At 69.8% G+C, this 109,659-nt stretch carries 98 protein-coding genes and 1 tRNA gene (1 of these 99 only partly in view); 61 read left to right on the top strand and 38 right to left on the bottom strand.

From position 1 onward, the window contains the following. Nucleotides 1–93: 93 nt before the first annotated feature. The 12 genes from ACFUCU_RS10755 to purU all read right to left on the bottom strand — a co-directional run bounded on the left by ACFUCU_RS10755 (nt 94) and on the right by purU (nt 13,351). Nucleotides 94–711, bottom strand: a complete 618-nt coding sequence (locus ACFUCU_RS10755; protein ID WP_377972503.1) for an SRPBCC family protein — start codon at nt 709–711, stop codon at nt 94–96. A gap of 127 nt (nt 712–838) precedes the next feature. Further along, nucleotides 839–1,375, bottom strand: a complete 537-nt coding sequence (locus ACFUCU_RS10750; protein ID WP_377972501.1) for a mucin-associated surface protein — start codon at nt 1,373–1,375, stop codon at nt 839–841. Continuing rightward, a complete protein-coding gene (locus ACFUCU_RS10745; RefSeq protein ID WP_377972500.1) occupies nt 1,372–2,667 on the bottom strand; it encodes a serine/threonine-protein kinase in 1,296 nt (431 codons plus the stop codon). The genes ACFUCU_RS10750 and ACFUCU_RS10745 overlap by 4 nt, the downstream gene beginning before the upstream one ends. Before the next feature lie 535 nt (nt 2,668–3,202). Then, nucleotides 3,203–4,480: a hypothetical protein gene (locus tag ACFUCU_RS10740; RefSeq protein ID WP_377972499.1), complete on the bottom strand. Its 1,278-nt coding sequence runs from the start codon at nt 4,478–4,480 to the stop codon at nt 3,203–3,205. A gap of 143 nt (nt 4,481–4,623) precedes the next feature. Beyond that, a complete protein-coding gene (locus tag ACFUCU_RS10735) occupies nt 4,624–5,700 on the bottom strand; it encodes a Gfo/Idh/MocA family protein (RefSeq protein WP_377972497.1) in 1,077 nt (358 codons plus the stop codon). A 287-nt stretch (nt 5,701–5,987) separates the two neighbouring features. Next, entirely contained in the window at nt 5,988–7,088 is a 1,101-nt protein-coding gene (locus tag ACFUCU_RS10730; RefSeq protein ID WP_290258830.1) for a sugar-binding protein, read from the bottom strand. Between the two features lie 63 nt (nt 7,089–7,151). Further along, the gene (gene mmsB, locus ACFUCU_RS10725) at nt 7,152–8,420 is read right to left on the bottom strand and encodes a multiple monosaccharide ABC transporter permease (RefSeq protein ID WP_290258831.1); all 1,269 of its coding nucleotides are present in this window, start codon (nt 8,418–8,420) and stop codon (nt 7,152–7,154) included. Between the two features lie 43 nt (nt 8,421–8,463). Continuing rightward, on the bottom strand, nt 8,464–10,020 hold the full coding sequence (gene mmsA / locus ACFUCU_RS10720; protein ID WP_377972495.1) for a multiple monosaccharide ABC transporter ATP-binding protein: 1,557 nt from the start codon (nt 10,018–10,020) through the stop codon (nt 8,464–8,466). A gap of 130 nt (nt 10,021–10,150) precedes the next feature. Next, nucleotides 10,151–11,341, bottom strand: coding sequence for an ROK family transcriptional regulator (locus tag ACFUCU_RS10715; protein WP_290258833.1), 1,191 nt, complete (start codon nt 11,339–11,341; stop codon nt 10,151–10,153). 86 nt (nt 11,342–11,427) lie between these two features. Then, nucleotides 11,428–11,946 (bottom strand): gamma carbonic anhydrase family protein, encoded by a 519-nt coding sequence (locus ACFUCU_RS10710; protein ID WP_377972493.1) that lies wholly within the window; start codon nt 11,944–11,946, stop codon nt 11,428–11,430. A 64-nt stretch (nt 11,947–12,010) separates the two neighbouring features. Continuing rightward, nucleotides 12,011–12,436, bottom strand: coding sequence for a bifunctional 2-polyprenyl-6-hydroxyphenol methylase/3-demethylubiquinol 3-O-methyltransferase UbiG (locus ACFUCU_RS10705; protein ID WP_290258835.1), 426 nt, complete (start codon nt 12,434–12,436; stop codon nt 12,011–12,013). Nucleotides 12,437–12,490: 54 nt separating this feature from the next. Continuing rightward, nucleotides 12,491–13,351 carry a formyltetrahydrofolate deformylase gene (purU, locus tag ACFUCU_RS10700; protein WP_377972492.1) on the bottom strand — a complete coding sequence of 287 codons (861 nt, stop codon included), beginning with the start codon at nt 13,349–13,351 and terminating at the stop codon, nt 12,491–12,493. A 242-nt stretch (nt 13,352–13,593) separates the two neighbouring features. Between purU and glyA the strand changes: the two genes are divergently transcribed. The 10 genes from glyA to ACFUCU_RS10650 all read left to right on the top strand — a co-directional run bounded on the left by glyA (nt 13,594) and on the right by ACFUCU_RS10650 (nt 23,114). Further along, nucleotides 13,594–14,895: a serine hydroxymethyltransferase gene (glyA, locus tag ACFUCU_RS10695; RefSeq protein ID WP_377972490.1), complete on the top strand. Its 1,302-nt coding sequence runs from the start codon at nt 13,594–13,596 to the stop codon at nt 14,893–14,895. Between the two features lie 17 nt (nt 14,896–14,912). Next, nucleotides 14,913–15,806: a bifunctional methylenetetrahydrofolate dehydrogenase/methenyltetrahydrofolate cyclohydrolase gene (locus ACFUCU_RS10690; RefSeq protein ID WP_377972489.1), complete on the top strand. Its 894-nt coding sequence runs from the start codon at nt 14,913–14,915 to the stop codon at nt 15,804–15,806. A 251-nt stretch (nt 15,807–16,057) separates the two neighbouring features. Continuing rightward, a complete protein-coding gene (locus ACFUCU_RS10685; RefSeq protein ID WP_290258869.1) occupies nt 16,058–16,933 on the top strand; it encodes an ABC transporter ATP-binding protein in 876 nt (291 codons plus the stop codon). A gap of 40 nt (nt 16,934–16,973) precedes the next feature. Continuing rightward, on the top strand, nt 16,974–17,846 hold the full coding sequence (locus ACFUCU_RS10680; RefSeq protein WP_377972533.1) for an ABC transporter permease: 873 nt from the start codon (nt 16,974–16,976) through the stop codon (nt 17,844–17,846). Continuing rightward, a complete protein-coding gene (locus tag ACFUCU_RS10675; RefSeq protein WP_364136766.1) occupies nt 17,843–18,694 on the top strand; it encodes an ABC transporter permease in 852 nt (283 codons plus the stop codon). Before ACFUCU_RS10680 ends, ACFUCU_RS10675 begins: the two co-directional genes overlap by 4 nt. Before the next feature lie 111 nt (nt 18,695–18,805). Beyond that, nucleotides 18,806–19,375: a hypothetical protein gene (locus tag ACFUCU_RS10670; protein ID WP_290258841.1), complete on the top strand. Its 570-nt coding sequence runs from the start codon at nt 18,806–18,808 to the stop codon at nt 19,373–19,375. 10 nt (nt 19,376–19,385) lie between these two features. Next, entirely contained in the window at nt 19,386–20,219 is an 834-nt protein-coding gene (locus ACFUCU_RS10665) for an exodeoxyribonuclease III (protein ID WP_290258842.1), read from the top strand. Nucleotides 20,220–20,235: 16 nt separating this feature from the next. Continuing rightward, nucleotides 20,236–21,333, top strand: coding sequence for a tryptophan--tRNA ligase (gene trpS / locus ACFUCU_RS10660; protein ID WP_377972487.1), 1,098 nt, complete (start codon nt 20,236–20,238; stop codon nt 21,331–21,333). 4 nt (nt 21,334–21,337) lie between these two features. After that, nucleotides 21,338–22,015 (top strand): 2'-5' RNA ligase family protein, encoded by a 678-nt coding sequence (locus ACFUCU_RS10655; RefSeq protein WP_377972485.1) that lies wholly within the window; start codon nt 21,338–21,340, stop codon nt 22,013–22,015. After that, a complete protein-coding gene (locus ACFUCU_RS10650; RefSeq protein ID WP_377972484.1) occupies nt 21,960–23,114 on the top strand; it encodes a YihY/virulence factor BrkB family protein in 1,155 nt (384 codons plus the stop codon). Before ACFUCU_RS10655 ends, ACFUCU_RS10650 begins: the two co-directional genes overlap by 56 nt. Here ACFUCU_RS10650 and ACFUCU_RS10645 read toward each other — a convergent pair. The 5 genes from ACFUCU_RS10645 to sdhC all read right to left on the bottom strand — a co-directional run bounded on the left by ACFUCU_RS10645 (nt 23,071) and on the right by sdhC (nt 27,531). After that, nucleotides 23,071–23,841 (bottom strand): alpha/beta hydrolase family protein, encoded by a 771-nt coding sequence (locus ACFUCU_RS10645; RefSeq protein ID WP_377972482.1) that lies wholly within the window; start codon nt 23,839–23,841, stop codon nt 23,071–23,073. The genes ACFUCU_RS10650 and ACFUCU_RS10645 overlap by 44 nt on opposite strands. A 123-nt stretch (nt 23,842–23,964) precedes the next feature. Continuing rightward, nucleotides 23,965–24,747: a succinate dehydrogenase iron-sulfur subunit gene (locus ACFUCU_RS10640; RefSeq protein WP_290258846.1), complete on the bottom strand. Its 783-nt coding sequence runs from the start codon at nt 24,745–24,747 to the stop codon at nt 23,965–23,967. Nucleotide 24,748: 1 nt separating this feature from the next. Continuing rightward, on the bottom strand, nt 24,749–26,548 hold the full coding sequence (gene sdhA, locus ACFUCU_RS10635) for a succinate dehydrogenase flavoprotein subunit (protein WP_377972480.1): 1,800 nt from the start codon (nt 26,546–26,548) through the stop codon (nt 24,749–24,751). A 117-nt stretch (nt 26,549–26,665) separates the two neighbouring features. After that, the gene (locus ACFUCU_RS10630) at nt 26,666–27,148 is read right to left on the bottom strand and encodes a succinate dehydrogenase hydrophobic membrane anchor subunit (RefSeq protein WP_290258848.1); all 483 of its coding nucleotides are present in this window, start codon (nt 27,146–27,148) and stop codon (nt 26,666–26,668) included. A 2-nt stretch (nt 27,149–27,150) separates the two neighbouring features. Further along, nucleotides 27,151–27,531 carry a succinate dehydrogenase, cytochrome b556 subunit gene (sdhC, locus tag ACFUCU_RS10625; protein WP_290258849.1) on the bottom strand — a complete coding sequence of 127 codons (381 nt, stop codon included), beginning with the start codon at nt 27,529–27,531 and terminating at the stop codon, nt 27,151–27,153. Between the two features lie 257 nt (nt 27,532–27,788). Here sdhC and ACFUCU_RS10620 point away from each other — a divergent pair, with 257 nt between their 5' ends. From ACFUCU_RS10620 to ACFUCU_RS10505, 24 genes are all read left to right on the top strand, one after another. Then, nucleotides 27,789–28,943: a mannose-1-phosphate guanylyltransferase gene (locus ACFUCU_RS10620; protein WP_364136779.1), complete on the top strand. Its 1,155-nt coding sequence runs from the start codon at nt 27,789–27,791 to the stop codon at nt 28,941–28,943. Between the two features lie 130 nt (nt 28,944–29,073). Continuing rightward, nucleotides 29,074–30,282, top strand: a complete 1,209-nt coding sequence (locus ACFUCU_RS10615; RefSeq protein WP_290258851.1) for an amidohydrolase — start codon at nt 29,074–29,076, stop codon at nt 30,280–30,282. Nucleotides 30,283–30,480: 198 nt separating this feature from the next. Further along, on the top strand, nt 30,481–30,966 hold the full coding sequence (locus ACFUCU_RS10610; protein ID WP_377972477.1) for a MarR family winged helix-turn-helix transcriptional regulator: 486 nt from the start codon (nt 30,481–30,483) through the stop codon (nt 30,964–30,966). A 63-nt stretch (nt 30,967–31,029) separates the two neighbouring features. Then, entirely contained in the window at nt 31,030–31,461 is a 432-nt protein-coding gene (locus ACFUCU_RS10605; protein WP_377972476.1) for an organic hydroperoxide resistance protein, read from the top strand. After that, nucleotides 31,458–32,483 carry an NADP-dependent oxidoreductase gene (locus ACFUCU_RS10600; RefSeq protein WP_377972474.1) on the top strand — a complete coding sequence of 342 codons (1,026 nt, stop codon included), beginning with the start codon at nt 31,458–31,460 and terminating at the stop codon, nt 32,481–32,483. The genes ACFUCU_RS10605 and ACFUCU_RS10600 overlap by 4 nt, the downstream gene beginning before the upstream one ends. A gap of 321 nt (nt 32,484–32,804) precedes the next feature. Continuing rightward, the gene (locus ACFUCU_RS10595; RefSeq protein ID WP_290258855.1) at nt 32,805–33,917 is read left to right on the top strand and encodes a BMP family protein; all 1,113 of its coding nucleotides are present in this window, start codon (nt 32,805–32,807) and stop codon (nt 33,915–33,917) included. A 228-nt stretch (nt 33,918–34,145) separates the two neighbouring features. Further along, nucleotides 34,146–35,741: an ABC transporter ATP-binding protein gene (locus tag ACFUCU_RS10590; protein WP_290258856.1), complete on the top strand. Its 1,596-nt coding sequence runs from the start codon at nt 34,146–34,148 to the stop codon at nt 35,739–35,741. Next, nucleotides 35,734–37,107 (top strand): ABC transporter permease, encoded by a 1,374-nt coding sequence (locus ACFUCU_RS10585; RefSeq protein WP_377972472.1) that lies wholly within the window; start codon nt 35,734–35,736, stop codon nt 37,105–37,107. Before ACFUCU_RS10590 ends, ACFUCU_RS10585 begins: the two co-directional genes overlap by 8 nt. Beyond that, a complete protein-coding gene (locus tag ACFUCU_RS10580; protein WP_377972470.1) occupies nt 37,104–38,615 on the top strand; it encodes an ABC transporter permease in 1,512 nt (503 codons plus the stop codon). The genes ACFUCU_RS10585 and ACFUCU_RS10580 overlap by 4 nt, the downstream gene beginning before the upstream one ends. Beyond that, entirely contained in the window at nt 38,612–39,055 is a 444-nt protein-coding gene (locus ACFUCU_RS10575) for a cytidine deaminase (RefSeq protein ID WP_377972468.1), read from the top strand. Before ACFUCU_RS10580 ends, ACFUCU_RS10575 begins: the two co-directional genes overlap by 4 nt. After that, nucleotides 39,052–40,383 (top strand): thymidine phosphorylase, encoded by a 1,332-nt coding sequence (locus ACFUCU_RS10570; RefSeq protein WP_377972467.1) that lies wholly within the window; start codon nt 39,052–39,054, stop codon nt 40,381–40,383. The genes ACFUCU_RS10575 and ACFUCU_RS10570 overlap by 4 nt, the downstream gene beginning before the upstream one ends. Before the next feature lie 79 nt (nt 40,384–40,462). Continuing rightward, the gene (locus ACFUCU_RS10565) at nt 40,463–41,074 is read left to right on the top strand and encodes a DedA family protein (protein ID WP_364136796.1); all 612 of its coding nucleotides are present in this window, start codon (nt 40,463–40,465) and stop codon (nt 41,072–41,074) included. Nucleotides 41,075–41,239: 165 nt separating this feature from the next. Then, nucleotides 41,240–41,986 (top strand): DedA family protein, encoded by a 747-nt coding sequence (locus ACFUCU_RS10560; protein WP_377972465.1) that lies wholly within the window; start codon nt 41,240–41,242, stop codon nt 41,984–41,986. Nucleotides 41,987–42,019: 33 nt separating this feature from the next. After that, complete coding sequence (locus tag ACFUCU_RS10555) at nt 42,020–43,177, top strand: adenosine deaminase (protein WP_290258863.1); 1,158 nt, start codon at nt 42,020–42,022, stop codon at nt 43,175–43,177. A gap of 79 nt (nt 43,178–43,256) precedes the next feature. Continuing rightward, entirely contained in the window at nt 43,257–43,931 is a 675-nt protein-coding gene (locus ACFUCU_RS10550) for a MazG nucleotide pyrophosphohydrolase domain-containing protein (RefSeq protein WP_377972531.1), read from the top strand. Between the two features lie 141 nt (nt 43,932–44,072). After that, entirely contained in the window at nt 44,073–45,353 is a 1,281-nt protein-coding gene (gene eno / locus ACFUCU_RS10545) for a phosphopyruvate hydratase (RefSeq protein ID WP_364136802.1), read from the top strand. Nucleotides 45,354–45,475: 122 nt separating this feature from the next. Continuing rightward, nucleotides 45,476–46,192, top strand: a complete 717-nt coding sequence (locus tag ACFUCU_RS10540; RefSeq protein WP_290258865.1) for a septum formation initiator family protein — start codon at nt 45,476–45,478, stop codon at nt 46,190–46,192. A gap of 65 nt (nt 46,193–46,257) precedes the next feature. Then, complete coding sequence (locus ACFUCU_RS10535; RefSeq protein WP_377972463.1) at nt 46,258–46,992, top strand: DUF501 domain-containing protein; 735 nt, start codon at nt 46,258–46,260, stop codon at nt 46,990–46,992. Further along, nucleotides 46,989–47,939, top strand: coding sequence for an exopolyphosphatase (locus tag ACFUCU_RS10530; RefSeq protein WP_377972461.1), 951 nt, complete (start codon nt 46,989–46,991; stop codon nt 47,937–47,939). The genes ACFUCU_RS10535 and ACFUCU_RS10530 overlap by 4 nt, the downstream gene beginning before the upstream one ends. Before the next feature lie 51 nt (nt 47,940–47,990). Beyond that, a complete protein-coding gene (locus ACFUCU_RS10525) occupies nt 47,991–49,370 on the top strand; it encodes a S8 family serine peptidase (protein ID WP_377972459.1) in 1,380 nt (459 codons plus the stop codon). Between the two features lie 34 nt (nt 49,371–49,404). Next, nucleotides 49,405–50,796: an NAD(P)/FAD-dependent oxidoreductase gene (locus ACFUCU_RS10520; protein WP_377972457.1), complete on the top strand. Its 1,392-nt coding sequence runs from the start codon at nt 49,405–49,407 to the stop codon at nt 50,794–50,796. A gap of 125 nt (nt 50,797–50,921) precedes the next feature. Further along, nucleotides 50,922–51,899: an N-acetyltransferase gene (locus tag ACFUCU_RS10515; RefSeq protein WP_377972456.1), complete on the top strand. Its 978-nt coding sequence runs from the start codon at nt 50,922–50,924 to the stop codon at nt 51,897–51,899. Nucleotides 51,900–51,929: 30 nt separating this feature from the next. Next, nucleotides 51,930–52,003, top strand: a tRNA-Leu gene (locus tag ACFUCU_RS10510). A gap of 266 nt (nt 52,004–52,269) precedes the next feature. Then, nucleotides 52,270–53,631 (top strand): ABC transporter substrate-binding protein, encoded by a 1,362-nt coding sequence (locus ACFUCU_RS10505; RefSeq protein ID WP_377972455.1) that lies wholly within the window; start codon nt 52,270–52,272, stop codon nt 53,629–53,631. 521 nt (nt 53,632–54,152) lie between these two features. On the opposite strand, the gene ACFUCU_RS10500 is transcribed toward ACFUCU_RS10505, so the two are convergent. The 4 genes from ACFUCU_RS10500 to ACFUCU_RS10485 are packed head-to-tail and all read right to left on the bottom strand — an operon-like array spanning nt 54,153 to nt 58,353. Continuing rightward, entirely contained in the window at nt 54,153–54,926 is a 774-nt protein-coding gene (locus ACFUCU_RS10500; protein ID WP_290258566.1) for an ABC transporter ATP-binding protein, read from the bottom strand. Beyond that, nucleotides 54,923–56,038 (bottom strand): ABC transporter ATP-binding protein, encoded by a 1,116-nt coding sequence (locus ACFUCU_RS10495; RefSeq protein ID WP_290258565.1) that lies wholly within the window; start codon nt 56,036–56,038, stop codon nt 54,923–54,925. The genes ACFUCU_RS10500 and ACFUCU_RS10495 overlap by 4 nt, the downstream gene beginning before the upstream one ends. Continuing rightward, nucleotides 56,035–57,003 carry a branched-chain amino acid ABC transporter permease gene (locus ACFUCU_RS10490; RefSeq protein WP_377972453.1) on the bottom strand — a complete coding sequence of 323 codons (969 nt, stop codon included), beginning with the start codon at nt 57,001–57,003 and terminating at the stop codon, nt 56,035–56,037. Before ACFUCU_RS10490 ends, ACFUCU_RS10495 begins: the two co-directional genes overlap by 4 nt. A gap of 9 nt (nt 57,004–57,012) precedes the next feature. Then, nucleotides 57,013–58,353: a branched-chain amino acid ABC transporter permease gene (locus ACFUCU_RS10485; RefSeq protein WP_377972452.1), complete on the bottom strand. Its 1,341-nt coding sequence runs from the start codon at nt 58,351–58,353 to the stop codon at nt 57,013–57,015. A gap of 440 nt (nt 58,354–58,793) precedes the next feature. On the opposite strand from ACFUCU_RS10485, the gene ACFUCU_RS10480 reads away from it, so the two are divergent. From ACFUCU_RS10480 to ACFUCU_RS10460, 5 genes are all read left to right on the top strand, one after another. Further along, nucleotides 58,794–59,735, top strand: coding sequence for a Bax inhibitor-1/YccA family protein (locus ACFUCU_RS10480; protein ID WP_377972450.1), 942 nt, complete (start codon nt 58,794–58,796; stop codon nt 59,733–59,735). Between the two features lie 148 nt (nt 59,736–59,883). Continuing rightward, a complete protein-coding gene (locus ACFUCU_RS10475) occupies nt 59,884–60,879 on the top strand; it encodes an aldose 1-epimerase family protein (RefSeq protein ID WP_377972448.1) in 996 nt (331 codons plus the stop codon). Nucleotides 60,880–60,917: 38 nt separating this feature from the next. Next, nucleotides 60,918–62,240 (top strand): AI-2E family transporter, encoded by a 1,323-nt coding sequence (locus tag ACFUCU_RS10470; protein WP_377972447.1) that lies wholly within the window; start codon nt 60,918–60,920, stop codon nt 62,238–62,240. A 48-nt stretch (nt 62,241–62,288) separates the two neighbouring features. Continuing rightward, a complete protein-coding gene (gene ilvA, locus ACFUCU_RS10465) occupies nt 62,289–63,527 on the top strand; it encodes a threonine ammonia-lyase (protein WP_290258559.1) in 1,239 nt (412 codons plus the stop codon). A 9-nt stretch (nt 63,528–63,536) separates the two neighbouring features. Then, nucleotides 63,537–64,142 carry a rhomboid family intramembrane serine protease gene (locus ACFUCU_RS10460; RefSeq protein WP_377972445.1) on the top strand — a complete coding sequence of 202 codons (606 nt, stop codon included), beginning with the start codon at nt 63,537–63,539 and terminating at the stop codon, nt 64,140–64,142. Nucleotides 64,143–64,226: 84 nt separating this feature from the next. Here the strand turns inward: ACFUCU_RS10460 and greA are convergent, their stop codons facing one another. Both greA and ACFUCU_RS10450 read right to left on the bottom strand, forming a co-directional pair. Next, entirely contained in the window at nt 64,227–64,721 is a 495-nt protein-coding gene (gene greA, locus ACFUCU_RS10455; protein ID WP_290258557.1) for a transcription elongation factor GreA, read from the bottom strand. A gap of 225 nt (nt 64,722–64,946) precedes the next feature. After that, on the bottom strand, nt 64,947–65,450 hold the full coding sequence (locus tag ACFUCU_RS10450; RefSeq protein ID WP_377972443.1) for a DUF4307 domain-containing protein: 504 nt from the start codon (nt 65,448–65,450) through the stop codon (nt 64,947–64,949). Between the two features lie 80 nt (nt 65,451–65,530). Between ACFUCU_RS10450 and mca the strand changes: the two genes are divergently transcribed. From mca to ACFUCU_RS10430, 4 genes are all read left to right on the top strand, one after another. Continuing rightward, the gene (gene mca, locus ACFUCU_RS10445) at nt 65,531–66,436 is read left to right on the top strand and encodes a mycothiol conjugate amidase Mca (protein ID WP_290258555.1); all 906 of its coding nucleotides are present in this window, start codon (nt 65,531–65,533) and stop codon (nt 66,434–66,436) included. Nucleotides 66,437–66,514: 78 nt separating this feature from the next. Then, entirely contained in the window at nt 66,515–66,871 is a 357-nt protein-coding gene (locus ACFUCU_RS10440; RefSeq protein WP_377972441.1) for a hypothetical protein, read from the top strand. A gap of 25 nt (nt 66,872–66,896) precedes the next feature. Further along, entirely contained in the window at nt 66,897–69,062 is a 2,166-nt protein-coding gene (locus ACFUCU_RS10435) for a thioredoxin domain-containing protein (RefSeq protein WP_377972439.1), read from the top strand. After that, nucleotides 69,059–69,733 (top strand): HAD family hydrolase, encoded by a 675-nt coding sequence (locus ACFUCU_RS10430; RefSeq protein WP_377972438.1) that lies wholly within the window; start codon nt 69,059–69,061, stop codon nt 69,731–69,733. Before ACFUCU_RS10435 ends, ACFUCU_RS10430 begins: the two co-directional genes overlap by 4 nt. 167 nt (nt 69,734–69,900) lie before the next feature. Here the strand turns inward: ACFUCU_RS10430 and ACFUCU_RS10425 are convergent, their stop codons facing one another. After that, a complete protein-coding gene (locus ACFUCU_RS10425; RefSeq protein WP_364137299.1) occupies nt 69,901–70,542 on the bottom strand; it encodes a hemolysin III family protein in 642 nt (213 codons plus the stop codon). Between the two features lie 286 nt (nt 70,543–70,828). Here ACFUCU_RS10425 and ACFUCU_RS10420 point away from each other — a divergent pair, with 286 nt between their 5' ends. Both ACFUCU_RS10420 and ACFUCU_RS10415 read left to right on the top strand, forming a co-directional pair. Beyond that, nucleotides 70,829–71,590 (top strand): isoprenyl transferase, encoded by a 762-nt coding sequence (locus tag ACFUCU_RS10420; protein ID WP_377972436.1) that lies wholly within the window; start codon nt 70,829–70,831, stop codon nt 71,588–71,590. Between the two features lie 235 nt (nt 71,591–71,825). Continuing rightward, entirely contained in the window at nt 71,826–73,226 is a 1,401-nt protein-coding gene (locus tag ACFUCU_RS10415) for a PhoH family protein (RefSeq protein ID WP_290258550.1), read from the top strand. Between the two features lie 509 nt (nt 73,227–73,735). On the opposite strand, the gene ACFUCU_RS10410 is transcribed toward ACFUCU_RS10415, so the two are convergent. After that, on the bottom strand, nt 73,736–74,383 hold the full coding sequence (locus ACFUCU_RS10410) for a GNAT family N-acetyltransferase (protein WP_377972434.1): 648 nt from the start codon (nt 74,381–74,383) through the stop codon (nt 73,736–73,738). A gap of 94 nt (nt 74,384–74,477) precedes the next feature. Here ACFUCU_RS10410 and ACFUCU_RS10405 point away from each other — a divergent pair, with 94 nt between their 5' ends. Together ACFUCU_RS10405 and ACFUCU_RS10400 are read left to right on the top strand one after the other, a co-directional pair. Continuing rightward, complete coding sequence (locus ACFUCU_RS10405) at nt 74,478–75,023, top strand: prepilin peptidase (protein ID WP_377972432.1); 546 nt, start codon at nt 74,478–74,480, stop codon at nt 75,021–75,023. 10 nt (nt 75,024–75,033) lie between these two features. Beyond that, nucleotides 75,034–75,504, top strand: a complete 471-nt coding sequence (locus ACFUCU_RS10400; RefSeq protein ID WP_377972430.1) for an NUDIX domain-containing protein — start codon at nt 75,034–75,036, stop codon at nt 75,502–75,504. Between the two features lie 126 nt (nt 75,505–75,630). Here the strand turns inward: ACFUCU_RS10400 and ACFUCU_RS10395 are convergent, their stop codons facing one another. The 3 genes from ACFUCU_RS10395 to ACFUCU_RS10385 form a co-directional block, all read right to left on the bottom strand. After that, on the bottom strand, nt 75,631–77,067 hold the full coding sequence (locus ACFUCU_RS10395) for a class II fumarate hydratase (RefSeq protein WP_290258546.1): 1,437 nt from the start codon (nt 77,065–77,067) through the stop codon (nt 75,631–75,633). 83 nt (nt 77,068–77,150) lie between these two features. Beyond that, the gene (locus ACFUCU_RS10390) at nt 77,151–77,765 is read right to left on the bottom strand and encodes a carbonic anhydrase (protein ID WP_290258545.1); all 615 of its coding nucleotides are present in this window, start codon (nt 77,763–77,765) and stop codon (nt 77,151–77,153) included. Nucleotides 77,766–77,775: 10 nt separating this feature from the next. After that, the gene (locus ACFUCU_RS10385) at nt 77,776–78,435 is read right to left on the bottom strand and encodes a DUF4245 domain-containing protein (protein WP_364136843.1); all 660 of its coding nucleotides are present in this window, start codon (nt 78,433–78,435) and stop codon (nt 77,776–77,778) included. Between the two features lie 228 nt (nt 78,436–78,663). Here ACFUCU_RS10385 and glpX point away from each other — a divergent pair, with 228 nt between their 5' ends. After that, nucleotides 78,664–79,701 carry a class II fructose-bisphosphatase gene (gene glpX, locus ACFUCU_RS10380; RefSeq protein ID WP_290258543.1) on the top strand — a complete coding sequence of 346 codons (1,038 nt, stop codon included), beginning with the start codon at nt 78,664–78,666 and terminating at the stop codon, nt 79,699–79,701. Between the two features lie 79 nt (nt 79,702–79,780). After that, a complete protein-coding gene (gene galE / locus ACFUCU_RS10375) occupies nt 79,781–80,749 on the top strand; it encodes a UDP-glucose 4-epimerase GalE (RefSeq protein WP_377972427.1) in 969 nt (322 codons plus the stop codon). Between the two features lie 102 nt (nt 80,750–80,851). Here galE and ACFUCU_RS10370 read toward each other — a convergent pair whose 3' ends face one another. Genes ACFUCU_RS10370 through ACFUCU_RS10350 form a run of 5 tightly spaced genes read right to left on the bottom strand, consistent with a single transcriptional unit; the run spans nt 80,852 to nt 86,469 of the window. Then, entirely contained in the window at nt 80,852–81,811 is a 960-nt protein-coding gene (locus ACFUCU_RS10370) for a peptidoglycan bridge formation glycyltransferase FemA/FemB family protein (protein ID WP_290258540.1), read from the bottom strand. A 2-nt stretch (nt 81,812–81,813) separates the two neighbouring features. Then, nucleotides 81,814–83,064 (bottom strand): mannose-6-phosphate isomerase, class I, encoded by a 1,251-nt coding sequence (manA, locus tag ACFUCU_RS10365; RefSeq protein WP_377972426.1) that lies wholly within the window; start codon nt 83,062–83,064, stop codon nt 81,814–81,816. Nucleotides 83,065–83,075: 11 nt separating this feature from the next. Next, nucleotides 83,076–84,746: an LCP family protein gene (locus tag ACFUCU_RS10360; RefSeq protein ID WP_377972424.1), complete on the bottom strand. Its 1,671-nt coding sequence runs from the start codon at nt 84,744–84,746 to the stop codon at nt 83,076–83,078. A gap of 11 nt (nt 84,747–84,757) precedes the next feature. Beyond that, nucleotides 84,758–85,327, bottom strand: coding sequence for a 5-(carboxyamino)imidazole ribonucleotide mutase (gene purE / locus ACFUCU_RS10355; protein ID WP_377972422.1), 570 nt, complete (start codon nt 85,325–85,327; stop codon nt 84,758–84,760). Next, nucleotides 85,324–86,469, bottom strand: coding sequence for a 5-(carboxyamino)imidazole ribonucleotide synthase (locus ACFUCU_RS10350; RefSeq protein ID WP_377972528.1), 1,146 nt, complete (start codon nt 86,467–86,469; stop codon nt 85,324–85,326). The genes purE and ACFUCU_RS10350 overlap by 4 nt, the downstream gene beginning before the upstream one ends. Before the next feature lie 201 nt (nt 86,470–86,670). On the opposite strand from ACFUCU_RS10350, the gene ACFUCU_RS10345 reads away from it, so the two are divergent. Continuing rightward, the gene (locus tag ACFUCU_RS10345) at nt 86,671–87,240 is read left to right on the top strand and encodes a GtrA family protein (RefSeq protein WP_377972421.1); all 570 of its coding nucleotides are present in this window, start codon (nt 86,671–86,673) and stop codon (nt 87,238–87,240) included. A gap of 29 nt (nt 87,241–87,269) precedes the next feature. Here ACFUCU_RS10345 and ACFUCU_RS10340 read toward each other — a convergent pair whose 3' ends face one another. Next, nucleotides 87,270–88,001, bottom strand: coding sequence for a TIGR03089 family protein (locus ACFUCU_RS10340; protein ID WP_377972419.1), 732 nt, complete (start codon nt 87,999–88,001; stop codon nt 87,270–87,272). A 439-nt stretch (nt 88,002–88,440) separates the two neighbouring features. On the opposite strand from ACFUCU_RS10340, the gene ACFUCU_RS10335 reads away from it, so the two are divergent. The 3 genes from ACFUCU_RS10335 to ACFUCU_RS10325 are packed head-to-tail and all read left to right on the top strand — an operon-like array spanning nt 88,441 to nt 94,254. Then, complete coding sequence (locus ACFUCU_RS10335) at nt 88,441–88,986, top strand: WhiB family transcriptional regulator (RefSeq protein ID WP_290258534.1); 546 nt, start codon at nt 88,441–88,443, stop codon at nt 88,984–88,986. A 29-nt stretch (nt 88,987–89,015) separates the two neighbouring features. After that, nucleotides 89,016–92,543, top strand: a complete 3,528-nt coding sequence (locus tag ACFUCU_RS10330; RefSeq protein ID WP_377972417.1) for a glycosyltransferase family 2 protein — start codon at nt 89,016–89,018, stop codon at nt 92,541–92,543. Next, nucleotides 92,536–94,254 (top strand): DUF5719 family protein, encoded by a 1,719-nt coding sequence (locus tag ACFUCU_RS10325; protein WP_377972415.1) that lies wholly within the window; start codon nt 92,536–92,538, stop codon nt 94,252–94,254. The genes ACFUCU_RS10330 and ACFUCU_RS10325 overlap by 8 nt, the downstream gene beginning before the upstream one ends. Here the strand turns inward: ACFUCU_RS10325 and ACFUCU_RS10320 are convergent. Beyond that, on the bottom strand, nt 94,251–94,751 hold the full coding sequence (locus ACFUCU_RS10320) for a metallopeptidase family protein (RefSeq protein ID WP_377972414.1): 501 nt from the start codon (nt 94,749–94,751) through the stop codon (nt 94,251–94,253). The two genes, ACFUCU_RS10325 and ACFUCU_RS10320, sit on opposite strands and share 4 nt — an antisense overlap. Nucleotides 94,752–94,871: 120 nt before the next feature. Between ACFUCU_RS10320 and ACFUCU_RS10315 the strand changes: the two genes are divergently transcribed. From ACFUCU_RS10315 to ACFUCU_RS10290, 6 genes are all read left to right on the top strand, one after another. Next, nucleotides 94,872–95,279: a DUF3499 domain-containing protein gene (locus ACFUCU_RS10315; RefSeq protein WP_377972413.1), complete on the top strand. Its 408-nt coding sequence runs from the start codon at nt 94,872–94,874 to the stop codon at nt 95,277–95,279. Between the two features lie 96 nt (nt 95,280–95,375). Then, nucleotides 95,376–95,621, top strand: coding sequence for a hypothetical protein (locus ACFUCU_RS10310; protein ID WP_290258529.1), 246 nt, complete (start codon nt 95,376–95,378; stop codon nt 95,619–95,621). Nucleotides 95,622–95,760: 139 nt separating this feature from the next. After that, on the top strand, nt 95,761–97,239 hold the full coding sequence (gene ahcY / locus ACFUCU_RS10305) for an adenosylhomocysteinase (RefSeq protein WP_290258528.1): 1,479 nt from the start codon (nt 95,761–95,763) through the stop codon (nt 97,237–97,239). Between the two features lie 167 nt (nt 97,240–97,406). Beyond that, on the top strand, nt 97,407–98,633 hold the full coding sequence (locus ACFUCU_RS10300) for an Ig-like domain-containing protein (protein ID WP_290258526.1): 1,227 nt from the start codon (nt 97,407–97,409) through the stop codon (nt 98,631–98,633). Beyond that, nucleotides 98,612–99,847: an Ig-like domain-containing protein gene (locus tag ACFUCU_RS10295; RefSeq protein ID WP_377972410.1), complete on the top strand. Its 1,236-nt coding sequence runs from the start codon at nt 98,612–98,614 to the stop codon at nt 99,845–99,847. Before ACFUCU_RS10300 ends, ACFUCU_RS10295 begins: the two co-directional genes overlap by 22 nt. 150 nt (nt 99,848–99,997) lie before the next feature. After that, nucleotides 99,998–101,281, top strand: coding sequence for a TIGR01906 family membrane protein (locus ACFUCU_RS10290; RefSeq protein ID WP_377972408.1), 1,284 nt, complete (start codon nt 99,998–100,000; stop codon nt 101,279–101,281). A gap of 49 nt (nt 101,282–101,330) precedes the next feature. Here ACFUCU_RS10290 and ACFUCU_RS10285 read toward each other — a convergent pair whose 3' ends face one another. Together ACFUCU_RS10285 and ACFUCU_RS10280 are read right to left on the bottom strand one after the other, a co-directional pair. Then, complete coding sequence (locus tag ACFUCU_RS10285) at nt 101,331–103,160, bottom strand: AMP-dependent synthetase/ligase (protein ID WP_377972407.1); 1,830 nt, start codon at nt 103,158–103,160, stop codon at nt 101,331–101,333. 62 nt (nt 103,161–103,222) lie between these two features. Continuing rightward, a complete protein-coding gene (locus ACFUCU_RS10280) occupies nt 103,223–104,989 on the bottom strand; it encodes a dolichyl-phosphate-mannose--protein mannosyltransferase (protein ID WP_377972405.1) in 1,767 nt (588 codons plus the stop codon). 155 nt (nt 104,990–105,144) lie between these two features. Here ACFUCU_RS10280 and rsmI point away from each other — a divergent pair, with 155 nt between their 5' ends. Together rsmI and ACFUCU_RS10270 are read left to right on the top strand one after the other, a co-directional pair. Continuing rightward, nucleotides 105,145–105,984, top strand: a complete 840-nt coding sequence (gene rsmI, locus ACFUCU_RS10275) for a 16S rRNA (cytidine(1402)-2'-O)-methyltransferase (RefSeq protein ID WP_377972523.1) — start codon at nt 105,145–105,147, stop codon at nt 105,982–105,984. Between the two features lie 232 nt (nt 105,985–106,216). Beyond that, nucleotides 106,217–107,716 (top strand): NAD-dependent succinate-semialdehyde dehydrogenase, encoded by a 1,500-nt coding sequence (locus ACFUCU_RS10270; protein ID WP_364136874.1) that lies wholly within the window; start codon nt 106,217–106,219, stop codon nt 107,714–107,716. Here the strand turns inward: ACFUCU_RS10270 and ACFUCU_RS10265 are convergent. Next, nucleotides 107,713–109,659, bottom strand: the 3' portion of a protein-coding gene (locus tag ACFUCU_RS10265; protein WP_377972403.1) for a transglutaminaseTgpA domain-containing protein. Its footprint extends 654 nt past the window's final position; the window shows 1,947 of its 2,601 coding nt (coding positions 655–2,601); its start codon lies beyond the right edge, outside the window — the gene reads right to left on this strand; it ends in the stop codon at nt 107,713–107,715. The genes ACFUCU_RS10270 and ACFUCU_RS10265 overlap by 4 nt on opposite strands.

Genomic DNA, 109,659 nt, shown 5'->3' with positions numbered 1-109,659 from the left:
GGGTTCCCGGTGCGCCGTCGGCGTTTAAGCTGTTGTTTTTCGCGCCCGCTACTGGTCGCCCGCTGCTGGTCGGCCGCCGTTAGTCGCCCGTAGTTAGTCGTCGGCGCGGCGGCCGCCGGCGGCGGTGGCGTCGTCCGTGTCCGCGGCGGCTCCGGTCGCCGGCTCCGTGGCCAGATCCGGGTCCGTGTTCTGCGGGGCGCCCGTGCCGATCACGTCGTAGTCGGGGTCCGTCACCGGCGTCAGCCCGGAGTCGACCTCGCCGTTGTTGACCCGTTCCCGCCAGGCGCCGGTCTCGAAGTCGCGGTCCTCGATGAACTTCTTGAACCGCTCCAGATCCGCGGCCACCTGCCGGGAGTCGAGCCCGGCGGCTGCGCCGAGCTTCTCCACGGCGCCCTCGGGCGCCCAGCTGAGCTCCACGTCGACCCGCACGGAGCCCGGCGTGAGCTCGGTGAAGCGCACCGTGCCGGCGTTCCGTGGGGCGTCGATGCTCTCCCACGCCACCAGCCGGTCCGGTTCCTGCGCCGTGATCCGGGCATCGTAGGCGCGCTGGACGCCCCTGATGCTGGTCTCGAAGTGGACGGTGGTCTCATCGAGCTGCCGGACGCTGTCGACGCCCGTCATGAACTGGGGAAAATCCTCGAACTGGGTCCACTGGTTGTAGGCCTGCTTGACGGGGACGTTGACGTCGATGGATTCCTGCACTGTTGCCATGCGCTCTGTACTCCTCTGGTCGGATAAAGCCCGGCTCTCTGCGGCCTGATTCACAAGCTATCCGCAACGGGGCATCCGGCAAAGTCCGGGCACGAAGGCCGGGGCGGCGACGGCAAAGTCCGGCGGCCTAGCCGCCCTTCTTGCCGCCCTTGGCCTTGCCGGGTCCCTGCTGCTGAGCCTGCTGGGCAGCCTGTTGCTGTGCCTGCTGGGCGGCGGCCTGGTCGGCGGCGGCTTGGTCCGCGGCCGCCTTGGCCGCCGCGTCGCGGGCGGCCTGCGCGGCCTTCTCCTCTTCCGCGGCCTTGGCGGCTGCATCCTTGGCGGCCTGCTGCTGGGCGATCCGGGCGTTCAGGTCGTTCCGGACGGCGTCGATGGAGGATTTGATGCTCTGGTGCCGTTTGAAGGAGACCTTGCCGTCGGCCGCGGCGGTATCCAGGGCGGTGGTCAGTTCATCCAGCTGTTTCAGGGCGCCCGGGGAATCGTCGGCGGCCGCGGCCTGGGTGACCGCGAGGACGCGCGACTGGAGCTGGCCGGCCGCGGCGGCGTCCAGGTCGGGGGCGGGGGAGGCGCAGCCCGCCAGCGCGCCCGCCCCGACGATCAGGGCCAACGCCGCGCCGGCGACACGGCGGTTCACGCGGCGCGCGCCAGTGAAAGACAGTCCGGTCATGGGTTCACGCTTTCCTGCAGCTGTTTCAGGTGCTCACCGATGTCGCCCGTCACTGCCGGGTACGGGACCGGCGGCGGCGGTGCGGCGGGCGCCGCGGTCAGGGAGAGCACCACGGCGGTGGCAACCGCGAGCAGCACGACGACGGCGAGGCCCAGCAGGAGCTTGGCCCGCCGGCCCAGCGGCCGCCGGGCGGCGCCCCGGCCCGCCACTGCTGAGAGACCCGGCCGGGAGGTGGGCAGTGCGGCCGTCGACGGGATGGACGGCAGCGCGGCGGTGCCCGGCGTCGTAGTCCGCGCCGTCGAGGCTGCGTCTGAACCCGCGGCCGCACCCTTGCCCGCATTCCGCGACCAGCCCCGGGCCGGACCCCTCGCCGACCTGGGCGGCCGGGCAGGGGGCGCGGGCAGCACGCGGGTCTGCTGCTCGGCCAGCGGGCCGGGCAGGTGATCCGGGGAGACCAAGGCCTGGCGCAGGACGGGCTCGAGGTCGGCGGCGGCCGGGCGTTCCAGCGGGTCCAGTGCCGTCATGGCACGGATGAGGCTGGCCCAGGCGGCGGGGACGTCGTCGGGGATGGCGGGGGCCCGGTGCAGCCGGGCGACCGCCGATTCGACGGCGCTTCCCGGGTATTCCACAGTGCCCTTGATGCACTCCAGAAGCACCAGGCCCAGGGAGTAGATGTCGCTCGCCGGGCCCATGTCCGCGCCGCGGGCCTGTTCGGGGCTGAGGTAGGCGGCGGTGCCCACCATCGTCCCGGTGGCGGTGAGGCGGGTCCCGTCGGCGATCCGGGCGATGCCGAAGTCGGTCAGCTTGGGCCGGAGCGGCTCGCCCGGCCGGGTCCGGACCAGCAGGACGTTGGCGGGTTTGAGGTCCCGGTGGATGATGCCGAGGGAGTGGACGTAGGCGAGGGCGTCGGCCAGGCCGGCGCCGATCACGGCCACCTCGTCCAGGGGGAGCGGGCTGTGCCGGATGCGGGTGCGAAGGTCCTGTCCGTCCACCAGTTCCATGGTCAGGAACGGGCGGGGCTCGTCCGGGACGCGGGTGTCGGTGCCGGCGTCGAAGAGGGTGACCAGGCCGGGGTGGTTGAGGGTGGCCAGGAGCTCGATTTCGGCCTGCTGCCGGCGGAGTTCGTCGGCGTCGGAGGCCTGGGGTGCGAAGAGCTTCAGCGCTACGTCGCGGCCCAGGTTCTCGTCCCTGGCGGTGTAGACCGAAGCCATTCCGCCCCGGCCGATGACCTCTCCCAGTCGGTAGCGGCCGCTGAGAATCTCGGCCGTGACCTCGTTGGGCGACGTGTCCACGGGTACCCCCTGTTGCTTCCGACGCCGCGGTGGCGTCCTAAGGAAATGATACGGGTATGGGTATCGCGGTCCGGCGCGGGGACGGAATGGCCCCCATGGTGGTGCTGGTACGTGACTGGTGCTGTGCGCTTGTTCCTGGTCTGGACCTTTCTGACAGGGGCACCGCCGCGGACGACTGAGCTGTGCGGCTACGGCGCCTTGCTGGCACGGGATTGAAGGGTTCCGCCGGGGCCTGCGGGGCCGTTGGATCCCCCAGCGGACCCAACGACCACGCCCCGGCGCTCACGAGAACCTGCGCGGGGCGGCCGGTGTCACGGCGGGCGTTCCGCAGTGGCCGGGAGGACGCGGGTGCGGCGGCGCGGGACCTGCTGGCGGCGTGGCGCGACGGCGGGACGCTGGGTGAAGCGGGAAACGGGTGCCGGGGTCCGGCGGGGGGTGGGGCACATGGAAACTTCTCCTGACGAGCTGGTGGCGGGCGCAAGGGGCGGCCCGCGGGACGGTTCTCTGCACAGCGATGCTGCAGAGGACGGTCCAGCTAGTCGGGAGAAGAGCCGGGATCCGCGGTGACGGCGCGGTAGGCGTGCTGGAGCGGGCCGCTGATGGGCTCGAAGCCCTGCGGCGGTACGACGAGGAAGGCATCAGGCAGCCAGGCGGCGGTTCCGGCCGCGCTTCCGGCGGTGGGGCCGCCGCCGGACCCCGAGCCGGGGCCGGGTGGGAGCGCGGTGGGAGCCGGGAAGCCGGTTCCCCCGCCCCAGGGGTGCGGCAGGTCGGTGTTGCCGGCGGGCGCGGCGGGGGCGCTGTCTCCTGCGGGCGCGGCGGTGCCCGCCGACCCTGCCGGCGCGGTGCCGGGCGCGGGCGCGGGCAGATTCGGCTCAGGCAGGACCAGTGCCGGGGTAAACGACGGGTGTGTGGCAGCGTAACTGGTGATGCTGCCGACGTTCGGGCGCGCGACCACGGGGGCCGGACTGCAGGAGAGCGTCGGGTCGACGGCGGCGACAGTTACCGCGGGGGCCGGGCTGGCGGGGCCGGTGGGCTGGCCGGAGGCGGAGGCGGAGGGCCGGCCCGGCGAAGCGGCCTCGGCGGCCTGGGGAGAGGCTGCCGGGGCCGACTGCGCGGGCGTCTGGGTGGCAGGGGTGGTGCCTGTGGATCCGGCCAGGGGGTCGATGACGGGCAACACCGGAACGGGCGGCGCCGGGACATTTACCACGGGAACAGTGACCACCGGAGTGGGAGCAGGAGCCGGAGCCGTGGCTGAGGGTGTCGGCGCCGGGGTGGTGGGGGCCGGGGCGGGCGTGGGTGGCGGCGCCGGGGTGGCCACGGGCGGCACCGGAACCGGGGGTGTGACCACGGGAACGGGCACGACGACGGGGTCTGGGGGCTGCACGGGTGCCGGGACGGCGGGAGTGGGATCGGGAGCTGGGGCAGGTTCCTGCACTGGTGGATCTTGTACGGTCGGCTCCGGGGCGGTGACGGGAGCGGGGGCCGGGTCCGGCTGGGGGTTGCTGACCGGAGGTGCCGATTCGGTGGGCGCGGGTGCCGGAGACACCGGCGTTGCCTGGGTGGCGGGAGCCGTGGCCGTCGGCGTCGGATCCGGGGCGGGTGTCGCGGCGGCCTCGAGAGCCTCGTCGGTCATGGGCAGTTGGATCATGGTGCCCAGCGAGGTTTCCAGGTGGCCGGCGGCGGTGATGGCGGCCGGTTCGTCTGCGCTGGCAGCGGCGGCGCTCAGCGTCAGCCAGGCACACACCGCCAGCAGGGCCAGGAGCAGCCGCCGGAGCCGGAGGCGCAGGGGGGAAGGGCCCGCCGCTTCACGCATGCGCAACACCCCTCCCCGGAAAGGCTCGATGATTGGCCTATAGCGTAGATCCAGGGGTAGTGGCGCGTCCAGAGCGGGAGGACACTATTAGTCCCGGATTCCGGGTTCCTGCTGCGCCGGCCGGCGTCGGCCAGGGTCCGGCGTCAGCGGACCTGCACGTCGTTGGGGTAGCTGACCCCCAGCTGGGCGCGAACGCCGTCGAACAATCGCATGGTGTCGAGGGAGTCCTGCAGCGGCATCACCGGGCTTTCGGTCAGCCCCTGCTGGATGCAGCGGGTGACCTCGCGCAGCTCGTAGCTATAGCCGCGGCCCACCGTGGTGAACTGTTCCGTCCGCGGGTCGTCGAAGCCCACCCGGACCAGCAGCTCCCGGGGGTTGTTGATGGATCCCAGGCTTTGCAGGAACCCTTTGTTCCCGGCGACGGTGGCGGTGCGCGGCCCGTGCGCCAGGAGGGAGGAGGTCAGCTGCGCCTGCGCCCCGTGGTGGTAGCCGAGCGTCAGGGCGTTCTGGGCGTCGACGCCGTCGTCGTTGACGAAGCCGGTGGCGGTGACCGTCTGCGGGAAGCCCAGCGTGCCCAACGCCCAGAGCAGCGGGTAAATGGTGATGTCCAGCAGGGCGCCGCCGCCGTCCCGAGGCGCCCAGAGCCGTGAAGTGGGGGAGTAGGGGGCCGGGAAGCCCAGGTCTGCGCCGACCCACTGGACCCCGCCGATCTCACCGGACGCGGCGATCTCGAACGCCCGCTGCATCGCCGGCAGGAACCGGCTCCACATCGCCTCCATCAGGAAAAGTCCGTTGGCGCGGGCCAGGTCGATCAACTCGGCCGCCTCACGGGCATTGACGGTGAGGGCCTTCTCGCAGAGGACGTGCTTGCCGGCCATGAGGGCGGCCTTGGCGATGGCGTGGTGCTGGGCGTGCGGGGTGGCGACGTAGACGACGTCGACGGCGTCGTCGGCCAGCAGGTGCTCGTAGCCCGGAACCCCGTCCCGGTCCCCGTAGGCGCGGGCGAAACCGTAGTCCGCGGCGAAGGCATCCGCGGCGGCCTGGCTGCGGGAGGACACCGCGTAAAGCTGGGCGTCCGCGAGCAGCTCCAGGTCCCGGGTGACGGTGGCCGCGATCCCGCCGGTGGCGATGACGCCCCAGCGCAACCGGGCTCCGGTGGCGGTCCGGGGATCCTGGTCGGGTTGGTCAAAGAGCCAGGGCCTGGCGATCGGGGCGTTCATGTTGCCATCCTCTCACCCGGGCCGCCGTCGTCGTCGTTGCCCGCCAGCTGTCGCACCCACGTCCTACCAACCCACGAGCGCACCCGTTCCGGAAAAGCGCGCCGTCTCCGGACGGGCGCACCCCGGACCCGGGCCGCGCCCGTCCGAAACCGCCGCGAAAGTCCGGAAGCGCCCGCGGAAAACGGGAACCGCCGCGAAAACCGGTGCCACCCCCGGACGCACCAGGGCCCCGACCCTCCCGCAGCGAACTGCGGGGGAGCCGGGGCCCTGAAGTGTGAAGCGGAAGACTACTTGGTGATCGGTCCGAGTACCGGATCGTCAACGTAAGCGGTCTTGACGTTCTCCTTGGTCACGATGACCGGCTCCAGCAGGAAGGCCGGAACGGTCTTGACCTTGTTGTTGTAGGACTTGTCGTCGTTGATCTCAGGCTTCTTGCCGGCCTGGATGTCCTTGACCATGGTGATCGCGTGCTCAACGAGCTTGCGGGTGTCCTTGTTGATGGTGGAGTACTGCTCACCGGCCATGATCGACTTGACGGACTCAACCTCGGAGTCCTGACCCGTGATAACCGGCAGCGGCTTGCCTGCAGCCTTGACCGAGGTCAGGACCGCGCGGGCCAGCGTGTCGTTCGGGGACAGGACGCCGTCCAGGGTGGCGCTGCCGTAGCTGCCGCTGAGCAGGGTGTCGGCACGACGCTGGGCGTTCTCAGCCTTCCAACCCTGGGTCACGGCCTGCTCGAAGGAGGTCTGGCCGGAAACGACCTTGAGGGTGCCGTCGTCCAGCTTCGGCTTCAGCACGCTCATGGCGCCGTCGAAGAAGACCTTCGCGTTGGCGTCATCCGGGGAACCGGCGAACAGTTCGATGTTGTACGGGCCCGTCGGCTTCTTTGCCTTCATGCCGTCCAGCAGGGCCTGGCCCTGCAGCACGCCAACCTTGAAGTTGTCGTAGGCGACGTAGTAGTCGACGTTCTCGGTGTTCAGCAGCAGACGGTCGTACGCGATGATGGTCGCGCCGGCGTCCTTGGCCTGCTTCAGCTGGGTACCCAGCTGCGCACCGTCGATGGCACCGACGATGATGACCTTGTCACCCTTGGTGACCATGGCGCTGATCTGGTTCTGCTGCTCGGAAACGCCACCGTTGGCGAACTGAACATCAGCCTTGAAGCCTGCACCGTTGAGGCCATCGTTGAACAGCTTCTCGGCCAGGACCCAGTTCTCACTGGTCTTCTGCGGGAGGGCGACGCCGATCGGGGAGTTCTTGGGGAACGCCTCGCCGCCGCTGCTCGCGGAACCGGAAGATCCGCTGTCGGCACGGCCGCAGGCTGTCAGCGCCAGTGCCGCAATAGCAGCGATTGCTGCTGCCTTTCCTGCTTTACCAATCATTTGCATTGCTTGGTTCACTTTCTTTTTGGTGGTGTGTGGAGACTCGGTGGTAACTGGGAAGGGATCCGGTCAGGATTCCTTGGCGATGACCTCTTTGGTGGAAGTGGTCTCGTCGGCCTTGATCTCGTTGCTGCGGCCGAAGTTCTTCATCATCATGCCGATGATCGATTTCTTGCCCTGCGACTTGTTGTAGACGTCGAAGGCGACGGCGATCAGCAGGACCAGGCCCTTGATGATCTGGGTCAGGTCGGCGCCGACGCCGAGCAGCTGCAGGCCGTTGTTCAGGACCGCCATCACCAGGCCACCGACGATCGAGCCGATCACGGTGCCGACGCCGCCGGTCACGGCCGCGCCGCCGATGAAGACTGCCGCGATCGCGTCCAGCTCCCAGCCGACGCCGTCGAACGGGCCGGAGGCGGTGGAGCGGCCGACGAAGATCATGCCGGCCAGGCCGGCCAGGATGGACATGTTCATCATGACCAGGAAGTTGACCTTCTTGGACTGGACGCCGGAGAGTTCGGCCGCGTGGCGGTTGCCGCCGACGGCGTAGACGTGCCGGCCGATGACCGTCTTCGAGGAGATGAAGCCGTAGAGCAGGACCAGGACGGCCAGGATCAGGCCGGGGATGGGGAACGAGGTGCCCGGGCGGCCGGTGGCGAAGAGGTACGTCGCGTAGAGGATGGCCGCGCAGATCAGGACCAGCTTGGTGATGGTCACCCAGCTCTCGGTCACATCGGCGCCCAGGGACTTGGCCTTGCGGCGGGCGCGCAGTTCGCTGAAGACCACGTAGGCGACGCCGAGCAGGCCGAGCAGCACGGTCAGGTTGTTGTAGCCGGTGCTGGGGCCGACCTCGGGCAGGTAGCCGGAGCCGATGTACTGGAAGTCGTTGGGCACCGGGATGGTGTTTGACTTGCCGACGTACTGGTTGAAACCGCGGAACAGGAGCATGCCGGCGAGGGTCACGATGAAGGCCGGGATGCCGACGTAGGCGGTCCAGAAGCCCTGCCAGGCGCCGATCAGCGCGCCCAGGAGCAGGCCGAAGAGGATGCCGAGGTACCACGGGATGCCCCAGTCGCGGATCATCAGGGCCACGCTGACACCCACGAAAGCGGCCACGGAGCCGACGGAGAGGTCAATGTGGCCGGCGATGATGACCAGCACCATGCCGATCGCGAGGATCAGGATGTAGGAGTTGCCGTTGAAGAGGTTGATGACGTTGCCCGGGGTGAGCGTGCGGCCCTCGGTGAAAATCTGGAAGAAGACGATCAGCGCAACCAGGGCGAAGATCATGCCGAATTGGCGGGTGTTTCCGCCAAAGAGCTTCTTGAGCGCGTTCATTGTGTCAGTCCTTGTAGTCCGGATTGTTCTGGATCGCCCGGGGTCAGGCAGTCTTGCGGGCGGAGGTCATCAGCTTCATCAGGCTTTCCTGGCTGGCTTCCTCTTTGGTCAGCACGCCGGTGATGGCGCCTTCGAAGATGGTGTAGATGCGGTCGGAGAGGCCCAGCAGTTCCGGCAGTTCCGAGGAAATGACGATCACGCCCTTGCCCTGGTTGGCCAGCTGCTGGATGATGCCGTAGATCTCGTACTTGGCGCCGACGTCGATGCCGCGGGTGGGCTCATCGAGAATCAGCAGGTCCGGGTCGGTGAACATCCACTTGGCCAGGACGACCTTCTGCTGGTTGCCGCCGGAGAGCTTCGCGACGCCTTCCTCCACCGACGGGGTCTTGGTACGCAGCGACTTGCGGTACTGCTCCGCGACCGTGAACTCCTGGTCGGCGTCAACCACGTTGTGCTTGCTGATCTTCTTCAGCGCCGCCGAGACGGTGGTGGCCTTGATGTCGTCGAGGAGGTTCAGGCCCAGGGACTTGCGGTCCTCCGTGACGTATCCGAGGCCGGCGTTGATTGCCGCCTTGACCGACTTGAGCTGGATCTCCTTGCCGTCCTTGTAGACGTGGCCGGAGATGAAACGGCCGTAGGAGCGGCCGAAGAGGGAGCGGGCCAGTTCGGTGCGGCCCGCGCCCATCAGACCGGCGAAGCCGACGATCTCGCCGCGGCGGACGTAGAAGCTGGAGTTCTTGCAGACCAGGCGGTCCTGGATCTGCGGGTGGCCCACGGTCCAGTTCTTGACCTCGAAGAAGGTCTCGCCGATGTTCGGGGTGTGGTCCGGGAAGCGGGACTCCAGGGTCCGGCCCACCATGCCCTTGATGATGCGGTCCTCGTCGACGCCGTCGGCCTTTACATCGAGGGTCTCGATCGATTTGCCGTCGCGGATGATGGTGATGGAGTCCGCGATCTGCTCGATCTCGTTGAGCTTGTGGGAAATGATGATCGAGGTGATGCCGCGGCCCTTGAGGCCCAGGATCAGGTCCAGCAGGTGCTGGGAGTCGGACTCGTTCAGGGCTGCGGTGGGCTCGTCGAGAATGAGGAGCTTGACCTTCTTGTTCAGCGCCTTGGCGATCTCGACCAGCTGCTGCTTGCCGACGCCGATCTCCTTGACCGGGGTGTCCGGGTCCTCGCGCAGGCCCACGCGGGCGAGCAGTTCGGTGGAGCGGAGCCGGGCCTCGGCCCAGTCGATCACGCCGCGCTTGGTGGGTTCGTTGCCCAGGAAGATGTTTTCCATGATGGACAGTTCGGGGATCAGCGCCAGTTCCTGGTGGATGATCACGATGCCGGCGTGCTCGCTGGCCCGGATGTCCTTGAACTCCTGGACTTCGTTCTGGTAGACGATGTCGCCGGTGTAGCTGCCGTGGGGGTAAACGCCCGAAAGGACCTTCATCAGGGTGGATTTGCCGGCGCCGTTTTCACCGCAGATGGCGTGGATTTCGCCGGCCTTCACCCGCAGGTTCACCTCGGCCAAAGCTTTAACGCCGGGGAACTCTTTGGTGATGGAGCGCATCTCGAGAATTACGGGATCGCTGTGCGTGTCGAGGGACGTCATCTGCCCTTACGCCTCCAATGCATGACTTCGTTGTCCGCCCCTGCAAACCGCAGGGCCGTCTGATGGAAAAGTAAACTGGATCACGTCGTTGTCGTCAAGTCTTTAACGCAACGGACGGATAACGGTGGAGCTAGTTGCGCCGGATTCCGGCCTGCTGGAAGACCAGTGCGGTTGCCCCGAGGGCCTCGGCGCGGTCGCCCAGGGAGGACATGGTGAGGGTTGTGGTCTCGCCGATCACGGGCACGGCGTGCCGGATCAGGCCCCGCCGGATGGGGTCCAGCAGGAGCTCGCCGAGGCCCGCCAGCGGCCCGCCGACGACGATCACCTCGGGGTTGATCAGGTTGGCCACGTTGCCCAGCGCACGCCCGGCGGCGAGGCCGGCGTCGTCCACCACCCGCAGCGTGGCGGAGTCCTTGGCGAGGGCCTTGCGGACGATGTCCTCGCTGGTCATGGGCCGGTCGTCGCCGCGGCTGAGCAGCTCCAGCATGGTGGTGGTGGATGCGACGGTTTCCAGGCAGCCGCGGTTGCCGCAGCGGCAGACAAGGCCGTGTTCGTGAATGGTGGCGTGGCCGATTTCGCCGGTGATCCCGACGTTGCCGTAGTAGGGCATGCCGTTGATGATCAGGCCCGCGCCGATGCCCGAACCGATCTTGAGGAAGAGCAGGTTACTGGTGCCGCTGTGCGGTCCCCACGTCACCTCGGACAGGGCGCCGAGGTTGGCGTCGTTGTCGACGAAAATCGGCAGATCCAGGGCTTCTTCGAGGCGTTCCAGGATGTTGATGCCGACCCATTCCGGCAGGATGGCGCCCTGGGCGACGGTCCCGGAACGGCGGTCGATGGGGCCGGGGATCCCGACGCCGGCACCCACCAGGGCGCTGCGCTCGACGCCGCTGGTATCGAGCAGCCGGTCAAGGACGGCGACGGCGGCGGCGATGCCGTCCTCGGCGTGGTGGCCCAGCGGCAGGAGCACCGCCTCCTCGGCCAGGACGTGGTAGCTCAGGGAGGCCAGCACCACGCGCAGGTGCCGGCGGCCGAAGTCGATGCCCACGGCCACGGCGCCCTGGCTGTTGAGCCGGACGTTCAGGGCCCGTCGGCCGGAGCTGGTGGTCGGTTCGGTGGAGGCGAGCCCGGCGTCCTGCATGATCTTGACGATGTTGGAGACCGTGGCCGTGGAGAGCCCGGTCTGCCGGGCCAGTTCAGCCTGCGTGGACGGGCCCGCGAGCAGGCATTCGATGATCCGTTGCTGGTTCAAATGGCGGAGCGCGGATTGCGACCCGGGGTTTTTCGTGCGGCTCCTCGTTGAGCGCGTTGGTGAGGGCATGCAAAGAAGCGTGCACCATCAGAGGTTTGTAGTCAAGAAGTTAACGCAAGCCTCGGCGCGCCCGCCCCCGAATACCCCCTTGCGGATCAGCCGTGCAGCTCGCGGTGCGCCCGCGCGAGCTCGCGGTAGTGCGCGGCGTTGTGGCGGACGCCGTCGAACTCCTCCTCCGTCAGTTCCCGGCGCACCTTGGCGGGCACGCCCGCAACCAGCGACCGGGGCGGGATGACGGTGCCCTCGAGCACGACGGCGCCCGCCGCCACGAGCGAGCCGGCGCCGATCACGGCGCCGTTGAGGACCGTGGCGCCCATGCCGATGAGGCAGTCGTCCTCGACCGTGCAGCCGTGGACCACGGCGCCGTGGCCGATGCTGACGCCCGCGCCCACCGTGCAGGGGAAGTCCGGGTCCGCGTGCAGCACCACGTTGTCCTGCAGGTTGCTGCCGGCGCCGACGCTGATGGCGGCGGTGTCCGCGCGGACCGTGACGCCGTAGAAGGCGCTGGAGTCCTCGGCGAGGGTGGCGTTGCCGATGATCGAGGCGCTCGGGGCAACGAAGGCGGAGTCGTGGACGGCCGGGGTCTCGCCGGCGAAAGCGTAAACGGGAGTCATGGACCCCAGCCTAGGACAGTGGCCGGACCTGCGGGAGCGCCGGGAGGCTCGGATCAGGCACGAATCACGCGCGGAGAACCGTGAAGCCGGGTCCGGGACCGGCGTCCGGGCCGCCCTGCGGGAGGACGACGGCGATCGGTGCGCCGGGTTCGGCCACGCGCCGGAGTTCGCGGAGGGCGCCGTCCGATGCCTCGGCGTCGAGTCCGGCCAGGGCGTCGGGGGCCCAGACGGCCGGGAAGGCTGCGTCCGCGAACGGCAGGGCCGCGGCGGTTGCAACCGAGGCGGAGAGGCCGTGGGCGCGGGCGGCGTGGATGTTTTCTTCGGAGGCGTCCACGCCGGTGAAGTGGAGCCCGGCGCGGACGAAGGCGAGGCCCTCGGCACCCGTGCCGCAGTCCAGGCCCAGCACGGCGTGCCGGCCCTCCTCCTTGAGCAGGGCCACGAAGTCGTCCAGCCGCTGCGCCCCGTTGTTTCTGGTCACGGGTGTGGTCATGGCTCCAGTAAAGGGCCCCGGCCGCGCACGCGGCAAGGGCCGTCCCGGAAACGGCTAGCTGAAGACGACCGTCCGGTTGCCGTCCAGCAGCACCCGGTGCTCGGCGTGCCACTGCACGGCCTGGGCCAGGGTGCGGCCCTCGACGTCGCGGCCCATCTGCACGAACTGCTCGGCGGTGCGCCGGTGGTCCACGCGGATGACCTCCTGCTCGATGATCGGGCCCTCGTCCAGGGCGGCGGTGACGTAGTGCGCGGTGGCGCCGATCAACTTCACGCCGCGGGCGTGCGCCTGGTGGTACGGCTTGGCGCCCTTGAAGGAGGGTAGGAACGAGTGGTGGATGTTGATGGCTTTGCCGGTCAGCTCGGTGCAGAGCTCGTCCGAGAGGATCTGCATGTAGCGGGCCAGGACGGTCAGTTCGACGTCGTGCTCGGCCATCAGGGCGCGGAGGGCGTCCTCGGCCTGGACCTTGGTGTCCTTCGTGACGGGGATGTAGTGGAAGGGGATGCCGTAGAACTCGGCGAGGCCGGCGAGGTCGCGGTGGTTGGAGACGATCGCGGGGATTTCGATCGGCAGCGTGCCGGACCGCTGCAGGAACAGCAGGTCGTTCAGGCAGTGCGCCGAGGTGCTGGCCATCAGCAGGGTGCGCAGCTTCCGGCCGGCCGGGTTCAGGCTCCACTGCATGCCGAAGGCCTGGGCCACCGGCTCCAGCGCGGCGAGCAGCTCCGATTCGGGGGCCGCCGTCGTCGCCTCCACCCGCATGAAGAAGGTGCCCGTGCCCTCGCTGCCGTACTGCTGAGAGTCCGTAATATTGCAGCCCGCCACCAGCAGGGCGCCGGCCACCGCGTGCACGATGCCGGGCCGGTCCGGGCAGGAGAGGGTGAGGATATAGGAGGCAGTCAGCTGGTCGTCAGTCACGATAGAACAGCCTACCCGCGGCTGGGATAGGCTTAACCTGTCGCAACTGGCGTTGGGTGGCTTACCACCAGGGAGCGGCACGCACGCAGACCACGGATCGTACGCCTGGGCCGAGGGTCATGTTTTTCCGGTTGGCAGCCCCGCGCTGCCCTCCCGCGGGGCCCGTCATCTAGCGGCGCCGGCGCGGACCAGCCGGTAACCTGACCTCACAGCAGTGACCGTTGCCAAGCCAGGAGTTCTTCGTGACTACTTCCCTTCGCCTTTCTTCAGCAGCCGTAAGCAACCAGCCCCTCGCTGAACTCGATCCCGAGATCGCCGCCGTCCTGGACCAGGAGCTCGGCCGCCAGCGCGGCACCCTGGAAATGATCGCCTCCGAAAACTTCGCCCCCCGCGCCGTCATGGAAGCCCAGGGCTCCGTGCTGACGAACAAGTACGCAGAGGGTTACCCGGGCCGCCGCTACTACGGCGGCTGCGAATACGTCGACGTCGCCGAGCAGCTCGCGATCGACCGGGTCAAGGCCCTCTTCGGCGCCGAGTTCGCCAACGTCCAGCCGCACTCCGGCGCGCAGGCCAACGCCGCCGCCCTCTCCGCGATGATCACCCCGGGCGACAAGATCATGGGCCTGTCCCTGGCCCACGGCGGACACCTCACCCACGGCATGAAGCTGAACTTCTCCGGCAAGCTGTACGACGTCGCGGCCTACCAGGTCGAGGAGGACACCTTCCGGGTGGACATGGACAAGCTCCGCGAGCAGGCGCTCGCCGAGAAGCCCCAGGTCATCATCGCCGGCTGGTCCGCCTACCCGCGCCACCTCGACTTCGCCGCCTTCCGCTCGATCGCCGACGAGGTCGGGGCCCTGCTCTGGACCGACATGGCGCACTTCGCCGGCCTGGTGGCCGCCGGCCTGCACCCGAGCCCGGTGCCGCACTCCGACGTCGTCACCTCCACCGTGCACAAGACCCTCGCCGGGCCGCGCTCCGGCGTGATCCTGGCCAAGCAGGAGTGGGCCAAGAAGATCAACTCCAACGTCTTCCCCGGCCAGCAGGGCGGCCCGCTCATGCACGTCATCGCGGCCAAGGCCGTGGCGTTCAAGATCGCGGCGGGCGAGGAGTTCAAGGAGCGCCAGGAGCGCGTGCTTGAGGGCGCCCGGATCATCGCCGAGCGTTTGAACGCCGCCGACGTCGCCGAGGCCGGCGTCTCGGTCCTCACCGGCGGCACCGACGTGCACCTGGTCCTGGTGGACCTGCGCAACTCCCAGCTGGACGGCCAGCAGGCCGAGGATCTGCTGCACTCCGTGGGCATCACCGTGAACCGCAACGCCGTTCCGTTCGACCCGCGCCCGCCGATGGTCACCTCCGGCCTGCGCATCGGCACCCCGGCGCTGGCCACCCGCGGCTTCGGCGCCGAGGAATTCACTGAGGTCGCCGACATCATCGCCACCGCCCTCAAGGCAGGCACCGGCGCCGACGTCGAGGCCCTCCAGTCGCGAGTGGACAAGCTCGCCGCCGACTTCCCGCTGTACCCGCAGCACGAGCAGTGGTGATCCGGTTGACCAACGACATGACTGAAACCCGCACCGCTCGCATCCTCGACGGCAGGGCCACCGCGGCCGCCATCAAGGCCGAATTGACCGAACGCGTCGCCGCCCTCAAGGCCCGCGGCGTCGTCCCGGGACTGGGCACCATCCTCGTCGGCTCCGACCCGGGCAGCACCTGGTACGTCGGCGGCAAGCACAAGGACTGCGCCGAGGTGGGCATCACCTCGATCCGCCGCGACCTGCCCGAGGAGACCACCCAGGAGGAACTGCTGGCCGTGGTCCGGGAGCTGAACGAGAACCCCGAATGCACGGGCTACATCGTCCAGCTGCCCCTGCCGAAGCACATCGACCAGGACGTCATCCTCGAGGCGATGGACCCGGACAAGGACGCCGACGGCCTGCACCCGATGAACCTTGGCCGCCTGGTGGCCAACGTGTCCGGGCCGATGACCTCCCCGCTGCCCTGCACGCCCAAGGGCTGCATTGAGTTGCTGACCCGCCACGGCATCGACCTCAAGGGCAAGCGCGTCCTGGTGGTGGGCCGCGGCGTCACCATCGGCCGGCCCGTGGGACTGTTGCTGACCCGCAAGGACGTCAACGCCACGGTCATCCTGGCGCACACAGGCACCGTGGACCTGCCCGCCGAAATCCGGCAGGCCGACGTCGTCATCGCCGCCGCCGGCCAGCCGCACATGATCAAGGCCGCGGACCTCAAGCCCGGCGCGATCGTGCTGGACGTGGGTGTCAGCCGCGTCGACGACGGCAACGGCAAGGCCGTGGTGACCGGGGACGTGGAGCCCGCCGCGGCCGGCGTCGCCGCCTGGATCTCCCCGAACCCCGGGGGAGTGGGACCGATGACCCGCGCCATGCTGCTGGCCAACGTGGTGGAGACCGCCGAACGCCAGCTCCAGGACTAACCACCGCAACTGACTCGCAGCTCAGGCCGTTTTCAGCACCCATAACGGCCTCAGCTGCGAGTCAGTTGGGTTTCCCGGCCGAAAAGTCCCAAGAATTTACGAAAAGACTCTTTCATGGTTTGCCCGGATGGACTAGCGTGTTTCGGGTGCCTGAACTCGCCGCAAAAGAATCGCCCGTGGAAAGCGCCGCCGAATCCGGCCCCGCCCAGTACGTCATCACCGCAGAGAACCTGACCAAGAGCTACGGCGACATGACCGCCGTGGACGGGATCAGCTTCCGCGTGCCCGCCGGCGAGGCCTTCGGCCTGCTGGGCCCCAACGGCGCCGGCAAGTCCACCACCATGCGGATGATCGGCGGCGTCTCCCAGCGCACCTCCGGCTCCCTGACGATCATGGGCCTGGACCCGGAGCAACACGGCCCCGAGGTCCGCGCGCACCTGGGCGTGGTCCCGCAGCAGGACAACCTGGACGAGGAACTCAAGGTCCGGGACAACCTCTTGGTCTACGGCCGCTACTTCGGCCTGCCGATGAGCTACCTCAAGCCCAAGGCCGACGAACTGCTGGAGTTCGCCCAGCTGACCGACAAGGCCAAGGCGAAGGTGGACGCACTCTCCGGCGGCATGAAGCGGCGCCTCACGATTGCCCGCTCCCTGATCAACGAGCCCAAGATCCTGCTCCTGGACGAACCCACCACGGGCCTGGACCCGCAGGCCCGCCACATCCTCTGGGACCGGCTCTTCCGGCTCAAGGAACAGGGCGTCACCCTGATCCTCACCACCCACTACATGGACGAGGCGGAGCAGCTCTGCGACCGGCTGATCGTGGTGGACAAGGGCCGGATCATGGCCGAGGGCTCCCCGGCCAGCCTGATCCGCGAATACTCCACCCGCGAGGTGCTCGAACTGCGCTTCGGGTCCGCCCGCAACGCCACGGTCGGTGCAGAGCTGGAGGGCATCGGCGAACGGGTCGAAACCCTCCCGGACCGCGTCTTGATCTACGCCAACGACGGCGAGGCCGCCCTGGAAGAGGTCTCCGCCCGCGGCCTCCGCCCCGTCACCTCGCTGGTGCGCCGCTCCTCCCTGGAGGACGTCTTCCTGCGCCTGACCGGCCGGAGCCTCGTTGACTAGGAACCCGTTGACTACGAATCCGTTGACCGGCGACCCGGCCGTGACCGAGCCGGGACAAACGACGGCGGCCCGCCCGGAGCCGCAGACCGTGACCGGGCGCGCGCACGCGCCGGAGGTCTCCGCGGCCAAGGCCCGCCGCTGGGGTGCGTTCTACTACGCTGAACAGGTCCTGCGGGTCATGAAAGGCTACGGCTGGACCATCGTGATGTACGGCGTGGGCCAGCCCGTCGCCTACCTCTTCGCCATGGGCGTGGGGCTGGCAACGCTGGTGGACTCGAACTCCGCCGCGGCCTTCGGGGGCGTCAGCTACCTGACCTTCATCGCCCCGGCCCTGCTGATCTCCGCCGCCGTGATGACCGCCGCAAACGAGTTCACCTTCCCGGTGATGGACGGATTCAAGTGGCGCCGGGTCTACTACGGCCCGCACGCCTCCCCGCTGACCCCGGAACAGATCGCCGCCGGACAGATCATCGCCGTGACAGTCCGGTTCCTGCTGCAGTCAGCCATCTACTTCGGCGTGGTGACCCTGTTCGGCGCCTCACCCAGCGGCTGGGGCTGGGTCTCGATCCTCATCGCCACCCTGGCCGGCCTCGCCTTCGGCCTGCCCCTGATGGCGTACGCGGCCCGGATCAAGGAGGACAAGGGCCAGTTCGCCATGGTGATGCGCTTTATCGTCATGCCGCTGTTCCTGTTCTCCGGCACCTTCTTCCCGCTGGACACCCTGCCGCTGGGGGTGCGCTGGGTCGGCTGGATCTCCCCGATCTGGCACGGCACAGAACTCGGCCGGGTGGTCACGTACGGTTACCCCGAGCCGGCCTGGCTGAGCGCCGTCCACCTGATTGTCCTGGCCGGCCTCACGGTCCTCGGCTGGGTCCTGACCCGGCGCCAGTTCGCCACGAGGATGGGTGCATGAGCACGCTCGCCACCGCCGGACACCACGACGGCGCCCCCAGCGTCACCGACGCCGCCCGCGCCCGCCGCTTCGGTCCGCTGTACTCGCGCAACGTGCGCGCCGTCGTCGCCCGCGGGCTGATGGCCACCAAAAGCAGCAACTGGATGGTGATGCTCTCGGGCTTCTTCGAACCCGTGCTCTACCTGATTTCGATGGGCGTGGGCCTCGGCGCGATCGTCGGCACGGTGCAGGGCCCCGGCGGCCAGGAGATCTCCTACGCCGCGTACATCGCCCCGGCGCTGCTGGCGGTCTCGGCGATGAACGGCGCCGTGTACGACTCCACCTGGAACGTCTTCTTCAAGATGAACTTCGCCAAGCTCTACCAGGGGATGCTCTACACCTCGCTGGGGCCGATCGACGTCGCGATGGGGGAGATCTTCCTGGCCCTGCTCCGCGGCCTGATGTACGCCACCGGGTTCACCGCCGTGATGGGCGTGATGGGCCTGATCACCACCCCGTGGGCCATCCTGATGATTCCGGCGTCGGTGCTGATTGCTTTCGGCTTCGCCAGCTTCGGCATGGGCATCACCAGCTTCATGAAGACCTTCCAGCAGATGGACTGGATCAACTTCATCATGCTGCCGATGTTCCTCTTCAGCGCCACCTTCTACCCGCTGAGCGTCTACCCGGGACCCATCCAGCTGCTGATCCAGGCCATGCCGCTCTGGCACGGGGTGGAGTTGCTCCGCCAGATCAGCGTGGGCGCCTTCGACGCCTCCACGGCCCTGCACATCGGCTACTACCTGGTGATGATCGTGCTCGGCGTCGCCCTCACCACGGGCCGGCTGCGGAGGCTGTTCCTGAAGTAGCGGCGCCGGCGGCGGCCTCCCCGTGGGCCCAGGCGGCCCGGGACAACGTCGGTCCGTTCGCCGGGGGTGGAAGCGCCACGGGCGGTGCGCGCCGTTTGCGATAATGGACCCATGCGATCCCTCGGCAACCCTTCCTCCACCACGTCCCCGTTCGCCGCCGCCGGCAAGAACCCGATGTTCCGCATCGGCGGCCTCGGCATGACGGTGTTCATCATCGCCTTCCTGGTGGCCGTGATCTTCGCGGCGAACCAGAACGACGTCGTGGGCTGGGTTGTCGCCGTCATCGCCTTCTTCTGGCTGGCGCTGGCCTCCTTCGTGGTCTTCAGCATTCAGAAGGCCGCCAAGCGCGCCGGGGCCAAGCTCAACGAGGCGCAGAACGCCTTCAACTCCGCCGTAGGCCGGGCGCCGTCGGCTGGCAGCGCCGACCACGGTGGCACCCGCGTCGTCGGGGAGCGCCGGGAAGCCGACGAGGTCCGCGACATGAAGCTGGACCACTCCTTCAAGATCGTCCAGGTGCAGGTCCGCGTCGTCGAGCAGGAACGGGCAAAGGGCGAGGCCTCGGACCAGGACACCATCCGCCGCGCCCTCGAGACGATCGAAATCACCGCCACCAACGCCCGGGACATGATCAAGTCCGGCGGCTCCTCCGACGAGCCGGTGAGCGGAACCATCATCGACTAGAGTGGATCGGGTGAGCTCGGCATTGGAGAAGGACCACCTTCGCATCGCAACGGTCAACGTCAACGGCCTTCGCGCCGCCTACAAAAAGGGCATGGCGGAATGGCTGGCGGCGCGCGAGGTGGACATCCTCTGCCTGCAGGAGGTCCGCGCGCCCGACGCCGTGGTCCGGGACCTGCTCGGCGACGACTGGCACATCCTGCACGCCGAAGCCGAGGCGAAGGGCCGCGCCGGCGTCGCCATCGCCTCGCGCACGGAGCCGACGGCCACCCGGGGACACATCGGCCACGATTACTTCTCGACGGCGGGCCGCTGGGTGGAGGCGGACTACATCGTCCGCGACGCCGCCGGGAACCCCGCCACGCTGACCGTGGTCAGCGCCTACGTCCACTCCGGCGAAGCCGGGACCCCGAAGCAGGACGATAAGTTCCGCTTCCTGGACCTCATGCTGACCCGGCTGCCGGAGCTGGCCAAGCACAGCGACCACGCCGTGGTCGTGGGGGACCTGAACGTGGGCCACACGGAGCTGGACATCAAGAACTGGAAGGGCAACGTCAAACGTGCCGGCTTCCTGCCCGAGGAGCGTGCCTATTTCGACCGCTTCATGGGCGAGGAAATCGGCTGGAAGGATGTTCACAGGGGCCTGGCGGGTACCGTCAACGGCCCCTACACTTGGTGGTCGCAAAGGGGACAGGCCTTCGACAACGACACGGGCTGGCGGATTGACTACCACCTCGCCACCCCCGCCCTCGCCGCCGCAGCGGTGCAGGCCGTCGTTGACCGGGCGCCGTCCTGGGATACCCGCTTCTCCGACCATGCCCCGCTGGTAGTGGACTACCGGCTCTAGTTTTAAGGCTTTCCCCATGACCTCTCCCGCCACCGCGTCGCTGATCCCCGACGCCACCCCCTCCACCGACGCCGCACCGGCGGCTGCCCCCGGCACCCGCCAGCGGATCCTCTCCGGAATGCAGCCCTCCGCCGACTCGCTGCACCTGGGCAACTACCTCGGCGCCCTGGTGAACTGGGTCCGGATGCAGGACGAATACGACGCCGTCTTCTTCATCCCCGACCTGCACGCCATCACCGTGCCCCAGGACCCGGCCGAGCTGGCCCGCCGCACCCGGGTGACCGCCGCCCAGTACATCGCCGGCGGCGTCGACGTCGACAAGTGCACCCTCTTCGTCCAGTCCCAGGTGCCCGAACACGCCCAGCTGGCCTGGGTGCTGAACTGCATCACCGGCTTCGGCGAGGCCTCCCGGATGACCCAGTTCAAGGACAAGGCGCTCAAGCAGGGCTCGGACCAGGCCAGCGTGGGCCTGTTCACCTACCCGATCCTGCAGGCCGCGGACATCCTGCTGTACAAGCCGCAAGGCGTCCCCGTCGGTGAGGACCAGCGCCAGCACGTCGAGCTCAGCCGCGACCTTGCCCAGCGCTTCAACTCCCGCTTCGGCGAGACCTTCACCGTGCCGCAGCCCTTCATCCAGAAGGGAACCGCGAAGATCTACGACCTGCAGAATCCGACGGCGAAGATGTCCAAGTCGGCCGAGTCCCCGGCCGGCCTGATCAACCTGCTGGATGAGCCGAAGTTGATCGCCAAGCGGATCAAGTCCGCCGTGACCGACACCGGCACCGAGATCCGCTTCGACCGGGAGAACAAGCCGGGCGTCTCCAACCTGCTGACCATCTACTCGGCCATCACCGGGCAGTCCATCGAGCAGCTCACCGCGGCCTACGAGGGCAAGATGTACGGCCACCTGAAGGTCGACCTGGCGGAGGTGGTGACGGCACACCTGAGCCCGATCCGCGACCGCGCCAACGAACTCCTGGCCGACCCGGCCGAGCTGGACCGCCTCCTGGCGGTCGGCGCGGACAAGGCCCGGGAAGCCGCGGCGGCCACCCTCAAGGACGTGTACGCCAAGGTGGGCTTCCTGCCGTACGCCGGGGCACGGGGAGACATCTAGGGCAATGTCCTCCGCCAGCAACGTCACCGCGAGCGAAACCGGCACGTCCACGGGCCTCTCCCGGGACACCGGCGGCACCGCCCCCTCGGCGGCCGCGCCCGCGGGCCAGGACGCGCACGCTCCGGAGGACGGCATCAGCATCGGCGTGATCCTGGGCTTCCCGCCCAGGATCGCCGAGGAGCTGCGGCGCTGGCGGGCCTCCTTCGGGGACCCGCTGGCAGCTACGGTGCCCGCCCACATCACGCTGGTCACCACCACCACCACCCGGGACTGGGAGGCCACCCGGCGGCACGTCCGCGAGGTCGCCGGCCGGCAGGAGCCCTTCACCGTCACCATCGCCGGCACCGGATCGTTCCGGCCAGTCTCCCCGGTGGTGTTCCTGAAGGTGGAGGAGGGGTTCGGCGAGTGCGTGGACCTGCACCGGCAGCTGCAGCGCGGCCCGCTGGAGCGCGAGCTGCCCTTCGCCTACCACCCGCACGTCACCGTGGCCCACGACGTCGCCCCGGAAAGCCTTGACGAGGCCGAAACGGCGCTGAAGGATTACAGGGCCAGCTTCCCGGTGGCTAGCATGGGTCTTTACGAGCACGATGACAACGGCATCTGGCAGCTACGGGAAGAACTGGACTTTGGCAGCGAACGTGACCACCACCGAGGCGAAGACGCCACAGAAGGCCCCCGCTAGCCCACCCGCACCCACGGACCTGCCCGGACTGCGACTGGAGGTCATCCACAAGCGGATGGACTGGGTCAAGGCCCGCCGCTCCGGTGGCAACGTCCTGGCGGGCATGCCGCTGCTGTTCGCGAAGATCAACACCTTCCGGCCGCAACGGGCCTTCATGCACTACAACCTCCAGCGCGGCCCGCTGCTCAGCGCGGGCATCGGCTTCCGGATGTTCTTCTCCATCACCGGTTTGCTGGCCACCGGATTCTCCCTCGCCGGGCTGATCCTCAACGGCCAGCCCGCCCTGCTGGAACAGATCATCCGCAGCGTCGCCGGCGCCGCCCCCGGCCTGCTCAAAGTCAACGGCGGCCCGGGCCTGGTGGACCCACACCAGCTGCTCAACCCGTCCAACCTCGGCTGGACCGCCCTGATTGCCGCCGCCGTCACCGTGTTCACCGCACTCGGCTGGATCAGCGGGGTCCGCGACGGCGTCCGCGGCATGATGCAACTGGGCCCGCGGCCCATCCTGCCCGTGCTGCAGATCCTGCGCGACGCCGGGACCCTGCTGCTGCTCGGCGCCGCCCTGGTGGTCAGCGCGGGCGCCTCCCTGGTGTTCGGCACGGCCGCCGACTGGGTGGCCGGCCTGCTGCACCTGGACCCGCTCCTGGCCGGTCCGCTGACCACGTCGGTGACCATCGTGGTGCCGCTGCTGCTCGCCTGGGGGACCGCCCTGATCATGTTCCGGGTAGCGGCCGGGGTTCGCCTGTCCCGGCGGGCGCTGCTGGAGGGCACCATCATGGCCGCCGCCGGCACCACGGTGCTGCAGTTCTTCAGCACCCAGCTCCTGGCCAGCTCGGGCCGCAACCCGATCCTGGCCCCGTTCGCCATCATCATCGGGCTGCTGGTCTGGTTCAACCTGGTCAGCCAGGTCTACCTGGTCTCAGCCTCCTGGTCCGCCGTCCGCGAATCAGACCGGTCCGCCGGCCCGGCGGACAAGACCCTCGGCTGGGGTGCCCGGCAGGTCCAGCCCGGCCGGACCCCCGCCGAGCCGCGCGTACGCCCGCGGGGGGCGCCGGCTAGTTTCCGGCGTCGAGGTACTGATCGGCCCACGCCGAAATAATCTTCGCCGCCCGGGCCGCCTGCCCCTTGCCGGTGAGCAGGTGGTCCGATCCCTCCAGCGAGACGAAGTTCCGCGGGTGCCGGGCGGTCTGGAAGATACTGCTGGCGTTCTCGATGCCCACCGTGGTGTCCGTGGGGGAGTGCAGCACCATCAGCGGCTTGTGCAGCCGGCGGATGCAGTCGGTAAGGTCCGCGTTCTCCAGGTCCTCCACGAAGTGCCGGCGGATCTCCACCCGCTTGCCGCCCAGGTCCACCTCGGCGCTGCCCTCGCTGAGGATCCGGTCCAACGCCGCGTCGAAGACGTGGGCCACGTGCTTGGGCGAGAACGGCGCGCCCACCGTGGCCACCGCGTCCAGCTCCGGGATGCTGTGGGCCGCCGCCAGCACGGCGGGACCGCCGAAGGAGTGGCCCACCAGCAGCGACACCGGCCGCCCGGAGCCGCGCATGAACTCCGCCGCCCGGACCGTGTCCGCCACCTTGTGGCTGAAGGACCCGGCCGACCATTCGCCCGCCGAGCCGCCCAGGCCCAGGTTGTCGAAGCGCAGCATGCCCACCCCGTTGTCCGCCAGCGCCTTGCACATCCGGGCGGCGGCCGGGCTGTCCTTGCCCAGGGTGAAGCCGTGCGAGAACACGCCCCAGCCTTTCACCGGCCCCTCGGGCAGGTCGATGATCCCGGAGAGCAGTTCGCCGGTGGAACCTTCGAAGGTGACTTTTTCTGAGCGGGACACGGGGGCCTTTCGAGGGATGTAGCGGGGGAGGGGCGTGGGAGGGGAACACGACGACGGCGCCCCCACCCAAGGGTGGAAGGCGCCGTCGTCGTGGTGCTGTGCCCGTGGAGGGCTCAGCGGTGCTTAGACCTTGCGGGACAGGATGGCCTGCTTGACCTCAGCGATGGCCTGCGTGACCTGGATGCCGCGGGGGCATGCCTCGGTGCAGTTGAAGGTGGTGCGGCAGCGCCACACGCCTTCCTTGTCGTTGAGGATCTCCAGGCGCATGTCGCCGGCATCGTCGCGGGAGTCGAAGATGAAGCGGTGCGCGTTGACGATCGCGGCCGGGCCGAAGTACTGGCCGTCGGTCCAGAACACCGGGCAGGACGAGGTGCACGCGGCGCAAAGGATGCACTTGGTGGTGTCGTCGAACCGCTCGCGGTCCTCGGCGGACTGCAGGCGTTCCTTGGTGGGCTCGTGGCCGCGGTTGATCAGGAACGGCATGACCTCGCGGAAGGACTGGAAGAACGGCTCCATGTCCACGATCAGGTCCTTTTCGACCGGCAGGCCCTTGATCGGCTCGACCGTGATGGGCTTGGTGGTGTCCAGGTCCTTGAGCAGGGTCTTGCAGGCCAAGCGGTTGCGGCCGTTGATGCGCATGGCATCGGAACCGCAGACGCCGTGCGCGCAGGACCGGCGGAAGGAGACGCTGCCGTCCTGCTCCCACTTGATCTTGTGCAGGGCGTCCAGCACGCGGTCGGTGCCGTACATGGTGACCTGGAAGTCGTCCCAGGTGGCCTCCTCGGAGACCTCGGGGTTGTAGCGGCGCACGCGCAGCGTCACGTCGAAGGACGGTATTTCACCGCCGCCGCCGACGCCGGCGGGCAGTTCGATCTTGGAGGCTGGCTCAGCGAGTTCAGCGGTCATCTTAGTACTTCCTCACCATCGGCTCGTAGCGCGTGAAGACCACCGGTTTGGTAGCCAGCCGGATGCCGGCGATCGCCTCGGCGGAACCGTCCGCCGGAGCGTGCTCATCCTTGTACGCCATGGAGTGCTTCATGAAATTTTCGTCGTCGCGCTCGGGGAAGTCCTCGCGGAAGTGTCCGCCGCGGGACTCCTCGCGGTGCAGGGCCGCCACGGTCATGACCTTGGCAAGCTCCAGCAGGAAGCCCAGCTCCACGGCCTCGAGCAGGTCAAGGTTGAAGCGCTTGCCCTTGTCCTGGACGTTGATCCGCTGGTAGCGCTCCTCGAAGGACGCGATGTCCGCCAGGACCTGGTTCAGCGTGTCGGCGGTGCGGAACACCTGCATGTTGGCGTCCATGGTGTCCTGCAGTTCCTTGCGGATCTGGGCCACCTTTTCGGTGCCGTTGGCGGTGCGGACGTGCTCCAGCAGGTTCAGCGTGTAGGCCTCCGGATCCGCGGGCAGTTCCACGAAATCGGCGGTCTTGGCGTACTCGGCGGCGGCGACGCCGGCGCGCTTGCCGAAAACGTTGATATCCAGCAGTGAGTTGGTGCCCAGGCGGTTGGAGCCGTGGACGGAAACGCAGGCGACCTCACCGGCGGCGTAGAGGCCCGGGACGATCGTGTCGTTGTCCTGCAGGACCTCGGCGCTGATGTTCGTGGGGATGCCGCCCATGGCGTAGTGCGCGGTCGGGAAGACCGGGACCGGTTCGGTGTACGGCTCCACGCCCAGGTAGGTGCGGGCGAACTCTGTGATGTCCGGGAGCTTGGCATCGATGTGCGCCGGCTCCAGGTGCGTCAGGTCCAGGAGGACGTAGTCCTTGTTCGGGCCGCAGCCGCGGCCCTCGCGGACCTCGTTGGCCATGGAACGGGCCACGATGTCACGGGGCGCCAGGTCCTTGATGGTGGGGGCGTAACGCTCCATGAAGCGCTCACCCTCGGAGTTGCGCAGGATCGCGCCCTCGCCGCGGGCCGCCTCGGAGAGCAGGATGCCCAGGCCGGCCAGGCCTGTCGGGTGGAACTGGAAGAACTCCATGTCCTCCAGGGGGATACCGCGGCGGAACGCGATGCCCATGCCGTCACCGGTAAGCGTGTGGGCGTTGGAGGTGGTCTTGAAGACCTTGCCGGCGCCGCCGGAGGCGAACACGACCGACTTGGCCTGGAAGACGTGCAGTTCGCCGGAGGCCAGGTCGTAGGACACGACGCCCGCAACGCGCTTCTGCTTGTACGGGGTGCCGTCCTCGCGGACCGCGTCTTCCTCAACCGTCAGCAGGTCCAGCACGTAGTACTCGTTGTAGAACTCAACGTTGTGCTTGACGCAGTTTTGGTACAGGGTCTGGAGGATCATGTGCCCGGTGCGGTCGGCGGCGTAGCAGGCGCGGCGGACCGGGGCCTTGCCGTGGTCGCGGGTGTGGCCACCGAAGCGGCGCTGGTCGATCCGGCCCTCGGGCGTGCGGTTGAACGGCAGGCCCATCTTCTCGAGGTCCAGGACGGCGTCAATCGCTTCCTTCGCCATGACCTCGGCGGCGTCCTGGTCAACCAGGTAGTCGCCACCCTTGATGGTGTCGAAGGTGTGCCATTCCCAGTTGTCTTCCTCGACGTTGGCCAGGGCGGCGCACATGCCGCCCTGTGCCGCGCCGGTGTGGGAGCGCGTGGGATAAAGCTTGGTCAGTACCGCTGTTCGGGCGCGCTGACCGGATTCGATCGCTGCGCGCATGCCCGCGCCACCGGCGCCGACGATGACGACGTCGTACTTATGGACCTGCATACCAGATGCTCTTTCTCTCAAAATTCGCTGTGAACACCGCCGGCGAGACCAGGACGGTGGGGCCCGCTGTTCCTGCCCGCCGGGCAGGCAGGACTCAGCGGCCGGGGACCGGGGCGGCTACGGGGCGGGGCAGAACCCGCCGGGCAGCTGCACGCCGTCGACCACGGGGCAGGGGTTGAAGGTGAAGATCACCAGGGTGCCGAGGATTACGATTGCCGCGGCGGCCGCGTACAGCACGATCTTCAGCCACAGGCGCGTGGCGTCCCTCTCAGCGTAGTCATTGATGATGGTGCGGACGCCGTTGCTGCCGTGCAGCATGGCCAGCCACAGCATCGCCAGGTCCCAGACCTGCCAGAACGGGTCGGCCCACTTGCCGGCGACGAAGCCGAAGTCGACCGCGTGGATGCCTCCGCCGACCATCAGGTTCACAAACAGGTGACCGAAGATGAGGACCACCAGCACGACACCGGAGAGCCGCATGAACAGCCATGCCAGCATCTCGAAGTTGCCCTTCGAGGAACCGTTGCGGTTGTACTTCGGGGCGACGCGGCCCGCGCCGACCTTGCCGGAGCGCGGGGTCTGGATCTGCGTTGCACTCATGGCTAGTGACCTCCGAGGGCGAGGGACAGGTGGCGGATGGAGAAGCCGACCATGACGATGACCCAGAGGGCCAGAACCGTCCACAGCATCTGGCGCTGGTACTTGGCGCCCTTCTTCCAGAAGTCGACGGCGATGATCCGGAGGCCGTTGAAGGCGTGGAAGACGATCGCCGCGACGAGGCCCGTTTCACCCAGGGCCATGAGGGGGTTCTTGTAAGAGCCGATCACGGCGTTGTATGCCTCCGGGGACACACGCACCAACGACGTGTCCAGCACGTGGACCAACAAGAAGAAAAAGATCACTACACCGGTAACGCGGTGTCCAACCCAGGACCACATGCCTTCACGGCCGCGGTACAAGGTGCCAGCTGGTTTTGTCGGCACTGAATAAACCTCCCTGCAACACAGCGGCGCTGGCATGGGATCCACGCGGGGGGAACGCCTGCTGCGAGAGCACTCGTAAGCTCAAGCCTAAATCTAGGCTTCGCTGTCAGCTTATTCAATTCAGGGCGGCGGTACGGCGGGGAGCTTCCGCGGTTTTTGCCCGGTTTTGAGACGAACGCCACATTCGCTGGCATTGCCGGTCAATTTGGTGTGCACTTTCCGGGGCTCCGGGGGCCCCGTCCGTTAGAGTGGCCGTGATGACTACTGATAATGTGACCGGCCTCGAGCCGCATGATGCCGCCGCGGATTCGCCCCTGGACCGTTTCATTGCGGTGATCCCGGCCGGGGGTGTCGGCACGCGCCTCTGGCCGCTGTCCCGCGCCGCGGCCCCGAAGTTCCTGCACGATCTCACCGGGTCCGGCAGCACGTTGTTGCGCGCCACCTACGACCGCCTGGAGCCGCTGGCCGGCAGCCGGATGCTGGTCGTCACCGGCAACGCCCACCGCGAGGCCGTCTGCCGCCAGCTGCCCGAGATCCACGACGCCGACCTGGTGCTCGAGAGCGAGCCGAAGGATTCCGGTGCCGCGATCGGCCTGGCCGCCGCCATTCTCTACGAACGCGACCCGGACACCATCATGGGCTCCTTCGCCGCGGACCAGGTCATCAGCCCCGACGAGCTGTTCCAGGAGGCCGTCCGCGAGGCCATTTACACCGCCGCCTACGGCAAGATCGTCACCATCGGTATCAAGCCGACGCACCCCTCGACCGGCTTCGGCTACATCCGTGCCGGTGAGCAGCTCAGCGTCCCGAACGCACCCAGCGCCCACACGGTGGTTGAGTTCGTCGAGAAGCCCAGCGAAGACGTCGCCCAGCAGTATGTGGACAGCGGGGAATACGTCTGGAACGCCGGCATGTTCGTCGCCCCCGTGTCCCTGATGCTCAAGCACCTAGAGGCCAACCAGCCCGAGCTGTTCGCCGGCCTGCAGGAGATCGCCAAGGCGTGGGACACCCCGCTGCGTGACGAGGTCACCGCCCGGGTCTGGCCCACGCTGCCCAAGATCGCCATCGACTACGCCGTGGCGGAGCCCGCCGCCGAGGCCGGGGACGTCGCCGTCGTGCCCGGCACCTTCCGTTGGGACGACGTCGGAGACTTCGCCTCCGTGGGCCGTCTCAACAGTGCCAAGGAGGTCGACGAGGTCACCGTGATCGGCGCCGGCGCCCGGGTTTTCACCGAAAACGCCAGCGGCGTGGTGGTCACCGACACCAAGCGCGTCATCGCCCTGATCGGCATCAAGGACGTCGTGATCGTGGATACCCCCGACGCCCTGCTGGTCACCACCAAGGCCCACTCGCAGCGGGTCAAGGCCGCCGTCGACGCCCTCAAGGCCAGCGGCGACACGGACGTCCTCTAGCCTGACCGCGCTTAAACGCCGCTGACCTGCGCTTTCACCGCCGCCCGGGACCCGATGGGTACCCGGGCGGCGGTGCGTAATGCGCCGTCCGGGATGCCGCTATTTTTTCGACTGTGGCTACAGTGATTGAGTGCGCAATTACACTACCGAGGCCGAGCCCACCACCCGCGTGGAACCCTGGCTGGAGCCCCTCCTGCCGGAATTGATCGACTTCCGCCGTGACCTGCACGCGCACCCCGAGCTGTCCTTCAAGGAATTCCGCACCACGGACAAGCTCGCCAGCCGGCTGGAGGCCGCCGGACTGAAGCCGCGCCGCCTGGAAGGCACCGGCCTGACCGTGGACGTGGGGGAGGGACCCATCGCCACCGCGCTGCGCGGCGATATCGACGCGCTGCCGATCATCGAGGAAACCGGGCTGGAGTTCGCCTCCAAGAACCACGGGGTCACTCACGCCTGCGGCCACGACGTGCACACCACCACCATGCTCGGCATTGCCCTGGTGCTGCAGCGCATGCACGAAGCCTCCCCGCTGGGCGGGACGGTGCGGATCATCTTCCAGCCGGCCGAGGAAACCATGCCCGGTGGCGCCCATGCCTGCATCGAACAGGGCGTCCTCGAGGGCGTTCCCCGGATCCTGGCGCTGCACTGTGACCCGCGGATCGAGGTGGGCAAGATCGGCACCCGCATCGGCGCCATCACCTCCGCCTCCGACACCATCAAGATCGAACTCTCCGGCCGCGGCGGCCACACCTCCCGCCCGCACCTGACCGAGGAGCTGGTCTTCGCCCTCGCCCAGATCGCCATCAACGTCCCCGCCGTCCTGTCCCGCCGGGTGGACGTGCGCAGCGGTGTCTCCGTGGTGTGGGGCCACATCTCCGCCGGTGCCGCCCCGAACGCCATCCCGGCCAGCGGCTACATGGCCGGCACCATGCGCTGCCTGGACCGGGACGCCTGGCACAGCGCCGGCCGGATCCTCGACGAGGTGGTCCAGCAGATCGCCGCGCCCTATGGCGTCGACGTCCACCTCGAGCACACCCGCGGCGTCCCGCCGGTGGTCAACTCCGAGCACGAGACCGCACTGATCGAGGCCTCCGCCCGCGCCGAGATCGGCGAGAGCTCCGTGGTGCTCACCCCGCAGTCCATGGGCGGGGAGGACTTCGCCTGGTTCCTGGCCGACCTGCCCGGGGCCATGATGCGGCTGGGCACCAAGACCCCCGGCGGCGAGGAGTACGACCTGCACCGCGGCGACTACATCCTGGATGAGCGCGCCCTGGGCCTGGGCATCCGGGTCCTTACGGCCGCGGCCCTGCGCACCCTCCGCGACCTCGGGCAGCAGTAGCGCCTCCGCCTCACCGCCGGACTAGCCGCCGGAATTCCCCGCCTTTGCCTGCCCGCCGGATCGACCCGCCGTCGGGTCCCCAGAACACGCCGGACGACGACGTCGAACGTGGGGGATTTCCGCACGCCACCACGGCCGGTGCGCTAGGTTGTGCACAACTGAGTTGCGTACAACTGAAATAGTCCGTAGGGTGGAATCATGCCCTCTTCCGCAGAGACCCCCGACGCCGTGACCCGGCCCGAGGCGCCCCGCCTCGATGCGCCCCGCCTCGACAGGCAATTGTGCTTCGCCATGTACTCGGCCTCCCGCGCCGCGACGGCGGCCTACCGGCCGATGTTGGAGGAGCTGGGCCTGACCTACCCGCAGTACCTGGCCATGATGGTGCTCTGGGAGGACCAGCCACGCAGCGTCCGCGACCTCGGCGAGGAGCTCGGCCTGGACTCGGGCACGCTGTCCCCGTTGCTGAAGCGGCTCGAGGCGCTGGGCTTTGTGGAACGGCGCCGGTCCGCCGAGGATGAGCGGCGCGTCGAGGTTTTCCTGACCGACGCCGGTGCAGCCCTGGGCGCCCGCGCCGCCGGTATTCCGCAGCGCCTGGCCGACGCCGCCGGACTCTCCGCCGCGGAGCTGGACCAGCTCCGCGAGACCCTGACCCGGCTGGCCGCGGCCCTGCACGCCGGCCACTGACGGCGACCGGGCCGCCCGGCGGCCACACAACAGACTTTCCCCACCCCGACAGATTGGATCCCCATGAAAACCCTGTACACCGCGGAGGCCCTTGCCTCCGGTGAAGGACGCGACGGCAACGCCCAGACCAATGACGGCAAGCTCAACGTCACGCTCGCCAGCCCGGTGGAGCTCGGCGGCAGCGGCGACGGCACCAACCCGGAGCAGCTCTTCGCCGCCGGGTACGCCGCCTGCTTCCACTCGGCCCTGCGCCTGGTGGGCCGCCAGCAGAAGGCGGACCTGACCGATTCCGCCGTCGCCGCGAAGGTCCACCTCGGCGCCCTGGACGGCGGCGCCGGCTACGGCATCGCCGCCGAACTCGAGATCGCGCTGCCCGCCGTCGACCGCGAGACCGCCGAGGCGCTCGTGGCCAAGGCCCACGAGGTCTGCCCCTACTCCAACGCCACCCGTGGCAACATCACCGTAGACATCACCATCATGGAGGTCGCCGCATGAGCACCGAGAACACCAACCTTCCCACCAGCACCCGCGAGATCCAGCTGGCCTCCCGCCCGCACGGCCGCCCCGTACCGGAGAACTTCCGCCTGGCCGAGTCGGCCCTGCCGGAGCTGCAGGACGGCCAGGTGCTGGTCCGCAACCTCTTCATCTCCGTCGACCCGTACATGCGCGGCCGGATGAACGACGTGAAGTCCTACTCCGCGCCGTTCGCCCTGGACGCGGCCATGGAAGGCGGCGCCGTGGGCGAGGTCATCGCCTCCCGCTCCGAGGACCGCAAGGTCGGCGACACCGTGGTGCACAGCCTCGGCTGGCGTGAATACGCCGTCCTGGATGCCGGCGCCACCTCGCCGGCCCGCACGGACCTGGCCCCGGCGTCGGCCTTCCTCGGCGCCCTCGGCATGACCGGCCTGACCGCCTACGCCGGCCTGCTGAAGGTTGCCGACTTCAAGCCCGGCGACGCCGTGTTCGTCTCCGGCGCCGCCGGCGCGGTCGGCTCCCTGGTGGGCCAGATCGCCAAGGCCATGGGCGCCTCCCGGGTCATCGGCAGCGCCGGCACCCCGGAGAAGGTCGCCCGCCTGCTCGAGCTCGGCTTCGACGCCGCGTTCAACTACCACGACGGCCCGGTCCGCGACCTGCTCAAGGACGCCGCGGGCGAGAAGGGCATCGACGTCTACTTCGACAACGTCGGCGGCGAGCACCTCGAAGCCGCGCTCTCGGTGATGAACGTCGGCGGCCGCGTAGCCATGTGCGGCGCCATCGCGCAGTACAACTCCACCGAGCCGACCCCGGCCCCGCGGAACCTGATGCTGGCCATCGGCAAGCAGCTGACCCTCAAGGGCTTCCTGGTGGGCGGCTACTGGCAGTACATGGGCGAGTTCGTCGAGAAGGTCTCCGGCTGGATTGCCGACGGCACCATCCGCTACGACGAGACGATCGTGGACGGCCTGGAGAACGCCCCGCAGGCCTTCATGGACCTGCTCGACGGCGCCAACACCGGCAAGATGCTCGTCCGCCTCTAAGCAAGCTTCCAGGCAGACAGCCGACCCGCCCACCGGTTGCGGCTCCGAAAAGGCCCCGGACTCACAGTCCGGGGCCTTTTGCGACCCGAGGGCAGGGGAGGGGCAGGCTAGGGGAGCGCGTTGGTAACAACTTCTCAACAATCTGGGAAACCGCTGTGAACTGTGTTACTCGACGTGTTGCAGGCCACTAAAGTAGCTGGCATCAGTGCGCCTCGGCGCAGCGCTGCGAACGCCTCAGTGACAACAGTGTTTCGGGAGCAACACCGTAAGCGGACAGTCATTGAACACCCGTCGCATCGCCTACCCCTTCCTGGAGGAACTTTGAAGAACTCACTGCGCGCAACTCTCAAGCGCGGTTCCATGGCCGGCGTCGCCACCGCGGGTGCGGCCGCCCTGCTGCTGACCGGCTGCGGCGCCGCCCCGTCCTCGTCCAACGCCTCAGGCTCGGCCACCAAGTCCGACTACACCGCCTGCATGGTGTCCGACTCCGGCGGGTTCGATGACAAGTCGTTCAACCAGTCCGGCTACGAGGGCCTGCAGAACGCCGCCAAGGACCTCGGCATCAACGAGAAGCACGTCCAGTCCAAGGCTGACACGGACTACGACCCGAACCTCCGCTCCATGGTCCAGCAGGGCTGCAAGCTCACCGTGACCGTCGGCTTCCTCCTCGGCGACGCCACCAAGTCCATCGCGACGGCCAACCCCAACAACCACTTCGCGATCATCGACTACAACGACCCGACCTTCCCGAAGAACGTCAAGCCGATCGTCTACGACACGGCCCAGGCCGCGTTCCTGGCCGGCTACCTGGCCGCCGGAACCTCCAAGACCGGCAAGGTCGCCACCTTCGGCGGCATCAACATCCCCACCGTTACCATCTTCATGGACGGCTTCGCCGACGGCGTGAAGTACTACAACCAGAAGAAGAGCAAGAACGTCCAGCTCCTCGGCTGGGACAAGGACAAGCAGGACGGCACCTTCGTCGGCGACTTCAAGCAGGTCGACAAGGGCAAGGTCCTGACCCAGGGCTTCCTGGACCAGGGCGCGGACATCGTCCTGCCCGTCGCCGGCCCGGTCGGCGGCGGCGCCGGCAGCGCCATCCTGGACGCCAAGTCCAAGGGCAAGGACGCCAAGCTCATTTGGGTTGACTCCGACGGCTACCTGACCGCCGCCGAGTACAAGTCCGTGATCCTGTCCTCCGTGCAGAAGACCATGTCCACCGCCGTCGAATCCGTCATCAAGGACGACAAAGACGGCAAGTTCGACGCCGCCCCGTACATCGGCACCCTGGAGAACGGCGGCGTGGCCCTGGCCCCGTTCCACGACCTGGATTCCGCTGTTCCGGCCGACCTCAAGAGCGAGCTGGACCAGCTGAAGAAGGACATCATCTCCGGCACCGTCAAGGTCGAGTCGAAGTCCAGCCCGACCAAGTAAGCACCACACCGCGGGGCGCGCTGCCCTTCCGCCGTCACCCGGCCGAAGGGCAGCGCGTTCTGTTTTGCCGGGACCTCCCGGCACCCCGCCGGCCCGCCTCTGGGGAAGCCCGCCCGGCCACCACCCTGCCCAGCAACCACCCGTGACACTAGGCTGGGATCACCCGCTGCGCTGCCGCCCACCACGGCGCCGGAGCAGTCCATTTACACAGACAGATTGGTTGGGGTTTTGAAACTCGAACTGAAGGGGATCACGAAGCGCTTCGGATCCCTGGTAGCCAATGACCACATTGACCTGGTCGTCGAACCCGGGCAGGTGCACTGCCTGCTGGGAGAAAACGGCGCCGGCAAGTCCACCCTGATGAACGTCCTCTACGGTCTCTACGACCCCACCGAGGGCGAGATCTTGGTGGACGACAAACCCGTGGTCTTCAAGGATCCGGGCGAGGCGATGGCCGCAGGCATCGGCATGGTCCACCAGCACTTCATGCTCATCCCGGTCTTCACCGTTGCCGAGAACGTGGCCCTCGGCAACGAGACCACCAAGGCCGCCGGGCTGCTGAACCTGGACGCCACGCGCGAGAAGATCCGGCAGATCTCGGACCAGTACGGCTTCGACGTCGACCCCGACGCGATGGTCGAGGACCTGCCCGTCGGCGTCCAGCAGCGCGTCGAGATCATCAAGGCCCTGGTCCGCGACGCCGAGGTCCTGATCCTGGACGAGCCCACCGCCGTGCTCACCCCGCAGGAAACGGACGAACTCCTGGACATCATCCGGCAGCTGAAGCGGGATGGGAAGTCGATTGTCTTTATCTCGCACAAGCTCCGCGAGGTCAAGGCAATCTCGGACACCATCACCGTCATCCGCCGCGGCAAGGTCGTCGGCCAGGCCGACCCCTCCGCCTCACCCACCGAGCTGGCCTCCGCCATGGTGGGACGCGCCGTCAGCCTGAACCTGGACAAGGCCCCCGCGAAGACAGGCGACGTGACCTTTACGGTCCGGAACCTCACAGTGACCGACCACAACGGTCAACACGTCGTCGATGGGCTGTCCTTCGACATCGCCAAGGGCGAGGTCCTGGCCATCGCCGGCGTGCAGGGCAACGGCCAGACCGAACTGACCGAGGCGATCCTCGGCGTCCAGCCGCACGTCACCGGCTCCATCACGCTCGATGGCGAGGAACTGCTGGGCAAGAGCGTCAAGCACGTCCTCGGCGCCGGCGTCGGCTTCGTCCCTGAGGACCGCACCCTCGACGGCCTGGTAGGCACCTTCACCATCGCCGAGAACATGATCCTGGACCTCTACGACAAGGCCCCGTTTGCGCGTGGCGTCGGGATGAAGCCCTCCGTGATTGCCGAGAACGCGGCCAAAAAGGTCGAGGAATTCGACGTCCGCACCCCCTCGGTCGCCGCCGCCGTCGGCACCCTTTCGGGCGGCAACCAGCAGAAGGTGGTGCTGGCCCGCGAGCTCTCCCGCCCGCTGCGGCTCTTCATCGCCTCCCAGCCCACCCGCGGCCTGGACGTCGGCTCGATCGAATTCGTGCACAAGCGCGTCATCGCCGAACGCGACCACGGCACCCCGGTCATGATCGTCTCCACCGAACTCGACGAGGTCATGCAGCTGGCGGACCGGATCGCCGTGCTCTACCGCGGCAAGCTGGTCGGCATCGTGCCCGCCACCACCTCCCGCGACGTGCTGGGCCTGATGATGGCCGGCGTCCCGGCCGCCGAAGCCGAAGCCAGCGCCTCCGCCCACGCCCCCAGCGGCACGACGACGACGGCGCTCCCGGAGCCTGCCGGCCACGAAGGAGAAACCCATGTCTGAGAAGACAACCCCCGAGCCCCAGGCTCCCGGCGGCACCACCCCCGAACCGCAAACGCCCGGCGGCACCACGAAGGAGGCCGTCGCCTCCGACGTCGCCCTCGACACCGCCGGCGGCCAGATGCCTCCCTCGGCCGTGCCCGCCGCAACCCAGCTGCACGGCGGTGACCGCGAGGGCTCGGTCATGCACAAGATTTTCACCGGCAACGCCATGGTCTCCGTGCTCTCGGTCCTGCTGGCGATCGTGCTCGGCGGCATCCTGATGGCCGTCACCAACCCGAAGGTCGCGGCCGCGGCCGGGTACTTCTTCGCCCAGCCCGGCGACCTGCTCACCGAGGTCATCCGGCCCTACACCGCACTCGTGCAGGGATCGATCTTCAACTGGGCCGGGGCCGACCTGTCCGCCCAGCTGTACCCGATCACGGAGACCTTCACGGTCGCGACCCCGCTGATCTGCGCCGGCCTCGGCGTCGCCCTCGCCTTCCGCGCCGGACTGTTCAACATCGGCGCCCAGGGCCAGATCATCTTCGGTGCCCTGTTCGGCGCCTACGCCGGCTTCGCCTGGCACCTGCCCATCGGGCTGCACCTGCTCGTCGTCATCGTTGCCGGCCTGGTCGGCGGCGCGGTCTGGGGCGGCGTCGTCGGCCTGCTGAAGGCCCGTACCGGCGCCCACGAGGTGATCGTCACGATCATGCTCAACTACATCGCCAACTTCCTGCTGCTGTTCCTGCTGACCACCCCGGCTTTCCAGCGCAAGGGCTCCACCAACCCGATCTCGCCGTTCCTGGACCCCAGCGCCCTGTTCCCGGAGCTGCTCGGACCGCAGTTCCGCCTGCACGCCGGGTTCCTGGCCGCGATCCTGGCTACCGTGTTCGTCTGGTGGCTGCTGAACCGCTCCACCATCGGCTTTGAGTTCCGGGCCGTCGGCGCGAACCCGAGCGCCGCGCGCACCGCCGGCATCAACGTCGCCCGCAGCACCATCCTGGTGATGGCGATCGCCGGCGCCCTGGCCGGGCTCGCCGGCATCGCCCAGGTCTCCGGCACGGAGAAGTACCTCTCCGGCGGCGTCGCCGCCTCGATCGGCTTCGACGCCATCACCGTCGCCCTGCTGGGCCGTTCGACGCCGTGGGGAACGTTCTTCGCCGGCTTGCTGTTCGGCGCCTTCCGCGCCGGCGGCGTGGCCATGCAGGCCCAGACCCAGACCCCGATCGACATCGTCCTGGTCATCCAGTCCCTGATCGTGCTGTTCATCGCGGCGCCCCCGCTGGTGCGGGCGATCTTCGGACTGAACCCCCGTAAGAAAAAGACCACCACGAGTGGGACCGCCGGCACGCGCGCCGGCGGCGTGAAGAGCGGAGCGGCAGCATGAGCGCCACCACACACTCCCCGGCCAGCACGCCGGGCACCGGGAAGGGCGGAGCCACCGCCCCCGGCGGCAAGGCCGGAACCCCGGCCGCGTCCGAGCTGGTGAGCTGGAAGGCCGGCATCGGCCTGGGCCTGCTGGCCGTCCTCGGCACCGTCCTGTTCGGCTTCCTGGCCAACACCAAGTCCGCGGGCTTCCGGATCGCCGAGGCCCGCGACCCGAACGCCTCCTCCGCCGCGGCCTGGATCACCCTGGCGGTCGCCCTCGCCGCCGCCGCCTACGTCGGCTACCGCTGGATCAGCCAGCGGCGCGACGGCGGACCCTTGGACCGCTGGATCCCCGCCACCACCATCGCCGCCGTCGTCGTCCTGGGCCTGGCCGCCCTCGGCGTCGCGCAGGTGGAAAAGGTCACCGTGCCCTCGATGGTGTTCGGCTGGATCTGCTCGGTGCTGCTGTTGGCCCTGGCCGGCTACACCATCTGGCTGACCCTGCAGCGCCGCCGCACTCCCGGCTGGGTGGGCGGGCTCTTCGCTGTCGTCTTCCTGGTCGGCTTCATGATCTGGATCGTCGCCGGCGGCCGCGACCCGGAACCCTCCATTTCCCTCGGCGGCCTGATGGCCGGCGCCGTTACGCTGGCCGTGCCGCTGGTCTTCGGTTCCCTCTCCGGCGTGCTCTGCGAGCGGGCCGGCGTGGTCAACATCGCCATCGAGGGGCAGCTGCTGCTGGGCGCCTTCTCCGCCGCCGTCGTCGCCACCATCACCGGCAACGTCTACGTGGGCCTGGTATCCGCCGCGATCGCCGGTGCGCTGGTCTCCCTGGTCCTGGCCGTGGTCAGCATCAAGTACCTGGTCAACCAGATCATCGTCGGCGTCGTGCTCAACGTCCTGATCAGCGGCCTCACTAGCTTTCTGTTCTCAACCCTGCTCACCGCGGACCCGGAGCACCTGAACAAGCCGGGCAGGCTGCAACCGGTGGACATCCCGTTCCTGGCCGACATTCCGATCATCGGACCCATCCTGTTCCGCCAGTCCCTGGTGGGTTACCTGATGTACGTCGCCGTGATCGTGGTCTACGTCGGGCTGTTCCACACCAAGTGGGGCCTGCGCGTGCGCGCCGTCGGCGAACACCCGCAGGCGGCCGACACGGTGGGCATCAACGTCAACCGCACCCGGTTCATCAACGTCCTGATGGGTGGGGCGATCGCCGGGATCGGCGGTTCCTTCTTCACCCTCGTGTCCGTGGACGCGTTCAGCAAGGATATGTCCGGTGGCCGCGGCTACATCGCCCTCGCCGCCATGATCTTCGGCCGCTGGAACCCCATCGGGGCCTTCCTGGCCGCGCTGCTGTTCGGCTTCGCCGACAACCTGCAGAGCATCATCACCATCATCGGCTCGCCGGTGCCCAGCCAGTTCATGGCGATGCTGCCCTACGCCCTGACCGTGATCGCCGTCGCCGGGCTGGTGGGACGGTCCAGGCCGCCCGCGGCCGGCGGCATACCGTACGTGAAGGGGTGACCGGCGTGACCGGAACCCCCGACGTCGAGCCCGTGGACCTCACCGCCGCGGTGGACTGGGCGGCCCTCGAGGCCGCCGCCATCGCGGCGATGCGGAACGCCTATGCGCCCTATTCGTCCTTCCCGGTGGGGGCCGCCGCCCTCACCGCGGACGGTCGGATCGTCAGCGGCTGCAACGTCGAAAACGCCAGTTACGGCCTCACCCTCTGCGCCGAGTGCACCCTGGTGGGCAACCTGCAGATGACCGGCGGCGGAACGCTGCGGGCCTTCTACTGCGTCGACGCGCACGGCACCGTCCTGATGCCGTGCGGCCGCTGCCGCCAGTTGCTCTACGAATTCCGCGCCCCGGACATGGAACTCATGACCACCCAGGGCATCAAGACGATGGACCAGGTGCTGCCCGACGCCTTTGGCCCCCAACATCTGGAGGAAACCCGATGACCCCGTCCACCCACTCTTCCGCTAACACGGAATCCTTCGACGCCGTCGACATCATCCGCACCAAGCGGGACAAGGGCACGCTGAGCGCCGCCCAGATCGACTGGACCATTGACGCGTACACCCGCGGCGCCATCGCCGACGAGCAGATGGCCGCCCTGAACATGGCCATCCTGCTCAACGGCATGGACCGCGCGGAGATCTCCCGCTGGACCGCGGCGATGATCGCCTCCGGCGAGCGGATGGACTTCTCCAGCCTGCGCCGGCCCGACGGCGGCGTGAAGGCCACCTCGGACAAGCACTCCACCGGCGGCGTGGGGGACAAGATCACCCTCCCGCTGGCACCCCTGGTGGCCGTCTTCGGCGTCGCCGTTCCGCAGCTCTCCGGCCGCGGCCTGGGCCACACCGGCGGCACCCTGGACAAGCTCGAGGCGATCCCCGGCTGGCGCGCGGACCTCAGCAACGAGGAAATGCTCGCCCAGCTGCAGGACGTTGGCGCTGTCATCTGCGCCGCCGGCGCCGGCCTGGCCCCGGCGGACAAGAAGCTCTACGCCCTGCGCGATGTCACCGGAACGGTCGAGGCGATCCCGCTGATCGCGTCCTCGATCATGAGCAAGAAGATCGCCGAGGGCACCGGTTCGCTGGTCCTGGACGTCAAGGTGGGCAGCGGCGCGTTCATGAAGGACGAGGCGCGGGCCCGGGAGCTGGCCGAGACCATGGTGGCCCTGGGCAAGGACGCGGGCGTCAACACCGTGGCCCTGCTGACCAACATGAACACCCCGCTGGGCCTCACTGCCGGCAACGCGATCGAGGTCGAGGAGTCCGTGGAGGTGCTCGCCGGCGGCGGTCCCGAGGACGTCGTCGAACTCACCGTCCGGCTGGCCGAGGAGATGCTGGCCTGCGCCGGCGTCCACGACGCCGACCCGCGGGCCGCGCTCAAGGACGGCCGCGCCATGGACGTCTGGAACCGGATGATCGAGGCGCAGGGCGGCGACCCACGCGCGGCGCTGCCGGTGGCCAGGGAATCCGAAACCATCTACGCCCAGGCCGACGGCGTGCTGGTGGAACTCGACGCGATGGCCGTCGGCGTCGCGGCCTGGCGCCTCGGCGCCGGCCGCGCCCGCAAGGAGGACCAGGTCCAGGCCGGCGCCGGTGTACGGATGCACGCCAAGCCCGGCGCCACCGTTCGCGCCGGCGAGCCGCTGATGACGCTGCTGACCGACACCCCGGAGAAGTTCGACCGGGCCAAGGAAGCACTGGGGCACGCCGCCGTGATCGCCCCCGAGGGATCCCGTCCGGCCCAGCAGCTGATCATCGACCGCATCGCCTAAGACCACCGCGGGGACCCGGCAGTACACTGGCTGCACAGCAGTCCGGGAGAAACCGGGTCCCGCCGTGCGTTAGGAAACCGTGCAGGCAATTAACGACTTCATCCTGGCAGCCGCGGGCCAGCCGTGGGTTCTCATCCTGGTGTTCGCCTGCTGCCTCGTCGACGGGTTCTTCCCGCCGGTGCCGAGCGAGTCCGTGGTGGTGGGCCTGGCCGCCGTCACCGCCAGCGCCGGCGTCCCCAACCCGGTCCTGCTGCTCGCCGTGGCCGCCGCCGGGGCCTTCGCCGGAGACAACATCGCCTATGCGATCGGCCGTTCCGCCGGGACCGACCGCTGGCGCTGGATGCGAGGCTACCGGACCCAGCGGGCGCTGGCCTGGGCCGGCCGGGAGCTGAGGAAACGGCCCGCATCGCTGATCATGGTGGCCCGCTTCATCCCCATCGGCCGAGTTGCCGTCAACCTCACCGCCGGGGCAACCGGCTATTCCCGGCCCCAGTTCGTCGGCCTCACCGCGCTCTCCGCGGTCCTCTGGGGCGCGTACTCGGTGGGCATTGGACTGTTCTTCGGCCAATGGTTCGATCACAACCACCTGCTCGCCGCCACAATCGCCATCATCTGTGCGGTCCTGCTCGGCATCGCCGTGGACCTGGTCCTGAACCGGCTGCGCCGGGGAAGCCCGATGAAGGCGCCGTGACGACCCCGCGCACCGCCGTGACCTCGCCGCGTAGCGCCGGGGGAGCCGGGCATGGGACACTGGGATGCGATGCACATCACCCCGTCGACGACGGCGTGAGACGCCTCCCGTTCCGTACCCTTTCCGTTGTCCGCACCCGTTCAGTTTCCGAGGAGCACAGCCCGCGTGGAGTTCATTAATGAGGCCGTGCTCCATGCTGCCGGCCAATGGTGGATTTACCCCCTCCTGCTGGTCTTCTTCTTTGTCGACGGCTTCGCCATGGTGGTGCCCAGCGAGACCCTGATCGTGGCCCTCGCCGCGTACTCACGGCACAGCGGTGAGCCCAACCTCTGGATCCTCGGCCTCACGGCCCTCGTCGGTGCGATTGCCGGCGACAACATGGCTTACCTGCTGGGAAGCCGGATCGGGCTGGAACGCTTCCGCTGGATGCGCAAGCCCAAGGTGCAGCGGGTCTTCGCCTGGGCCCGGTACGAGCTCGAAAAGCGCGGCGCCGTGCTGATCTTCACCGCCCGCTATATCCCCTGGGGACGCGTCGCGGTCAACTACGTCGCCGGCACCACGGGCTTCCCGCACCGCCGCTTCTTCCTGCTCGACGCCTTCGCCTGCCTGACCTGGGTGGCGTACTCGCTGGGCATCGGACTGCTCGCCAGCTCCTTCCCGTGGCTGCACCACAACCCGCTGCTCAGCGCCGGAATCGCCGTCGTCTTCGCGATCGTGCTGGGCGTGGGGGTGGACCACGCGCTGCGCTGGTGGCACAAGCGCCTGGGCCGCCGCGACGAGGCCGCCGGCGAGGTTGCACCGGAGTCCGCTCACGGGAGCGCGCCGGAGCCCGCCCACGACGGCGCACCGAGGCCCGCACACGAGGCCGGGGCCGCCACACGGCACGCGCCAAGCGACGCCTCGCGGAAGTAGCGCCGCGGCGCCGTCCGACCCTATGGTGGGAGCGTGACTGAGACTATTGCTGACGATGCCCCTGACCTCGAGTTCGACCTGAAGGTCCTGCCGAAGGTTTCCCTCCACGACCACCTGGACGGCGGACTGCGTCCGGCCACCATCATCGACCTGGCCGCCGAGGTCGGGCACACTCTGCCCTCCACCGATCCCGTGGCGCTGGGGGAGTGGTTCCGGGAGTCCGCTGACTCCGGTTCGCTCGTCCGTTACCTCGAGACCTTCGACCACACCATCGCCGTGATGCAGACCAAGGAGGGCCTCTTCCGGGTCGCCAAGGAATTTGTCGAGGACCTGGCCGACGACGGTGTCGTCTACGGCGAGGTGCGTTGGGCACCCGAGCAGCACCTGCAGCGGGGACTGACCTTGGACGAGGTCGTCGAGGCGGTCCAGGCCGGGCTCGACGCCGGCGTCGAGGCCGTCTCCGAAACCGGCCGCGAGATCCAGGTGGGCCAACTGATCACCGCCATGCGCCACGCCGACCGCAGCCAGGAAATCGCCGAACTCGCCGTCCGCCACCGCCACCAGGGCGCCGTCGGCTTCGACATCGCCGGCGCCGAGGACGGCTTCCTGCCCTCCCGGTTCAAGGACGCCTTCACCTACTTGGCCCAGCACAACTTCCCGGCCACCGTGCACGCCGGCGAGGCCGCCGGCCTGGAAAGCATCCAGTCCGCCCTGGTGGACGGCCGCGCCCTGCGCCTGGGCCACGGCGTCCGGATCGCCGAGGACGTCAGCATCGAATTCGAGGAAGCGGAGAGCGACGGGACCGAGGGCGACGAGGTTCCCGACACCATCGGCATGGTCACCCTCGGCGACCTCGCCGGCTGGGTGCGCGACCGGGGCATCGCCCTGGAAATCTGCCCCTCCTCCAACCTGCAGACCGGCGCCATCTCCGGCTTCGGCGAGGGCATCGAGAGCCACCCCGTGGACATGCTCTACCAGCTGGGCTTCAACGTCACCATCAACACCGACAACCGGCTGATGAGCGGCGTGACCCTCACCGACGAGTTCGAACTGCTGGTGGAAACCTTCGACTACGATCTCGACGACCTGCTGGAACTCACCCTCAACGCCGCCGAGGCCGCCTTCCTCCCGCTGGAGGAGAAGGAAGCCCTGGTCGAGTACATCAACGAGGCCTACGCCGACCTTGGCTAGCAACCCCGAGGCCGCTCCTTCCGGGGCAGTGGACGCGCTCCTGGACGTGATCGCCCAGCTGCGACTCCACTGCCCCTGGATGGGCGCCCTCACCCACGACTCCCTCGTGGAGTACCTCCTCGAGGAGGCCTTCGAGACGGCGGAAACCATCGAGGGCGGGCACGGCGACGCCGAACTCCGCGCCGAGCTGGGCGACGTGCTGCTCCAGGTGGTGCTGCACGCCCGGCTCGCCGAGGAACGCGGCGCCTTCGACTTCGACGACGTCGCCCGCGGCCTGCGCGAGAAGATGATCCGCCGCAACCCGCACGTCTTCCGTCCCGACGGCACCCTGCAGGACGCCTTCCCCGCCACGGTGGAGGAAATTGTGCAGACCTGGGACGCGGTGAAGCGGGCGGAGAAGTCCGGGCTCGGCCACGCCTTCGACGGCGTCCCGGCTGCGCTGCCCGCCTTGGCCCGGACACAGAAGCTGCTCGACCGCGCGGAGCGGGCCGGCCTGCCCGCCCGGCCGGCCGCCGTCGTGCCCGCCGTCGTGCCCGAACCACGTGGAACCCGAACCGGAACCGAACCCGCGCCCGATCCGCACACCGAGGAGGAGCTGGGCGAGGCCCTGTTCGCCATGGTGGCCGCCGCCCGGGCCCGGGGGCTGGACGCCGAACGGGCGCTCCGGGCCGCCAACCGCCGCTTCCAGGCCGTCGCCGCGGGCGGGACCGCGCCGCCGGATCCCGCCGCCGGGACACCCCGTCCCGGGTCGTAGCCGGGACTTAATAACTTTCCGTAACCCAGGCCCCTCTGGACTAGGCTAGGGGGTGACGAGGACGTCCACGACGGCTTGACCACCCCTGAGTTTCCAGCAGTCAGATACCCAACACACCGCTTCACCCAAAGGAGCATTTCCATGGCGCTTATCGATGCCATCCACGCCCGCGAGATCCTCGATTCCCGCGGCAACCCGACCGTAGAAGTTGAAGTCCTGCTCTCCGACGGCCAGATCGGCCGCGCGGCGGTTCCCTCCGGCGCCTCCACCGGCGAGCACGAGGCGGTGGAACTGCGCGACGGCGACAAGGGCCGCTACCTCGGCAAGGGTGTCCAGAAGGCCGTCGACGCCGTCATCGACCAGATCGCCCCGGCCCTGATCGGCTTCGACGCCACGGACCAGCGCAGCATCGACCAGGCCATGATCGACCTCGACGGCACCGCCAACAAGGGCAAGCTCGGCGCCAACGCCATCCTGGGCGTCTCCCTGGCCGTGGCCAACGCCGCCGCCGCCTCCGCCGACCTGCCGCTGTACAAGTACCTGGGCGGCCCGAACGCCCACGTCCTGCCCGTGCCACTGATGAACATCCTCAACGGCGGCTCGCACGCCGACTCCGACGTCGACATCCAGGAATTCATGGTCGTCCCGCTGGGCGCCGAGACCTTCTCCGAGGGCCTCCGCTGGGGCGTCGAGGTCTACCACGCGCTCAAGGCCGTGCTGCAGTCCAAGGGCCTGGCCACCGGCCTGGGCGACGAGGGCGGCTTCGCCCCGAACCTGCCCTCCAACCGCGCCGCCCTGGACCTGATCCAGGAAGCCATCAAGAACGCCGGCTACACCCCCGGCAAGGACGTGGCCCTGGCCCTGGACGTCGCCTCCTCCGAGTTCTTCAAGAACGGCTCCTACGAGTTCGAGGGCAAGACCCTGAGCTCCGCCGAGATGAGCGCCTACTACGCCGAACTGGTCGCCGACTACCCGCTGGTCTCCATCGAAGACCCGCTGGACGAGAACGACTGGGAAGGCTGGAAGACCCTCACCGACAGCATCGGGGACAAGGTCCAGATCGTCGGCGACGACCTCTTCGTCACCAACCCGGAGCGCCTGCAGACCGGCATCGACGCCAAGACCGCCAACTCCCTGCTGGTCAAGGTCAACCAGATCGGTTCGCTGACCGAGACCCTGGACGCCGTCTCCCTTGCCCAGCGCAACGGGTACACCACCATCACCTCGCACCGCTCCGGCGAGACCGAGGACACCACCATCGCGGACATCGCCGTGGCCACCAACGCCGGCCAGATCAAGACCGGCGCCCCGGCCCGCTCCGAGCGCGTCGCCAAGTACAACCAGCTCCTGCGCATCGAGGAGGAGCTGGACGACGCCGCACGCTACGCCGGACGCAGCGCCTTCCCGCGTTTCAAGGGCTAGTACCCGCAAAAACCAGTGACCGGTGGCTATGGTGGAAAGAACCATGGCCACCGGTTCTGTTTTGGCCGGCCGGCGCTGGCCCCCGGTCCGGCTAATGTGCCGGCCAGTTGTGAAGGAGTGACATGGCAACCCGCCGTCCCAAAGTTCCCAGGGCAGCCGCGCCGGCAGCCACTGCACCGGCCGCCGGCCGGGGGGAGCCCGACGGCGGCGACGTGATCCGGGCCGACTTCGGCGGATCCCGCCAGGCCCACGCCCCGTCGCAGGTCCCCGGACCGGGCACCAGCCGCACCGCACACCCCGCCCCGGGCCGGACCGCCAACGGCGCCACCGCGGCCGCGACACCGGGCGCCCCCGCGTCCCGCCCCGCTGCCGGCACCCCCAAGGGCCCGTCCGGCACGACGCCGGGAAGCAGGCCCGTCGTCGAACGGGTCACGGACAGCACCGACCCCGTCCCCGCCAAGGCCTTCTCCGGCCGGATGCTGGCGCTGGCCCTGGTCATGGTGGCCATCACCATCCTGCTGGCCCCCACGGTCAAGATCTTCCTCGAGAAGCGCTCCGAAATCGCCGGCCTCCAGGCGGACATCACCGCCAGCCAGGCCAAGCAGGCGGACCTGAAGCGGCAGATTTCACGCTGGCAGGACCCCAACTTCGTCAAACAGCAGGCCCGCGACCGGATTAACATGGTTATGCCCGGCGAAACCGGGTACTGGGTGTTCGGCAGCGACATTCCCGCCGACACCCCGGCCACCGGTGCCGCCGCGACCAGCGGCGACAGCCAGGAAACCCTGCCGTGGGTGGACTCCCTCTGGGAATCCATCCGCCGATCAGCAACAGACTAAAAGCGGCGCCCGCCGCCGGAGCACCGGACCCGGTCCTCCCAACAGGGCAGGAAGGTGCCGCACCCGTGGACCAGAACCGAGTGGACGCCCCCCAGTCCGGAACCGGCGGCCCCGCCGCGGACCACCGCACCCCGACGGCCCGGGACCTCGACGTCCTCAGCCGCCAGCTGGGCCGGCCGGTGCGCGACGTCGTCGAGATCCCGGCCCGCTGCGTCTGCGGCAACCCCCTGGTCGCTGCGACCTCCCCGCGGCTGAGCAACGGCACCCCGTTCCCCACCACCTTCTACCTGACGCACCCGGTCATCACCTCGGCCGTTTCCCGGCTCGAAGCCGCCGGCCTGATGAACGAGATGAACGACCGGCTCGTCGAAGACGCAGAGCTCGCGGACCGGTACCGCTCCGCCCACGAGGCCTACCTTCAGTCCCGCGCCGAGATCGGCGAACGTTCGGGCACCGGCCCGGTCCCCGAGATCGACGGCGTCTCCGCCGGCGGGATGCCCACCCGGGTTAAATGCCTGCACGTCCTGGTGGGCCACTCCCTGGCCGCCGGTCCCGGCGTCAACCCCCTTGGCGACGAGGCCATCGACGCGATCGCCGAATGGTGGACGCGGGACCGCTGCTACTGCGACGGCGCCTGGGACACCGCCGGCGAGGCCCCCAGCCGGGACCTGAGCCGCCACGGCCCGCAGGGCCTGCCCGGCATCGTCGGCCGGCCGGCACCCGTGCGCAAGAACCGGGCCGAAAGCTCCGACACCTCCGCAGCCTCTGCAGCCGGCACGACCGACGGGGCGGCCCAGTGAGCCGCGTCGCCGCCATCGACTGCGGCACCAACTCCATCCGCCTGCTGATCGCCGACGTCGACACTACCGATCCGGCCGCGCCCAAGCTCACCGACGTCGTGCGTGAGATGCGCGTGGTCCGGCTGGGCCAGGGCGTCGACGCCACGGGGGAGTTCGCCCCCGAGGCCCTCGAGCGCACCCTCGCCGCCACCGCCGACTATGCCGGGCTGATCCGCCGGCATGACGCCACGAGCGTGCGCTTCGTCGCCACCTCGGCCACCCGCGACGCCCGGAACCGCCAGGTCTTCATCGACGGCGTCCGCGAACTCCTCGGCGTCGAGCCCGAGGTCATCTCCGGCGACGAGGAGGCTGCGCTGTCCTTCGCCGGCGCCAGCAGCGTGCTGCCCTTCCGCGGAACCGACCCCGTCCTCGTGGTCGACCTCGGCGGCGGCAGCACCGAATTCGTCCTCGGCAACGCCGACGGCGTCATCGCCGCACGCTCGGTCGACGTCGGCTGCGTCCGGATGACCGAGCGGCACCTCAAGGCCGATCCGCCCACCGCGGACCAGGTCGCCGCCGCCACCGCCGACGTCGACGCTGCCATCGACGAGGCCGCCCGGACCGTGCCACTGGAACGGGCCACCGCCCTGATCGGCGTCGCGGGCTCCGTCACCACCATCACTGCCCACGCCCTGAAGCTGCCGGAATACTCCGCGGACGCCATCCACGGGACCGAACTGGGACTGGACGCCGTGCGCGCCGCCTGCACCTCGCTGCTGGACATGCCGCGGGAGAACCGGGCAGCGCTGCCCTATATGCACCCGGGCCGCGTGGACGTGATCGGCGCTGGCGGACTCGTGTGGCGCCGGATTGCCGAACGGATGGCGGAGGCCACCGGCGGCGTCATCACCACGGCCGTGACCAGCGAACACGATATTCTTGACGGAATTGCCCTGAGCATCAGCTAGCGCCGTGCGCCACGCTGCGGCTCCGGCAGTCGAAGCGCCGATTGGACCCGAATGACCAGAGCACCAGCCCGGCTGAGCCGGACCGTCTCAGCCCTGATTGCCGTGGCCCTCGCCGGCGCCAGTGCCGCAGCCACCCTGACGGTGGCCCCGGCCGCCGTCGCCGACAGCACGCGGGATAAGGAATACTGGCTCGCCGAATCCCGCATCACCAAGGCCTGGGAGGTCTCCAAGGGCGCCGGCGTGAAGGTGGCCGTGATCGACAGCGGCGTGGACGGCAAGCACGCCGACCTCGCCGGCGCGCTGGCCGGCGGAACGGACATCTCCGGTGCCGGCGCGCCCGACGGGCAGAAAAGCATCGGGGCCAAGCCCGAACACGGCACCTTGGTAGCCACGATGCTCGCCGGCCGCGGCCACCAGCCTGCCCCGGCCACTGACGCGCCCTCGCCCAGCCCGAGTCCCACCGCCTCCGGGCCGGGACCGGACGGGATCGTCGGCGTCGCCCCCGAGGCCCAGATCCTCTCCGTCTCCACCTGGCTCGGCTCAGCCAACCCCGGCGGCAAGAGCGACCAGGACCAAATCCCGGCCGCCGTGCGCTGGGCCGTGGACAACGGTGCCCGGGTCATCAACATCTCCCTCGGCAGCACCTCCCCGGAATGGCCGCAGAGCTGGGACGCGGCGTTCCTCTACGCCGAACAAAAGGACGTCGTCATCGTCGCGGCGGCCGGAAACCGCGTGGGCGGCAACGTCCAGGTCGGCGCCCCTGCCACGATTCCCGGTGTGCTGACAGTGGCCGGACTGGACCGGAAGGGCGCCGCCAGCATCGACTCCTCCTCCCAGGGCATCAGCATCGGCGTCGCCGCCCCGGCCGAGAACCTCATCGGCGGTCTACCCGGCGGCGGCTACGCCGAGTGGGCCGGAACGTCCGGTGCCACCCCGATCGTCGCCGGCGTCGCCGCCCTGATCCGCTCCAAATGGCCGGACATGACCGCCAGCCAGGTGATCAACCGGATCGTCAGCACCGCCAAGGACTCCGGCGCCCCCGGCAAGGACCCGCTCTACGGCTACGGGGTGCTCAATGCCGAGGCGGCGTTGAAGGCCGACGTCCCCGAAACCACGGTCAACCCACTGGGCACCATCTCCGACTGGATCCGCGTGCACCGGCGGGGCATTCCAGCGACCTCGGCTCCGGCCGCCGCGCCGCCGCCCTCCAGTGCCGCGGCGGCCCTGCCGGAGCCCTCGGTCCCGGTGGCCCAGGCCCCGTCCCCGGCGGACACCGCCGTGCCCGCGCTGGTAGTCCTGGGCTTCGGCGGATTGATCGTCTGCATCATCGCCGGGGCGGCCATCCAGCTCCGCCGGGCTGTCCGGGGGAGCGCCCCGGAGGCCGCCGCCACGGTCCCGGAGCCGGACGACGTCACAGCCCCGAATAGTTAGTGAAGGTTTTCACAAAGTGCGGTATTCTGGACCCATGGCAACCACTCCTCAGCTCCAGGACCGTCCCAGGGTACTCGTCGTCGGCGGCGGGTACGTCGGCCTGTACGTAGCCCTCAAACTGCAGAAGAAGATCGCAAACGCCGGTGGCATCGTCACCGTCGTCGACCCGCTGCCCTACATGACCTACCAGCCGTTCCTGCCTGAGGTTGCCGGCGGCAACATCGAGGCACGCCACGCGGTCGTTTCGCACCGCCGGCACCTGACCCAGACCGAGCTCATCGAGGGACGCGTCCTCTCGATCGACCACGCCAACCGCACCGCCGTGGTCGCCCCGGCCGACGGCGGCGAGAACTTCGAGATCCCGTACTTCGACGTCGTCCTGGCCGCCGGCGCCATCACCCGCACCTTCCCGATCAAGGGCCTCGCGGACAAGGGCATCGGCCTGAAGACCATCGAGGAAGCCGTCGCCCTGCGCAACAGCGTCCTCGAGCGGATCGAGACCGGCTCCCTGATGACCGACCCGGTGGAGCGCGCCCGCGCCCTGACCTTCGTCGTCGTCGGCGGCGGCTTCGCCGGCATCGAGTGCATCACCGAAATGGAAGACCTGGCCCGCGCCGCGGTCAAGAAGAACCCGCGCGTCAAGCAGGAAGAAATCCGCTTCGTGCTGGTCGAGGCCATGGGCCGCATCATGCCCGAGGTCACCGCCCAGCAGGCCGAGTGGGTCGTCGAGCACCTGCGCAGCCGCGGCATCGAGGTGCTGCTGAACACCTCGCTGGACAACGCCGAGGGTGCCATCAAGCTGATCAACCTGCCGGACAAGACCCCCGCGCAGGAGTTCGAGTCGGACACCCTCGTCTGGACCGCCGGTGTGCAGGCCAACCCGATGGTCCGCTCCACCGACTTCCCGCTCGAGCCCCGCGGCCGCGTGCGCGTCCTCCCGGACCTGCGCATCGCCGGCGACGAAGGCATCATCGAGAACGCCTGGGCCGCCGGTGACGTCGCGGCCGTGCCCGACCTCACGGGCAAGGGCCTCCCGGACGGCACCTGCGTCCCCAACGCCCAGCACGCGCTGCGCCAGGCCAAACGCCTCGCCAAGAACCTGTGGGCCTCCCGCTGGGGCAAGGAACTCAAGGACTACAAGCACAAGAACCTCGGCGCCGTCGCCGGCTTCGGCGAATGGAAGGGGGTCGCGAACATCAACCTGATCGGCCGCATCGGCCTCAAGGGCCCGCTCGCCTGGCTCGCCCACCGCGGCTACCACGGCCTGGCGATGCCCACCGTCGAGCGCAAGATCCGCGTGATCTCCGGCTGGTTCTGGCAGCTCTTCCTGGGCCGCGACACCACCCAGCTGATGGACCTGGACAACCCGCGCGGCGCATTCGTCGCCGCGGCCACCCCGGCCCCCAAGCCGGCGGACGCCATGTAGTCCACCCGCAGTCACCACGACGGCGGCCGTTCCCCACGCAGGGGAGCGGCCGCCGTCGTCGTTGTACCGCTTGTGGCGGACGCACTCCTGGCCCCGGGTCCTGGTAGCGTGCCTAGACTGGGGCCATGACCCCAGCCGAGAAAGACCTGCATGCCCTGCTCGCCTCGATGCATCCGGCGGTCCGCGAAGGCGAGTATGTCTACGTCCGCTGGCCCGAGGGCACGCCGCTGAGCGGCCACATCGCCGCCGCCGTCCGCGAGGCCGACGGGCTCACCGTGGTGCTGCCCCGCGCCGACGCCGACGCCCAGGACCTGCCCTATGACCATGCGGCGGCCTGGATCACCGCCCAGACCCCCTCCGCGGACGGTGCCGCCGGGCTGACCGCCGTCATCAGCGCCGCCCTGGCCGAGGCGAAGATCGGCGTCAAAATCCTGGCCGGTTTCCACCACGACCACCTGCTCGTCCCGGTCCCCGACGCCGACCGTGCCCTCGAGGTGCTCCACGAACTGTCCGCCGCCAGCCGGTCCGCCAGCGGCGGCACCCCGGCCCCGGAACCGCGGCTGGTGCTGCGCGACGAGCAGCCGGGGGACCGCCCGGCCCTGCTCGAGCTGACCCGCGCGGCGTTCGCGGTCTCGCCGGTCACCGGGGAGCCGGTCGAGGGCGAACCCGAGGAGGTGGGGCTGCTGGCGGCCCTCTTCGAGTGCGCGGAGTACCTGCCGGCGTTCAGCGTTGTCGCCGAGCTCGACGGCGAGATCGTGGGCCACGTGATCAGCACCCGCGGCCGGGTGGGGGAGCTGGAGCTGCTGGGGCTCGGCCCGCTGGGGGTGACGCCGCGGCTGCAGCGGCACGGCATCGGCTCGGCCCTGATGAAAGAGACCATCAGCCGGGCCAACGCCGCGGGGGAGCGGGGCATCGCCCTCCTCGGCAGCCCGGACTACTATGCCCGGTTTGGCTTCGTTCCCTCCACCTCCCTCGGCGTGCAGGCGCCGGACCCGGCGTGGGGCGAGTACTTCCAGCTGCTGCCGCTGGCGCTCTGGCCCGGGGGAGTGAACGGCACCTTCCGGTACGCGGCGCCCTTCGACGCCGACGGCGGCCACGGCTGAGGGGTAGCCGGCACGATACGATTGTCCGGCGCCCCAGTAGCCCAATTGGCAGAGGCATCGGACTTAAAATCCGCGTGTTGTGGGTTCGAGTCCCACCTGGGGTACCCCGTCGCCGCCCGGCCCTTCCTTTGTGAAGGGCCGGGGCGGTTTTGTGTCATCCGGGAGCGTCCTCTCGGGTGCTCTTTGCGGCCCGGGGAGGGGTTTGGGGGCGCATTGGGGGCCTGATTCCCCCTAGGCAACGAGTGTTATAAGGATGTGACCGTAGTCACTTATTTTCGGGCTGAAATTGCACTAGCTTGAAGCTAAATCAGGAACACCTGATCTTTCGCGTCAAAGGCCGTTCGCACCTTTCGATCGAGGAGACCTCTCTATGACTTCACTCCCCCAGGCGGCGCCGCGCATTGCCAAGCTCACCGCGCTTAGCATCGGCGTCGCCCTTCTGGCTACGGCTTGTGGCGGTTCGTCCACGCCCTCGTCCAGCGGCTCCGGCTCGGCTTCGGCCTCCAGCCAGGCCGGCGGCATTTCCTGCCCGGCTCCCAGCGCCTCCGCAGGTGCCAGCAGCTCGGCCAGCGCCGCAGGCTCCGTGCCAGCTTCCTCGACCACCACGGATACCCCGCTGAAGATCGGTTCGCTGCTGCCGACCACCGGTTCGCTCGCCTTCCTCGGCCCGCCGGAAATCGCCGGCGTCAACCTCGGCATCAAGGAAATCAACGATGCCGGCGGCGTCCTGGGCAAGCCGGTCGAGGTCATCCACCGCGACTCCGGCGACACCAAGACCGACATCGCCACGCAGTCCACCACCGCGCTCCTCGGCCAGGGTGTCAGCGCCATCATCGGCGCCGCCTCCTCCGGTGTCTCCAAGACCGTGATCAACCAGATCACCGGCGCGGGCGTCATCCAGTTCTCCCCGGCCAACACCTCGCCGGACTTCACCACCTGGGACGACAAGGGCCTCTACTGGCGCACCGCTCCCTCCGACGTCCTGCAGGGCAAGGTCCTGGGCAACTACATGACCACCTGTGGCGCCCAGACCGTCGGCATGATCGTCCTCAACGACGCCTACGGCACCGGCCTGGCCAAGAACATCCAGTCCGCAGTTGAGGCCGCCGGCGGCAAGGTTGTGGCGCAGGAACTCTTCAACGAGGGTGACTCGCAGTTCAGCAGCCAGGTGGACAAGGTCCTCGCCGCCAAGCCGGACGCGATCGCCCTGATCACCTTCGACCAGGCCAAGAGCATCGTTCCGCTGATCACCGGCAAGGGCGTCAAGCCCACGCAGATCTTCATGGTGGACGGCAACATGTCCGACTACAGCAAGGACTTCAAGGCAGGCACCCTCAAGGGCGCCCAGGGCACCATCCCCGGTACCTTCGCCAAGGATGACTTCAAGAAGAAGCTGCTCGGCATCGACCCGGCGCTGAAGGATTACAGCTACGCAGGCGAGTCCTACGACGCCGTGAACCTGATCGCCCTGGCCGCCGAGGAAGCCAAGAGCACCAAGGGCACGGAGATCGCCAAGCACCTCAAGGACGTCTCCGAAGGCGGCGAGAAGTGCAACAGCTTCGCCACCTGCGTCACCCTGCTCCGCAACGGCAAGGACATCGACTACGACGGCCAGTCCGGCCCCGTAACGTTCTCCGACGCCGGTGACCCGACGGAAGCCTACATCGGCATTTACGAGTACCAGGATGACAACAGCTACAAGCCCGTCAAGGAAGAGTTCGGCAAGCTCTAAGCCCCTCCTCTGACTGACATACAGGAAACCCCCGTCCATCTGGGCGGGGGTTTCCTGCGTTTGCGGGGTGGGTGCTGCCGCGGCGGTTTCGGGTCTGAGCGGCGGTTTTGGACCCGGGCACCCCGGGTCCGGGGTGCGCATTTCCGAAACCGGCGCGAAAACCCCACATCGGACTGGTACGTGGCGACGGTGGGGTGTCGGGGCCTGTGCGGGCACCGTGTAGGTGGGAGCTGCGCGGAGGGTCCGCTAGGGCCTGGTCAGACCCCCGGGCAGACCAACTCAGATGACGGGTCCTGCTGGGGCGACGGTTCCAGATTTTCGCTACGGTTCCGGACAGGGGCATCGCGGGCCCGGGGTGCGGAAGTCCCAAACCTGCGCGGAAACCTACCGGTGGGTCCGTCAACGCGCAGGCGCCGAGCAAGTGCCTGCGTCCGGAGTCGGAGCCGGGAGAGGAGACCCCCGGAGCACGGCGAAGGGCCGCCACCGGTGCGGTGACGGCCCTTCGGAGGGGGAGCCCGGAACTACTCGACGGTGTCGGCCAGGGTGCCCAGGTAGAGCTGGATGACCTTGGGATCCTTCATCAGCTCCCGGCCGGTGCCGGTGTACGCGTCCTTGCCCTGGTCCAGGACGTAGCCGCGGTCGCAGATTTGCAGGCAGCGGCGGGCGTTCTGCTCGACCATGATCACGGAGACGCCGGCCCGGTTGATCTCGTGCACCCGCAGGAAGGTCTCGTCCTGCTTGACGGGGGAGAGGCCGGCGGAGGGCTCATCGAGCAGCAGCACCGCCGGGTCCATCATCAGGGCCCGGCCCATGGCGACCATCTGGCGTTCGCCGCCGGAGAGGGAACCGGCGCGCTGGGCCCGCCGCTTCGCCAGCTCCGGGAAGAGGTCCGCCACGAACTCGAACCGCTTGGCGAAGTCCTTGGGCCGCTGGAACATGCCCATCTGCAGGTTCTCTTCGATGGTCAGGGCCGCGAAGACGTTGTTGGTCTGCGGGACGAAACCGACTCCCTTGGTGACCAGCTTGTTCGCCTTCAGCCCGGTGATGTCCTGGCCGCGGACCACCACGGAGCCGGAGTGGACCTTGACCAGGCCGAACATGGCCTTGAGCAGGGTCGACTTGCCGGCGCCGTTGGGCCCGATGATGCCGATCAGTTCACCCTTGCGGGCCTCGATGCTGCACCCGTTGAGGATGTTGACGCCCGGGATATAACCGGCCACCAGGTTGGTGACCTTGACGACCGAGTCGCCGTCGAATCCGCTCTGGGCGGCGGGGGCGGGGCTCGTGGCGCTCATTCTGCGTCCTTCACTGTGCTGGGCGGCTGTTCGCCATGGTTCGGCTCCTCGGCGCTCCGCCGTCCGTGCGCCGCACCCGTGGCGGGCGCGGTGCCGGCGTCGGCGGTTTCCGTCGCGATCACATCGGAGGAGATGATGCCGGCGTTCTCGGTGCCGACGATCGATTCGTCGTCGGCCTCGAGCTCGGCGGCGAGCTCCTTGATGCCCTCGGAGTCGCCGAGGTCGACGTCGTGGTGGGCGCCCAGGTAGGCGTCGATCACGGCCGGGTTCTTCATCACCTCGGCGGGCGGGCCCTCGGCGACGATCTTGCCCTCGGCCATGACCACCACCCAGTCGGCGATGTGGCGGACCATGTGCATGTCGTGCTCGACGAACAACACGGTCATGCCCTCGGCCTTGAGGTTCTTGATGTGGTCCAGCAGCGACTGCGTCAGCGCCGGGTTCACGCCTGCCATCGGCTCGTCCAGCATGACCAGCTTGGGCCGGACCATGAGGGAACGGGCCATCTCCAGGAGCTTGCGCTGGCCGCCGGAGAGGGACGCCGCGTAGTCGTCCTTCTTGGCGTCGAGCTTGAACTTCTGCAGCAGCACCTCGGCCTGCTCGGTGATGCGCTTCTCCTCGCCGCCCCAGATGCCCTTGAACAGCGCCTTGTAGAGCTTCTCGCCGGACTGGTTGGAGGCGCCGAGGCGCATGTTCTCCATCACGGTGAGCTTGCCCATGACCTTGGTCAGCTGGAAGGTGCGGACCATGCCCATCCGCGCCACCTTGTAGGAGGAGACGCCGGCCAGGCTGTTGCCCTCGAACTGCCACTTGCCGGTGTTCGGGGTATCGAAACCGGTCAGCAGGTTGAAGAGGGTGGTCTTGCCGGCACCGTTCGGGCCGATCAGGGCGGTGATCTTGTGCCGCGGGATTTCCAGGTATTCGACGTCGACGGCGTTGATGCCGCCGAAGCTGCGGGTGACGTTCTCCGCCACCACGATCGGGTCCCGCTTCTTGCAGCCGGGCGCGATCTCCCCGGCCGCGATCGGACGGGAGTCCGTCATGTAATCGATGGTCTCGGCGTCGGCCGTGGTGCCGGCGCCGGCCTTGGGTTCTTGGCTGTGCATGCTCATGCGAACGCCAGCTCCTTCTTATTGCCAAAGACGCCCTGCGGCCTGAAGATCATCAGCAGCATCAGGGCGATGCCTACCAGGATGTAGCGCAGCTGACCGGCCTGGACCGTGTTCAGCCAGGTGACGGCGCCGGACTCGATCAGTCCGTAGAGCACGCCCTGGGTCAGGGACAGCACCACCCAGAAGATCATGGCGCCGACGACCGGTCCCAGCACGGTGCCGAGGCCGCCGAGCAGCAGGCAGGTGTACAGGAAGAACGTCAGCTCGGTGCCGTAGTTGGCCGGCTGCACCGCACCGCGGGGGAGGGTGAAGACCATACCGGCGAGGGCGCCGAGGACGCCGCCGATGACCAGGGCCTGCATCTTGTAGGCGTAGACGTTCTTGCCGAGGGAGCGGACGGCGTTCTCGTCCTCACGGATGCCCTTGAGGACGCGGCCCCACGGGCTGCGCATCAGCAGCCAGACGAGGACGCAGCACACGATCACGAGGGCCCAGCCGGCGACCCGGATGAAGAAGTCGCGGTTGTTCATGCCGAAGTAGGAGCCCTCGGGGAACGGGTTCATGGCGTAGAAGTCGCCCTCGAAGGCGGCCAGGCCGTTGGCCGAACCGGTGACCGAGGTCAGCTGGTTGGTGGTGACGATGTAACGGACGATTTCCGCGGCCGCGATCGTGACGATGGCCAGGTAGTCGGCCCGCAGCCGCAGGGTGGGGACGCCGAGCAGCAGGGCGAAGATCGCCGAGCAGACGACGGCGATCAGCAGGCCCACGAAGAACGGCACGTGGAAGCTCAGGGTGGAGATGGCGAAGCCGTAGGCTCCCACCGCCATGAAGCCGGCCTGGCCGAAGTTCAGCAGGCCCGAGTAGCCGAAGTGCACCGCCAGGCCGAGCGCGGCGAGTGCGTACGCCGCCGTCGTCGGGCTGAAGATTTCTCCGGCAGCGCTGGAAAGAATGAATCCGAAGTCCATGTTTGTCTCCTAACCCACGCGCTCGCGGCGGCCCAGGATGCCCTGGGGCCGGAACAAGAGGACAACGATCATGATGAAGAGGGCTCCCACGTACTTGAGGTCGGCGGCGAGGCCGAACACGGTGGTGAGCTCCACGAAGATACCGACGATGATGGAGCCGAAGAGTGCGCCCCACACGGTGCCGAGGCCGCCCAGGGTGACGCCGGCGAAGATGAGCAGCAGGATCTGGGATCCCATGTCGAACGTGACGCCCGGCCGGTAGTAGGCCCAGAGGATGCCGCCAAGGGATGCCAGCATGCCGCCGGTGACCCAGACGATGCGGATCACGGAGTCGACGTCGATGCCGGAGGCCGCGGCGAGGGCGGGGTTGTCGGCCACCGCACGGGTGGCCTTGCCCAGGCGGGTCTTCAGCAGCACGACGCCGAGGACGGCGATGACGATCACGCTGATCAGCAGGGACCAGAGGTTGTTCGGCGAGATGGAGATCGGCCCGATCTGGATCTCGGCGCTCTGCGCGAACGGCAGCTGCTGGGTGGCGCCGCCGAAGTAGAACTGGATGACATAACGGACCGCCAGGGCCAGGCCGATGCTGACGATCATCATCGGAACCAGGCCGGTCCCGCGGCGCCGCAGCGGCTTCCAGAGCCCGGCGTCCTGGACGTAGCCGAAGAGGCCGCCGCCGAGGAGGGCCAGGATGATCGCGAGCCAGAACGGCAGGTTCATGGCGTTGAAGGCGAAGACCAGGACGGCTCCGAGGGTGACCATCTCGCCGTGGGCGAAGTTGGTCAGGCCGGTGGTGCCGAAGATCAGCGACAGGCCCACGGACGCCAGGGCCAGCAGCAGGCCGAAGCTCAGGCCGGCGACGAGGCGGTTGATCAGGTTCTGGCCGAAGTCCTGCTGCTGGACCACGATGCCCTTACCGAAGGCGAAGACCACGGAGAGGTTGGAGGTCTGGCTGAAGGTGACCTTGCGGGGGTTTTCCTGGCCCTCGGCGAGCTTGACGCCCTCCGGCAGGGTCTTGGTGTCCAGCTCGACTTCGTAGGTGCCCTGGGTGGGGACGCCGATGTTCCAGGATCCGTTGGCGGCCGACTTGGTGGTGCCGGTGAAGTTCTCGCCCTTGGCGGTGATGGTGACGCCGGCCAGCGGCGCCCTGTCGTCACCGCGGAGGAAGCCGCTGATGCTGTTCTGGAAGTTGGTGCTCGACGGGGATGGTGTCGGCGATGGGGTCGTGGCCTGCGATGCCGGCGCGACGATGAGCAGAAGGGCTGCGACGGCGGCGAAGACCGCGCCTACAGCTGTCGTGATTCTGCCGCGGCGCCGCGGGGGCAGGCCTCGTGTTGTGCTTCTCAAAGGTGAAAACCTCCACGTGGGGATGGTCTGGGTTGCGCCGTTGCAACCACTGCGAACGTTCGGGGGACGGGTGGAGCCGGTGGTGCGATGCGATGGAGCTGATGGTGAAGCTGGTTGTGATGTCCGTCACCCCGTTGGCCTCATGTTACCGCCCCGGCGGGACGCTAATTGCCGCTCCGAGCAGGTATTACGTCGCGATCACATAACAACCGTGAAGCTGGACGCAGGTATCCCATTAGTTCAGCTAATGAAAACTTTTGTTGATCGCCATGCGTCCTAAACAATCCCCGTGCGGGGCGGGCGGGGGAGGTCACGGTTGGGTTGCGACGCCCGAGGGCGGGAACTAACCCTGCCCGCGGGCCGTGGGAATTGGTAGCGTGGAAACTACCGAACTCCACCGCAGTTCATCACTCAACCCCCTTATTTGGAGGACACCAGCAATGGCACTTGGCGGAAATCCGATCTTCAACGGAAAGAACTTCCGTGGAGCCACCCAGGCACCGCCGGCGCCGCAGGCGTACGGCCAGGGTTATGGCCAGAACTACGGCCAGGCACCCTATGGCCAGAACTACGGCCAGCCCCAGTACGGCCAGAACCATTACGGCCAGCAGGCCGGCTGGAACCCGGGCCAGCAGGCCATGAGCAGCGAGCAGCTGCAGGACCTGTACAACCGACCGGCCGCCGGGCCCGCCGACGCGGGCCGGATGACGTTCGACGACGTCATCATGAAGACCGCCGCCTGTCTCGCCGCCGTGATCGCCGGCGCCGCCGTGACGCTGGTCGTTGCGCAGGGCCTCGCCTCGATGCTGATGCTGGTCGGCGCGCTGGGCGGATTCGTCCTGGCGCTGGTCAACACCTTCAAGAAGCAGCCCTCCCCGGCGCTGATCCTGGCGTATGCCGCCCTCGAGGGCCTGTTCCTCGGCGGCCTGACCCGGATCCTTGACGGCATGTTCCCCGGCGTCGGCCTGCAGGCCGTCATCGGCACCCTGTCCGTCTTCGCCGTGACCCTGGTGCTGTTCAAGAGCGGCAAGGTCCGCGCCACGCCCAGGGCAATGCGCTTCTTCATGATTGCCCTGATCGGCTACGCCGTCTTCGCGCTGATCAACATGGTGATGATGTGGACCGGTGCCGTGCAGTCCCCGTTCGGTCTCCGTACCTCCGTCGAGATCTTCGGCATCCCGTTGGGCGTCTTCATCGGCCTGCTGGCCATCGGCCTGGCCGCGTTCTCGCTGATCATGGACTTCACCAGCATCGAGGCCGGCGTCCGCGCCGGTGCCCCGCAGCGCTTCTCCTGGACCGCCGCTTTCGGCCTGACCGTCACCCTGGTGTGGCTGTACGTGGAGATCATCCGCCTGCTGGCCATCCTGCGCGGCGACGACTGACACGACGCCGGCTTCGGCCGACAGGCTTCGAAGTAGCAGGGAGCGGGTCCCGCCTTACGGCGGGGCCCGTTTCGTCTATCAGGGGCTCTATCGCAGCACGGGAAAGGTTCGCTAGGAGGGGAGCCCGCGGGTTGGGTACGGTGGTGCCATGGAACCGACCGCCACCGCTCCCGCCGACACCCCCTCTGCCGCTGACTCCGCCGCAACCGGCCCCGCAGCCGCCGACTCCGAGGCCCGCCGCTACGCCACCGGCCGGCAGTATGAACTGCGGCGCGGCGATGCGCTTGCCGTCATCACGGAACTCGCCGGCGGCGTGCGGCTCTACAGCCGCGCGGGCGTGGCACTGACCGAGACCTACGCCGACGACGAGATCGCCCCGGGCGCCGCCGGCATCATGCTCGCCCCGTGGGCCAACCGGATCGAGGACGGGATCTGGTACCTCGACGGCAAGAAACTCCAGCTGGACATCACCGAGGTCAGCTACAACAACGCCAGCCACGGCCTGCTCCGGAACGCCGGCTACGGCCTGGTGGATGAGGATGAATTCTCCGTCACGCTCGAGGCCGCGGTCTTCCCGCAGCACGGCTACCCGTTCCTGCTCCGGCACCGGGTCCGGTACTCCCTCGGCGAGGACCTGGGACTGACCGTCCGGCAGACCCTCATCAACGACGGCCGGGACTCCGCCCCGTTCGTGCTGGGCGCCCACCCCTATCTGCGGATCGGCGACGTGCCCACCGAGGACCTCACCGTCACCGTCTCCGGCGGCACCCGCCTGGTCACCGACGAACGCCAGATCCCGCGCGACACCGAGCCCGTGGCCGGCGACTACGACCTTCGCTCCGGGCGCCGCGCCGGAGACCTGGACCTGGACAGCGCCTACACGGACCTGGAGTTCGACGGCGGCGAGGCCGGCAGCACGCTGCACGCCCCCGACGGGCGCAGCGTCACCCTCTGGCAGGACGAGCACTGCCGCTACGTCCACGTCTTCGTCACCGACCGGCTGCCCGGGCTGAACCGGGCCGTGGCCCTGGAACCGATGACCGGCCCGGCAAACGCGTTCAACAGCGGTGACGGGCTGCGCTGGCTCGCCGCCGGCGAGGAGTTCTCCATGACCTGGGGGATCCGCGCCACGCTGGGCGGCTAGCGTTTCCTTTCCTAGGCAAGCTAGGGAATTATGGGGTAATGACGCCAGCTGATGACGCCCGCCCCACCCTCCCGACCGACACCACCGGTCCCGACGACCGGCCCGGAATCACCGTCCCGGGCTACGCAGATCCTGCACTGTCCGCCGCGCCGGCGGGAGTGCCGGTCACGACGGGAACCCCGGGGGAGGGGACCGCCCCGTCCGGAACCGGGCCCCGCGTGCGCACCGACCGCGAACTGGACGAGGACATCCCCTACGGCATCCGGATCGCCGCGTCCTGGGCCTGGCGGGTAGGCCTGATCCTGCTGGTCTCCGGCGCGCTGATCTGGCTGCTGAGCAAGATCAGCTTCCTCATCATCCCGATCATGGTCGCCGCCCTGCTCGCCGGCCTGCTCAGCCCGGTCACCCGGTGGCTCCGGCGGCGCAAGGTGCCCAACGGCCTCGCCGTCGCCATCACCCTCCTTGGCTTCATCGGCGTGATCGCCGGAGCGCTCGCCCTGGTCGGCCGCCAGCTGACCTCCGGCTTCGGCGAGCTGTGGGGCCAGGCGCTCACCGGCGTCCAGCAGGTCCAGACCTGGCTCTCCGAGGGCCCGCTGCACCTGACCGCCGCCCAGATCGACACCTACATCGAGGAAGCCACCGCCGCGCTGCAGAAAAACAGCAGCAGCATCGTCAGCGGCGCCCTGACCTTCGGAAGCACCGCCGGGCACTTCGCCGCAGGGCTGCTCATCGCCCTCTTCGTCACCATCTTCTTCCTGCTCGAAGGCGAGCGGATCTGGCGGTTCCTGGTCCGGCTGATGCCGCGGAAGGCCCGCCCCGCGGTTAACGGCGCCGGCCGGCGCGGCTGGACCTCGATGGTCAGCTACACCCGGATCCAGATGTTCGTCGCCTTCGTCGATGCCCTCGGCATCGGCGTCGGCGCCGCGATTATCGGCGTGCCGCTGGCCCTGCCGCTGGGCGTCCTGGTCTTCATCGGCTCCTTCATCCCAGTCGTCGGCGCGCTGGTCACCGGTGCCATCGCCGTGCTGCTGGCCCTGGTGGCCAACGGCCTGGTCAACGCGCTGATCATGATCGGCATCGTGCTGCTGGTCCAGCAGCTCGAAGGCCACATCCTGCAGCCGCTGGTGATGGGCAAGGCCGTCTCCCTGCACCCCGTGGCCGTCATCCTCTCCGTCGCCGCCGGTTCCTACCTGGCCGGCATCCCCGGCGCGCTGTTCTCCGTCCCGATCCTCGCCGTAGCAAACTCGGCCGTTCGGTACATCGCGGCCAGAACGTGGGAACATGATGGAGAGCTGGCAGCCGCCAACCAACCGGGCGTTTCCGCCCCGGCCGGCGCCGGCAACACCCCGGGCGACGGGTAGGAAAGCCACCCTCGCGCCGACGCAGGAACCCTAAAAGGAGACTAGTTCGTGAATACCCTCGAGACCCTTCCCGTCACATTGGACGATGTCCTGGAGGCGCAGAAGCTGCTCGACGGGATTATTACCCGGACCCCGGTGGAGTCCTCCCGGGCCCTCGGCGGCCTGGTGGGCGGCGAGGTCTACTTCAAGTGCGAAAACCTGCAGCGTGCTGGTTCGTTCAAGGTCCGCGGCGCCTACGTCCGGATGGCCAAGCTCTCCGCGGCCGAGAAGCAGCGGGGCGTCGTGGCGGCCTCGGCCGGCAACCACGCCCAGGGCGTGGCCGTCGCCGCGAAGGCCCTCGGCATCAAGGCCCGGATCTACATGCCGCTGGGCGTCGCGCTGCCCAAGCTCGCCGCGACCCGCAGCCACGGCGCGGAGGTGGTGCTCCACGGCCACAACGTCGATGAGGCACTCGCCGAGGCCAAGCGCTACGCGGACGAATCGGGCGCCGTGTTCGTGCACCCGTTCGACGACGTCGACGTCGTGGCCGGGCAGGGCACCGTGGGGCTGGAGATCCTCGAACAGATCCCGCACGTGGACACCATCCTGATGGGCGTCGGCGGCGGCGGGCTGCTCGCCGGCGTGGCCGTCGCCGTGAAGGCCCGCGCCAAGGAACTGGGCCGAACCATCCGCATTATCGGCGTGCAGGCCGAGAACGCCGCCGCCTACCCGCCCTCCCTCGCCGCGGACGCCCTGGTGCCGCTGAAGCGGGTCTCCACCATGGCGGACGGCATCGCCGTCGGCCGGCCCGGCCAGCTGCCCTTCAGCATCATCCGGGAACTGGTGGACGACGTCGTCACCGTCAGCGAGGACGCCCTCGCCCGGGCCCTGATCTTCCTGCTGGAACGGGCCAAGATGGTCGTCGAACCGGCCGGCGCCGTGGGCGTCGCCGCGCTGATGGAAGGGAAGATCGAGAACCCCGGCACCACCGCCGTCGTGCTCTCCGGCGGCAACATCGACCCTATGCTCATGCTCAAGGTCATCCAGCGCGGCCTCTCCGCCGCCGGCCGGTACATGACCGTGCGGATGATGCTGGACGACCGGCCCGGTTCGCTGGCCACCATCGCGCGGATTATCGCCGAGAACGACGCGAACGTCACCGGCCTGGACCACACCCGGGTGGGCGGTTCGATCAGCATGGGCGACGTCTCCATCACGGTCAACCTGGAAACCAAGGGCCACGAGCACGGCGAGCAGGTCCTGGCCGCGCTCCGGGCCGAGGGGTTCCAGCCGATCGTGGTGCACTAGGCAGCCGCCGTGCTGGAAGCGCCCGGGGGGGAGCGGCGGCGGGGCACCACCGCGGCCCGCGCCCGGCAGGGACTGGCGGTGGTGGGGTCCTTCGTGGCGTTCCTCTACGCGGTGGAGTTGGTCAACACCCTGATGCTGCATTCCCTGAACCGGGTGTTCGGGCTCCGGCCGCGCACGCCCGAGGGCCTGGTGGACATCCTCACCTTCCCGCTGCTGCACGCCAGCCTGGCCCACCTGTTCTCCAACACCCTGCCGCTGATCATCTTCGGCTTCCTGGTGTTCCTCTCCGGGCTGCGGGTCTTCCTCACCGCGCTGGCTGCGAGCTGGCTCGGCTCCGGGCTGACGGTGTGGCTGATCGGCGGCTACAACATCACGGTGGGCGCGTCCGGGCTGGTGTTCGGGCTGTTCGCCTTCCTGCTGGTGCGCGGCTTCCTGAACCGGCACTGGGGGCAGATCCTGCTCTCCGTGGTGCTGTTCCTGGCCTACGGCGGCATCCTCTTCGGGGTGCTTCCCACGGTGGCCGGCTACGTCTCCTGGCAGGCGCACCTGGGCGGTGCCGCCGGCGGGGTGGTCGCGGCACTGCTGCTGCGCCGGCGCGCCACGTCGACACCCTGAATACCGGCGCCTTAGCCGCCAACGCCTTAAACGCCGACGCCGGCCCGTCCCCGGGAGGGGAGAGCCGGCGTCGTCTGTTGCTGGCTAGCCGACGTACGGCTTCGCGGAGAGGATCTCCACGGTGATGTCCTTGCCGTTCGGGGCGGTGTAGCTGAGCTTGTCGCCCTCCTTGTGGCCGACGATGGCCGAGCCCAGCGGGGACTTCTCGCTGAAGACATCCAGGTCCGAGTCGCCGGCGATCTCGCGGGAGCCCAGCAGGAAGGTTTCCTCGTCGCCTGCGATCTTCGCGACGACGATCATGCCCGGTTCGACGATTCCGTCGTCGGCGGGAGCCTCGCCCACGTGGGCGTCGCGGAGCAGGACGGTCAGCTGGCGGATGCGGGCCTCGATCTTGCCCTGCTCCTCCTTGGCGGCGTGGTATCCACCGTTCTCCTTGAGGTCGCCCTCCTGGCGGGCGGCTTCGATCTTCTGAACGATTTCCGCCCGGCCGGCGCCGGAGAGGTGGTCCAGCTCTGCCTTCAGGCGGTCAAAAGCTTCCTGGGTAAGCCAAGCTGCAGTTGCGCTGTTGGTGGTCGACACGGACTTCTCCTTTGGTGGATAAACAAGCTGGTCAAACAAAACGGGTCAAACGAACTGGTCAAACAAGCAAAGACCCCGCCACGGTGGCCACTTATGGAACTCAGCAACCAGCTCAGCGGGGTTAAGGTATTGGTCCATTGTAGTCAATGCTGTGGATAAACCAAAGAACCTGAGCGGCGCAGGTCACACCGTGTTACGCGTTGCGTCACACGCGTGGGGCGGGCACTACTTAGCGGCGGAGGGCAGCCAGCAGTTGTCGACGACTGCGGAGACCGCCTGCGATTCGGTCCGCAGCGTCACCCGCTGGGCGGTGGTGTGGCCGCCGTCGGTCCCGGCCGAGGCGTCGTTCGGGCCGATGGTGACGACCTTCCAGCCGACCACCGCGAACTTCGAATCAAGGGCCTTCACGGCGCAGGCGGCGGTGCTGTCCGGGTTCTTCGTGACCTGGAAGTCCAGCTGGGCGAGGGTGGCGTCCGGGGTGCTGTAGCCGATGTCCTTGAAGCTGACGGACCCGGTGGCTGCGGAGGTTGCCACCCAGGCGAGGAAGGCCACCGCGACGGCCAGGGCCGCGATCAGGAGGTTGCGCCTGCGCTTGCGTCCGTCGGTGGTCCCGTCGGTGCTTCCGGCCCTGCCGAAGCTGCCGCCCATGGCGCGCTTTTGACCGCCGTAGCGATTGGCTAGGCTGGTGGGTGCCGGCGCGGGTGCTGCAGGCTGCTCCTCGGAAGTCACCAGTCCAGTTTAGTGTGGATCGGTCAGCCCGAAATCACCCGGCTCGAATCACCCAGAGAAGAAAGAGGAGCCGTCCGACGATGACAGCGTCCCCCAGCCCGTCCGCCCCGCTTCGGCTCCTCGCCGTCCACGCCCACCCCGACGACGAATCCAGCAAGGGCGCCGCGACCATGGCCATGTACGCCGCGGCCGGCGTCGACGTCCTGGTGGCCACCTGCACCGATGGCTCCCGCGGCGACATCCAGAACCCGCAGATGGAGTCCGCGCCGCACCCCAAGCGGGACATGGCCGGCGCCCGCCGGCTGGAGATGGCCAACGCGGCCAAGGTGCTGGGCATCCGGCAGCGCTGGCTGGGCTTCGTGGACTCCGGCCTGCCCGAGGGCGACCCGCTGCCGCCGCTGCCGGCCGGATCCTTCGCGACGCTGCCGCTGGAGCGCGCCGCCGCGCCGCTGGTCCGCCTGGTCCGGTCCTTCAAGCCGCACGTGATCCTCAGCTACGACGAGAACGGCGGCTACCCGCACCCGGACCACATCATGGCCCACCGCGTCGCCGTCGAGGCCTTCGAGGCCGCGGGCAGCCCGGACCGCTACCCGGGCACCGGGGAGGCCTGGACCCCCAGCAAGCTCTACTACGATCGTGCCTTCAGCCCGGAACGGTTCAAGGCCCTGCACTACGCCCTGGAGGAGGCCGGCCTGCAGTCGCCGTACGCCGAGCGGATCGCCGCCTGGCTTGAGGCCGACGCCGAGGGCCACACCCCGCCGGCGCCCACCCACGAAACCACCACCCAGATCCAGTGCGGGGACTACTTCGAAGCCCGGGACAACGCCCTGCGCGCGCACCGGACGCAGATCGACCCGGAAGGCTTCTTCTTCGCCGTCTCCCCGGCGATGCAGCGGCAGACCTGGCCGTGGGAGGACTACTCGCTGATCACCTCCCGCGTCCCCGCAGAACTGCCGGAAACGGACTTCTTCGCCGGGCTAAGATAGACCCAGCAGAGACTTCTATGCCGCGTAGAAAAGCGGCGTCGGAGGCCTGACCCCCAGTTCCTCACAGAAGGTTTACCCGTGCACTCCTTGTTCATTGCCCTGGCCACCGCCCCGGCGCCTTCCCCGACGCCGTCACTGCGCCCCGGGCTCGACCAGGACCAGGTCAGCCCGGGCCTGCTGGGATTCGTGCTCACCGCCTTCATCGTCATCCTCAGCGCCCTGCTGATCGTGGACATGGTGCGCCGGATCCGGCGGGTCCGCTACCGGGCCCAGGTGGAGGAAGAACGCGCCGCGGCCGAGGGCGGAGCTGACAAGGGAGCCGACGTTACTCCCGGCGCCGGGACCCTCGACGGCGGAACCCTCGACGGCGGCAGGGACGGATCCGGACCGGCCCGCCCGGAGGCCAACGGTGACGCGGGACCCGGAAGCCGCTGACACCCCCTCGGCGGGGGAGCCACCGGTGACGGGCAACGCCCTGGCCGGCGAGCCCTCCGCCTACCTGCGCCAGCACGCCGGCAACCCGGTGCACTGGCAACCCTTCGGCGACGCGGCCTTCGCCGCCGCCGCGGACCGGGACGTGCCGGTCTTCCTCTCCATCGGCTACGCGGCCTGCCACTGGTGCCACGTCATGGCCGGTGAGTCCTTCGAGGACCCGGAGACCGCCCGGTACCTGAACGAGCACTTCGTCTCCGTCAAGGTGGACCGGGAGGAACGCCCCGACGTCGACGCCGCCTACATGGCCGCCACCCAGGCGCTCACCGGCGAGGGCGGCTGGCCGATGTCTGTGTTCCTGCTCCCCGACGGCCGGGCCTTCCACGCCGGAACGTACTTCCCGCCCCGGCCCATGCCGGGCCGGCCCTCCTTCCGCCAGGTGCTGGAAGCGGTGCACGTGGCCTGGGCGGAGCGCCGGGAGGCCGTGGAAGTCAACGCCGCGGCGCTGGCCCGCGGGCTGGCGGACCTGCACGCCCGCTCGGCCGTGCGCCTGCAGCCCCCCGGCACGGGCAGCGACGCGTCCGATGCCGGGCCGGGCACCCCGGACCCGGAGGTGCTCGCCGACGCCGTCCGCGCGCTGGCGGCGGCCGAGGACGCCGGGGGCGGCTTCGGCGCCGCCCCCAAATTCCCGCCGTCGGCCGTCCTGGAGTTCCTCATCCGGCACGCCGCGGTCCCGTCCGCGACAGCAGACACGGCCCGCGGGATCGCCGGCCGCACCCTGGCCGCCATGGCCCGCTCCGCGCTCTACGACCAGCTCGAGGGCGGGTTCTCCCGGTATTCGGTCACCCGGGACTGGTCCCTCCCGCACTTCGAGAAGATGCTCTACGACAATGCCCTGCTGCTGCGGGCCTGCGCGCACTGGGTCCGGCTGGGCGGCTCGGCCGAGTACCCCGCCGCGGAGGCCGCCGAGGCCACGGCCGGGACCGCGGACTGGATGCTGGCGGCCCTGGGCCTGACCGGCTCCGACGGCGAACTGGCGGCCCTCGCCTCGTCCCTGGACGCGGACACTGTGGTGGACGACGTCCATCACGAGGGCGCAACCTACCTTTGGACCGCCGCGGAACTCGCCGATGTCCTGGGCCGGGACGACGGGGCCGCCGTCGCCCGGCTCATGCACGTAGGCCCGTCCGGGGCTCCGCTGCACCCCGGCGGCGCCGGCCTCGCCGGGGAGGACCGCCGGCTCTGGCAGCGGGTGCGCCCGGCGCTGCGTGCGGCACGTTCGGCGCGGCCGCAGCCGGCCCGGGACGAGAAGGTGGTGGCCGGCTGGAACGGCCTGGCCCTCGGCGCCCTGGCCGACGCCGCCGCCGTGCTGGACGGAACCGAACTGGGAACCGAACTGAACCGGGCAGAGCTCCTGGCCGCCGGCGAGCGGATCGCGGAGTATCTGGAACGGGTGCACTGGACGCCGGGGACGGACGGCGAGCCGGGGTTGCTGGTCCGGGTCTCTCACGACGGGCGGGCCCGCGGCATTGGCGGCCTGCTAGAGGACTACGCGTTCTGCAGCGAGGGCCTCTTCGCGCTCTACGCCGCAACGGGACAGACCCGCTGGTACGCCCTGGCCGAGGGGATCCTCTTGGCCGCCTGCGAACGCTTTGCCGCCGGCGGAACCCTGCGCGACGCCGCCGGGGAGTCCGCCCAGGTGGGCAACGCCCAGGGTGGCGGCGCCGGGGCTGATCCGTTCGACGACGCCACCCCCAGCGGCGCGGCGGCTTTCGCCGGTGCGCTGCTCAGCTACGCCGCCCTCACCGGCTCCACCGGGCACCGCAGCCTCGCCGAACAGATCCTGGCCCTCCTGCCCCCGCTGGCCCGGCAGGCGCCCCGGGCCGCCGGCGGCCTGCTCGCCGCCGCCCAGGCCGCCGTCGCCGGTCCCGTGGAAGCCGCGGTCGCCGGTCCGCCGTCGGCCGCCCGCTCCGCGCTCCACCGCGAACTGCTCCGCTCGCCCAGCCCCGGCCTGGTCATCGCCGTCCAGGATGCCGAGCCGGGACCTGGCACCGCGCCGGGCCCGGTCCCGCTGCTGCACGGCCGCGAGACCACGGGGGACCCGGTGGTGTACCTCTGCCGCGCCATGGTCTGCCACGCCCCGGCGGTGTCCGCCGCCCATGTGCGGGAGCAACTGGCTAGCATGGCGGGATGACCCCAACCCCCGCTCAGCCAGGTCCCTTCGAGCTCGTCGTCTTCGACTGCGACGGCGTCCTGGTGGACTCCGAGGTAATCTCCGTCCACGTCGACCAGCGGGTCCTGGCGGACCTCGGCTGGGAACTGGAGCGGGAGGAAATCGTCGCCCGCTTCGTCGGCAAGAGCGAGGCCAACTTCGTCTCAAGCATCGAGAACCACCTCGGCATCGAACTGGCCGAGGGCTGGGACAGCGTCTACCAGCACTGGTACCGCGAGGCCTTCGAACGGGACCTCACCGCGGTGGACGGCATCGAGGAGGCCCTGGACCGGCTGGAGCTGCCGCACTGCGTGGCCTCCAGCGGCAGCCACGAGAAGATGCGGCGGACCCTGGGCCAAACCGGGCTGCTGCCCCGCTTCGCCGGCCGCATCTTCAGCGCCACCGAGGTCCGCAACGGCAAGCCGGCCCCGGACCTGTTCCTCCACGCGGCGAGGACCCTCGGCGTGAACCCGGCCCGCTGCGCCATCGTCGAGGACAGTGCCTACGGGGTCCAGGCCGCCCGCGCCGCCGGCATGCACGCGTTCGCCTACGCCGGGGGAGTCACCCCCGCCGAGCGGCTGGCCGGGCCCGGAACCACCGTGTTCGAGGACATGCGCCTGCTGCCGGAACTGATCGCCGCCGGCCGCCCCTGACAGGGGTTTGTCTATCTTGGGCTAGCCGCGGGCACGGTCCCGCGGCCCGTGGTTGCGGCGCGGATATTCCCCGGCTACGACGGCGGTGACCGGCGCGCCCGGGCCGCGGACCCGCCGTCGGGCTCCACACGTGGGGAGATTCGGCGGCCGGGCCAGGCTAGACCCGGTCAGCCCAGGACGGCCATCGCGATGGCGATGTAGTGGGCGGCGAAGGCGAAGACCGTGAAGGCGTGGAACAGCTCGTGAAAGCCGAAGTGGCTGTAGCTGAAGTTGGGCTTCTTCAGGGCGTAGAACACCGCGCCGGTGATGTACAGGGCCCCGCCCACGCAGATCAGGACCGCGGCGGGGATGCTGGCGGCGAAGAAGTCGGGCAGGTAGAACAGGGCCGCGCAGCCCAGGGCGATGTAGATCGGCACGTAGAGCCAGCGCGGCGCGTGCGTCCAGAGCAGCCGGAACAGTACGCCCAGCACCGCCCCGGTCCAGATCAGCCAGAGCAGGAAGACGGCCTTGGGCCGGTCCAGGAGGGCCCATGCCAGCGGGGTGTAGCTGCCGGCGATGACCAGCATGATGTTGGTGTGGTCGAGACGCTTCAGCACGATCTTCACGCCCGGGGACCAGTTGCCGCGGTGGTAGACCGCGCTCACCCCGAACAGGAGCACCCCGGTGAAGGCGTAGACGGCGGAGGCGATCTTGAGTTCGGTTGTGGGGGCCAGCAGCACCAGAACCAGGCCGGCGGCAAACGCCAGCGGGGCGGTGACGGTGTGGATCCAGCCGCGCCACTTGGGCTTGATCATGAGCAGCTCGGCGATCCGGACGGCCGCCTCGTCGACGGCGCCGCCCTTGCCCCGCGGGGCGCCCGCTGGGGGTGCCGGCCTCGCGGCATCGGCGGCGCGGTCGCCGTGCGGAGACAGGCTTGGTCCGGGTTCCGCTGAGTTGCGTTCCATACGGCAATAATATTCGACGCGCGGATAAGTTACCGACGGGTAGCAAGTGGGCGGGGTAAATCGCCCGGCCCGGGTGCGCGGCCCGGCCCGCGCGGCGGGTAGCCTAGGAATGCACTCCCGTCAGACCCAAGGAAGCCAGGTGAATCCCCGGATGGAACTGCCCGGATTCCTCTATGGCTTCTACGAGCGCAGCCTGCAGCGTTCGCTGGACCCGGAACGGATCCCCCGGCACATCGGCGTGATGGTCGACGGAAACCGCCGCTGGGCCCGGCAGTTCAACGCCCCCACCAGCCAGGGCCACCAGGCCGGCGCGGACAAGATCCACGAATTCCTCGGCTGGTGCCAGGAGCTCGGGGTCAAGGTGGTCACGCTCTACATGCTCTCCACGGACAACATGAACCGCTCCGGCGAAGAGCTCGAGCTGCTGATGGGCATCATCGCCAACACCCTGGACCGCTTGGACGAGGACGAGGACGTCTCGGTCCACGCCATGGGCGCCCCCGAACTGCTGCCGGACTACTTGGCCGAGCGGCTGAACAAACTCACCGCCCGCACCCCGGCGCACGAGAAGATCCACGTCAACGTCGCCGTCGGCTACGGCGGCCGGCGCGAAATCGTCGACGCCGTCCGCGAACTGCTGCACGACGCCGTCGCCCGCGGCGCCGACATCGGCAAGCTCGCCGACGAGCTCACTGTTGACGATATCTCCCGCTTCCTCTACACCCGGGGCCAGCCCGACCCTGACCTGGTCATCCGCACCTCCGGCGAGCAGCGGCTCTCCGGGTTCCTGATGTGGCAGAGCGCATACAGCGAGTTCTACTTCTGCGAGGCCCTCTGGCCCGCCTTCCGCAAGGTCGACTTCCTGCGCGCCCTGCGCGACTACGCCGGCCGGCAGCGCCGCTTCGGGGCCTGAAGCGTTCACCCGCCTGTCACCTGATGTCCGCAAGAATCGCCGAAAAATAATCCGGCAATCGACGCGCGGTGGAAGTACGTTAATCCCATCAGCGGGCAAACCGCCGGCTGATCGGGGAGGCCAGTACATGGAGCGGACGTCCGCACCGGGTGTATGGGAGGCCGCGTCCGGCCTCAGGGCCGAACCGCCTCACCACTAACCTTTCCGGGCCTGGGGGCCCGGGGCTGGAGTCGATGTGGCTATTTCCGAAGCACTGCCCACCGTCAGTTCCACCGAGGGCACGCAAGCTACCTCTCGCACCACGCGAGCCAAATCCACCGCCGGCGCGGCCGCCCCGCAGGGCGCGACCACCCGAAGCTACGTCATCGACACCTCCGTCCTGCTCTCGGATCCGCGGGCGCTGCTGCGCTTCGCCGAACACGAGGTGATCGTGCCGATCGTGGTGATCACGGAACTGGAAAGCAAACGGCACGACCCGGAACTGGGCTACTTCGCCCGCAAGGCCCTCCGCCTCCTCGACGACCTGAGGGTGGAGCACGGTGGACTGGACCGCCCAATTCCGCTGGGGGCCGACGGCGGCACCCTGATGGTGGAGATGAACCACATCTCCGCCGAGGTGCTTCCGGCCGGCTTCCGCGGCGGTGACAACGACAGCCGGATCCTGGCCGTCGCCAAGAACCTCTCCAACGAGGGCCGGGACGTCACCGTGGTGTCCAAGGACCTGCCGATGCGCGTCAAGGCCTCCGCCATGGGCCTGCTGGCCGACGAATACCGCAACGAGCTCGTCAAGGACTCCGGCTGGACCGGCCTGGCCGAGATCGACGCCGCCGAGGAGGACGTGGCCACTCTCTACGGCCACGAACCGGTCTTCATCCCGGCCGCCGGCGAACTGCCCGTCAACACCGGCCTGGTGCTGCTCTCCAGCCGCGGTTCGGCCCTCGGCCGGGTGGGCTCCGACAAGCAGGTCCGGCTGGTCAAGGGCGACCGGGACGTCTTCGGCCTGCACGGCCGCTCCGCCGAGCAGCGCCTCGCGATCGACCTGCTGCTGGACCCCTCCGTCGGGATCGTCTCCCTCGGCGGCCGCGCCGGCACCGGCAAGTCCGCCCTCGCCCTCTGCGCCGGCCTCGAGGCCGTCCTGGAGCGCCGGGAACACCGCAAGGTGATCGTCTTCCGCCCGCTCTACGCCGTCGGCGGCCAGGAACTGGGCTACCTCCCCGGCTCCGAGGCGGAGAAAATGAACCCGTGGGCGCAGGCGGTCTTCGACACCCTCGGCGCGCTGGTCAGCCAGGAGGTGGTCGAAGAGGTGATGGACCGCGGCATGCTCGAGGTCATGCCGCTGACCCACATCCGCGGCCGCTCCCTGCACGACGCCTTCGTGATCGTCGACGAGGCACAATCCCTGGAGAAGAACGTCCTGCTCACGGTCATGAGCCGGATCGGCCAGAACTCCAAGATCGTCCTTACCCACGACGTCGCCCAGCGAGACAACCTCCGCGTCGGCCGGCACGACGGCGTCGCCGCCGTCGTCGAAACCCTCAAGGGCCACCCGCTCTTCGGCCACATCACCCTCACCCGCTCCGAGCGCTCGCCCATCGCCGCCCTGGTGACGGACCTGCTCGAGGGGGCTGAGATCTAGTTTCAGGAGTTCCCCCGTCGCCTTTCGCGGGGGCCCGAGGCCCGGTTCGCCGGGCCGCGGCCCCTTCGCCGTCGCTTAGACACAACGACGGCGACCCGCTGCGGTCGCTGGGCGACCTTCGGGGCCGCCGCCGTCGCGATGCGCGACTACGCGAAGAGCCCGCAGCGCGGCTTGTGCGTGCGTCGCCCTAGCGTCAGCGGGATGCCGGGATGCCGGGATGCGTGCGTGCGTCGCCCACGCGTCAGTGGGACGCCCGGATGCGTGGGTCGCGCACGCATCGCTGCGCTACCCCTTCGAGTTTGTGCGTCCACCACCCGCGCGGGGCTGCGGTGGCCCGCTAAGGAGCGCATCGCCGACCAGAGCGGAGCGAAGGTCGCCCAGCGACCGCAGCGCAGCGACGGGAGGTGTCTAAGCGACGGCGGGGCGCCGCCGCCCCGCACCCGACGTGCCTGCAAAAGCCAGCCCCTAGACGCCCGTCAAAGCCAGCCACGGCGGACGGGGACGGCAACCTAGGAGATGCCGAGGAACCGGGCGGTGGGTTCGTGGCCGTGGACCGTGAGGGTCCAGTCGGGGCGCTTGAAGGTGGCGGGTGTGAGGCGGACGCGCTGGGAGTCCTGGAAGTCGCCGCCCCAGTTGACCCGGACGGTGCCGTTGAGTTCGTAGCCGAGCGAGCGCGAGACGCCCAGGGACTGCTGGTTCCAGGCGGCCGCCTCGGACTCGGCCACCTCGGCGCCCAGCCAGTCGAAGGCGTAGAGCGCGACCGCGGCGCGCATCTCCTTGCCGAAGCCCTGGCCGTGGACGCTGCGCTTCAGCCAGGAGCCGGTGCCGACGGTCTTCAGCGTGGCGAAGTCCTTGGCCGCGATGTCCTGGCAGCCGATGAATTCGCCGTCGTGCCAGATGCCCAGCAGCATCGTCCATTCCTCCGGGGTCATGCCGGCCCGGCAGCGCCAGTACCACTTCGCCATGTTCGGGCCCAGTTCCTCGGCGGGCTTCTCGGCCCACGGCGAGCTGAACGGGTTCCGCCCCGGCTCGTGCACGCCGGAGAGGGCCGCGTCGATGGCGGCAGGGATGTCCGCGTCCTGGATGGGGCGCAGGGTCAGGCGCGGGGTGTGGAGGCTCAGGGCGAAGGGCGGCCAGAAGGCGGCGGAATCGGTCATCGGGGAAGCCTACCCATGCCGGCCGAGTCACACCAGTCACACCGGTGCACCGCGCCCGAAGCCTTCGCCGGGCGGCATCGAGTAGCATCCGAGGGTGATCCAACGACTGGGCGACCTGGGAGCGGCGACGCCGGCCTTCTGGCTGGCGGCCTTGGCCTGCCTCTACTTCCTGGTCCTGGCGGTGCGGCTGACCGTGATCGACGTCCGCCACCACCTCCTTCCCAATCGCATCGTCTTCCCCGCCTACCCGGTGTCCGGCATTCTGCTGCTGGGCGCGGCGCTGCTGGCGGCGATGACCGGACACGACGGCGGAACCTCCGCCGCCCTGTTCGGCGTCCCGGGCCTGCGGGTCCTGGCCGGCGCGGCCGCGCTGTGGCTCTTCTACTTCCTGCTGCGTGCCGTGTACCCGGCCGGGATGGGTTTCGGGGACGTGAAGCTGGCCGGGGTCCTCGGCCTGTACCTGGGCTTCCTGGGCTGGGGACACCTGTTCGCCGCCACCTTCGCGGCCTTCCTCATCGGCGGGCTCTGGGGCGTGGCCCTACTGGCCTCCCGGCGCGGGACCCTGAAGTCGGACATCCCGTTCGGGCCGTTCATGCTGGCCGGCGCCGCGGCCTCCATGCTGCTGTTGCCCGCAGGATAGGCTGGCAGGCATGGCCACCCCCGACTTCATCCTGACCCTGCGCGAAAAAGTCGGCCACGACATGCTCTGGATTCCCGGCGCCCGCGCGGTGGTGTTCGACGACGCTGGCCGGGTGTTGCTGGGCCAGCGCGCGGACAACGGCCGCTGGGGCCTGATCACCGGCATCCTGGAACCCGGCGAGGAACCGGCGCCCGGGATGCTCCGCTTGGTGTTTGAGGAAACCGGCGTCGTGGCGGTGGCCGAGCGGCTGGTTTCGGTGGACACGGTGGGACCCACGGTCCACCCGAACGGGGACAGCTGCCATTTCCTGACCCTGGTGTTCCGCTGCCGCTACGTCTCCGGTGAGGCCCGGGTCAACGACGACGAATCCCTCGCCGTGGGCTGGTTCCACGCGGAAGACTTCCCGGAGCTGCTGCCGGGCCATCTGGAGGACATCGAGCGGGCCCGCGAGGCCGACGGCGCCGCTTATTTCCGCCGATAGTCCACGTCCGCCGGTAGATCCGGGCACTCCAGACACCGCAAACGGCGGCGGCCGGCACCTTCGCGGGAAGGTACCGGCCGCCGTCGTCGTTCCGCCCCTGCGGGGCACGGTTGCTGCCCCTGGGCCCTAAGCCTTGTGCGGCGGACGGGTCATGGACATGACGTCCAGGGCGGTGTCCAGCTGCTCCTCGGTCAGTTCGCCGCGCTCCAGGAAGCCCATGGCCACGACGGTCTCGCGGATGGTCAGGCCCTCGGCGACGGCCTTCTTGGCGATCTTGGCGGCGTTCTCGTAGCCGATGAACTTGTTCAGCGGCGTCACGATCGAGGGGGAGGCCTCGGCCAGGAAACGTGCACGCTCGACGTTGGCGGTGATGCCGTCGATCATCTTGTCGGCCATGACGCGGCTGGTGTTGGCCAGCAGGCGGACGGACTCGAGCAGGTTGGCGGCCATGACGGGGATGCCGACGTTCAGCTCGAAGGCGCCGTTGGTGCCGGACCAGGCGATGGCGGTGTCGTTGCCGATGACCTGCGCGGCGACCATGATGGAGGCCTCGCAGATGACCGGGTTGACCTTGCCCGGCATGATCGAGGAGCCCGGCTGCAGGTCCGGGATGGCGATCTCGCCAAGGCCGGTGTTGGGGCCGGAACCCATCCAGCGCAGGTCGTTGTTGATCTTCATGAAGGAGATCGCGATGTTGCGCAGCTGGCTGGAGGCCTCGATCAGGCCGTCACGGTTGGCCTGGGCCTCGAAGTGGTCGCGGGCCTCGGTCAGCGGCAGGCCGGTGTCCGCGGCGAGCAGCTCGATCACGCGCTCCGGGAAGCCGGCCGGGGTGTTGATGCCGGTGCCGACGGCGGTGCCGCCCAGGGGGACCTCGGCGACGCGGGGGAGGGAAGCGTTGATCCGCTCGATGCCGTAACGGACCTGCGCGGCGTAGCCGCCGAACTCCTGGCCCAGGGTGACGGGGGTGGCGTCCATCAGGTGGGTGCGGCCGGACTTCACGACGTCCTTGAACTCGACCGACTTCCGCTCCAGGGACTCGGCCAGGTAGCCCAGGGCCGGGATCAGGTCGTTGATCAGCGCGGAGGTTGCGGCGACGTGGACGGAGGTGGGGAACACATCGTTGGAGGACTGCGAGGCGTTGACGTGGTCGTTCGGGTGGACCACCTTGTCGCTGCCGCCGGCCTTCAGCGCGCGGGAGGCGAGCTCGGCGATGACCTCGTTGGTGTTCATGTTCGAGGAGGTACCGGACCCGGTCTGGAACACGTCGATCGGGAAGTGGCCGTCGTACTTGCCCGCGGCGACCTCGTCGGCGGCGTCGGCGATCGCCTGGGCCAGCTCGCCGTCGAGCACCCCCAGCTCCGCGTTGGCCTGCGCCGCTGCCTTCTTAACCCGGGCGAGGGCCTCGATGTGGGCGCGCTCCAGGGTCTTGCCGGAGATCGGGAAGTTTTCGACTGCACGCTGCGTCTGCGCACGGTACAGGGCGTTGGCCGGGACGCGGACCTCGCCCATCGTGTCGTGCTCGATGCGGAATTCTTCGTTGGTCAAATCTGCTGTGGAAGTCATGGGGCTAGCTTATTGGGCCGGGGCGCCGCTTCGAAAACCGTGAACCGGCGCCACCGGACCCCATGAGGTGCACGCGGAGGACCCTAGAGCTCGCCGATCCCGGAGACCCGGTCGGCCCGGCCCTCGGCGAGGCGGTAGGTCACGCCCAGCACCGCGGTGCTGCCGTTGGCTACGGCGTCGGAAATGGTGCGCGAGCTGTCCACCAGCCGCTGAGCGATCTGCTTGACGTTTTCCTCGACCATGTCGTTGACCTCAGTGTGGCCGTTGCGCAGCGAGGTCAGGACGGCCGGGGTGATGCGCTCGACCAGGCTGCGGACGAAGCCGCCGGGCATCTCGCCCGATTCGACGGCGTCCTTGGTGGCGATGACGGCGCCGCAGCTGTCGTGGCCCAGGACCACGATCAGCGGCACGCCGAGCACGCCGATGCTGTACTCGAGCGAGCCGAGGACGGCGTCGTCGATCACCTGGCCGGCGGTGCGGACGACGAACGCGTCCCCCAGGCCCAGGTCGAAGATGATCTCGGCGGCGAGCCGGGAGTCGGCGCAGCCGAAGATGACGGCGAACGGGTGCTGGTTCTCCACCAGGGAGGACCGGCGCGAGGCGTCCTGGTTCGGGTGCGAGGATTCACCGGCAACGAAGCGCTGGTTGCCTTCCTGCAGGCGGCGCCAGGCGAGGGCGGGAGTCAGTTGAGTGGTCACCCTGCTTACTTTACGTCGAGGGTGCCGCCGTCGCAGAAACTGTTGCGGCGGGGTTGCTGTCCAGCGCCGCGACCACGGCCGCGCCCAGGGTGGAGAACTCGGCCAGGGTCGCCGGTCCGCTGAGCACCACGGTGGTACCGCGGTAGTTCAGGACCATGCTCTTTTCGCCCTTGCCGGTGTCACGCAGTTCCCAGTCCTTGCCGCCGGCGTTCCGGGTGCCGGTGACCGGGGCGCTCTTGGTCTGGTCCCGCAGCCAGGTGGGGTTGGACTGCCTGGTCTGGACCAGGCCGATGAAGGAATCCTTGGGCGTCAGGTAGCCCACCTCCCAGGTGGCGACGCCGGTGGCGATGCCGGACTCCCACCGGGCGTAGTTGGCCCGGTACCCGTCGCCCGCCTGCGGCGCAACCGGTGTGAATCCTGCCACTCCGGCGGCGTTGGCGGCGATGCCGGCGACGTCGATGCTGGGACGGTAGCCGTCGCTCTTGGGCGCCGGGTTCATCAGCACCACCGGAAGGAACGCCGCGATGCTCAGCACCAGGGCGACGATCATGCCGATCACCGACGCGTTGGCGCGCTTGGCTGCGGCGGCGCGGATGACGGGTTTGACGGGCTGGTCCGCCGGGGCCGGCGTTCGGGGCGCCTCGGACGGCGTTTCCTGCAATTCGTTCACCCTTCTATAGTCGCCCATGGCGCACCGATCTCCCATTCCACGGTGCCCCCTCCGGCGCCCCCGTCCGGACCCTGCCGGGACGCTACCGGGCAGTAGGTTCCGGTAAGGGGCCGTCATCCACTGACCGATGGACGCGGCCGTGACTATGATCGATAAGAGACGAACGACCGTTGCGGCCGCCACCCGGCCGGGCGGGTTCGATGATTGCCACTCGAAGAAGAGGTTCACGTGTCACCTGCGTCCATCACCCAGCAGTACTCCACGCTTTCCCCGTCGCTTGCCGTCGGCATCGACGAGCCTGACCGCAACCTTGCCCTGGAACTGGTCCGCGTCACCGAGGCCGCGGCCATCGCCGGCGGCCACTGGGTGGGCTTCGGCGACAAGAACAAGGCCGACGGCGCCGCCGTCGACGCCATGCGCTCCTTCCTCCAGACCGTCCACTTCAACGGCGTCGTGGTCATCGGTGAGGGCGAAAAGGACGAAGCCCCGATGCTGTTCAACGGCGAACGCGTCGGCGACGGCACCGGCCCCGAGGTCGACGTCGCCGTCGACCCCATCGACGGCACCCGGCTGACCGCCCTCGGCATCAACAACGCCCTGGCCGTCCTGGCCGTCGCCGAGCGCGGTTCGATGTTCGACCCCTCCGCCGTCTTCTACATGGAGAAGCTCGTGACCGGCCCCGAGGCCGCCGACATGGTGGACCTGCGGCTGCCGGTCAAGCAGAACCTGCACCTGATCGCCAAGGCCAAGGGCGTCAAGGTCAACCAGCTCAACGTCATGATCCTGGACCGCGACCGGCACCGCCCGCTGGTGGACGAGATCCGCGAGGCCGGCGCGCGCACCAAATTCATCATGGACGGCGACGTCGCCGGCGCCATCGCCGCGGCCCGCTCTGGCACCGGAGTCGACGCCCTGATGGGCATCGGCGGCACCCCGGAGGGCATCGTCGCGGCCTGTGCGATCAAGTCCCTCGGCGGCGTCATCCAGGGCCGCCTCTGGCCCACCAGCGACGAGGAAAAGCAGAAGGCGATCGACGCCGGCCACGACCTGGACCGGGTGCTGTCCACCAACGACCTCGTCTCCAGCGACAACTGCTACTTCGCCGCCACCGGCATCACCGACGGCGATCTGCTCAAGGGCGTGCGCTACTCCAAGGACAAGGTCCTCACCCAGTCCATCGTGATGCGCTCCAAGTCCGGCACCATCCGCTTCGTCGACGGCGAGCACCAGGCCAGCAAGTGGGAGGGCTACGCCCGCAAGCACTAGCGGCCACCCGCTTCGTCATTTCCTGATCCCGGTACGCGCCCGCGTGCCGGGATCGGCTTTACCCCGATAGGGTGGTGCCATGACTTGGCTTGTAACCGGCGGTGCAGGATATATCGGCTCCCACGTGGTCGCGGCGTTGCGCGCGGCCTCGATCCCTTCCCTGGTGGTGGACTCGCTCTCCAGCGGCCACCGCGAATTCGTCCCGGAGGACGTGCCGTTCGTGCACGCCAGCATCCTGGACACCGAGGTGGTGGCCCGCAGCATGGTGGACCACGGCGTCACCGGCGTCATCCACCTGGCCGGCTTCAAGTACGCCGGCGTCTCGGTGCAGGAACCCCTGCTCACCTATGAACAGAACGTCACCGGCACGGCCAACCTGCTCAAGGCGATGGAACTGGCCGACGTGGACAAGCTGGTGTTCTCCTCCTCGGCCGCCACCTACGGCACACCGCGGGTGGACATCGTCACGGAGGACACGGCCACCTCGCCCGAGTCCCCGTACGGCGAAAGCAAGCTGATCGGCGAGTGGCTGATCCGGGACCAGGGCGTGGCCCGCGGCCTGAAGCACACCTCGCTGCGCTACTTCAACGTGGTGGGCTCCGGCTCGCCCGAGCTGTACGACACGAGCCCGCACAACCTCTTCCCGATCGTGCTCCGGGCGCTGACCTCGGGTAAGACGCCGAAGATCAACGGCACCGACTACAACACCGAGGACGGCACCTGCGTGCGGGACTACGTCCACGTCGCCGACCTCGCCGCCTCGCACGTCGCCGCCGCCCAGGCCCTGGCCGCTGGCAAGCCGCTGGAGCGGGTCTACAACCTGGGCTCCGGCGACGGCCTGTCCGTGAAGCAGATCATGACCGCCATGGCCACCGTGACCGGCATCGACTTCGAACCGGAGATCGGCCCGCGCCGCCCCGGCGACCCGGACCGGATCGTGGCGGACGGCACCCGCGCCGCCCGGGACCTGGACTGGAAGATGCGGCACACGGTGGAGGACATGGTGGCCAGCGCCTACGAGGCGCAGAAGCGCGCCGGGGCTAAGTAACGGCGCCCAGCGGCCTGGCGACACGCAAAAACGCCCGCGCCCCGGACATTCCGGGGGCGTGGGCGTTTTTGCGTGTCGCACGGCGAAACCCGCCGCGGGGGGTTACTTCCGCAGCCTGCGGAGCAGCCCCTTCAGGACCTGGGCGCCCTTCCGGGCCAGCTGGTAGCCGCCGTAGCGCAGCTTGTTCACCGGCAGGTCCCAGGTGCCCGGGTAGGCGACCTCCCGGCCGCCGAAGGACTTCTTGAAGGCGGTGAACCCGGCCCACTTGTGGTCCGGCTGGTCCGCCGGCGCGACGCCCCAGAGGTCCACGTGCTTCAGGCCCTTGTCCTTGGCGTCCGCCATCAGGGTCACCACCAGCGGGATGCCGGCGCTGAGCTTGCGGTGGGTGTCATCCAGCGCCGCGTGGGCGTAGGTGCGGGTGTCCGCCGAGTCGTACGTCAGGGCCGCCGCGATCGGTGATCCCTCCAGCTCGGCGATGAACAGGGTCGCGGCGCCCGAGGGCATCAGCGTCCGCGCCACCTGCGTCAGGTACTCATCGCTCTGCGGCTTGAAGCCGTTGCGGGCCGCCGTCTGGTGCAGGAATCCCAGCAGGACCGAAATCTCGGCGGGGTCCTGGCTGGCCCGGAAGGTCACGCCCTTCTTGTGGATGTTGCGGTAGAGGTTCCGGTTGACCGGCTTCATCCCGGCCAGGACCTCCTTGAAGTCCTGCTCAAGATCCACGATCCAGCTCAGCTCCGGCTGCAGGTTCGCCGGTGCCGGGCGCAGGCCGCGGCTGCGCAGGACCGCGTCGGCCTCCGCGGCGGAGAACCCGGCGCTGACCGGCTCGACCCGGATGAAGACCGCGCCGGACGCCTTGGCGCGGTCCGTCAGCGAGGCCAGGGCGGCGTCGAAGGCGGCCACCGACCCGGCCACGGGGCCGTAGGGGACGTAGAGGAGCTTGCCGGCCGGGTTGCTTTCCTCGATGGCGAGGTAGCTCCAGCCGTCGCCGGACTCCTCGTGGACGGTGCGGCCCAGGTCGCGCTGGACGCGGGCCCAGTCCGGGCCCTGGAGGAAGTGGTCCATGATCAGGCCTTCATTCCGGTGGTCACGGCAAAGACGACGGCCGGTCCGGCGGTGTCCCCGGCCGGGTGGACGTTCACCGGCGCCTCGGCGGCCGGCACGAAGGCGCTGCCGCCGCGGTCCAGCCGGAGGTCGCCCTTGGGCGAATCCAGCATCACGGACCCGGCCACCACGATCAGCACCGCGGCGCCCGACTGGGCCAGCGGAACGGCCTCGCCGCCCGGGGCGAGTTCGATGCGCTGCAGCGCGAATTCCTGGAACGGCGGCCGGTACAGCTCCTGGCCCAACATGGTCTGCTCGGCGCGCAGCTCCGGGACGCCCACGGCCTCGAAGGCGATGGTCTGCAACAGCTCGGGCACGTCCACGAACTTGGGGGTCAGGCCGCCGCGCAGCACGTTGTCCGAGGAGGCCATCACCTCGATCCCGAGTCCGTGCAGGTAGGCGTGCACGTTGCCGGCGGGCAGGTAGACGGCCTCGCCGGGGGCCAGGGAGATCCGGTTCAGCAGCAGCGAGATCAGCACGCCGGGGTCGCCGGGGTATTCGGCGTTGAGCGTGCCGACGGTGTCGAGGGCGGCGTCCGGTCCCTCCGGGGTGCCGGCGGCCAGCAGCTCGACGACGGCGGCCGTTGCGGCGGCCACGTCGTCGCCCCCGCCGATCAGCCGTTCGAACGCGGCGCGCAGGGCCTGGCCCTCCTCCGGCCGGGCGAGGTCACCGACCAGCTGCGGCAGCAGGGCCGGCACCTCGCGGCCGCCCTGCTCGAAGGCCCGGGCCAGGTCCTCGAACACGGCCCTGGACTCAGCAGCCGGCCGGAAACCGCAGAGCGCCTCGAACGGGGTCAGCGCGAAGATCATCTCGGGCTTGTGGTTGTCGTCCTTGTAGTTGCGGGTCGCCGCGGACCGGTCCACGCCGGCGGCCTCCTCGCGCGCAAAGCCTGCCCGCGCTTGTTCCAGGGTGGGGTGCACCTGCAGGGAGAGCGGGTGGTCGGCGGCAAGGACCTTCAGCAGGAAGGGCAGCCGCGGGCCGAACGCGGCGACGCTCTCACTGCCCAGGAAGTGGTCCGGGTCGCCGGCGATCAGCGCGTCCAGTGCCAGCGGTCCGCCGTCGTCCGCTCGCGCCGCGGTGGAGGGGGAGTCCGGGTGCGCCCCGATCCACAGCTCGGCTTCCGGGCCGCCGGAGGCCGGGCGGCCCAGCAGGCCGGCGATCGCGGTGGGGGAGCCCCAGGCGTAGGGGCGGAGGACGTTCTCGAGTGCGTACATGGATCCTTATCCTAAAGCGGGGCGCACTGGCCGTTGGTGGCGACCAGGTTGCGGATCGACTGCTCGTCGCCCTGGCGCTTGAAGTCGTTGAGCATCTCCTCGGTGATGGGTTCACCGTCCGGGGTGGTGGTCACCGGGGTGAAGTCCGAGGACGACGGCGCCGGCGCCGGCGACGTTCCGGGCACCGTGCGGGGTGCGGTCTGAGCCGACAGCCCGGCCACGGTGCCGGCGGCGGAGAGCGGTCCGGGGACCGCGGCCGGGCGCAGCAGCTCATCGGTGCCGGCGGCCGCCTGCGGGGCCGGGCCGAGGAGCTTGTCCACGGCCTGGTGGATCCGGTCGAAGTCCGGGACGGTGGAGAAGTACGCCTCGAAGTCCGGCGGCCCGATGGTCAGGCGGCGGACCGGCTGGCCCTTGGACTTCATGGCGAGGTCCACGAAGCTGCCCAGCTGCCCGGCGGAGACGTTGGAGTCCACCACCTTGGTGCCGGCCTTGACGATGTCCTCGAACTTTGTCAGCAGGGTGCCCGGGTCGAGCTGCTTGAGCATGGCCTGCTGGACGCACTGCTGCCGGGCGATGCGGGCGTAATCGTCGACGAATTCGCGCGAGCGGCCGTACCAGAGGGCGTGGTAGCCGTCCAGGGTGTTGTCCCCGGCGGGGATCCAGCCCAGCGGCATGCCGTGGATGCCGTTGGCCTCGTCGATGGTTTCGCCGCTGATCGGCACCCAGCCGCCGGCCTTGATCCGAATCCCGCCCATCGCGTCGATGAGCTTGGCGAAGCCGTCCATGTCCACCAGGACGTAGGCCTGGACCTTGATGCCCAGCGTGCCGGAGACGGCCTCGAGCGTGGCCTGCGCCCCGGGATCCTCGACGCCGGGGTAGAGGTCCTGGTGTTCGTTGGTGACCTCGGTGTTGATCGCGTTGATCAGGCACTCGTCGCCGCAGTTATAGCCGTCCGGGTAGATCTTCCGCATCGGCGAATCGTCGCTGAACCTGGCGTTTTGCAGGTTGCGGGGGATCGAGATGATCGCGGAGGCGCCGGTCTTGGCGTCCACGCTGATCACCGAGAGGCTGTCCGGGCGGCGGCCGGTTCGGTCCGCGCCGGCGTCGCCGCCCATCATGAGGAAGTTGTAGCGGCCTTCGGAGGGCTCCATCGCGGGGCCGTCGGCGAAGATGGTGCCGATCGCCTCGCGGCCGACATTCAGCAGGTAGGCGGTGTAGCCGAGCCCGCCGGCGCTGAGAACCATTGCGACGACCAGGCCGAGGACGACGGCGGCGCGGGTGCGGGCCGCGGGCAGCAGCACTGGCCGGATCAGCCGGAGCGTGTTCAGGAACAGGGCCGCCCAGCCGACGGCCAGGGCCGCGAGCACGATCACGAGGATCAGCGAGGTGATCGGGTTGGCGACGAGGTTGATCAGCGTGGGCCGTGCGACGGCCAGCAGGATCAGCCCCAGCAGTACCAGGGCCCAGACGGTGAGGGTGACGCGCAGGGCGGCGCGTCCCAGCCGCCGGTCGCCGGCCACCAGCTGCGCGCTGCCGGGAACCAGGAGGGTCAGCAGGATCAGCAGGATCCCACGGCGGGTCAGGGTGGCGGGCGCGGCTCCCCGCGGATACCGGACCGGGTCCGTCAGCCGGGTCCGCCCGGGCCGGTCAGTGTCCGGCGCGCCGGCGGATCCTTCGCTCATGGTGGGAATCCTTACCGGCCGCCCCGCGGTTCGGTGTTCTCGGCGGAGAACACCTCGGCCACCTTGGCGCGCAGGCTGGCGCCCTTGGCGGTGGCGGCGTCGTTGAGGTCCTGGGCGAAGCGCAGCAGTTCGGTGCGCAGCTCGGCGGCGAACGCGTCCGTCCCGGCGGCCAGCATGCGCACGGCCAGCAGGCCGGCGTTGCGGGCGCCGCCGATAGAGACGGTGGCCACCGGCACGCCGGCGGGCATCTGGACGATCGAGAGGAGCGAGTCCATGCCGTCGAGGGTCTTCAGCGGCACGGGCACCCCGATCACCGGCAGCGGCGTCACCGAGGCGAGCATCCCGGGCAGGTGGGCCGCGCCGCCGGCGCCGGCGATGATGACCCGGATGCCGCGCTCGTGGGCGGTCTGTCCGTAGCGGATCATCTCGGTGGGCATTCGGTGGGCGGAGACGACGTCGGCCTCGAAGGGGATGCCGAACTCGGCCAGTGCCTCCGCGGCGGCCTCCATGACCGGCCAGTCCGAGTCGGAGCCCATGACGAGCCCGACGAGCGGGGCGGCGGTGGCGTCAGTGGTGGTCATTCGGTCTCCCCGGTGGTCTCGGGCGCGGCGGCCTGGGGCCGGCCGTCCCGGATGATGGCGGCGACGGCGCCGGCGCGCTGCCGGACGGAGTCGACGTCGGCGGTGGAGCCGCCGACAAGGTTGACGTGGCCGATCTTCCGGCCCGGCCGCACGGCCTTGCCGTAGCTGTGGACCTTGGCGGCCGGCTCGGTGGCCAGCGCCGCGGGGTAGGCCGAGTAGAGGTTCTGGTTGGCGCCGCCGAGGAAGTTCTTCATGACCACCACCGGGCCCAGCAGGTCGGTGGCACCCAGCGGCAGGTTCAGGATGGCGCGCAGGTGCTGTTCGAATTGGCTGGTGACGGAGCCGTCCTGGGTCCAGTGGCCGGTGTTATGCGGGCGCATGGCCAGTTCGTTGATCAGGAAGCCGGAGCCGACGCCGGGGGTTTCGAACATCTCCACGGCCATGACGCCGGTGACGCCGAGTTCGTTGGCGATCCGCACGGCGGCGTCTTCCGCCGCGGCGGCGACCTCCAGCGGGATGTCCAGGGCGGGGGCGATCACCTCGTCGCAGACGCCGTCGACCTGGATGGTGTGCACGACGGGCCAGGCGCGGCATTCGCCGTCCGGGGTGCGGGCCACCATGGCGGAGAGTTCGCGGCTGAACTCGACCTTGGCCTCGGCCAGCAGCGGGGACATCGACTCGAACCAGTCGGCCGACGCGGCGGCGTCCCCGGCCGTGGCGATGACGCGCACCCCCTTGCCGTCGTAGCCGCCACGCGGGGTCTTCAGCACCACGGGCCAGCCGGCGTCGTCGCCGAACGCGACGAGGGCGTCGACGTCGTCCACCGCGGCCCAGCGCGGGTTCGGCAGTTCCAGCCGGTCGATCGCGGCGCGCATCACGAGTTTGTCCTGGGCGTTGACCAGGGCGTCGGGGCCCGGGTGGACGTTGACGCCGGCATCGATCAGGGCGCGCAGGTGGTCGGTGGGCACGTGCTCGTGGTCGAAGGTGAGGACGTCCAGCCCGCGGGAGAACTCCAGCAGGTGGTCCAGGTCCTTGTAGTCACCGACCGGGGCTTTCGCCACCGCGGCCACCGCGGAGACGTCCTCAGCCTCGGCGAGGACACGGAGTTCGAAGCCGAGAGCGGTCGCGGCTGGGGCCATCATGCGGGCTAGTTGGCCGCCGCCAACCACGCCGATTACTGGAAAAGTCACATCGACCAGCCTACCGAACCCGGCGCCGGACGAGGCCCCGGACCCGTGATTTGGGCCGGTGAGTCCCCGCAGCGGGGCAATCTCCGGGGAAACGGCGCTAAAATGGGCCGTCGGCCACCCGGCCCCCACAGACAGCAACGCCCTCGGAGGGTCATGATCACCACACTTGCAGACCGGATCCGCGGGCTCGCCTCGCTCTTTTGGCGCGAAGTAGCGAAGTTCGGAGCCGTCGGCGGTGTCGCCTTTGTCATCGACAACGGCCTGACCTACTACCTGATGCACGGTCCCATGTCCGACAGCGAGGCCAAGGCGCGCTTCGTCGGGGCCACCGTGGCCACGATCTTCTCCTGGATCGCCAACCGCTTCTGGACCTTCCGGCACCGCCGCCAGGCCAACGTGCTGCGCGAGTTCGTGATGTTCGTGCTGATCAACGGCATCGGCATCGGCATCTCCACCGGCCTGACCGCCCTCGCCAAGTACGGCATGGGCATCACCGACAAGAACATGCTGTTCCTGGCCGGTGTCGTCGGCATCCTGGTCGCAACCGTGGTGCGCTTCTTCGCCTACCGGTTCCTGGTCTTCAACAAGGAACTCGACGACGAGCCCGAGTTCTCCGGCGACCACGAGATCATCGAACGCCACCCGCACGCCGCCGGATCAGTGCCTGCCGGCCGCGAGACCGGAACCCCGGGCGCGACGCCGGACGGACGCCAGGCCCCGTAGGCCTGCTTCGCAGGGCAGGGCAGGCCGGATCAGCGGAGGCTGATCCGTTCGTCGCCCAGCAGCCGCTCGGTCAGGGCAACGTCCGGGTGCACCAGCACCACCGAGCCGTCCCTGGACCAGGCCCACAGCGCCCGCGACAGCGCCGCCTCCAGGCCGTCCCCGGCCTGCACCAGCAACCGCGGCGCCGCAGCGCTGTCAGCGCCGTCATCTGCAACCCCTGGCAAGGCCCCGAAGCCCTCCACCAGCCGCCCGTGCGGATGGTCGACGCCGGCGGCGTCCCGCAGCGCGGTCCGGTCCGGCTCCGGGTCAACGTAGGCCATAAAGAAGTCCCCGTGGCTGCGGACCTCCGCCGCATAGTCGAGCACGCCGCTGGGGAGTTCGCCCGGCCAGCGCATCGCCAAGGCCGGCAGCGCCACGGCCAGCACGGCGTTGACTCCGCCGGCGGCCGCGGCCGGGCCGGGATCCGCCGTGGCGAGCAGTTCGGCATCGCCGTCCGCCAGCACCACCTCCATCCCCAACTGCCAGGCGGCCAGGGCCAGCACCAGCGATTTCCAGTGCGCCGGCAGGTCCAGCCGCAGCCGCGTCCCCGGTTCCGCGTCCAGTTCGTCCTGCAGCAGGTTGCTGGTTTTCGCCACCCAGTTATCCAGCACCCGGCCGGAGAGCTCGACGCGCTCGGCGTCCGGGCCGTACCAGGTCAGGCGCGGGGCGGTGGACTGGCCGGAACGCAGGGCCGACATCAGGTCGGCGGCGGGGATGTTCATGGCGTTCATCTTGCCACGGCGGCCGCCGCGCCCACGTGGCAGGGCCCCTGACCCGCCCACCCACGATCCGGGTGATCTCGGTCACGGCGCGCGATGCCGAGTGCGGTGCCGCCATTATCTGAGCGGGCGGCGCGGGGGAGGGGGATGCCGCCGATGATGCCGGAATATCGGCCAAAAGGGAGCAGAAATCGCCATTAGCCCCCCAAAGGTGGTCAGCATGCTTCCCATTCGGCGGGGATGGGCCGCAGGCCGCGCAAAAAATCACGGGCGTGGCGTGCCTCAGGAATTCCCAAGGAATTGATTATTATCCCTGCTGCCGCTTGACTCCCCGATACTTACACACGTGTAATTAGGGAACGAAAGCCACCGCACAACAGCCGGCGCTCAACCGAGTGTCCGTGGGTCAAGCAGGGGCTGCCAATCAGAGAGGGAAACGCCAATGGGGCTTGCAGAGCGTATCCATGAAGAGGAAGTTGTCGCCGGCCAGGCGACGGCCAAATACCGTTCACGCGGAGTGCCGAGCGACTGGTACGTGGACCCGGCCGATCCGGAGGCCGCGGACCGCTACAACGGCCAGACCAAGGACGCGCTGGAGGACCAGGCCACGGCCTTCCTCGCAGCCCATGAGGCTCTCCTGGCGGGGAACCCGGATCTCGACGACGATCCGCTGGACCCGCCCATGGAGGTGCAGGCCCCCGACGCCGGCACCGTAACCCAGGCGATCTGGATCGGTCTCCCCGCGCAGCAGGACTTCGACGACGAAGGCGAGCTGGGCTGGCAGACGGACGCGCTGTGCGCCCAGACTGACCCCGAGGCATTCTTCCCCGAAAAGGGCGGCTCCACCCGGGACGCCAAGAAGGTCTGCGGCGCGTGCAACGTCCGCTCGCAGTGCCTGGAGTACGCACTCTCCAATGACGAGCGTTTCGGCATCTGGGGTGGCCTCTCCGAGCGGGAACGCCGCAGGCTTAGGAAGCGGGCAGTCTAATTCTTCAAGAAGTACGAGTCACCGCCGTCGTGGTAGCCCACGACGGCGGTGACTACCTCCCCAGAACCCTCGCGGCCCTGGCGGCGCAGACGCGCCCCGCGGACGCCGCGATCGGGGCCGACACCGGATCCCGTGACCATTCGGCGGCCCTGTTGGCGCAGGCGCTCGGCGCCGGCAACGTCACCGCCGTCGAACACTCCCGGACCGGCATGGGCGGAGCGGTGCAGGCCGCCCTGGCCGCCTTGGCCCCGCGCCGGGAGGGCATGGCCGCCGACGCCGAATGGATCTGGCTGCTCCACGACGACGCCGCCCCGGCCCCCGAGGCCCTCGCGGAACTGCTGCACGCCGTCGAACGTGCGCCCTCGGTGACGGTGGCAGGCTGCAAGCAGCTCGACTGGCACTCCGAGCGGCGCCTGATCGACGTTGGACTCTCCATCAGCCGTTGGGCCGAGCGGCTCACCCTGATCGAGGCGGACGAGCTCGACCAGGGCCAGTACGACGGCCGCAGCGACACCTTTGCCGTCAACTCCGCCGGCATGCTGGTCCGCCGGGATGTCTGGGAGCAGCTGGGCGGATTCGACCCGGCCCTGCCCGGAACCGGCGACGACGTCGACTTCTGCTGGCGCAACCGCCTGGCCGGCCACCGCGTGGTGGTGGTCCCGACGGCACGCATGTTCCACGTGGCGCACCGCCCGCACGGCCAGGGCACCCCCGCAGCCGCCCGCAAGGCCCAGGTCCACCTGCGGCTCAAGCACGCCTCGGCCTGGAAGGTGCCCCTGCATGCCATCGGCGCCCTGCTGGGAAGCCTGTTCAAACTTGTCCTGAGCATCGCGCTCAAGGACCCCGGCCACGGACTGGCCCAGTTGGTCGCCACCGTCGGCGCCCTGGCCCGGCCCGCCGCCGTTCTCCGCGGCCGCCGCAACGCGGCGCGTACCCGCCGGATCCGCCGCTCCGTGATCAAGGGCCTGCAGACCCACCGCCGCGAGGTCTGGGCCCACCGGCGCTCACTGATCGAGTCCCTCGGCTCGGACGAGGCCGAGGGGATGCCGGGCCACGACCCGTTGGGCGAGCAGCCCAGCGGCGACGCCGCCGACGACTTCGCCGCCCTGGCCGCAACGGACCGCGGCTGGGTGGGAGCCGGCGCGCTGCTGGCGGTGCTGCTTGCGGCCGCGGCCTCGGTGGCAGGGCTGCTGAACATCTTCCGGGCCGACGCCGTCACCGGCGGCGCGCTGATCCCGCTCTCTACCGGGCTGGGCAGGATCTGGGACCACGCCACCGGCTGGTGGGTGGAACTTGGGGCCGGGCTGCCAGGGCGCGGGGATCCCTTCGGTTTCGTGCTCTGGTTCCTGGGCGTCCTCGGCGCGGGGAACGCCAACGCCTCGGTCGTGTGGCTGCTGCTGCTGGCCATGCCGCTGGCGGCCCTGACGGCCTGGTTCGCCGCGGGGGCCCTGACCCGGCGGCGCCGGCTGCGGTTCATCGCCGCGCTGGCCTGGGCCGGCGCCCCGGCGCTGCAGGTGGCACTGAACCAGGGCCGACTGGGTGCCATGGTGGCCCACGTGATGCTGCCGCTACTGGTCCTGGCGCTGCTGCGCGCCACCGGCACCGTCCCCGGCCGCGGCCGCTTCGCGGTGCCCGCGCCGGGGGAGCGCCGCTTTACCGAGAAGCCCCCCATCAAACCCGGCATCAACGGGACGCCGTCCTGGACCGCCGCGGCCGCCGCCGGGCTCGCCCTGGTGGTCGTCACCGCCGCCGCCCCATCGCTCCTGGTGCCTGCCCTGGTCCTGATCGTCCTCGGCGCGGTCCTGCTGGGCCGCCGGGGACGCACGCTCTGGTGGTCGCTGCTTCCCAGCCTGGCGCTGTTCGTTCCGTTCGCTCTCTCCGCCCTGGACCGCCCTCGCGCCCTGCTCGCCGACCCGGGACTGCCGCTCGGCTTCGACGCCGCGCCGCTGTGGCAGCAGGCGCTAGGCCAGCCGCTTGCTTTCGACGCCGGCGCGGGCCTGACCGGGCTGTCCCTCTTCGGTCCTGGCCCCGTGCCGTGGGCGCTGCTGCTGGCCCTGCTGGCAGGGGTTCCCGTCCTGGTGCTGGCGCTCACTGCGCTGTTCCTTCCGGGCCGCCGCGGCACCGGCCGCCGGCCCCGCCTCGCGCGCAGCCTGTGGGCCGCGGCCCTCGTACTGCTGGCCGGAAGCTGGCTAGCCGGCCACCTCGCCGTCGCCGCCAGCGCCGAGGTGCTGGTCTCCCCGTTCTCCGGACCGGCCGTGTCTGCCGCCGCTTTCCTCCTGCTCGGCGCGGCGCTGCTCGGCGCCGAGGCCCTGCTGGACGCCGCGGCCGCAGCCCGCACCCGGTCCGTCACCGTTGAGGCAGAGCCGGGGGCCGAGTCGCCCGCCGACACCGCAACAGAAGGGCCCACCACCTCCCGGGCGCTTCCGGCCCGTGCAGTCGCGGTCCCTGCCTTCCTGGTGAAGGGCGCCGCCGCGGCCGCCGTGGTGCTTCTGGTCGCGGGGCCGCTTGCAGGGCTGGCGGCGTGGTCCGCGCACAACGTTTTGCAGACCACGGCCGCCCCCGCCGGAACTGCCTCAGCCGGGGCCGCCTCCACCGGATCCGCGGGAACCGGAACCCCGGCCGCGGGACCTGCCGCCGGCACCGACGCCGCAGATGCCGCCGCCGGTGACGGGGCGCTCGGGGTTTCCCGGCTGCTTCAGCCGGGCCGGGCCACGGCGCTGCCCGCCACCGCGATCGACCGCGGCGAGGGTCCCGAACAGGCCCGGACCCTGGTGATCTCCGCACAGGACAACGGCGGATTCGCCGCCTCGCTGATGCGTGGCTCCGGGACCACCCTGGACGCCCTGTCCGCGATCGCCTCCGCCCGGCCCGTCATCGGGGCCCCGGGCGAGGAATCCGTCCGGCTGGACGACGCCGTCAACGGCTCACTCCGCTCCCTGGTCGCCACCATTGTCGCCGGCCAGGGCGTGGATCCGCGCCAGCAGTTGGAGGAATTCGGCGTCGGCTTCGTGGTGCTCTCGGCCACGGACAGCTCGGCCCAGCTGACGGCCAGCCGGATGGACGCTGTCCCTGGCCTCGTCGCCGTCGGGCAGACCGACGTCGGCTGGCTGTGGCGTATCACCCCGCTGCACCCAAACCAGCAGGGCCCCGCCGACGCCGCGGAGGTGGCACACCGGCTGCGGATCGTCGACGGCTCCGGCGCCACCACCGGACTCCTGCCCGCCGGACCGCTGGACGCCGAGGCTCCCGTTCCGGACGGTCCCGAGGGCCGGCTGGTGGTCCTCAGCGAACGGGCCGACGCCGGATGGAGCGCCTTCCTGGACGGCAAGCGGCTCACCGCCACCAGCTCGGACTGGGCACAGGCCTTCACGCTGCCGGCCCGCGGCGGCCAGCTCAGCATCCGCTACGAGAACCCCTGGGCGCTCTGGACCGGCATCGGGCAGGCGGTCGTGATCGGCCTGACCGTGCTGCTGGCCATCCCCATGCCCGCCCGCCGCCGCAATGCCGGCATCTCCCGGGACGAAGCGTCCCTGCGGAAGGAACACCAGCATGCCTGACGAACAGCACCCCGCGGCCCGGCCCGAAAACTCCGGCGACGGTCCGTACGACGGCAAACGGGACCGCAGCGCCCGCGGCAAGGAATCCCGGCCCACTGATTCCCGGCCAACAGCCCGGCGGCTGAAGACCCTGGCCCGCCCGCTGGGCGGGATCCTCGCCGGCGTGGTCATAGTGGCCGCCGGCGGCGGACTGGTGGCCGCCACGGCACTGGCGCCCCGAACCTCCGGCAGCAGCCCGCTGACGGCACCTCAGGCCGCCGTCCCGGCCGGTAACCTCGTGGCCGTGTGCCCCGCCCCGGCCCGGCTGCTCCAGGCCACCCCGGTGGGGACCGACCCGCAGTTCAGCCCCGAGTCCGCCACGGCCAAGAGCTCCGTCTCCGCCCTGGTCCTGGGCAACGGGTCCGGCGTGCTCCCCGGCAGCCGCCTCGCCGGCCTCACCGGCAGTCCGCTGGTGGAACTGGCCAAGGCCCCGGCCGCGCCCGCCACCGCCAGCCCGGCTCCGGCCCCAGCGGGCACACCGCCGGCACCCCGCGCCGCAGTCACCCAGCGCGGGATCGACGCCGTGAGCGTCCTCAGCTCGGACGCGTTCGGGGACCAGCAGCCCTCCGCCGCCGCCGCCATGAGCTACGCCGCGGACGACGGCGACCTCCGCGGCACCGCCGCCGCGGCCTGCCAGAATCCCGCCAACGATCTCTGGCTGGTAGGTGCGGACACCTCGCTGGGCCGGACCGCCGTGCTGAACCTGAGCAATGCCTCGGGCACCCCGGCGACGGTCAACCTCGACCTTTTCGGCGCCAAGGGCGTCATCCAGGCTCCGGGCAGCCGCGGCCTGCTGGTGGCCCCCGGCACCACCCGCTCGATCGTCCTGGCCGGCCTCGCCCCGGGACAGGACAGCTTGGCCGTGCGGGTGCGCAGCACCGGCGGCCCCGTGGCCGCCGTCATCCAGCAGAGCGTGCTTCGCGGACTGACGCCCGGCGGCGTCGACTTCATCACCCCCGGCACCGGCCCCGCCACCCGGCAGGCCGTCACCGGGCTGGACATCCAGGACCCTGCCGCCCTCGGCCCGCTCACGGCCAAGTCCGGCTTCGGGGACGCCGGCCCCGCACTCCAGATCGCCGTCCCCGGCGCCGCGGACGCCGTCGTGGAGGTCAAGATGTACGGCCGGGATGGGCAGAAGCCGCTGCCCGGCGGCGGCGTCGTCACCGCCAAGGCCGGCGCGGTCACCACCGTCCCGCTGGCGGGGGTTCCCGACGGGCACTACACCGTTTCGGCCAGTTCCGACGTCTCCTTCACCGCGGCCGCCCGCGTCACCCGCGGCCTCAAGGCCGAGGAGCCCACGGACGTCGCCTGGTCGCCGTCCGCCATCCGGCTCGGCAGCCAGCACCTGGTGCCGGTCCCGGCGGCCGGCAGCCGCTTCCTGATGTTCGGCGCCCCGGACGGGCGTGCCACGATCTCCTACACGCCGGTCACCGCGGACGGCAAAATCCGCAGCGCCACGACGGCGGACATCGCAGGCGGCACGACCGCGTCCGTGCAGGTCCCCGCCGACGTGGAAGGCTCCGCGGTGGTGGGTTACCTGGTGTCGGCGGCGGGGGAGGCGGCGTACGGCGCGGTCTTGCTCGAACGCGACGGGAAGGCGGACGTAGCCACGGTACCGGTGTCCCCGGGCGCGGCCGGGCAGGAAAAGGTCGCTGTCACCCTCGGTTACTAGTAGCGGCGGCGGTAGACAGGGTCGAGCGTCTCGGGCGGAACACCCAGCATCTCTGCGGTGCGTTCGACGACGACGTCGTGCACCAGGTCCGCGAGTTCCTCCCGGCTCCCGCACGCCTGCTCCACCACGCGGCGGTAGAGCGTGATCACCGGGCCCTCGCCCGCCGTCGCCGGCGCGTAGGCACCCATCGGCGCGGGAGAGCCCTCGGCCACGAGCTGCTCGAGCTGCGGCGGGATGTCCTCGACAGCGAACCGGACCCCGTCCAGCGGCTTGCCCCAGATGTCGTGGAGTCGCTGGGCCGAATCGAGGACGAAATCGTCGAAGCGCTCAGCCCGGGTCCGGTACCCCGGCAGGGTGGGCATCAGCAGCTCGCCGCGCAGGCCGCGGCCATGGCGGTTCCTGCGGCGTTCGCGGAAGCCCCGGACACGGCCGCCCTCGGCGGCGCCGGGCTCCGTGAGCCGCACCGTAAAGCCGGAATCGTGGGGCAAAGGCTGCATACCTCGACTCTAAACCCGGCGCCCTGATTCCGCGATATGACGGGCCGTACGCGGGTGCGGGCCCTCCTGCGGTGTTTCAATGCGGCCCCGGAACCGTGCAGGGGAGTAGTCTGTGGTGTCGTGGGTGCAATTCGTCTCTGTTCAAGGTCCGCCTGCCGGAATTCGGCGGTGGCGACTTTGACGTACGTTTACGCCGACTCCACCGCGGTTCTCGGCCCGCTGGCCACCTACGCCGAACCGCACTGCTACGACCTCTGCGAACAGCACGCCGGGTCCCTGACGGTGCCCCGCGGCTGGGAAGTCCTCCGCCTGGCCATGCCCGCGACGCCCGCCGGGCCCGGCCCCGACGACCTGCTGGCCCTGGCCCACGCCGTCCGTGAGGCCGCCGGACGCCCGGCCGCCACCGGCCAGGGTAACGACGCGGCCCAGGCCCCCGGGCAGCGTGCCAGCCATCCCGCCCTGGAGGCCCCGGCCACCCCGGAGGGCGCCCGGCGCGGCCACCTGCGCGTCCTCCGCGAACCCTCCTGAGCCCCGAATCAGCGGTAGGCTGGGGAAGAACTTTCCGTAAGCCACCGGCGCCCGACGCGGCGCCCCCAGGGAGCCTTCGCCATGCCAGGTCTTAACGTGCCATTGATCAGTTCCGAACTTCTCTCCGTGCTGCGCTGCCCGGTCACCGGCTCCACCCTGGTGCAGGAGGGCGAGGAACTCGTTGCCACCAGCCCCGACGCGCAGGGCCGCACCCTCCGTTACGGCATCGAAGACGGCATTCCGCTGCTGCTCCCGCCCGAACTCCTGGCCGCCGCCGGCTCCGCCGCGTCCGACCAGCACGACGGCGGCGCGCCCGCCGGACCCCGCCACGCCGCTGACTAGCACCTGCCCCAGGGCGGGCGCGGCACCCCACCAAGGGTGCCCCGGCCGCCTCCCATCGGAACCGCCCGCGGCTCCGAACCCCTGACAGCCCCGTGCTTTCAACCCGACGCTTCCAACCCGGCTACTCCAAAGGATTTTCATGACCTTCGATTACAAGATTGCCGACATCTCCCTGGCCGAGGCCGGCCGGCACCAGATCCGCCTCGCCGAGCACGAGATGCCGGGCCTGATGGCCCTGCGCGAGGAATTCGGCCCCAGCCAGCCGCTCAAGGGCGCCCGGATCGCCGGCTCCCTGCACATGACGGTGCAGACCGCAGTGCTGATCGAGACCCTCACGGCGCTGGGCGCCGAGGTGCGCTGGGCCTCCTGCAACATCTTCTCCACCCAGAACGAGGCCGCCGCGGCCGTTGTCGTCGGCCAGGGCACGGTCGAGGACCCGCAGGGCGTCCCCGTCTTCGCCTGGAAGGGCGAGACGCTCGAGGAATACTGGTGGACCGCCGAGCAGATCCTGACCTGGCCCGGTGCGGACAGCAACCCGGATCTGGGCCCGAACATGATCCTCGACGACGGCGGCGACGCCACCATGCTGGTGCACAAGGGCGCCGAGTTCGAGGCCCTGGGCTCCGTCCCGGCCGCAGGCGACGACGAGTCCGAGGAGGGCCGGGTCTTCCTGTCCGTCCTGCGCGCCTCGCTCGAAAAGGACCCGCAGAAGTGGACCCGGATCGGCTCCCGCCTGCTGGGCGTGACCGAGGAGACCACCACCGGCGTGCACCGCCTGTACCAGCTCGCCGAACAGGGCAAGCTGCTCTTCCCGGCCATCAACGTCAACGACTCCGTCACCAAGAGCAAGTTCGACAACAAGTACGGCATCCGCCACTCCCTGCCCGACGGCATCAACCGTGCAACCGACGTCCTGATGGGCGGCAAGGTCGCCGTCGTCTGCGGCTACGGCGACGTCGGCAAGGGCGCCGCCGAGGCGTTCCGGGGCCAGGGTTCCCGCGTGATCGTCACCGAGATCGACCCGATCTGCGCGCTGCAGGCCGCCATGGACGGCTACCAGGTGGCCACGCTCGAAAGCGTGCTCGCCGAGGGCCACATCTTCATCACCACCACCGGCAACAAGGACGTCATCCTGGCCGAGCACATGGCCGGCATGCGCGACAAGGCGATCGTGGGCAACATTGGCCACTTCGACAACGAGATCGACATGGCCGGCCTGGCCCGCATCCCCGGCGTCAAGAAGGTCGAGATCAAGCCGCAGGTCCACGAGTGGGTCTTCAACGAGGGCACCGACGGGGAGAAGTCGATCATCGTCCTCTCCGAGGGCCGCCTTCTCAACCTCGGCAACGCCACCGGCCACCCGTCCTTCGTGATGAGCAACTCCTTCGCGAACCAGACGATCGCGCAGATCGAACTGTTCACCAAGGCCGGCCAGCCCGAGGGTGAGAAGGAGTACGAGAAGCAGGTCTACGTGCTCCCCAAGATCCTGGACGAGAAGGTCGCCCGGCTGCACCTTGACGCCCTCGGCGCTACCCTGACCGAGCTGAGCAAGGAACAGGCGGAGTACCTCGGCCTCGACGTTGCCGGCCCGTTCAAGCCGGAGCACTACCGCTACTAGGAGCTCCCTGGGAACATCCCCTGAGTCTCCCGGGAAGGCCCCGGACCCACGGCACCCGCCGCGGGCCCGGGGCCTTTTTTGTGACCGTATCGTGCCTCGGTCCGGCCCGGTCCGGCGCCCGTTTGCCCCTATGCTGGCAAGGTGACGTCTGGAAGGACCCGAGTATCGTGACCGTCTCAAAAACCTGGAGCACCCGCCGCAAGGCCATCGTCCTGGCCGCTGTCTGCGTGCTGGGAGCCGGCGGAGGAGTCTTCGCCGCGGCCGGGCCGCTGGCCCACCCGTCCTTTGCCTCCGAGGCTTCCTCGCCGGAGCGGTCCACCCCGGGACTGGCCTACCCGGTGCTGCCGCCGGTCCAGCTGACCGCGGCCCCGGCGGACGCCGCCACGGCCGTGAACCCTGCCTCGCCGGTGACCCTGAAGGTCGGCAACGGGCGGATCGACCGGGCATCCCTGACCAGCGAATCCGGCGGCTCGGTGGATGGCACGCTCAGCGCGGACGGTTCCAGCTGGACCGCGTCCGGGCCGCTGAAGTTCAACACCCGGTACACCTACACCTACACCGTCATCGACGCCGCCGGCCGGAGCACCACCTCCACCCGCAGCTTCACCACGGTCTCCACCGCGAACGAGGCGGACGCCGCGATTTACCCGCTGGACGGGATGAAGGTGGGCGTCGCGCAGCCGATTCAGATCACCTTCAGCGAACCGGTCCTGAACCGCGACGCTGTCGAGAAGGCCATCAAGATCACCTCCACCTCCGGCCAGCCCGGGGAGTTCCACTGGTTCAGCAACACCATGGTCCGGTACCGGCCGGAGAACTTCTGGGCCGCCAACAGCACCATCACCATGGACATGCAGCTCTTCGGCGTCGACCTCGGTAAGGGCCAGATCGGCAATTTCAACAAGAAGGTCACCATCCACATCGGGGACAAGAAGACCGCGATCGCCGACGCCACCGCCCACACCTTCAAGGCCTTCGTCAACGACCAGCAGGTCGGCGAATGGCCCACCACCATGGGCGACACCCGGTTCCCCTCGGCGCGCGGCTACCTGGTGCTGATGGAGAAGTACCGGGTGGAGCACATGAGCGCCGCCTCGATCGGCCTCAAGCCCGGTGACCCGGCCTACTACGGAGAGCTGGACGTCAACTTCGCCACCCGGCTGACCCCCAGCGGCGAGTTCATCCACCAGGCTACCGACTCCGCCCTGCCCTTCATCGGCAAGGCCAACCTCTCGCACGGCTGCATCGGGCTGGGACCCGACGGCGCCCAGTGGGTCTTCGACAATATGACCGCCGGCGACGTGGTCCAGGTGGTCAACACCGAGGGCGACTTCGCCGCGTTCGACGACGGCTACGGCGACTGGAATATCCCATGGGCCCAGTACGCCAACTAAAGCGCCGGAGCAGGCTGCCCGCCGTCGCGGGCATCTGCCTCCTCCTGGCCGCGGCCGGCATCGGATCCGCCACCGCCCCGGTTTGGGCCGAGGAAAAGCTGCCGTCGGAGGCGTCCGCGCCGATGCGCTCGGTCAGCGGACTCGCCGTCCCCGTGCTGCAGCCGCTGGAACTTGGCGTGACGCCGCTGGACGGTGCCACCGGCGTCAACCCGGCCTCGCTGCCCGCGGTCAAGGCCGTGAACGGCCGCGTGCTGGAGGTGACGCTGCGCCCCGAGAACGGTGGCGGCCCCGTCCCCGGTAGCCTCAGCGCCGACGGCTCCACCTGGACGGCGGAGCAGCCGCTCGACTTTGACACCGTCTACCGGTATCGCTTCACGATCGTCGACGGCGCCGGGCGGACCACAGTCCGGGAGCAGCGGTTCACCACGGTGGCCGCCGCCAATGAGGCCGACGCCGCCCTCTACCCCCGCGCCGGCAGCACCCTCGGCGCCGGCCAGCCGCTTGAGATCATCTTCAGCGAACCGGTGAAGAACAAGGAGGCGCTGGAGCGGGCCGTGACGGTCACGGCATCCTCCGGCCAGCCCGTGGCCTGGCACTGGTACTCGGACCGGCGCGCCCGGATCCGGCCGGAAACCTTCTGGGCCGCCAACGCCACGGTCAGCGTGGACCTGCGCCTCTTCGGGGTGGACTTCGGCAACGGGATGGTGGGGAACGCGGACACCCGGATCGGCTACACGGTGGGCCCGCAGCGGATCGCCGTCGTGGACGACACCACCAAGACCATGAACGTCTACATCGACGGCGCCCTCGCCCGCACCGCGCCGGTGACCCTCGGCGGGGAGGACTGGCTGTCCCCGACGGGGTACGCCGTGATCATGGAGCAGGAGCGCAGCTCCCGGTTCAACGCAGGCAGCATCGGGCTCAAGCCGGGGGACAAGGGCTACTACCCGCCACTGACGGTCGAGTACGCCAACCGGCTCACGACGTCGGGCGTGTACGTCCATCAGGCGCTGGAATCGGCCTGGGGCGCGGTAGGCCGGGCGAATGTCTCGCACGGCTGCGTCGGGCTGCTGCCGGCGGACGCCGCGTGGTTCTTCGCCACGATGAAGCCCGGCGACGTGGTCCAGACCCTGAACACGGGCGCTCCGCCGGTAGAGCCCCTCGAGGGCTTCGGCGACTGGAACATCCCTTGGAACGTGTATGCCAAGCGCTAGCGGAGCGCGGGGAGTTTGGCCACGAATCGGTGACGGTCCGGGGTGGCACCTCCCCGGGGCCGAAACCCTGACGGTAGGCTCGAGAACAGATATGAGGCGCGGCCCGGCTCGACGCCCGGACGCGCGGAATCCGACGGAAGCGAAGCAGCAGTGACTGAGAAGAGTGCCACCCCTCCGAACCGGCCGGAGCCCGACCTGGATCCCGCCGGGGACACGGACGAGCCCGCCTTCGAGTGGATGAAGCCCTCCGGCGCCGCCGCCTCGAAGCCGGCCCCGGGCAAGGACAATGTCGCAGAACCCGGTGAACGCCAGGGCCGCCGGGCCGAACGGCTCGCCGCCGAACGCCGGACCGACGAACGCCGCACCGACGAACGCACCGGCGGCGCCACCGCCGTCGGCCGTCCCGCGGGGGCGGACGCCTACCGCGAGGCGCTCCCCACCTCGGCCCTGCACGTGCGCCCGCCCCAGGAGGAAGTCGAGCGCCGCAACGCCGAACGCGAGCAGGCCGCCAACGCCAAGCCCGTGGCCCCCCGGGTCATGCAGGTCCTGCTGGCCATCTGCTTCCCGGTCATCCTGCTGGTGCTCGCCGTCCGCGCCGTGACCAGCCCGCTGTTCCTCTGGGCCGAATACAACCGTCCCGGCTTCCCGGGCGACGGCTACGGCTTCAACATCGATGACCGGATGACCTACGGTTCCTACGCCGTGGACTACCTGGGCAACTGGTCCGGCCCGCGCTACCTGGGGGAACTGGTGAACCGCAGCGGGGAGAAGCTGTTCAAGGCCGGCGAGGTCAGCCACATGGCCGACGTCAAAACCGTGATGCTCTCCTCCTTCGCGGCGGGGACGCTGCTGGGCATCGTCAGCCTGGTCGCCATCCTGTACCTGCGCCGGCGCAGCACCGGCGGGGTCCGCCGCGGGCTCTTCGCCGGCTCCATCGCCACCCTGGTGATCATCATCGGCCTGGGCGTCCTGGCGGTGCTCGGCTGGGAACAGTTCTTCACCGAGTTCCACCAGATCTTCTTCGCCAACGGCACCTGGACGTTTTCCCTGCAGGACACCCTGATCCGGCTCTTCCCGGCCCAGTTCTGGAGCGACGCCGGGATCGCGATCGGCGCCCTGGTGCTGCTGGCCTCGCTGCTGACCCTCATCCTCACCTGGCCCACCCGGCGCCGCCGCGGCCTGCCGCCCCGGACCGGGAAGGCGAAGGACAGTGTTGCCGGCGACGCGTCGGCCGCCGGCGGCCTGACGGACGCCGACTCGTCCACCGAGGCGGCGCTCAAGGGCCGCCGCTTCAAGCGCCGTGGCACCCCGGCCACGGAGGCGCCCGCAGAGACTATGGCCGTGCCGAACGCTGCGTCGGAACCGTCCACGGACGCCGCACCGGAAGCGGCATCCAAGGGCGCAAGCGCCCCCGCCGGACCCGCGCAGTCCTAGCAGCCACACGCGGCCGCAGCGGCGGCGGGGCTCACGCCCCGCCGCACGCTCAGCCGTAGATGCGGTTGATGTGCTCCTCGTAGTCCCGGACGACGGCGGCCCGCTTCAGTTTCAGTGACGGGGTCAGGTGGCCCGACTCGACCGTGAAGTCGGCGTCCAGGACCACGAAGCTGCGGATCGACTCGGCCTTGGAGACCAGCCGGTTCGCGTCGTCGACGGCGGCCTGCAGGGCCTCCCTGACCAGTTCTGAAGAGGCCGCCTCGGCGGCACCCATCACGGGGATGCGCTGCGCTGCGCACCAATTCTCCAGGCCCTCGGGGTCCAGGTTGATCAGCGCTGACACGAACGGCCGCCCGTCGCCCACCACTACGGCCTGGGCCACCAGCTGGTGCTCGCGGATCTTTTCCTCCATCGGCCCGGGTGCCACGTTCTTGCCGCCGGCGGTGACCAGCAGGTCCTTCTTGCGGCCGGTGATGGTCAGGAAGCCGTCCTCGTCCAGGGCGCCGAGGTCGCCGGTGCGGAAGAACCCGTCGGTGAAGGCCTCGGCGTTGGCCGTCTCGTTCGCGTGGTAGCCCTTGAAGACGCCGATGCCCTTGACCAGGATCTCGCCGTCGTCGGCGATCCGGATGGTGGTGCCGGGGATCGGGATGCCCACGGTTCCCACCTTGGTCAGGGACGGGGTGTTGGCCGTGCAGGGGGCCGTCGTCTCGGTCAGTCCGTAGCCCTCCAGCACCGGGATCCCGGCGCCGCGGAAGAAGTGCGCGTCGTTGGCGCTCAGCGGGCTGGCGCCGGAGACGGTGTAGCCCAGCTGGCCGCCGAACGCCTGCCGCAGCCGCGGGTAGAACACCCTGTCGAAGAGCCCGTGCCGGGCGCGCAGCAGCAGGCCGGGTCCCCGGCCCTCGCCGCGGGACTCGGCGTCGAGCGCCCGGGAGTACTCGACGGCGGTGGTGGCGGCGGCGTCGAACAGTTTGCCCTTGCCCGCCTCGGCGGCCTTGTGCGAGGCGCCGGCGTAGACCTTTTCGAAGATCCGCGGCACCACCAGCAGGAACGTGGGCTTGAAGGTGCCCAGATCCTCGAGGAGTTCCTTGGCGCTGCCGGTGTGGCCCAGGGTGGTGCCGGCGGCCAGGCAGACCACCTGCACGGCGCGGGCCAGCACGTGCGCCAGCGGCAGGAACATCAGCGTCCGGTTGGAGGGGTTCAGCAGGATCTCGGGCAGGAACAGGACGATGTTCTTGGCCACGAGCGCGAAGTTTCCGTGCGTGATCTCGCAGCCCTTCGGCCGGCCCGTGGTGCCGGAGGTGTAGACCAGGGAGGCGACGTCGTCCAGGCCCGCCGCGGACCGTTGCCGCTCCAACTCGGCGTCGGTGACGCCGGTGCCGGCGGCGGCCAGGCTTGCCAGGTTGGGGGCAGCGCCGTCGAAGTCCATCCGGACCACGCCGAGGACGCGTTCGGCGAGCAGGGCGGAGGAGTCCAGGACGCCCTGGACCAGGTCCGCCTTGGCCTGGTCCTCGACGAAGACGCGGCGGGCGCCGGAATCGTGCAAAATCCATTCGACCTGGCTGGCGGAGGACGTTTCGTAGATCGGAACGGTCACGCCGCCGGCGAACCAGATGGCGAAGTCCACCACGGTCCATTCGTAGCGGGTGGCGGACATGACGGCCACGGTGTCGCCCGGGACGATGCCGCCGGCGATCAGGCCCTTGGCCAGGGATCGGGCCTGCTCCACGAACTGCCTGGCCGGCACGTCCGTCCAGCCGTTGGGACCCTTGCGGGCGTACAGGGTGCGGACCGGGTCCTCGGCGTACTGCTCCAGCAGCAGGTCCGTGACATTACTGTCCGGATCCAGCTCCACAAGCAGTCCGGTGCTGGCTTCTCTCACGTCGCGTCTCTCCCGTTCCGGGTCGGCCGGCCGGTGACCGGGTGTCCGCTAGTAATCCTGCCCTAGATCCAGGACGGCATCCACATCCTGGCCCGCCAGTCCTGGTAGGAAATCACTTCGGCCGTCCAGACCGGGTAGAAGAACGCCGAGAGCAGCACCGCACCGACGACGAACACGGCCACCACGAGCAGACCTGACCGGCGCCGCCACAGCGGGTCCGTCCGGCGGCCCAACACCAGCCCCAGGCAGTAGACCAGGGCGAGGACCAGGAACGGCTCGAAGGAGACCGCGTAGAAGAAGAACGTCGTCCGCTCTGGGTACATGAACCAGGGAAGGTAGCCGGCGCCGACGCCGGCCAGCACCGCCCCGGCCCGCCAGTCGCGGCGGCCGATCCACCAGAACAGCAGCGCGCCGAGGGCGACGGCGGCGCTCCACCAGATCAGCGGGTTGCCCACCGAGAGGATGGCCGAGGTGCAGCTGGGCAGCTCGCAGCCGCCGGTGCCTTGCTTGGGGGACTCGTAGAAGAACGACGTCGGCCGGCCCATCACCAGCCAGCTCCAGGCGCTGGCCTTGTACGGGTGGTCAGCGCTGAGTCCCTGATGGAACTTGTACGCCTCCAGGTGGTAGTGCGCCAGGGACCGCAGCGCGTTGGGGATCCAGCCCCATTGTGCGGACGGGTTGGCCTCGGCCCAGTGCCGGAAGTAGGCGTTGCTTGACTGGAACCAGCCGGTCCAGGTGGCCAGGTAGACCAGCCCGGCGACCGGGACGATGCTCAGGAACGCGGGCAGGCCGTCCTTGAGGATGCCGCCGGCGATCCAGCCGTGCACCCCGGCGATCCGGCGCGCACTCAGGTCCCAGAACACGGTGAGGAGGCCGAAGCCGGCCAGGAAGAATAGCGCGGACCACTTCGTGCCCACGGCCAGGCCGAGGCAGACCCCCGCGGCGAGCCGCCACCAGCGCACCCCGAGCCAGGGGCCGGCGGCCAGCTGCAGCCGCGTGGGGACACCAGCCTGCCGAGCGGATGCTTGCGAAGCGGAGGCCTGCGCGGCGAGCCGTGCCGCGAGCCGGCGCCGGCCGTCGTCGCGGTCCATCAGCAGCGCGCCGAACGCTGCCAGGATCCAGAACATCAGGAAGATATCCAGCAGCGAGGTCCGGGACATCACCAGGTGGTGGCCGTCGACGGCCAGCAGCAGCCCGGCCACCGCGCCCAGGGTCATGGAGCGGAAGAGCTTCTGGGCGATCAGGGCGAGCAGCAGGATGGAGAGGGTGCCGGTCAGGGCCGCGCCGAAGCGCCAGCCGAACGAACTTTCCGGCCCGAACAGCCACATGCCGGCGGCGATCATCCACTTGCCCACCGGCGGGTGCACGACGTATTCCGGGCTGTCCAGCAGGATGCCCGGATTTCCGGCGATGAAGGAATCGTTGGCTTTGTCCGGCCACGCCCGCTCGTACCCGCTGACCAGGTAGGAGTAGGCGTCCTTGACGTAATAGGTCTCGTCGAAGACCAGGTTGTGCGGGGTGTCCAGCCGGACGAAGCGCAGGATGCCGCCCAGCACCGCGGTGAGGGTGGGGATCAGCCAGTACCAGAGACGCAAAGACGGCGGGTAGTCCCGCCAGCTGCCGAGGTCCCCGACCAGCCGCCGCGTGAGGGCGGGCAGGGTGTACGCCTCCTTCGGCCGGGCAATCCAGCGGTGCCCCTCGAGGTTCCGGCCGCCGCCGGCGGCACCGGCCGCACGTCGGCGGGATGCGGCGGGCTGCTGCGTGCTTGCGTCGGCGGGGGTCGGCGCGGCCCCGGCTGACCGCATGGGGGTCTGCGTCACGAAGCCCATGCTACCGGCGGCAGCCGGCCGGGTCGGTCCCGCGCGCGGGGCGGCAGTAGGCTGGTGCTGTGGAATCCGAGCCGAGCAGCCCCCAGTCCGACGCCCCCGCAGGCACGTCCCCCGGGAGCTCTTCCGGCAGTTTCGCCGGCAGCTATTCCGGCAGCATCTCCGGCCAGGGCCGGGTCGTCCTCGCGGCCACCCCGATCGGCAATGTTGGCGATGCCTCCGCGCGGCTGATCGGGCTCCTGGAGACCGCGGACATCGTCGCGGCCGAGGACACCCGCCGCCTGCACCGCTTGGTCCAGAGCCTCGGCATCACGGTGGCCGGGCGGGTGATCAGCTATCACGAACACAACGAGGTGGCCAAGACCGGCGAACTCCTGGACCAGGTCCGGTCCGGCAAGACCCTGGTGATGGTGACCGACGCCGGCATGCCCTCGGTCTCGGACCCGGGCTTCCGCCTGGTCGAGGCGGCCGTGGCGGACGGCATCACCGTCACCGCGGCTCCCGGCCCCTCCGCCGTGCTGACCGCCCTGGCCCTCTCCGGCCTGCCCACCGACCGCTTCTGCTTCGAGGGGTTCCTGCCGAGGAAGGCGGGGGAGCGGGCTGGCAGGCTCGCCGAGCTCGACGACGAGTCCCGCACCATGGTGTTCTTCGAGGCCCCGCACCGGCTGGAGCCGATGCTGCGAGCCCTGCACGAACGCTTCGGCGCCGCTCGCCGGGCCGCCGTCTGCCGCGAACTGACCAAAACCTACGAGGAGGTCATCCGCGGAGACCTGCGCGAGCTGCTGCGCTGGGCCGAGACCTCCGAGATCCGCGGGGAGATCGCCGTCGTCGTCGCCGGGGCCCCCAAGCGCGAGCCGGGGAAGCCGGAAGAGCATGTGGCGGACGTCAACGCCCTGGTCGCCCAGGGCATGCGGCTCAAGGAGGCCGTGGCCGCGGTCGCGGAGGACACCCGGGTCAGCAAACGCGAACTCTACGCCGCCGTCCTGGCCGCCCGCTGAGGCCCCAGCGGCGGCCCGCCGCACCTTGTGCAGCTGCACAGCGGCCTGCCCGGTTCCTAGTGCGCAGAAGCGTAGACACCCCCGAGAAACCGGCAGTACCGTGGGCAGTAGTTCGGCCCGGCCGCACCCGCTGCTGGGCCCGCCCCACCTGCCTGACGGAGCCACGAGTGCGACGCCAGTCCCCGGGCCCGCCATCCGACCTTTTCCATCCATTGCCGACGAGGGAGTCATTGTGACTGTAACTGCCCAGCCCACCGTTACCGCCGAGCGGGAGGCCGCGCTGCTGGCCTCCGTGCCCACCGGCCTGCTGATTGACGGGCAGTGGCGTCCCGCCGCGTCCGGCAAGACCTTCGACGTGGAGGACCCCGCCACCGGCAAGGTGCTGCTGAGCCTGGCCGACGCTGGCCCCGAGGACGGCGCCGCCGCCCTGGACGCCGCCGCCGCGGCGCAGGAGTCCTGGGCCAAGGTCCCGCCGCGCGAGCGTGGCGAGATTCTCCGCCGGGCCTTCGACATGGTCACGGAGCGGGCCGAGGACTTCGCCCTGCTGATGACCCTGGAAATGGGCAAGCCGCTGGCCGAGGCGCGCGGCGAGGTCACCTACGGTTCCGAGTTCCTGCGCTGGTTCTCCGAGGAGGCCGTCCGCGCCTTCGGCCGCTACTCGGTGTCCCCGGACGGCAAGTCCCGCCTGCTCGTGGCGAAGAAGCCGGTGGGCCCCTGCCTGCTGATCACCCCGTGGAACTTCCCGCTGGCCATGGCAACCCGCAAGATCGCGCCCGCCGTCGCCGCCGGCTGCACCATGGTGCTGAAGTCCGCGAACCTGACCCCCCTGACCTCGCAGCTGTTCGCCGCCGTGATGATGGAGGCCGGGCTGCCCGCCGGCGTCCTGAACGTCATCCCCACCTCCACCGCCGGCGCCACCACCGGCCCGCTGATCAAGGACTCCCGGCTTCGGAAGCTCTCCTTCACCGGCTCCACCGAGGTGGGCCGCCGGCTCCTCGCCGACGCCTCCGAGAACGTGCTCCGGACCTCCATGGAGCTTGGCGGAAACGCCCCGTTCCTGGTCTTCGAGGACGCCGACATTGACGCCGCCGTCACCGGCGCCATGCTGGCCAAGCTGCGGAACATGGGCGAGGCCTGCACCGCGGCCAACCGCTTCATCGTGCACGAGTCCGTCGCCGACGAATTCGCCGAGAAGTTCGCCGCCAAGATGAAGGAAATGACCCCGGCGCGCGGCACCGAGCCGGAGTCCAAGGTGGGCCCGCTGATCGACGCGAAGAGCCGCGACAAGGTCCACGACCTGGTCGCCGACGCCGTCGCCGCCGGCGCCGAGACCGTCATCGGCGGCGCCGCCGTCGAGGGCCCGGGCTACTTCTACCAGCCCACCATCCTCAAGGGCGTCACCGAGGGCACCCGCATCCTGAACGAGGAGATCTTCGGGCCGGTCGCCCCGATCATCACCTTCGACACCGAGGACGAGGCCGTCCGGCTCGCCAACAACACCGAGTACGGCCTGGTGGCCTACGTCTTCACCAAGGACCTCAACCGGGGCATCCGGATGGGCGAACGCCTCGAGACCGGCATGCTGGGCCTGAACGCCGGTGTCGTCTCCAACGCCTCGGCGCCGTTCGGTGGCGTGAAGCAGTCCGGCCTGGGCCGCGAGGGCGGCCTTGAAGGCATCGAGGAGTACCTCTACACCCAGTACATCGGCATCGCCGACCCGTACGCCGGCTAGTTCCGGCGAAGCCTGCGGACGGCGCCGCGGAACCCTGAACGGGTCTCCGCGGCGCCGTTCGGCGTTTGCGGGGTGGCCCGGTTGTCCGGGGCCGGCCGCGGCACGCGGCGCAGCGGGCGCGTGAAGGTCCTGGTCAGGGCCTTGCGCCAGCGGGTGAACAGCGACGGCGGCAGCCACCCGGCGCGCAGCCGGGCCGCCCAGGGGGCGTTTGCCTGCAGGCTGCCGCGGATCAGGGCGATTCGCTCCGCCGTCTCACTCCCGGAAGCACTTCCGGCCCCACCCCCTGCCGCGCCCGGTGGCTGGCCCTCGACCCCGGGGCGGCCGTAGCGTTGCCGTTCGCGTTCCGCGGTCAGGATCTCCACCGCGTCCCGGGCCGGTGCGTCCGCCCCGTCCGGGACTCCCAGCAGGGGAGAGCCCAGCAGCCGGGCGGCGAACAGCCGGGGCGAATCGCTGCCGCGCGGCGGCAGGCCGTAGTCCGCGGCGAGGTCGCGCAGTTCCGCCCAGGCAGGCCCCGCGGCGGCCGCCGGATCCTCCGCCGCGGCCCGCAGCCGCCGCCGCCGCAACCCGGCACGGGCCAGGGCGGGGGTGGCCAGCAGCAGCGCCGCCAGCAGCACGCCCCCGGCGCCGTAGAGCAGCGGCCAGGGGATCTCCGGGCCCGTGGCCGTGCCGCCGGCCGCGGCGGGGACGGGTACCGGGAGGGGCGCCGCCGACGTCGTGGGCTTCGGATCGGCCGAGGGCACCAGCCCGTCGTTGTTCTCGTTGGTGCTCGCCCCGCTCGGCGCCGCCGCCTCGGTCGCATAGCCCGGGACGACGCCGCGGGAGGGCGTGGGTTCGAACGCCACCCAGCCCAGGCCCTGGAAGTACAGCTCGGGCCAGGCGTGGGCGTCGCGGGCGTCCACCTCGTACTCCGGCAGCGCCCCCAGGCCGGCGAGCGACACCGTCGAACCGGTGGGCCGGCCCGGGGCGTACCCGACGGCGATCCGGCTGGGGATCCCCTCCAGCCGGGCCATCACGGCCATCGCCGAGGAGAAGTGGATGCAGTAGCCGCTCTTCTGGGCCAGGAAGTCGGCCAGGACGGAGAGGCCGTTGCCGTCGTAGCCGTTCTGGACCGGCGCTTGCAGCGAGTAGGTAAACGCCGGGGAGCGCAGGTAGGCCTGGATGGCCATCGCCTTGGCGTACTCGGTGCCGGCCCCGGCGGTGACCGTGTCCGCCGTCTGCCGCACGATCGCCGGGACGTTGCCCGGAACCCGGGTGAAGAGGTCCGGCAGGCCGCGGGGCTGCTCCGTGGACCGGTCCAGGACGGCCGGGGTCAGCTTCGGCGCCACCGACGCCACGACGTACTGCTGGTCGCGGGAGTTCACGTCGATGCCCTTGATGCTGAGGGTCGCCGGATCCCAGTTCCACCGGCCGGTGAGGCCGCTGACAGACGCCGGGGCGTACGGGACCGGCAGGTAGGGGCTGGTGAACTGCCCGGTGTTGACCGCGGTGACGGTCCGGACCTGCTCGTCGGCGGTGACGTCGGTCCCAGGATCGATCGCACCGGTGCCCGGCCGGCGGGTGGCATCCCGGTCATCCGGGGACCAGGAGTCGCCGTCGAAACTGTCCACCGTGACCGAGCGGAGATAGGGCGCGGACCCGGCGTTGCTGGCATAGGTGATCCGGCCGACTCCGGAGGGGCTCCGGAGGCTGTTGCCCAGGCTGATCATCGGGTTCAGGCCGGTGGCGCCGCCCCACGGGGTGAGCCGGGAGCCCTGCGGGAAGGCGCCCTGGTCGAAGCCCGGCACCACCCCCTGGACCAGCAGCGTCAGGGCCAGCGCCATCGCCCCCAGGACACCCGCGCGGCGCAGCTGCCCGGGGGTCCGCGCGGTGTCCCCGCGCAGGCCCGAGCCGGGGTGGAACCAGTGGCTGCAGGCCAGGATCATCAGGTAGCCGGCGGCCGCGGC

The sequence above is a fragment of the Arthrobacter sp. NPDC057259 genome (genome assembly GCF_042668995.1).
Lineage (GTDB): Bacteria > Actinomycetota > Actinomycetes > Actinomycetales > Micrococcaceae > Arthrobacter.
The sequence above is the reverse complement of the archived record's forward strand: the minus strand, read 5'-3'. Positions and strand labels throughout refer to the sequence as shown.

What these genes read in the sequence shown, in the direction of transcription:
- ACFUCU_RS10515 (WP_377972456.1), top strand. Translation starts at nt 50,922, where the DNA reads ATGACCCCAGCCGAGAAAGACCTGCATGCCCTGCTCGCCTCGATGCAT.
- ACFUCU_RS10520 (WP_377972457.1), top strand. Translation starts at nt 49,405, where the DNA reads ATGGCAACCACTCCTCAGCTCCAGGACCGTCCCAGGGTACTCGTCGTC.
- ACFUCU_RS10335 (WP_290258534.1), top strand. Translation starts at nt 88,441, where the DNA reads ATGGGGCTTGCAGAGCGTATCCATGAAGAGGAAGTTGTCGCCGGCCAG.
- ACFUCU_RS10585 (WP_377972472.1), top strand. Translation starts at nt 35,734, where the DNA reads ATGTCTGAGAAGACAACCCCCGAGCCCCAGGCTCCCGGCGGCACCACC.
- ACFUCU_RS10540 (WP_290258865.1), top strand. Translation starts at nt 45,476, where the DNA reads ATGGCAACCCGCCGTCCCAAAGTTCCCAGGGCAGCCGCGCCGGCAGCC.
- ACFUCU_RS10360 (WP_377972424.1), bottom strand. Translation starts at nt 84,746, where the DNA reads ATGAGCGAAGGATCCGCCGGCGCGCCGGACACTGACCGGCCCGGGCGG.
- ACFUCU_RS10685 (WP_290258869.1), top strand. Translation starts at nt 16,058, where the DNA reads ATGACCGCCGTGGACGGGATCAGCTTCCGCGTGCCCGCCGGCGAGGCC.
- eno (WP_364136802.1), top strand. Translation starts at nt 44,073, where the DNA reads ATGGCGCTTATCGATGCCATCCACGCCCGCGAGATCCTCGATTCCCGC.
- ACFUCU_RS10710 (WP_377972493.1), bottom strand. Translation starts at nt 11,946, where the DNA reads ATGACTCCCGTTTACGCTTTCGCCGGCGAGACCCCGGCCGTCCACGAC.
- ACFUCU_RS10475 (WP_377972448.1), top strand. Translation starts at nt 59,884, where the DNA reads ATGGAACCGACCGCCACCGCTCCCGCCGACACCCCCTCTGCCGCTGAC.
- ACFUCU_RS10340 (WP_377972419.1), bottom strand. Translation starts at nt 88,001, where the DNA reads ATGAACATCCCCGCCGCCGACCTGATGTCGGCCCTGCGTTCCGGCCAG.
- ACFUCU_RS10670 (WP_290258841.1), top strand. Translation starts at nt 18,806, where the DNA reads ATGCGATCCCTCGGCAACCCTTCCTCCACCACGTCCCCGTTCGCCGCC.
- ACFUCU_RS10610 (WP_377972477.1), top strand. Translation starts at nt 30,481, where the DNA reads ATGCCCTCTTCCGCAGAGACCCCCGACGCCGTGACCCGGCCCGAGGCG.
- ACFUCU_RS10735 (WP_377972497.1), bottom strand. Translation starts at nt 5,700, where the DNA reads ATGAACGCCCCGATCGCCAGGCCCTGGCTCTTTGACCAACCCGACCAG.
- trpS (WP_377972487.1), top strand. Translation starts at nt 20,236, where the DNA reads ATGACCTCTCCCGCCACCGCGTCGCTGATCCCCGACGCCACCCCCTCC.
- ACFUCU_RS10640 (WP_290258846.1), bottom strand. Translation starts at nt 24,747, where the DNA reads ATGACCGCTGAACTCGCTGAGCCAGCCTCCAAGATCGAACTGCCCGCC.
- ACFUCU_RS10420 (WP_377972436.1), top strand. Translation starts at nt 70,829, where the DNA reads ATGGAACTGCCCGGATTCCTCTATGGCTTCTACGAGCGCAGCCTGCAG.
- ACFUCU_RS10350 (WP_377972528.1), bottom strand. Translation starts at nt 86,469, where the DNA reads ATGATGGCCCCAGCCGCGACCGCTCTCGGCTTCGAACTCCGTGTCCTC.
- ACFUCU_RS10705 (WP_290258835.1), bottom strand. Translation starts at nt 12,436, where the DNA reads ATGACCACACCCGTGACCAGAAACAACGGGGCGCAGCGGCTGGACGAC.
- ACFUCU_RS10620 (WP_364136779.1), top strand. Translation starts at nt 27,789, where the DNA reads ATGACTACTGATAATGTGACCGGCCTCGAGCCGCATGATGCCGCCGCG.
- ACFUCU_RS10295 (WP_377972410.1), top strand. Translation starts at nt 98,612, where the DNA reads ATGGGCCCAGTACGCCAACTAAAGCGCCGGAGCAGGCTGCCCGCCGTC.
- ACFUCU_RS10655 (WP_377972485.1), top strand. Translation starts at nt 21,338, where the DNA reads ATGTCCTCCGCCAGCAACGTCACCGCGAGCGAAACCGGCACGTCCACG.
- ACFUCU_RS10480 (WP_377972450.1), top strand. Translation starts at nt 58,794, where the DNA reads ATGGCACTTGGCGGAAATCCGATCTTCAACGGAAAGAACTTCCGTGGA.
- ACFUCU_RS10580 (WP_377972470.1), top strand. Translation starts at nt 37,104, where the DNA reads ATGAGCGCCACCACACACTCCCCGGCCAGCACGCCGGGCACCGGGAAG.
- ACFUCU_RS10345 (WP_377972421.1), top strand. Translation starts at nt 86,671, where the DNA reads ATGATCACCACACTTGCAGACCGGATCCGCGGGCTCGCCTCGCTCTTT.
- ACFUCU_RS10570 (WP_377972467.1), top strand. Translation starts at nt 39,052, where the DNA reads ATGACCCCGTCCACCCACTCTTCCGCTAACACGGAATCCTTCGACGCC.
- ACFUCU_RS10525 (WP_377972459.1), top strand. Translation starts at nt 47,991, where the DNA reads ATGACCAGAGCACCAGCCCGGCTGAGCCGGACCGTCTCAGCCCTGATT.
- galE (WP_377972427.1), top strand. Translation starts at nt 79,781, where the DNA reads ATGACTTGGCTTGTAACCGGCGGTGCAGGATATATCGGCTCCCACGTG.
- mmsA (WP_377972495.1), bottom strand. Translation starts at nt 10,020, where the DNA reads ATGACGTCCCTCGACACGCACAGCGATCCCGTAATTCTCGAGATGCGC.
- ACFUCU_RS10675 (WP_364136766.1), top strand. Translation starts at nt 17,843, where the DNA reads ATGAGCACGCTCGCCACCGCCGGACACCACGACGGCGCCCCCAGCGTC.
- ahcY (WP_290258528.1), top strand. Translation starts at nt 95,761, where the DNA reads ATGACCTTCGATTACAAGATTGCCGACATCTCCCTGGCCGAGGCCGGC.
- ACFUCU_RS10370 (WP_290258540.1), bottom strand. Translation starts at nt 81,811, where the DNA reads ATGGACCACTTCCTCCAGGGCCCGGACTGGGCCCGCGTCCAGCGCGAC.
- ACFUCU_RS10630 (WP_290258848.1), bottom strand. Translation starts at nt 27,148, where the DNA reads ATGAGTGCAACGCAGATCCAGACCCCGCGCTCCGGCAAGGTCGGCGCG.
- ACFUCU_RS10690 (WP_377972489.1), top strand. Translation starts at nt 14,913, where the DNA reads ATGACTGAAACCCGCACCGCTCGCATCCTCGACGGCAGGGCCACCGCG.
- ACFUCU_RS10740 (WP_377972499.1), bottom strand. Translation starts at nt 4,480, where the DNA reads ATGCGTGAAGCGGCGGGCCCTTCCCCCCTGCGCCTCCGGCTCCGGCGG.
- ACFUCU_RS10430 (WP_377972438.1), top strand. Translation starts at nt 69,059, where the DNA reads ATGACCCCAACCCCCGCTCAGCCAGGTCCCTTCGAGCTCGTCGTCTTC.
- ACFUCU_RS10750 (WP_377972501.1), bottom strand. Translation starts at nt 1,375, where the DNA reads ATGACCGGACTGTCTTTCACTGGCGCGCGCCGCGTGAACCGCCGTGTC.
- sdhA (WP_377972480.1), bottom strand. Translation starts at nt 26,548, where the DNA reads ATGCAGGTCCATAAGTACGACGTCGTCATCGTCGGCGCCGGTGGCGCG.
- ACFUCU_RS10500 (WP_290258566.1), bottom strand. Translation starts at nt 54,926, where the DNA reads ATGAGCGCCACGAGCCCCGCCCCCGCCGCCCAGAGCGGATTCGACGGC.
- manA (WP_377972426.1), bottom strand. Translation starts at nt 83,064, where the DNA reads ATGTACGCACTCGAGAACGTCCTCCGCCCCTACGCCTGGGGCTCCCCC.
- ACFUCU_RS10605 (WP_377972476.1), top strand. Translation starts at nt 31,030, where the DNA reads ATGAAAACCCTGTACACCGCGGAGGCCCTTGCCTCCGGTGAAGGACGC.
- ACFUCU_RS10325 (WP_377972415.1), top strand. Translation starts at nt 92,536, where the DNA reads ATGCCTGACGAACAGCACCCCGCGGCCCGGCCCGAAAACTCCGGCGAC.
- ACFUCU_RS10505 (WP_377972455.1), top strand. Translation starts at nt 52,270, where the DNA reads ATGACTTCACTCCCCCAGGCGGCGCCGCGCATTGCCAAGCTCACCGCG.
- purE (WP_377972422.1), bottom strand. Translation starts at nt 85,327, where the DNA reads ATGACCACCACTGACGCCACCGCCGCCCCGCTCGTCGGGCTCGTCATG.
- ACFUCU_RS10395 (WP_290258546.1), bottom strand. Translation starts at nt 77,067, where the DNA reads ATGACTTCCACAGCAGATTTGACCAACGAAGAATTCCGCATCGAGCAC.
- ACFUCU_RS10280 (WP_377972405.1), bottom strand. Translation starts at nt 104,989, where the DNA reads ATGGGCTTCGTGACGCAGACCCCCATGCGGTCAGCCGGGGCCGCGCCG.
- ACFUCU_RS10715 (WP_290258833.1), bottom strand. Translation starts at nt 11,341, where the DNA reads ATGCCCTCACCAACGCGCTCAACGAGGAGCCGCACGAAAAACCCCGGG.
- ACFUCU_RS10410 (WP_377972434.1), bottom strand. Translation starts at nt 74,383, where the DNA reads ATGACCGATTCCGCCGCCTTCTGGCCGCCCTTCGCCCTGAGCCTCCAC.
- ACFUCU_RS10550 (WP_377972531.1), top strand. Translation starts at nt 43,257, where the DNA reads ATGGGCGCCCTCACCCACGACTCCCTCGTGGAGTACCTCCTCGAGGAG.
- ACFUCU_RS10600 (WP_377972474.1), top strand. Translation starts at nt 31,458, where the DNA reads ATGAGCACCGAGAACACCAACCTTCCCACCAGCACCCGCGAGATCCAG.
- ACFUCU_RS10730 (WP_290258830.1), bottom strand. Translation starts at nt 7,088, where the DNA reads ATGCAAATGATTGGTAAAGCAGGAAAGGCAGCAGCAATCGCTGCTATT.
- mca (WP_290258555.1), top strand. Translation starts at nt 65,531, where the DNA reads ATGACAGCGTCCCCCAGCCCGTCCGCCCCGCTTCGGCTCCTCGCCGTC.
- ACFUCU_RS10470 (WP_377972447.1), top strand. Translation starts at nt 60,918, where the DNA reads ATGACGCCAGCTGATGACGCCCGCCCCACCCTCCCGACCGACACCACC.
- ACFUCU_RS10400 (WP_377972430.1), top strand. Translation starts at nt 75,034, where the DNA reads ATGGCCACCCCCGACTTCATCCTGACCCTGCGCGAAAAAGTCGGCCAC.
- ACFUCU_RS10495 (WP_290258565.1), bottom strand. Translation starts at nt 56,038, where the DNA reads ATGAGCATGCACAGCCAAGAACCCAAGGCCGGCGCCGGCACCACGGCC.
- mmsB (WP_290258831.1), bottom strand. Translation starts at nt 8,420, where the DNA reads ATGAACGCGCTCAAGAAGCTCTTTGGCGGAAACACCCGCCAATTCGGC.
- ACFUCU_RS10320 (WP_377972414.1), bottom strand. Translation starts at nt 94,751, where the DNA reads ATGCAGCCTTTGCCCCACGATTCCGGCTTTACGGTGCGGCTCACGGAG.
- ACFUCU_RS10490 (WP_377972453.1), bottom strand. Translation starts at nt 57,003, where the DNA reads ATGGACTTCGGATTCATTCTTTCCAGCGCTGCCGGAGAAATCTTCAGC.
- ACFUCU_RS10755 (WP_377972503.1), bottom strand. Translation starts at nt 711, where the DNA reads ATGGCAACAGTGCAGGAATCCATCGACGTCAACGTCCCCGTCAAGCAG.